The following is a 115,343-nucleotide window of genomic DNA, read 5'->3' on the forward strand; positions in this document are numbered from 1 at the left end:
TCCGAATCATCAAGAATGATATTCCATCTTATCGCAGACTTCCGGAAGATTCGAAATGGATTGTGGACACAACTTCCAGAAATGAATCCAGATTAATTTCCGAAACGGAACAAGCTGTTGCCTGGATTTACAACGATGGACAAGTGCACTATTTCAGCCATTTCAAGGGGAAAAATAAGTCGTTGCTCTACCTGTTCTTTTTAGGCTTATTCAAGGTTCAGTCCGGCTTCTATTCCGACCTGGAGATCAAAGATAGCATCCCAGCTAACCTGGTTTTCCCGAAAGGCTGGATGTTTTTCCATGACTTTACAGCTCCATTCTTCCGTTTTCTTCACGCCGACTTTACATTACAATATTCCAGCATCGATAACCCGACAATGCCCGGATTAATTGAACTAACAGCAACTGTCGAGAAGAAAATAGGAAACCGGCAACTTAGTCAAATGACATTCAAAACAGAAATAGGTCCAACCGGAATTAATAAAATCACCGTCGAAGAGGACGGAAAAAAACTGATTGCGCTATGCGAAGAACCATCTTAATCATCCTGTTATTAGTTCCACTCTTCACGAGGGCACAGGAAAAGTTAACCCCAGTTGAGGTTGATAAGGAAACATACGCGTATTACTTAAATGGAGAATGGAAAAAATTGATACAATTATCCAAAGAAGCCAGAAAGGAAGGAATCGACTTCTTCTATTTGAATACGCGTACTGCCATTGCCTACTACAATCTGGGGCACTATCGTAGGTCCATTCCGCTTTTTGAAAACGCTTTGCAGGAAATAAAAGGCGACACCATCCTTCTGGAGTACCTTTATTATGCATACCTCTTCTCAGGAAGAAATCAGGATGCTGTGTTTCTGACCCGGGAATTCCCCGAATCACTAAAGAAAAGGCTTGACGCCAAACCCAAAGCCGTCAGAAATTTTTCAATTGAATCCGGAGTTAGTAGCAATACCGATTACAACAGTATTTCGACCATGTCGCGAAATCGAAATTCCAGTGTATACGATGACAACTATTATCCCAAAAACCAATACTATGTAACCACAGGACTCGTCCATGATTTGGGATCCGGCCTTCGTTATACCCAAGCATACACCTACATTCAGATTAATGAAGAACAGCACATTCGTGAAATGGGAAACCAGCCAAACGAATCGACACATACAACTGCTCAAAACCAGTATTATGGTGCGCTGGACTTCAACCTTGGTGATGGGTTTCATCTCATTCCTTCACTAAACATGCTATGGGGAAAATACAGCTACATTGCCTTATCATACGATTCAAATGATGCAGCGATTTACAGCCTCGTTGACGAAAATTTCAATGACTACTCTCTCTATCTCGGGTTGTTCAAAAATTTTACATACTTCAGCACCGAACTTAGTGGAAGTTTCGCCAATCTTTTGGGTATCGATTGCTCGCAGTTTAACGGACAGTTGGCCATTTACCCTTTGGCAAACCTTAACTTTTACCTGGTTTCCACCATTAGCCTTAAGCAGCAAAAACTCACTTCAGCAAATTATTCTGACAATAACATGGTTTTCAACCAAAAAATCGGCTTCAAGGCCGGACCATTTTGGCTGGAAGGTTACTATACCGATGGTTCCATGCAATTTCTTTCGGAAGCCAATAACTATGTAATCTGGAATACACCATACCCCATTGATTCAAGGTGGGGCGCTAATCTGATCCTTCCCATCCATCAAAACCGATTGCAACTCGTGTTCCGTTACTATTCAATGAAGCAAAAAGGATACATGTTGTATTACGAAGACACAGACACTTATCAATATGAAGAATACAATTTCACAAATCAGAATTTCTCAGGAGGACTGACATGGAATTTCTAGTAAAAATAACAATTGCAGTAGCTTTCCTGCTGTCATTTCAAACAGCAAAAGCTCAACAGGATTTCAATGCAGTGATGACTGCATTTGAAAAGAGTTACACCTACGAAAAGCAGAATGACTTCAACAAGGCCATCCAGGAACTTAAAAATGTTTATTCGGATGACTCATACGAAATCAGTCTGAGACTAGGATGGTTGGACTACCTGCAGGGTAATTTCACTGAGTCTGCATCGCACTACCGGCATGCAGTCGAATTAAAGCCTTATTCCGAGGAAGCCAAGATGGGGCTTGTTCTTCCGCTTTCGGCTTCGGGGAAATGGGATGAAGTAGTTAGTTTGTATAACAAAATACTGGATAATAATCCAAAAAATACCAAAGTCAACTACAGGATGGGATTAATCTACTACAACAGAAAACAATACGAGAAAGCCTTTCCTTACTTTAAAACAGTTGTCGACCTATATCCTTTTGATTACGATGGTCTTCTGATGCTGGCATGGACGCACCTCAACCTGGGACAAACCCGTGAAGCAAAGGTCCTTTTTCAAAAATGCCTGCTTTTCAAACCCGGTGATCCATCGGCCAGCGATGGCCTATCGCGAATTCCCTGAAAAAAAATAACGGGTTACGGCAATAAATAAAACCGTAACCCGTTTTAGTTCCATAAAGGAGCCCATTCCCCTATGCTCCTAACCCCAACAAGCACGTAACAGGAAATGGGCTTTCTAACCTCCCCCCAGAGGTACCTTTTACTTAAGTTCCGCGTGATGGGACTTAAGTTTTTTTTTCTCAAAAATCTCCTACAATAATCCTAAAACCTTGCTCCTGACTCCAGGAGCAAAAAAATAATTCTACCAAACAAACTATAAATGTTCTCTCAAAACGAGAGCAAAAAATTCAAAATCAAAAAAAACGAATAATTAACTGTTTTTAATTCATTTATCCCTCCAGCATAACTGTCTTATATCTGTGCTTCCACATACCGTCGTTTTCAAATGATGAACCACTGTATCGGGGGAGACGTTAGGAAAGTCATACACGTTAAGGGGTTTTATCATTCTAACAGTTAAGTTGATTATAAATTTACGAACTAATCGCTCTTAATGTCAATTAAATTTTAACTTTTTTATCAAAATGTTTAAAATTCAGGTTTTACAGCATTTTCAGGGCTTTCAAGCCAAATTATTTTACAAAGCTGTGTTAAACAATTCGACAACATAATTGACATAATATTTTAAAGAACGGCATTTTTTAGCACATATCCTTCAAGTGATTGCTTAAAAGCCCCATAATATGAGGCTTTACGCCAAATTATTAAAATTCTGTTTCGGTTTTCGCACTTTTCTATCAATATCTCCTGCTTTCTTTAAGCAAAAACTAACTGTATCCACTGAATATCAGCGCTTCAATTTCCATTTCGTCAGGCAATTTTATATCTTGAAACGAAATCATACTAATAACCAAGCTATGCAAAATCAGATTTCCAGAAGATTATTTTTGAAAAACACTGCTTTGGCTTCCGCCGGAGTGGCTGTTGCCGGAACCGCCTGGGGTTCTACGTCGAATAACAAGGAGCTTTTCAAGCTTTCAGTTGCCGAATGGTCCGTTAATCCACTCATTTTTGGTGATGCGCGCAAAGATGGCTGGGAGAAATTCATGCAGCTACTCAAAAACGATTTTGGGGCTATCGAGAAAGCCGCGCCCATGAAAAACATCGACTTCCCAAAGTTCATCCGCGAAGTGGGTTGTGAGGGTGCTGAGTACGTGAATACCTGCATGTACGATAAAGCTCAAAATACAAAGTATCTGAATGAGTTGAATAATGTTTGCCGTGGCGAAGGAATAACCAACGTTCTTATCATGGTGGATGCAGAGGGAATGGTAGGCGCCCCGGAAAAGAAAGATCGGCTGCAAACCCTGGAGAATCACAAGAAATGGATCGATGCTGCGGCTCGGCTGGGATGTCACTCCGTCAGAGTTAATGCCGGGTCACAAGGCTCATATGAAGAACAACAGAAACTGGCCGCCGACGGACTTCACCTTCTCTGTGAGTACGGCGATAAGAATGGCATCAACATCCTGGTAGAAAATCATGGCGGATTTTCGAGCAACGGCAAATGGCTGAGTAAAGTGATGGAAATGGTGAATCACCGCCGTATTGGTACGTTACCGGACTTTGGCAACTTCCGGACGAGCTATGAGCCGGAAGAGTGGTACGACCGTTACCTCGGAATGAAAGAACTGATGCCTTACGCCAAAGGTGTTTCAGCCAAATCGCAGGAATTTGACGAAAACGGTGAAGAGGTCCATTCTGACTATCACCAAATCATGCGCATTGTAATGGAAGCTGGTTATCGCGGATTTGTGGGGATCGAATACGAAGGAGAACAATTAACTCCAAAAGAAGGTGTTCTGGCTACCAAACGATTACTTGAAAAATGTCACAAGGAATTGACGAAAGATTTTAAAGCCTGATGCAAAAGAAAAGAGGTCTTTTTCCGAATGACCTCTTTTCTTTTTATTTAGAGAATCTTATAGTTCTTCCAACTGAAATGTTCGTTTCAACACAGCACCTTTTTTCCCGGCCTCCAGTTCAGCACATTCGTTATAAGCATCGTGTTCGAAAAACAACACCCAATCCTCATCCAAAGCAATCTTCATAAATTTCTCCTTCTCTTCCATCGTCGTCACGGGGAATAAATCGTAACCAGCCAGCCAACCTACCGGGATATTGGCTGTAACCGGAACCAAATCGGCAGTAAAAACAACTTTTCTACCCTTATAGTCTACTACCGGAATTAGTTGTCCGGGCGTATGACCGTCTACAACGAAGTAATGAAATCCGGGGAACAGGTCACCTTCCTCTTTGATGAACCTCATTTTACCGCTGTCGCGCAACGTTTCCAAATCGGTTGAAAAATAAGCATTCCCGTCGCGAATATTCGGATTCCATGCTTTCTCCCACTGACTTTCCGCCACCCAGTGTGTCGCATTTTTAAACACCAACTCAGGCGTCTTGCCATCTTCACCAAACTGAACCGCTCCCCCACAATGGTCCCAATGCAAATGAGTGAAAAACATATCGGTAATCTCATCGGGATGAAAACCGGCCGCTTTCAATGAACCAACCAGAGTTTCATCGCCATGAAGGCCATTGTTTTTCTTGTACTTTTCGTTGTATTTATCGCCGGCTCCGGCGTCAATCAGAATCTTGCGATCCCCGTCAACCACCAGCAAGCATCGCATCGCTCCCTTGCAAAGATTATTTTCGTCCGATGGGTAATGTTTGCTCCACAACACCTTCGGAACAACGCCAAACAAGGCGCCGCCATCAGCCATGAAATAACCTGCATGAATTGGATAAAGCTTCATATACTGAAATTTTGTGATTCGGATTTTGTTACTTTTAACCGCAAAATTGGCAAAAAGTTACCGAAACCATGAATATTCATTTCATCGCTATAGGCGGAGCCGCTATGCACAACCTGGCAATTACCCTAAAACAAAAAGGCTACCGGGTAACCGGATCGGATGACGAAATAGTTGAACCCTCGAAAAGTAGACTGGAAAAACACGGCTTATTACCCGAAACATTTGGATGGGATGTCAATCGAATCACCACCGGGCTGGACGCCGTTATTCTGGGAATGCACGCACGAGAAGACAATCCGGAACTGGCAAAAGCAAAGGAACTAGGCATTAAAATCTATTCGTACCCGGAATTTCTTTACGAGCAGACAAAGAACAAAACCCGCGTTGTCATCGGCGGAAGCCACGGAAAAACCACCATCACGTCAATGATTATGCACGTGCTGAAAGAGAATAACGTCGATTTCGATTACATGGTCGGCGCACAAATCGAAGGCTTCGAAACCATGGTTCGGCTGAGTGAGTCGGCAAAAATTGCCGTGTTTGAAGGCGATGAATACTTATCATCTCCCATTGACCGGCGTCCAAAATTTCATTTGTATCAACCCCAAATCGGGCTCCTTTCAGGAATTGCCTGGGACCACATCAATGTTTTCCCAACTTTTGACAATTATGTAGAACAATTCAGGGAATTTGCCCGGCTAATGCCTAATAATGCGCACTTGATTTATTTCGATGGCGATGAAAACCTGAGAAAGATTGCCAGTGAGAACGCATCTCGATTAAAAGTAACAGGGTACAACGAACATGCAGCCGATGTTACAGAGGGACAAACTCAACTAGTTATTGCAAATGGCAAACACATCGGCCTGACTGTATTTGGCCGGCACAATCTGCAGAATATTAGTGGTGCACATATTATTTGCCAACAACTGGGAGTTACTGATGAAGATTTTTACCGGAGTATTGCGACTTTCAGCGGCGCTGCCCGTCGCCTGGAGAAATTGGCTGAAACAAACAACATGACCATTTTCCGCGATTTTGCTCATTCGCCATCAAAGCTGAAAGCAACGGTAGAAGCCGTTAAACAACAATTCCCCGACAGGAAGTTAACAGCCGTCATGGAGTTACACACGTTCAGTAGCCTGAAGAAAGAGTTTCTTCCGCTCTACAAAAATTCGATGGAGAAAGCCGACGAGGCATTCGTCTATTTTAGTCCGCACACCATCGAGCATAAAAAGCTCGAACCCATCACGTCTGAACAGGTAAAAGAGGCTTTCGGTCGGGAAGATTTGCAGGTGTTTACTGATTCAGATCAACTTTTTTCGGTGTTGAAAAACTTACCTCACAATAACCAAAACCTGCTGCTGATGAGTTCCGGAACCTTTTCGGGAAAGGATTTACCCGACTTTGCCAAATCGTTGACGGAAGAATAAAAAAACGGGGAATTTTCGTTCCCCGTCTCTATATTAGTTGGTTTCTTTCACTTTTGCTTCAAGCGATTTTATCTTCTTATCCAAGCTATTCTTTGCTTTCAGCACCAGCGATAAATCGTATGCATTTTTGACAGCTTCCTTATCAAACGTTTCGAGGACGATGTAGTAATACCGTTTCCCGAGAAAAACAGCTTTTAGTTTCAGGTCGGTATGTTCGGCAATAAATTTAATGACATCGTCACTTTTTCCATCCTTGTATGAAACCTGCTCCCACTTCTTATCTAAAAACTCGCTGTGATGGTTATTGACATCATTTAGCGGAACACTGTCCGTTCTGGCATGCAACTTGCCATCATAAACCCGGATTGCTACGTGATTGAGCCATTTATCACCGTAATAGTTACTCGACAGGTAAATCCGGCCGCTGGCATCCAAATGCACCTGGATAAATGAACGAGCCCAGCTACGATTAACGGTTTGCCTCTTCGGAATATATTGCATGTACTCATCAAACTCGCCTTTCTTTGTTGTGAAATTCTTTGACAGCTTCTGAATCTGTTCATCCAGTGAATCGCGATTTGCCCGGAGTGTGATTAATTCGGCAACGAAAATGCGCTTTTTCATCTCACCGGCCTGCTTTATCTGAGCAACTGCTTCCGGATAGGTTGTCGCGATTGAATCAAGGCTCCCAACAGCTTTCGCCGTGTCGCCCTGCGAAAGTAGCATCTCTGCCCTGCTGATTTGTTGAGCCGCTTTTTCGGAAGGTGTCGGACCACACGAAACAAATAACATCGACATCAACCAAACGAAAAATACTCCACTGCTATATACTCGTTTCATACCTTGAAATTTTTCCTAAAAATACAATTTCTGCCCGACCCAAACGAAATATCCAAAAAGCAATGTGCCAAGCTCAGATAATTCTGGTTACATTTGAGATCGGTAAGAACTGGTTATGAAAATCTGTTTGCCACAGTTGTATATCATAATCGGTTCTGATAAAACAATGACCCGAAATGAAAAAGATTATTGTACTGGCAACGATTGCAATAACGTTGTTTTCATGTCACCCCAGCCGTCAGCGAGACGGCCAGATTTCGTTCCGTTTAAAAGATATTCACCAGCAGGATTATTACTACAAAGTGCACATTGCCTACCCACTGATTGAAAGCTATTGGTCGAACTGCCGGTTTGAAGACACTTTTAATCGTGAAATGACCAGCTTTGCCGACAGTACCATGGCTGAATTTGAAGGCAAACAACTGGCCGAAAAGAAACAAGTTGTCGATCAGGTGCGCGGAGAAAGCCCGAATCCCCGACCCGATTACCGTTACGAAATGTCGCTCACTCATCAATGGTTTAATATTTACAACGGGATGCTCAGCCTTCGTTTTAAAAAGTATGAATATGCTTTGGGCGCCCACGGAAATACCTGGTTTATCTGTTACAACTTTTCAGCATCCGAAAATCGTTTTCTCACCATCGACGACATTATTGACCGCTCTACACCAGAAAAATTGCAGGAGCTGGCCGAATTAATTTCACAATACCTTGACAATCCGGGCGATTGTTTCGCTGTAACAGCCGATGAGTTGGACAATGACTTTGAGAATGTCAATTTTACTAACGACGACATCATCTTTTCGTTTGCCAACTACCAGATTGGTCCATACGCATGTGGAACTGCTGTTGTTCGTATTCCAATCGACGTATTGAAGAAGAAAGATTTGATACAACCGGACTTTTTAAAAATGTTGCATCCCGAAAATTAAGATAACAACTACCATTTCATAATACCATCTGATTTCGTCATCAGAAGCTTCATTTCCTCATCACAAAGGTTTATTACCTTGCGGAGAAAATTTTTCCTGATCATGGTAACACTAACTCAACTCGAATACATTGTAGCCGTTGACACTTATCGTCATTTTGCTACAGCCGCTGAAAATAAATTCATTACGCAGCCTACGCTGAGTATGCAAATAAAGAAAATGGAAGATGAGCTGGGCGTCATCATTTTCGACCGGAGCAAACAACCTATTATTCCTACCGACGTTGGACGTAAAATTATCGAACAGGCCCGGCAGATTTTATTCGAAGCAAACAAAATTCACAGCATTATAGATGATTTTCAAGGCGAGGTAAGCGGAACCCTTAAGATTGGGATCATTCCCACGTTAACTCCTTATGTCCTCCCACTTTTTATCGGCGAATTCTCGAAAAAATATCCAAACATCGATATTTATGTGGAAGAATATTATACACATATTATCGAGGAAAAGCTGAAAAAAGACCAACTGGACGTGGGCATAGTCGTTACGCCGCTTAAGGATAAAAACATTCACGAAGACCCGCTTTTTTACGAAGAGATGAAAATCTTCTCGCATCGCGGACATCCCATTGCCAAGAAACAGACCATCTCGGTAAAGGACATTGCCTCTCCCGACATCTGGCTACTTGATGATGGCCATTGTTTCCGCACTCAGGTTATCAACCTCTGCCGGATGAAAAGCCAGGTGCAGTCCAAGCTCCCCTTCCATTTTGACGGAGGTTCGCTGGAAACCATCATGAAAATTGTTGAGCGGGAAGGTGGTTATACGCTGATTCCGGAACTAGCGGCCGGATTTGTTCCTCTTACAGCTCCGGTAATTGTCCGGAATTTCTCTGATTTGACCCCTTTGCGGGAAGTCAGCCTGATTTATGCCCGCAATTTCGCCAAACATAAATTAATCAGTGTTCTTCGGGAAGAGATCATTCAGCAAGTACCTAAATCACTCAGAAACAAGGAGCGCGGAACCATCGTGGAATGGCGCTAATTTTTTTGATCTTTTTATTTGTTGTTTGAGAAATATGTTATTTCTTTGCATCGCTCAAAACATAAGGGCAATCAAGCCCAATTGAGCCATTCAGTATTTTGAATGATTAAACCGGTCCTTAGTTTGGAGCTTAAAAAAATCTATTTATTTTTGCAGCGCCAAATAAAAGGCAAGCATTAGGAGGCCCGTTCGTCTAGGGGTTAGGACGCCAGGTTTTCATCCTGGTAACAGGGGTTCGATTCCCCTACGGGCTACAATAGGAAGTCATTTTCGGAAAAACCGGATTAATGCTTTCCAAATCAGGAAAAAACGTTATTTTTACAGTCCCCAATTTAAGGGACGTTGAATCAAGGAGGCCCGTTCGTCTAGGGGTTAGGACGCCAGGTTTTCATCCTGGTAACAGGGGTTCGATTCCCCTACGGGCTACTATTTAAAGACACGTAATTATTTAGGGAAATGGCAAATCATAAATCAGCAGCAAAGAGAGCAAGACAATCAGAAAAGCGTCGTTTGGAAAATCGTTATTACGCTAAAACGATGCGTAATGCAGTTCGTAACCTGCGTTCAACCAGCGAAAAAGAAGCCGCATCGGACATGTTACCGAAAGTTTCTGCCATGCTCGATAAACTGGCTAAGAAAAATGTCATTCACAAAAACAAAGCGGCTAACCTGAAGTCAAGCCTTGCTTTGCACGTGAACAGCTTGTAAGATATTTCTAATCTATATTTCAGCTCATCCTTCAAAAAGGGTGGGCTTTTTTTGTTTTGACCGCTTACTCCGTTCTCCATTTAGATTACATTTTGTAAATTAGTTTAAAGCTAAACCTGAATGGAAGAATACCGTAAACTCAGTATCAAGGACTGGGCGGTCGAAGATCGCCCCCGCGAAAAACTTCTCTATCGTGGACTTGCCTCCCTTTCCGATGCCGAATTAATTGCCATTCTTATTGGATCGGGCAATAACGAAGAAACTGCCGTTGAATTATCCCGCCGGATTTTAGGTTCCGTAAAAAATAACCTGAATGCGCTGGGAAAGCTTGATGTAGAAGCTTTGAAAAAATTCAAGGGAATAGGCGAAGCAAAGGCCATTGCCGTGATCGCTGCGTTGGAACTCGGCCGACGTCGGAACCAGTCGGGAGCACTGAAAATGCAACAAATTACCTCGAGCCGGGATGCAGCTAACTTCTTACAGCCTGTTATGGGCGATTTATCTCACGAAGAATTCTGGATTCTTCACCTCAACCGTCATAATAAGATTATTCATTACGAGCGAATCAGCCAGGGTGGCCTGACCGGAACCGTAATCGATGTGCGTGTCATTCTGAAAAAAGCCCTCGAAAAACTCGCTACTTCCATTATTATCGCGCACAACCATCCGTCAGGAAATTTGCAAGCAAGCGACTCCGACCGTAAAATAACCAGACAACTTAGAGATGCTGCTAAGCTAATGGAAATTCCGCTGCTCGATCACCTCATCATTACTCAAACCGGCTATTACAGCTTTGCCGATGAAGGAATCCTCTAAAACATAGTAGTATTTTTTTACTTTTGTGATAAACTGAGACTTTGACCGTGATTCTCATCTACAGCAATAATCTTAGTCCCCGACTGAACTATACGGTCAGGTATATTTTCAATGATCTCATTCCGACGACTTTTCAGGTGACTAATGACCCGGATTTAGTCACCCGGTTTAACGGTCCTATCATCAACTACTCAGACAACAATGAATTGCCGGGATTGCACATCTTTCCTCACGGCTTACTCTTCTCTGAGAAACTTGTAGACTTCGTTCCGCAAATCGATAATTCCGGTGAAATCCCATTACTTTTTCCTGTTTCAACCAGCGGCAAAAGCGAGTTGACATTCGACGTATTCGCTGCTGTTTTCTGGATGGTTTCGCGGTACGAAGAATATTTCCCGAAAGGAAAAACGGATATTCACGGACGTTTCCGTGCCGAAGCCTCTTTCGCTTTTCAACATCATTTTCTCCAGCGCCCTGTTGTTGATTTATGGGCAGAATTACTGGCAGATGCCATTGCGACGAAATGGCCGCAATGGGAAAAACCGATGCGCCGCTTTCGCTATATATCGACGATTGATGTGGATAATGCATACGCCATTCTGCACAAAAGTATGCTACGCAAGATGACAGCCTCATTTCGTTCGATTATGAATCCTCGAAAAAACAGGCCGATTTCTGTCCGAAAAGAAGTGTTGAAAGGTCAAAAACCAGACCCCTACGACACCTATGCCGAAATGGAAAAGATGCATGAAACCTACAATGTGGAAGCTGTTTTCTTTTTCCTGCTAGGCGATTACGGAAAGTTCGATAAGAATCTCTCCTATCGGAATGTTAATTACAGGGCACTTATCCGGGATACTTCCAAGAAAGTCCCGGTAGGAATTCATCCTTCGTATAAAGCTTCTGGGGCGCATAAAATGCTGGAAACCGAAGTCAAAAGACTCAGCAAGATTATTGGCGAGTCTCCTTTCCGCAGCCGTTTTCATTATCTCCGGCTTACATTTCCGCAATCGTACCAATGGCTCATCGATACCGGAATTAAGGAAGATTATACCCTCACTTACCATTCGCGCGCTGGATTCAGGGCCGGAACCTGTACTCCTTTCCGCTTCTACGATTTGTCATCGGAAAACGAAACCAATTTGAAAATATTCCCGACAACGGTAATGGAGGTTTCGCTGAAACAGTATCAGGAACAAACTCCCAAAGAGGCAATCGAAACAATCAACCGATTAATGATGGAGGTAAAAAAAGTGAATGGTACCTTTGTTTCATTGTTCCACAACGAATCGTTGAGTGATTCGGGCGAATGGAAAGGTTGGAAAAAAGTCTTCAAATCGATGTTGAAAAAGGCGGGTGAACTTCGTGATGAATAAAAATCAAACAATCAACTATATTCCGTATGACAAGTTAGATGTCAAAAAATGGGACACATGCATCGATAACGCGGTGAACGGAATTATCTATGCCTATTCCTGGTACCTCGATATTGTCGCCGGAAAATGGGATGCATTGGTGATAGGAGACTATGAATATGTGATGCCGTTGGTTACAGGACGCAAATTTGGGATATCGTATTTGTACCAACCTTATTTCACACAGCAATCGGGCATTTTTTCTTCCAACCTGCTGAACGCTGAAGTTGTCAGTAAATTTCTCCAGGCAATTCCACCCAAATACCGGCTAATCGAAATCTCTCTCAACACTTTCAACACACACAACCGCCTTGCCCATTTCGAAACAGAAAGGCGTGTGACGTATCAGCTCGATTTAATTCAGCCTTACCAACAGTTGTGTGCAGCCTATAAAATCAATACCATCCGAAATATCCGGAAGGCACAACGTAACAATGTTTTTATTGACGAAAATATTGACCTGGGCCTCTTCATGCGATTTACCAGGGAACATCTCCGGAAAAAAGCGCCAGAACTAAAGAATGATGATTTTCTTCGCTTGCAAAAACTGGTCAGTTACTGTATTCGCTACGGAAAAGGGAGAATCAGCGGTGTTTACTCCGATCACAATGAGCTGCTGGCTACCGTCTTTTTTGTGTGGTCGCATCACAAACCCATTCTGCTTGTTTCGGCCAGTTCTGACGAAGGCAAAAGGCAAAGTGCTATGTTCATGATGATCGACCAGTTTATTCAGAAATATTCGGGTAGCCCTTACACGCTCGACTTCGAAGGATCGACCATCGAATCGGTGGCCCGCTTTTACGCGGGTTTTGGCGCTATTCCAACCGAATATTCATTTATCCACCGGAACAGACTTCCTCTTTTTTTGAAATGGTTTAAACAGTGAGTCCGATTCACACGGAAGATCATTTTTTATTATTTTCGCATAAAAATTCCATGATCCACGTACTTGGCGAAAACAATTCCCTGTTCAATCAGTTCATTTCTGAGATTAGGGACGAGGTTGTACAGAAAGATTCATTGCGGTTCCGCCGGAACCTCGAACGTGTAGGAGAGATTTTTGCCTACGAAATCAGTAAGCATCTCGATTACAAAACGCAAGATGTAACCACTCCACTTGGGGTGGCAAAAGTCCCCATGGTGGTGCAGCAACCGGTTCTGGCAACCATTCTGCGTGCCGGACTCCCCCTTCATCAGGGATTACTTAACTATTTCGACAAGGGTGAAAACTGCTTTATTTCGGCTTATCGCAAATATGACGAAAGCGGTGAATTCCATATCGAGTTCGAATACATTTCGTCTCCATCTGTCGACGACAAAATCGTCATACTTTCCGACCCGATGCTGGCGACCGGTGCTTCCATGGAAATTGGTTACCGGGCATTACTGGAAAAGGGCACGCCTAAACATGTCCATATGGTTTCAGTAATTGCCAGTCAGGAAGGTGTTGATTACCTGATTAAAAAAATGCCGCATAATAATTACACACTTTGGATTGGTGCTATTGATAAGGAGATGACGCCAAAATCGTATATCGTTCCCGGACTAGGCGACGCAGGAGACCTGGCTTACGGAATTAAAATCGATTCGAAAAAGACACACAACCGGTAATTATTTTTACACCGGAATAACTCATACAAAAACCGTTATGCCTGGCTAACTGCTTAGGCATGACGGTTTTTTCATGAAAGTTTCTCCACTCGGGAGTTATCCGGACATTCCGAAACCATCTGACTGATGGTTTTACCCGTAATCGGATGAATTCGATTTGGATAGAGTTCATTCAATGGTTCCAAAACAAAACGCCGTTCGGCCATCCGGGGATGTGGAATAATTAGAGTTGGTTCATTCATTACCTGATCTTCTACGAAAAGAATGTCCAAATCAAGCGTTCGGGCTGAATAACCATTGCCCTTACGTTCACGCCCGAAATATGTCTCAATCGAAAAAAGTTTCTGCAATAATCCCTGCGGAAGCAGTGTAGTTTCTATCGTGACAACCTGATTCAGAAAAGGATCGGAGTCAAAACCCCATGCCTCAGTTTGGTAAAGCGACGATTCCTGTATAATCTGGCCCGCTTTTTCGACCATCTGCACCTTTGCTTTATTAAATATTTCCAGCGTGTTACCAACATTCCCGCCCAAAAGTATATCAACCTGAAGCATTCGTTTTGATTTTTCTGTAATAAAAAGCTGCACAATAATACTTATTTTAAGACGATTAATTTTAAATTCAGTTTTCGGTCAAGACAAATTCAGGTTCTATCGATATACGTGTTTCATTGTCACCGGAAACATTTCTTATTGAAACAATTACTATACACCTAAATTCAGTAATATGAATAGTTTTTGGAAAATTTTCCTTGCCTCTTTACTGGCAATATTTGTTGGAATTATCCTCTTCTTTTTTGTTTCTATTGGCTTTCTGTCGTCGCTGGCTTCATTTGCCGAGTCGACTCCACAGGTTGCCGATAATTCGGTTTTAACCTTGAAACTGAATAACCGCATTGTTGATCGTAAATCGAATAATCCGTTTGAGGACATGGATATTCCATTCCCCGGAGTAAGTACGAGCCCGACCACCGGACTCAATCAGATATTGCGTTCCATTAAAAAAGCCAAAACAGATGACCACATCAAAGGTATTTATCTGAATCTTTCGGACATTGGCGCTGGCTATGCTACCATTGAAGAAATCCGCGATGCCCTGAAAGATTTCAAATCATCTGACAAATTTATTTACGCTTATTCTGATAATATTTCTCAGAAAGCATATTACCTCGCAACGGTTGCCGACAGCTTAATCATGAATCCCCGAGGCATGTTCGATTTCAGGGGACTCACTGCACAACGGACTTTTTACAAAAAAGCCATGGATAAGTTCGGCATCGATATGCAGATTATTCGCGGCCGGAACAACAAGTTTAAATCGGCGGTAGAACCCTTCATGTACGAAAAAATGAGTGAAGCCAACCGCGAACAAACCAAGGTGTACCTTCACAGTATTTGGAATCATCTTCTTCAGGGAATTTCCGAAACGCGTAATATATCGATCGATTCGCTTCAGGCTTATGCCAATGAAGTACAGACTTTCCGCATGCCGCAAAAAGCATTAAGCGAAGGCTTTTTCGATAACCTGAAATACAAGGATCAGGTACTCGCCGATCTGCGCTCGCTGACTGGTGTTAGCGAAAACAAAGATATTCCCAGCATTGGACCCGGCAAGTACGACAAAGTACCGGAGAAACATGATGGTAAAGGACTGGCGAAAAACAAAATTGCCGTGATTTACGCCCAGGGAGAAATCGATCCGGGAAGTGATGGTTCCTACTATATCGACTCCAGGAAAATATCACAAACGATTCGAAAAGCCCGTCAAGACTCAACCATCAAGGCTGTTGTTTTCCGTGTCAACTCTCCCGGAGGAAGCGCCTACGGCTCTGAAGTTATCTGGCGCGAAGTGGAACTGACACAAAAAGTAAAACCGGTTGTTGTTTCCATGGGTGATTTAGCTGCTTCAGGCGGTTACTACATCTCCTGTGCTGCCGGTACCATTATGGCAGAACCGACGACCATTACTGGTTCCATTGGTATTTTCGGAATGATTCCCAACTTCCACGACCTCTTGTCGAACAAAATTGGAATTACCTTCGATGAAGTAAATACCAACGCACACTCGGGTATGCCGACTGTTAGCCGGGCTATGACACCTTTCGAGCACGACCTGATGCAGAATTACGTAGAGAAAGGGTACGAACTGTTCCTGAAAAGAGTGGCTACCGGACGTGATACCACCAGTCATTACATCGATGGCATTGGTCAGGGGCGCGTTTGGACTGGTGAGAATGGAAAACAAATTGGTTTAGTCGATAAGTTCGGTGGTTTGAATGATGCCATCAAACTGGCCGCCAGCCAGGCCGGGGTTGAAAATTATCGCATTAAAGAGTTACCGAAAGAGAAGGACCCGTTTGAGGAGCTGCTGAAAAACTTCTCGACTGCGGCTAAAGTGAAAATGTCTGAATATGTATTGGGTGACTCATACAAAACCTGGGAAAACATCAACCGTGTTTCGCACATGAACGGTTTATACACAATGTTACCCTACACGCTTGAAATCCGATAAAAATTCAATTAATTTTGCCATATAAAAAGGAGAACACGGGTTGTTCTCCTTTTTTTCTGTCTTGATAAAATAGTAACTTAGTCTTCTTCGCGAAACGTTCATTCGCGACTGAATATTACTGGTTACTTCGGATATAAAATACGCGTGAAAAAACTGATACTCATACCGCTTTCCTGGTTGTATGGCCTTGTTGTCGCCATCAGGAACCGACTCTTCGAAATGGAAATCCTCCATTCGAAGGAGTTTTCCATACCTACCATCTCGGTTGGAAACATTGCGGTGGGCGGCACGGGAAAGACTCCACATACCGAATACCTGGTCAGGTTACTTTCCCAGGAATTCAAAGTGGCAACGCTCAGCCGGGGATACAAACGTAAAACCAAGAGTTTTCACATTGCCCGCGTCGATTCAACCGTAAGCGAAGTGGGCGACGAACCCCTGCAAATCAAACAGAAGTTCCCGGAGATAACCGTTGCGGTCGACGAAAAGAGGGTACACGGAGTGGAAGAGTTACTCAAATCGGAAAAACATCACCGTCCGGAAGTCATCCTCCTCGACGATGCTTTCCAGCACCGGTACATCAATCCGGGCGTAAATATTCTGCTTACGGAATATAGTCGCCTGATTACGCAGGATCATCTGTTACCTTACGGAAGACTACGGGAGAGAGCGTCGAACCGCGTACGTGCCAACATCATTATCGTGACCAAATGCCCGGGCGAACTCAAACCCATCGACGAGCGCATCATCACGAAAGAACTCGATATAAAACCATTTCAGAATCTTTTCTTCACAACGCTGGAATATGGTGCTCCGGTTCCGGTTTTTCCCGGCAAGGTAAAAGAGGCGTATTCGCATATCAATTCGGCCGTGTTGCTGGTAACCGGAATTGCCAATCCGAAACCGTTGAAAGATTATCTGCGGCATCACACCATCGAAATTCACGAGCTCGCATTTAGCGATCACCGTAATTTCACCAATAAGGACATGGAACGGGTGGAGGAACGCTTCATTGAAATTCAATCGCCCCGGAAAATAATCATCACCACCGAGAAGGATATGATTCGGATTAAAGGGTTGAACCATGTTCCCGATATCGTAAAAGAGAGTTTACATTATATTCCACTGGAAATTAAATTCCTGAATGACGACAAAAAGAATTTTGATCGAAAAATACTGAACTATGTTAGAGAAAATAAAAGCAACTTCGACCTATATTCAAGAGCAAACCGGGTATGAGGCTGAAGTAGGAATCATCCTGGGAACAGGATTGGGCGGTTTGGCAAAGGAAATCGATATCGAGCATTCGCTGAATTATTCCGATATCCCCAACTTTCCGGTTTCGACCGTTGAAGGACACGCCGGAAGACTGATTTTCGGACACCTTGGCGGGAAGAAAATTATCGCCATGCAGGGACGCTTTCACTTTTACGAAGGATATTCCCTTCAGGACGTTACTTTCCCGGTACGTGTATTACGAATGCTGGGGGTACGTAAACTCATCGTTTCCAACGCCAGCGGCGGATTGAATCCCAACTACAAAGTGGGCGACATTATGATGCTCACCGACCACATCAACATGTTCCCGGGCAACCCGTTGATTGGCCCCAACATGGAAGAACTGGGACCGCGCTTCCCCGATATGAGCGAAGCCTATAATCTGCACCTGCGGAATCTGGCCCGCAAAATTGCCCTGAAGAACAATATTAGTCTGGAAGAAGGTGTATACGTTGGAGTAGCAGGACCGACCTTCGAAACACCGGCTGAGTACAAGATGTTCCGCACGCTGGGTGGAGATGCCGTGGGTATGTCAACCGTGCCGGAAGTGATTGTAGCCCGCCACATGGATATCGATGTTTTCGGAATTTCCATTGTGACCGACAGTGGTGTGCCCGGCGAAATCGTCGAGATATCGCATGAGGAAGTTCAGGAAGTAGCCATGAAAGCCGAACCGAAACTTTCACTCATCATCCGCGAACTGATACGGCAGATGTAAATATCCTCCAGGGAAACCAAAACGGAGAAAATTATACAAACAACCGCACCAACTTATCCGGAGGTAAGCACCTTCGGATATTTTTTTGTTTACCTTTTACTATTCTAATGCTGATTAAAATAATTTTTAATCATGGTTAAATTATTTTTTAATCCTGATTAAAGCTAAAAATAATCATGATTAGAATTAGAAAAGGTAAGTACCTCTAATATAAGATGTGCAGATGTTTTCGGCAGAACGTCAGCTTCCGAGGAGCAAGAGCAGGATACCGGCGAGGATTCCGAACAGCAAAACGAATTTGCGCCGTATGTTTTTCTCACGGAAAAGAACAGCTCCCAGGGCAAACGTGATAATCACTCCTCCCCTGCGCAAAGCGGAAATAACCGAGATTAACGAGCCATCCAGCGAAAGCGCATAGAAATAAAGAAAATCGGCGGTAACCAGAAACAGTCCGATGAACGGAATACTCCAGCGCCACTGAAACGGGGTGTTCTTTTTTCGGCGCGGGTACCAAAGGAACAGTAGTACTGGTAACAATAAAACGACTTGGTAGATGGAGAACCACGCCTGTACGGCCATCCGGTCGAAGTGGCGGATGAGGAATTTATCGTACAAGCCGCTTACCGCGCCAAGCAATGTTCCGGCGATAATGAACAGTACCCACTTGTTGGTGCGAAAGTGAATTCCCTCGGTTTTCCCCGCCAGGGAAAACAGGTAAAAGAAAAGGAGTGTGACCGACAACCCCACCCACTGCAGGGGCGAAAGGTGCTCCGAATATATGACAATGGCACCAACGAGTGTCCAAACCGGCCCGGTAGCCCGGATGGGCGTCACAATGGTGATGGGCAGATGCTTCATGGCAAAGTAGGCAAACAGCCACGACGAAGTCACAATCACGGCTTTGAGAAAAATATAGCCATGCTGCTCAATCGGAATGGAGGGAATGAAAAAGAGGGAGTGACCAAATTCTTCAGGAGCGAAATGGGATAGCAAGAGCAAAGGTACAAACAACAATGCCGAAGTAACGGTCGAAAAGAAGAGCACCGGAATAACGGCATTGTCTCTCAACGACCACTTCTTAAACACATCGTATGTACCCAGGAAAAGCGACGATATCGCGCCAAAGATTGCCCACATAATCTAATCAATTCGAAGCCACAAAAATAGTGGGTATCATCTAGCGAAGTATCAACCGGATTTTATGGAATGGTTAATAAAAAAGGAGACCCCATCTGAGACCTCCTTTCATAAAAATACCTATCATTTGCAATTAGAAGGGGAATTCGTCCTCCTTCAAATCTGATTCTGCTTTTTCGGTTTCCGGCTTCTTCGCCTCCAGATGCTCCGGGTTCCCATCGACATAAATGGCTTTGTGCGGCGTAACCGGACAAGCATGTTCGCAGGCACCGCAACCAACACAAATATCTTCGGTTACTTCCGGAATAACCAAATCACCGTAAGGGACCATATGCACTGCCTTCGTGGGACAATGCTCCGAACAGGCACCACAGTCGGTTCCGTCGGTTTCCACAATGCAATTGGCCTTGATGAAATGCGCTTTGCCGATTTGCGTCACATGCTTCTGTTCCACCGTTAGTGGCTTAATAGCGCCGGTAGGGCAAACTTCACCGCAAGTGGTACAATCGAAGTTGCATAATCCCGCATGGAAATCCATATGCGGCTGCAACATACCGGCCAGACCGTATTCCAGGAATGACGGCTGCAACACCTTGCTGGGACAGGCACTCACACAAAGTGAACAGCCGGTGCAAATGTCATTGAATCGTTCGATGCTCTCGGAGCCCGGAGGTGAAACTGCATATTGCTTGTTTTCCGGAATCTTTCCTCCGTTGCTGGAATGAACAGTCGAATCTTGTTGAACGGTGGCTGCTGCCTGCACTTTCTTTACTGAAGCGAGCCCTGCCATAGCTGCCATTCCGACTCCGGCTGTAAACAGGAAACTACGCTTGCCCATTTGCGGTCCCTTCGGTTCGGCAACCATCATATCCACTGGTTTCAATTCAACCGTTTTTTCTTTCTTCCCTTTGCGGGAAATCCGGTAAACAGCTGCATCTTCCGGGCAGGTATCGATACAATTATAGCAAGCCACACAGCGGCTGTAATCAATCGTTTGGTGTTTGATACTAATGCATTCAGCCTTGCAAACACGCATGCACTTGCCGCATTGTGTGCAAGTATCGTGATCTAATTCAATCTTGAACAGGGAATATTTCGACAGAAAACCCAACACGGTTCCAACCGGGCAAACACTGTTACAATACAACCTTCCCCGGTTGAATGCCATGACAATGACCAGGATGAAAAACAGCAATGTAGTTCCCAGAACAGTCAACTGTATCGGTGCCAGGTCATATTGGTAAAGAATCGAGTATACATCGGCCGATGAAAGCGCGGCTGCGCCCAGGTTATTCACCCAAACCACGATGGGTTTGAACAGATAGGAAGCGATTCGCCCAAATAAACTGTACGGATCGAGCAAGGTCAGAAAAGTAATTCCTCCAAATAGCACAACCAGTAACAAAACCCCCAAAATAGAGTACCTTGTAATGGTCCATGCCTTACGAAATTTGTAACGGTGTTTCTTCTTCACCTTCCGGGAAAACCAGGAAACTACATCCTGTAGAATCCCCAACGGACAAATGGCCGAACAGTATACCCGGCCAAACAGAAGCGTCAGCGCTAAAACGGCTATTAATCCCCATGCAACCACACCAGCTACCGTAATGGTTTTCAGCAAAGCCGGTACAAACTGCAGCGAAACAGCCCATTGATAAAAAGCCTCGCCGAAAGTACTCCGGAAATCAATGAATACAGCCGAGAGTAACAGAAAAAAGAACAGGGCCAGTACGACCCTGATTTTTTTTAATATGGATAATTTCATCGAATCTTATTCGTTAGGAAAATCAGCTAGAGAAAACGTTACACGACAATCCGCTTAATCTTAAGTTTGCTCAGATCCATGGTACCAAACCCGGCTTCACTGGCAAGCTTGATGTGATTGATTTTTTCCGGATCCATGCCCAAAAATTTGGCTGCGGCCGAATCAATGGCTACAATGTCTGTGGAAATTAATTGACTCTTCAAAGTCACCACGTCATCCAGCGAAACCCCTACCGGGCCATTCTGCTTCATCATGCGGTAGGCATCCACCACATTCAAATCGGGCTTGCGGAAATGCAGGAAGTCGGCGATACACTGGTGTAGGTCGTTCTTGTGGTAATAGCCTCTATCCCACACACATCCCATGAGGTTCTTCATGGCAATGGTCGCCCTGGACGAGCTGTGATTCTTCAAAACAGGTACGTTGATAAACACGTCGGTATCGAGCATCAACTCATGAACATCCGTCTGCTTCAGCTTGACGCCTCCCGTTACACTCACTTGTTTATAATATTTCTCACTGTTACCAGGAACCATCTTTCCTCCTGCTTCAGCTACTGCCTGCTCAATTCCCGAGTGTTTGTAACACTTAGACCATTCGTGACAAGTATGGTCGAATACCAATACCTCTTTGGCTCCGGCATCCAGGCAGTGCTCAATAATTCTTTTTACCAGTTTCGGATTGGTGTTTCCAGCTCTTTCCGGCGTCCGGTCCCAGCCAATATTCGGTTTTACCAAAACACGTTGTCCGGGCTTCACAAAACGGGACATCCCTCCCAATGCAGCAATTCCCTTGTCGAACATTACGTCAGGCTCTCCCCCACGAATGGCCACAAGGTCAACATCTGTCTCAGCCTCAGCCGCCAGTAAACTGTTGGCTCCGCCTAAACTCAGGGCTGCTCCGGTTGCTACGCCGGCGCCCACACTTGATCGAATGAAATCTCTGCGCTTCATAGTTTGGTTCAATTTATTTCAGACTTAAAACTAACGAAAAAGATCATGTCAATCATACATTAAGTTCTATGAGCCACTGATTTAGAACTAGTTTAAATATATATAAACCTTCATACATGTTAATTGATGCGATCGGTTAGTACACAGGTCTTTCGGAAGGATTTAGTTTGTCCCGATGGATTGAAGGCCTCGACGGCAATAATGTATATTCCCAACTCAGCCAATTGGTGATCCTCTTTTCGTCCGTCCCACACAAGTTCGCTGGCTGAAGCCAATAACGCATTATTGCTCAGCCGCCGGATTTCGCGGCCAGCCGTATCAAAAATCCGGATGTTGGCTACCCATCCCGGTTCCCCGGGAGAAAGGTGAATGATTAGTCGATCGTTGTAACCGTCGTCGTTTGGCGAGAAGATTTTGGGCTCAACCTTCAGCCACTCGGCAATCGACTCATCCTCTGCAAACGATGAATTGGCATATCCTGGTGTCGCGAATCCCGCTGTTGCCGCCGCCGAATGCCAGTTATCCCGCTCGCTAACTTCCCTCGAAAAACTCTTCCGCTCCAGCGAAACACCCGATTCGTTTGCCACTAATGGATGATGCATAGAACGATTATAGCTGAACTCCTCCAAAACTTCCTTTCGCCGATTCAACAAAACTACTCTCCCGGCATCGTCCGGAAGTGAGGGAAATTCATCCATTTCGACAAAACACCCGGGACATTCGGTAAAATATTGATCTAATACAGATTCTGTATTGATTGACAGAACCACGTAACTTCCCGCATCCAAACTTCGTGGCGCATCAGCTATCAATGAAACCTGCTTCAGTGCCAGCGAATCGTTCCGGGTGGCAAGATAAAGGCCACTCAAATCGACTGCCTCAGAAGACGTATTATATAGCTCCACGAAATCAACTCCGTCCGAATATGGATTGAACAAGACCTCGCTCAATTTCAGTTCACCCGGATGTAAAAAACGATAGGTGAAATCAAAATCTCCACCCGCACTTTGATTGCCACACTCATCCGCGAAAGCGGAAAGGTGAAGCGTATAAGCCCCTCCTTCCTGAAATGTTCCTTCAGGGAAGAAGAGTTTGACCAGCTGATTATTGGCAACAACCGCACTATCAACATGAAAATCCTTTCCGGGAAAAGAAATATCCGGCGAAGCCGAAAGCGACTCGCTGAACCAAACCGATAATTGTTGATCCGATTCTACCCGAATGCCCAACACCTGAGGCGGAATTTCATCGGGGTTGGTCTGCTGCATTGGATTAGCTGCGCCCGGCATTCCACCTGCCATAGCCACCGAGGCCATCCAGTTTCCGGAGGAACCGCACAACCGATTGGGATCGATTCGTTCCAACGACCAACCACCATCCCTTTTTTCTGCGTCGAACAGATCATTGCGGTAATACATCGAATCCAGTAATTCACCTTTGTCTGACAAGAGTGTCAGAGCGAATTCGCTGTTTCGTAGCGACAGGCCGGGAATTTCATACACCGTTCCGTAATCACTCAACAACGTGCTGTCGCCGGTTCCAACCAACAAAACATAGCTTTCGGGAGCCATGATAAACGGAGGTAATTCCTTTTCCGAGTCATCGATGTGAAGCTTCCAGCCTTCCATTTTTGCAGGAAATCCACTATTATTGAATAGTTCGATAAACTCTGCCTCCGGCAATCCCTGCGACGGCGATGGATCGGCCACTACTTCCGTGAAAACGATATCACCCAATTGGGCCGGCAAGGCAAACGGAAAAACGATAGTGGTATCGTTTAAAGCAAAACCTTGTTCATCGGAAATGGAATTGATTGCTAACCGTAACTCCCAATCCGTCGGCGGTTCGATTTCCAAAAAAACGGCAGCAGGATAAAGTCGCTCCGAACGAACATGACTGATATTCACAGGAGTATTATGACTACTTTCCAATGTATACTTTTGCAAAGAAAGCGCATCATTAATCATTTTCTCGGAGAATTGCACTTTGATTGCCTGTGGAGATACAGCAGTAACAGTTCGGATAAAAGGAGATGTATTCTCAAAATCAACCACAATATCGTCGAGCCAGAATTGCCCACTATGTGATGCGGTAAATCGAAAATATGCACCCGTGGCCTGCATGATCAACGAGGGAGTTTCTTCCACTTCTTTATATTCTGCCGACCAGCTACTGCGACTTTTATCCCGGTAGGAAAAATGCCAGATACCTTGTGATGAATGAGAAATTTTCAATATCACTGTCTTTCCCTCGTCCCAAACCATCCGGGTTTTTAGAATTTCCTCCGTCGGTTCTCCGTTTTGAAACCGAACCAGCGTCAGGCGGTTGTCTTTGGCCATCAGGTTAACACCAGCCACATAGCCTGAAGCAACAGACAATTCGGTCGTATCGGCGCAAAGCCAAAATCCGAAAGCTTCATCGTCTGCAGGAGCCCAGTCGCCATTGGAAAGTGTTACCTGCCAGCTAAAGTTGCCGGCATTCAAATCGATTTCATCAATGGAGTGACTGATATAACTTTCTCCACCCCGACCAAACACAAAATGACGTAGTGAGTAGTCTCCGTTGACCACTTGCTGACTCTCCAGGGCCCAGCTTTGACAGGTTCTCCAGCTATCAAGATGCCCGCTTTCGAAGTTTTCGAGGAATAATGTTGCAGAGAATAGATTGGTCAACTTACAAATTGTAAGTAAAATAATCGTAAACGTTGATCGCATGGTAAGGTTATCGTTAGGAAAAAAATTAATTTTGGCGTTGTAGCTGTGTCTCGATCAAGTAAATCAGACAATGTTATATTCAAGTTAGTAAATTCAGTAGTATTATGAAAGTAGCAATTGTTGGTGTTAGTGGTGCTGTCGGACAGGAGTTCCTTCGGGTACTTGCCGAGCGGAATTTTCCGATGGATGAACTGGTTTTATTTGGCTCTGCCCGGAGTGCAGGCCGGACCTACGAGTTTAAGGGAAAGAAACTGGTGGTGAAGGAACTGAAAGAAGGTGACGATTTTAAAGACATCGATATTGCACTTACATCTGCCGGAGCCAGTACTTCGAAGGCTTTCGAAGAAACGATTACCAAGCACGGAACGGTGATGATTGATAATTCCAGCGCATTTCGCATGGACATTGACGTGCCGCTGGTTGTTCCGGAGGTAAATCCGGAAGATTGCAAAAACATGCCGCGCCGGATCATCGCCAATCCGAACTGTACAACCATTCAGATGGTGGTTGCGCTGAAAGCGATTGAGAAGCTGTCGCATATTACCCGGGTTCACATTGCCACTTACCAAAGTGCCAGTGGTGCGGGTGCATCGGGCATGGCCGAACTGGAAGAGCAGACAAAAGAGGTCGCGAACAACCAGGACCCAACGGTCGAGAAATTCCAGTACCAACTGGTCAACAACGTGATTCCGCACATCGACGTTTTCCTCGACAACGACTACACCAAGGAAGAGATGAAGATGTACAACGAAACGCGGAAGATTATGCACTCCGACGTGCAGGTTAGCGCCACCGCTGTCCGTGTGCCGGTTATGCGTTCTCACTCCGAAGCGATCTGGGTGGAAACCGAAAAGGAAATTTCAGTTGATGCCGCACACAGAGCTTTTGAAGAAGCTGAAGGAATTGTTGTTATCGATAATCCGGCTGAGAAAAAATACCCAATGCCTTTATACCTTTCGGGGAAAGACGAAGTATTTGTGGGCCGTATCCGGAAGGATATCAGCAACCCGAAAGGCCTTACCTTCTGGACGGTTTCCGACCAGATTCTAAAGGGTGCAGCACTGAATGCAGTTCAAATTGCTGAATATTTAGTTAAAGAAGGCATTGTTAAATGACAATCGAAATTCGATTATCAAATACGAAAGACGCTATCTAACTCCCGGGGACGCCATGATCATTTGATCATGCGCCGTCCACTTCCCGGGGAAGCTGTGAGCAAAAGTCCATGAGTCGTTTCCTTCCCGGCAAAGCCGTGATCAAAAGTCCATGAGCCATTTTCTTCCCGCCAAAGCCATGATCAAAAGTCCACGAGCCATTTCCTTCCCGGCAAAGCCATGATCAAAAGTCCACGAGCCGTTTCCTTCCCGGCAAAGCCGTGATCAAAAGTCCACGAGCCATTTTCTTCCCGGCAAAGCCATGATCAAAAGTCCACGAGCCATTTCCTTCCCGGCAAAGCCATGATCAAAAGTCCACGAGCCATTTTCTTCCCGGCAAAGCCATGATCAAAAGTCCATGAGCCATTTTCTTCCCGCCAAAGCCGTGATCAAAAGTCCATGAGCCATTTCCTTCCCGGCAAAGCCATGATCAAAAGTCCACGAGCCGTTTCCTTCCCGCCAAAGCCGTGATCAAAAGTTCCGCCCGCTAATTTTTTCTTTTTTCAGATAGTCGTTTTTTTTAATGACAACTTTTCAAAGGCAACCGGCTTCATTATTTTACAAAAAATGAAAAGCGCCGTATATTTATCAACCAATATTCCTTCCGAAACGAGCATTGAAAAACACAATACCTTTGATAACAAGGATGATTGTCAGGTAAATCCTTGTTATATTCTTGAGAATTATTGATATTTTCATCCCCGCTAAACCAAAAGAACCTTGTAAGTAGTTACGGATGAACGATTAGTGAAGGAGGCCCCTATTCTCGAAAGATGGAAATGAAATCGCTTGCACTCTTAATACTATCCTTAGGAATTATATTCTTTGGGCATATTCCCGCTGCACTGGCTGTGCAGAATGAAATGAGTTTTGACTATTTCTCGCAGGAAAATGGTCTGCCCGATAATCATATTCAAATCATCTATCAGGACCACGAAGGTTGGATGTGGTTTGGTACCAGCCAGGGACTAAGTCGTTTCGACGGCTATGAGTTTACCAACTATCAGCATGCGCACTCCGATAGTTTGAGTTTGAAAGGCATCCTGGTGCGTGCCATTTTCGAGGATAAGAAAGGGAATCTTTGGGTAGGTACCGAAAACGGGGGATTAAACTATTTCGACCGTCAGAAGGAATGTTTCTATCATCCGTACGAGAACAATCCGCTTTTCAAGGGACGAGACGTTTCCATCAACGATATTCTGGAAGATAAAGCCGGAAACATTTGGCTGGGAACCAACAATAACATCTACATCATTGACAAAGATGGTCAGCTGAGTGCGCTGAACTGGCAAACCAATGGCAAAACGTATAACCTGAGCGGAGAGCACGTCCGGATTGTTCAGGTCGATCAGGACGGGAACATTTGGGCAGGAACCAATAAAGGCGTATTCATCGTCAACCCGCAGAACTACACCATTACACCGTTGAAGCTGCCGCTGACAAAAGGCAAGACTGATGAAATTTGGGAAATATTCCGCGACAAAGACGGAACGATGTGGATTGGAACTTACTCCAACGGTGCCTTTATTGTCAATCCCAAAACATGGGCCATCAAACCGCTGGAGTTGAAGCCAGAGTACGAACGAACGGAAACTGTGCGAACTATTTCCGTCGATGCTTTTGGTAACTACTGGATTGGAACCCGGGGCGGCATTTATGTTTATAACAGGAAAAACGGAACCAAAGCATTTTACCGCCACGACGACCGTGAATATACAAGTCTGATCAACAACTCTATTCTGGACATTTTCAATGACAAGCGGGGGGAAACCTGGATTGGCACGCGGGGCGGTCTCAACCTTTTGGCTAAAAGCAAACAGGTATTCCGGAATTTTAGTGCCCACCCTTCCGACAAAAGCCATAAATTCCTGAACAGCGGTATTGTCTATGCTTTGTGGATGGACTCATTGAAGAACATCTGGATAGGAACCGAAGATGGCGGTGTGAATATCTATCATCCGAAAACCGGTCGGTACAGCTATCTGATGACCCAACCGGGAGACCCGCAGAGCATTTCCCGGAATTGTGTCAAAGCTTTCCTGGACGACAAAAAAGGCCATCTGTGGATTGGAACTTTCTTAGGCGGAATTGATGTTCTCGATAAGAAAACCGGAAAAGTTATTCAGCATTACCAGCATGAACCATCCGATTCACGAAGTCTGACGGACAATAAAGTTTTCTCCCTGCTGCTCGACAACAAAGGGAACATATGGGTAGGAACCATGAGTGGTATCGACCGGTTCGACCCGAAAAGAAAGGTCTTTGTCCATTATCCGCAACTGGCGTATAACAAATTCGTTCGCTGGGTCAGTATGGATTCGTCCAACAATATATGGCTGGGCACCGAAGATGAAGTGGTGATTTATAATCCCGAAAGCAAAAAGATAAAACGCTTCAGCGACAACACGCAGGCTTTTCTGGAAGACTCGAGAGGCCGATGCTGGCTTGCGACCCTCGACCGCGGACTTGCACAGTATTCACGCCTGAGCGGACCGATTCGGTATTACGGTGTGAAGGACGGACTAACCAACAACCAGGCGTTGTGCATTCTGGAGGACGACAATCATAAACTTTGGATCAGTACCTCAAACGGCCTTTCTAAATTTAATCCGGAGACCGGCGTATTTCATAATTACACAAGCAAAGACGGCTTAATCAACAACCAGTTTTCGTACGGAGCGGCATACAAAGCCTCCGATGGTGACCTTTTATTCGGAGGAATTTCCGGATTCAATATGTTTAACCCGGCTGACGTGAAAATTGATGATAAAAACGTTCCACTGGTACTGACTTCGTTGAAGGTTTTCAATAAGAATGTCAAAATAAGCTCCGGTAAGAAGGCGATTCTGAAGAAGAGCATTTCAGAGACCAAACATCTGACACTGCACTACAACCAGAATGTGTTTACGCTGGAATTTGCAGCCCTCAATTATATCAACAGCAAAAGCAACCTTTACAGTTATTACCTGGAGGGTTTTGATAAAAACTGGAGCGACCCTGGCATTAATCGTACCGCTACTTACACCAACCTCGACCCGGGTGATTACACGTTACACATCAAGCGGGTCGTTCCCGGAGTGAAGAATAATGCAAGTGAGTTGAACCTAAAATTGACTATCCTGCCCCCCTACTGGAAAACTGTCTGGTTCAGGATTCTTATCCTAATCACCATTGGAGCGCTGATATATTTGCTCATTCGTTTCTTCATCTATCGTGAAAAAATAAAAAATGAGTTGGTCATCGAACGAGTGAAAGCCCGAAAAATAAGGGAGCTGGATAGCATGAAACTGAAATTCTTCACCAATATTTCACATGAGATCCGAACGCCACTGACGTTAATCATGGCCCCGCTTGAGAAGTTGAAAAACGAAAAGGTTCCTCAACAGGAATTGAAGAATTACCTGGATGTCATGTACCGGAATACCACCCATCTGAACCGGTTAATCAATCAGTTGCTTGACTTCAGAAAACTTGAATCGGGTAACCTAAAACTGGAACTTTCGCAGGGAGACATTGTTCGGTTTGCAGCCGACATTGTCCATTCATTCGACGGTTTAGCAGAAGATAAAGAAATCGACCTTCGCTACAATGCACTGAAAAAAAGGCTGGTCGCTCGTTTTGATGCCGACAAAATTGAGAAAATACTGAACAATTTACTTTCCAATGCCTTTAAATTCACCAATAAAGGTGGGAAAATTACCGTCAACCTTTCGCTGGTATTCGATTCGGATGAGGATGATTTAACCAACGAAAATCCGGACAAAGAGTACATCGAGTTTTCGGTTCGCGATAACGGACAAGGTATTTCCCAATCAAACGCTGCCAAAATCTTTGACCGCTTCTTTCAGTCGAGTAACGACAAAGCCGAACAAACAGGGACAGGCATCGGTCTGGCTTATGTAAAAGAACTGGTGCAACTGCACAAAGGAAAAATATTCCTGGTAAGTAAACCGGGCAAAGGCAGTAAGTTTACTGTACGAATCCCCTACGAAAAGGAGATTCGGGTATCTGAGTATCCCAAAGAAATTACATCACCCGAGAATACGGTACAGGTACCGGTAGAGAAAAATGCTGAGCAAAATCTCGATCCAATTCATTCCAATATTTTATTGGTGGTGGAAGATAATCCGGATGTGAGAAATCTTATTGCCGGTCATTTCACAGACAAATATCGGGTTATCCAGGCCAAAGATGGTAAAGAAGGGTGGAAAGTAACATTGGATACCGTACCAGATGTCATCATCAGCGATGTATTAATGCCCGACATGGATGGCTTCGAATTCTGCAGAAAGGTAAAACTGGATGAGCGAACATCACACATTCCGATCCTGCTCCTGACAGCTCTTCATTCCAAGGAACACGAAATGAAAGGCCTGTCGGCAGGTGCTGACGATTACATTACCAAACCTTTCGATTTAGCCATTCTTCAAACAAAAATTGAGAATATGCTCTCGGTTCGGAATTCCCTCAAGGAAAAATATTCGGGGGAAATCACCTTACAGCCGAGAAACATCGTTATCTCTTCTCCCGACGAAAAATTCCTCCATAAAGCAGTGGAGGCTGTCGAAAGCAACATTTCGGATGCAGAGCTGGATATCGAAAGGTTTGCACAGGAGGTTGGAGTTAGCCGGATGCAACTGTATAGAAAACTTCACGCGCTGACCGATATGACTGTCAAGGAGTTTATTCGAAACATCCGACTAAAACGCGCATCGCAATTACTACAACAGAATGGGATGACCGTCAGTGAAATTGCCTATGCAGTTGGTTTTAAGGATTTATCCCATTTCCGGAAATGTTTCCGACAACAATACGGAATGAATGCAACCGAGTATAGGCAGAAACATGAATCCGATATCAGGAATTAATCGAGGCTTATAGAAGTAAAAGATCCATGCTCATCATTTTTGCAGAAGAATAGAAACCGCAAAAATCTGTTTTGCGGGCCCCAAAAAAGCCATTTTAATGTTCACTTTCCATAAGATTTTTTCAAAAAGCCCAACACCACCATAACACACAGAAAGTGTGATAATTGCAACTAGCACTATCCTTTCCATATACATTCAATGGGAAAATAATCCCCCTCATTTGGGAAGAATTTCCCGCCCGGGGAACATATAACCTCCTCTTTGGGAATTATTAGCCACATCAAGCAGATACTTACTTATAATTTCGAAAACGGATATAATGGCACGCTTAACAATGGGCAACACTTTTATGGATCAAATGCGACATGATTTGAAAAAATCATCATGGGGAATCACCATCATTCTGGTTGTATTACTTCTCGCATTAACCATACTTGTGAATATTCTTTTCTGATAAGAACAGAATAAAAAGCTTGTCAACTAACGAATCACTATGAAACTGACTATGTTCAGAGGGAAAGCTCTGACCTTGTTTTTACTGGGACTTATCTTCACGCAATGTGTACAGTCGGATAAAAAAGATCAATCGGCTGATAACGTTGGTCTGAAGATGGCCATCAAAATGGCCGATTCGGAGATCGCACACTTTCCTAATGCTGCTTCGGTTGATTTCAAACCTGAAGGAAAATGGGATTACACCGGTGGATTGATTGCTTCGTCGATGATGAAGCTTTGGAACGTGACTGGCGACCAAAAGTACTTCGACTATGCAAAATCCTATGCCGACCAATTTATTGGTGAAGACGGTTCGATAAAAGGATACAAACGAAGTGACTTCAACCTCGACCGACTCAATTCCGGCAAGTTTTTATTCCCGCTTTATGAACAAACGCACGAAGAAAAATACAAGAAAGCCATCTTTATACTTCGTGACCAGCTGAACGACCAACCCCGGACTTCCGAAGGTGGTTTTTGGCATAAAAAGAGGTACACCAACCAAATGTGGCTCGATGGTTTGTACATGGGAGCTCCATTCTACGCGCAATACGCAAAGGTATTCAACGAACCACAGGACTTTGAGGATGTCATCAACCAATTCCTGATTGTTAACGAGCACACCTACAATTCCGAGGTTGGCCTCAACTATCACGGTTGGGACGAAAGTAAAGAGCAACATTGGGCCAATCCAGCAACAGGCTGTTCTTCACAATTCTGGGGACGAGCTATGGGATGGTATTCCATGGCACTGGTCGATGCTCTCGATTTCATTCCGGAAAACTATCCGCGGAGAGACAAACTCATCACCATCTTAAATCAGGTAGCTGCTGGTATTACAAAATGGCAGGATAAAAAATCGGGGCTTTGGTATCAGGTATTGGACCAGAGAAACCGGGAAAGTAATTATCTGGAAGCTTCAGCATCCTGCATGTTTGTATATACCCTCCTCAAAGCTACCCGATTACATTATATCGATTCAAGCTACAAAGCAGTAGCAGTAAAAGGCTTTGATGGAATACTGAAAAATTTTATCAAAAAAAATAAAGATGGAACCATTAGTCTGACCAATGTATGTGCTGTGGCCGGATTAGGTGGAAATCCATATCGCGATGGAACCTATGAATATTATATAAAGGAACCTGTACGGGACAATGATCCCAAAGGCGTGGGGCCCTTCATTCTCGCATGCCTTGAAATAAAAAACTAAATCAATTCTTATTAGTATGACAGACTTTAAAAAAGAAAAACAGAAAAGCCTGCGTTGGCATATGTCCCGCGTAGGAATTCTTGTGTTAGGTCTATTTTTACTGGTTACATCTGGTGCATACGCCCAGAACATTACCGTTACTGGTAAAGTAACCGACGCAAAATCCCATGAAAGTATTCCTGGTGCTAATGTTGTAGTAAAAGGAACCTCCAATGGAACCATCACCGATCCGGATGGTAATTACTCATTGAGTGTTCCGACTAATGCTACACTCCAATTCTCTTTCATTGGCTACAAAACTCTGGACGTTCCGGTAAGTGGCAAAAAGGTAATTGATGTACAACTCGTTACCAGCTCAACAGAACTAGATGAAATAGTCAAAATTGGGTATGGTTCTGTGAAGAAAAAAGACATCACCGGTTCTGTAGCCTCGGTTCAGGGTTCTGACCTTCAAAACATACCGGTATCAACTGCAGCCGAAGCTATTACGGGTAAACTGGCGGGAGTCCAGGTTACGTCAACCGAAGGTTCGCCCGACGCTCAAATTAACATCCGGGTACGTGGCGGAGGTTCCATCACCCAGGACAATTCGCCGCTGTTTATTGTCGATGGATTTCCTGTCAACAGTATTTCAGATATCGCACCTTCTGATATTCAATCAATCGACGTACTGAAAGATGCTTCTTCTACCGCTATTTATGGTTCCCGTGGTGCAAACGGTGTAATCATCATCACCACCAAAAGTGGTAAAGTAGGAAAAGTTTCTGTTTCCTATAATGCCTACCTGGGATTCAGTCAAATAGAAAAAACGCTGAAAACCCTTAACCCGGAAGATTTTGTTAACTGGCAGTATGAATATGCTGCACTTCGGTATGGTACAACACCTGATGATCTCAACTCGTTTACCAAGTATTTTGGTGCTTACCAGGATATCGACCAGTATAAAGGAAAAGTTGGCAACAATTGGCAAAAACAGATATTCGGACGTACCGGACAAACTTTTCACCACGACATTGGTATTCGCGGTGGCTCCGATAAATTTAACTACGCATTTAACTACGCTCACGTAAATACGAAAGCGATTATGATGAATTCGGGATTTAACCGTGATTATCTCTCACTCAAGCTTAATCACAACCCGAATAAAAAAGTTCAGCTTTCTTATTCTTTCCGTTATTCAGATACAAAAATCGATGGTAGTGGTACCAATGAGCAAAAAGAAGTGTCTTCCGCCGATTCACGTCTGAAACATAGCGTCGTTTATACACCGGTTCCATTGCAAGGTCTGGCGTCTTCAGCTTCCGATGACAACATTTACAGCTACCTGATTAATCCGATCACTGCTACTTACGATAACGACCGGAAACAATACCGGAAACAATACAATATGGCGGGTAGTTTTGCCTGGGAACCTATCGAAAACATGAAGTTAAAATCAGATATCGGACTGGATATTTATGACTACAACAGCAACCGCTTCTATGGTTTGACAACTTACTATGTATATAACGTTCCCGCATCCGATCAGCAGGGTATGCCGGCAGTTATTCTTGAAAACCAGAAACGCCAGCGTATAAGAAATACCAATACGCTGAATTATGACTTTAAAAAATTCCTCCCCCAGGATCATACCTTGAAACTGCTACTGGGTGAAGAAATCCTGCAAACACAAAATAACAAGTTAACTGATGTAATACAGGGTTTCCCCAAACAATTTACCTCAAAAGAAGCGTTCAAACTAACAAGTCAGGGAACTCCATACTCGACCGACAATTACTATAGTCCTGACGACAAAATGCTTTCATTCTTTGGTCGTCTGAACTACGACTATAAAAACAAATACATTTTATCGGCAACTTTCCGTGCTGATGGTTCCAGCAAGTTCTCCAAAAACAACCGTTGGGGATATTTCCCATCAGCTGCGTTTGCCTGGAGAATTTCCCAGGAAGGCTTTATGGAAAATACTCAATCGTGGTTGAGTGACCTGAAACTGAGATTGAGTTACGGTACTGCCGGAAATAATAATATTCCTTCAGGACAGTTAATCCAGTCATTTGCTTCTAACACGTCTGCTTGGATTGACGGGGTTTCAACTTATTGGTCACCATCCAAAACGATGGCAAATCCCGACCTAAAATGGGAAACAACTTACACCCGTAACATCGGTTTAGACTATGCACTGTTCGACAGCCGTTTGAATGGTTCTTTCGAAGCCTATATGAACAATACCAAAGATCTCCTGATACAATTCCCTGTAGCCGGAACAGGTTACGATTATCAGTACCGCAACATGGGTGAAACCCAGAACAAAGGTCTGGAAGCTTCCGTGAACTGGGTGGCCCTGAACAAGAAAAACTTCGGTTTGAACGTCAACTTCAATATCAGCTTCAACCGCAATAAAATCAAATCACTCGGTGTGATGGATGACTTCGGTGAATCATCTGGATGGGCCTCAACCGACATTGGTAACGACTATTGGATTGCTGTTGGTGGCTCTGTTGGTGAAATGTATGGTTACGTTGCTGACGGACGTTATGAAGTTTCCGATTTCTCGGGATACGATGCCGCTACCGGACAATGGATTCTGAAAGATGGTGTTGTTGATGATTCCGAAGTTGTTGGCACACTGGCTCCCGGTGTGATGAAGTTGAAAAACCTCACCGGTAATGACAACATGGTTAACGCCGACGACCGGACCATTATCGGTAATGCCAATCCAAAACACACAGGAGGTATGACATTGAATGCGCGGATATACAATTTTGACCTGTCGGGCGTATTCAACTGGAGTTATGGTAATGACATTTACAATGCCAACAAAATTGAGTATGCAACCGCAACGCAGCGTTACCAGTACCGCAATATGATTGACATCATGGCAGATGGCAAACGATGGACCAACATCGATAAGGCAACCGGAAGTTTGGTTACTGATCCGTCAACGTTAGCAACAATGAATGCCAATACCACCATGTGGTCGCCGTACATGAGGCAATTTGTATTCAGCAATTGGGCGGTAGAAGATGGTTCTTTCCTTCGTATGAGCACTTTAACACTGGGATATACTCTGCCTTCCAATCTGACTCAGAAAGTCAACGTGAAGAGTCTGAGATTTTACGTAACCGGGTATAACATATTCCTTTTGACAAACTATTCCGGCTTCGATCCGGAAGTTTCAACCCGTCGTAAAACACCGCTTACTCCGGGTGTTGACTACTCTGCTTATCCCAGAAGCCGGCAAATCGTGTTTGGTTTGAATCTTAATTTTTAATCCAACTTATGACATTGAATATGAAAAATTTAATATATATCATAGCAATATTTTTTGCGGGCGCGGTAACGTCCTGTACCAAGGACTATCTGGATGCGCCTACAAAATCTTCATTGGATGAATCAGTCATCTTTTCGACGTATGATTTAGCCAAAGGAGCAGTCGACGGCATCAAAATCGACTTTGGAGAAACCAACTCCTACCGTGGCCGATACCTTCCCTGGTATGGCATGAATACCGACGTAGAATGGTATAATTCTTCGGAAAAATATCCTGACGGAAAAGCTGATTTGTGCGTTTATGCAGCTACTGCTACCAACAGCCAGATGAACACCACCAACAATGCCTGGGCAAAGATGTACGAAGGTATTGAACGTGCTAATATGTGTATCAAAGGCTTGCGGACCTATGGTGATCCCCAGCCGGGAACGAATATGGGACAACTGCTCGGTGAAGCTTTAACCTTGCGGGCTGTGTACTACGCCGACCTGGTGAAAACCTGGGGTGATGTGCCTGCCCGATTCGATCCAATTAAAACAGAAACACTGTACTTGCCCAAAACCAGCCGCGACTCCATCTATAAAAAGCTGATTGCTGACTTGGGTGAAGCTGAAAACCTGGTTGCCTGGCCAAATGAAAGCAGTGCAACAAACGATGTGGAGCACATCAGTAAAGCTTTTGTAAAAGGCTTCCGTGCTCGTTTGTGCATGAACGCTGCCGGTTACTCACAATACCCTGACGGTATCCACAGAAGTACCGATCCCGATTTATCGGTTGAAAAACTGTACCCTATCGCTTTGCAGGAATGCCAGGATGTGATCAACAGTGGAACGGTTCATTTGCAGCCTTCCTTTGAAACCGTCTTCAAAAACAACTGTCAGGATGTAATTACCGCCGGAAATGAGGCCCTATGGGAAATACCGTTCTCTGACGGACGTGGCCGGATGCTCTTTACGTTTGCTGTTCGACACAAAAGTGTTGACCAGTTTACCGGTCAGGCCCGTGGTGGACAAGCTGGCCCCCTTCCGTTCATGTATTATGATTACAATTCTCAGGATACCCGTCGCGACGTTACCTGTGTTCCTTATTACTGGGGAGTAGCCGATCCGAATACAGGCATTGCTCAGCAGGAACTTTCCGACATCGATACCTGGTATTTTGGTAAATACCGCTACGAGTGGATGAGCCGTTATGTAACTTCCACCAATGATGACGGTGTGAATAAAATTTACATGCGCTATGCAGAAGTTGTCCTGATGGCTGCTGAAGCTGCCAACGAGCTAAACGGCCCGTCTGCAGCTGCTCCATACCTGAAAATGATTCGGGAAAGGGCTTTCCCACAAAGTGCATGGGCACAAGAAGTTGATGATTATATCAACGGTTTGACGACCAAAGACGCCATGTTCAACGCTATCGTGAATGAGAACAAACTGGAATTCACCGGCGAAATGGTGAGAAAAGAATCATTGATTCGCTGGAACCTGCTCAAAAACAAATTGGACGAAGCAAAAGCAAAAATGTATAACCTGCGGGCAAGAACCGGCGAATATGCAGACGTTCCTTCCAAAATTTACTATGATTATGCCGATGACGGCGTAACCCTTAAAATGTATGGTCTGAATAGGGGTGAAACCGATGATAAATCAGGTGACTACGCTTACAATACCACCTGGGCCGATCCATCTAACCTGGTCGACACCAAAGTAGAATCCATTTATGCTCAGGATCCTGACGCACATGAATTCTGGCCAATCTGGCAGGTATTTATTGATGCAAGTAACGGTAAATTAACTAATGACTATGGTTATTAATAATTTGAACTTCATGAAAAACAAGCATATAACATTAGCTATTATTATCGGACTGTTCTCCATGATCTTTGCGTCGTGCGAAGACAACATTCCGGCAGTAATCGATCAATTGAAATTCGATCGGGTATTCACGCCTCTTAATTTTCAGGCAAGAATACGAAATATGACGACAGCCGAGCTGAGCTGGGACGAACGCGGAGATGCCCAGGCATATGTCGTGCAAATCAGCCAGGATAGCCTGGTATTCGATAATATCATCGAAACAGACACAATTACACCTGCCCAAAATCCGTTCAGTACTACATTGGATGGGAATACACGCTATTCTGCCAGGTTGAAAGGTATCAGCGACAGTATTTCCGAATCGAACTGGGCCATGCTCACCTTCAAAACCGACCCGGAAAACATCTTCGAAGCATTAGCCGATTCAGACATTATGGCCAAGAGTGTAACACTGAGATGGCCGGCCGGAAGTACTGTAACTAACTTTGTGATTAACCCGGGTGATATCAATCGTACAATTACCGATCAGGAAAAGACCGACGGTGTAGCGACAATTTCAGGACTCACTGGTGATACACAATACAGCGTTACTCTTTACAACGGAACAAAAATTCGGGGAACAGTCGAATTCAAAACTCAGGTTGATATCGGAAACGCTACTGCCGTTCACCCAACCGATGATCTAGCCGCAGTGATTGCAGCAGCGAAAGACGGTGATGTATTGGCTCTGTTCCCGGGAGAATATACAGCATCGGCTGGAGACCTTACCATTGATAAATCCATTTCGATTAAAGCGGTATACTCATACGACCCGCCCGTTCTTCATAACCAAATCAATATAGCTGACGGAGCGACGAACGTAGCTCTTGACGGTCTCGTATTGAAAGGCTCTTACGTTGATTCTACGAATGCCGATGTTACCCTCAGTTCTGCTATCCAGTTTAGCACAAGCGATTTTGCAACGCTGGGATCATTAACTGTGACTGGCTGTACAATTGACACATACGAAAAGTCTTTCATCTCTGATGGAGGTTCACAGTTTAAGATCGATTCTATCGTTGTCGATAATTGTATTGTCAGCAATGTATACAACAGCGGTGGTGACTTCATCGACTTCCGTAAATCTTATGTGGCAAGTCTGACTGTGACCAACAGTACGTTCAACAATTGTGCTACACTAAATACCCGCGACTTCATCCGCATGGACGGTGATACGAAAGGAAACACCTATGATGATGGAACCAACATGCCGGTAATCAATGTAAATCATTGTACATTGAATAATGTGATGAACAGCTCTTCATCCACCAAACGGATGTTCTACGTTCGCTGGTCACAGAACCAAATCACGTCAGAGAATAACCTCCTGACAGATATGGGAATTTCGGTATACTCGAACCAATCGGCAACTTCACAACCTGCTTGTGCATACAACAACTACTTTAACGCTGACGGATATTTCACCGTTAATGGAACTGTGTTGATTGATAATTCAAGCAACTACACAACGGAAGATCCGGATTATGCAGATGCAGCTAACGGCGACTTTACCATCAGTAATCAAACATTAATCGACAATCAGGTAGGTGACCCACGTTGGCTTCCTGCTCAATAAAAAACAGACAATTTAGTTCTGATGTGAGATAACAACCGAAGTTCCTGTGCATGAATAGTGCACAGGGCTTCGGAATCTCATAAACTGCCTGGCGAAACAAAGTGAGACTTGACTAAAGAGTACTCCTGATGCCAGGTTGAAGAGATTTCCCAACCCATTTTTCCTGTTCGTTACGGCTGTTTCGGGTTAAAAAACAACACGATATCACTGGAACGAGGCAAATGAAACAGATGAAACTACTGATTCAATCAATCTTGATATGCATACTGATATCGTTACTTACGGTATCAGCATTTGCCCAAAGCAATGATCTGCCCGCATTCCCAGGAGCTGAAGGCTATGGGAAATACACCACCGGTGGACGAGGTGGTCAGGTTATTTGTGTTACCAGCCTTAGTGACGATTATGCGCCCGGAACACTCCGCTATGCATTGTACCAATCGGGCTCCAGAATTATCGAATTCAAAATCTCAGGTACCATCCAATTGAAATCTGACCTGAAGATTACCAAACCCGATGTAACCATCGCAGGACAAACGGCACCGGGTGATGGGATTTGTCTGCGCGATTATCCCGTAATCGTTGAAGCAGACAATGTCATTATCCGTTTCATTCGTTTCCGCATGGGCGATGCTGCCAAGCAGCAAGACGACGCCCTGGGCGGTCGCAATCACAAAAATATTATCATCGACCATTGCTCGGCAAGCTGGTCTACTGACGAGTGTGTTTCGTTTTACGATAACCAAAATTTCACCCTTCAGTGGTGCATTATTTCCGAGAGCCTTCGTAACTCCATTCACGAAAAAGGCTCCCACGGCTATGGAGGTATCTGGGGTGGAGAGAAAGCCACCTTTCATCACAACCTGCTGGCCGATCACGACAGCCGCAATCCCCGTTTCTGCGGAAGCCGGTACACCAATCAACCCGATGAGGAACTGGTTGACTACCGCAACAACGTTATTTACAACTGGGGACATAACAGTGCTTACGCGGGCGAAGGTGGCAGTTACAACATGGTGAACAACTATTATAAATCTGGACCCGCTACTTCTTCGTCCATTCGGTTCAGGATACTGCAACCTTATGCCGACGATGGCTCCAACCAGCAACCGGCAGGTACGTATGGTCATCTTTATATCGCCGGTAACTATATAGAAAACAGCTCGAACGTTACCAATAATAATTGGGCAGGCGTTTCACTCCATTCATCATTTGCTACCTATGCTCCCAACGTTACCGTCAGTGATCTGAAAGAAAACAACGAGTTTTCTGTCGAACCGGTCAAAACAACCAGCGCACAGGAGGCTTATCAGGATGTTTTGAGTTACGCCGGAGCTTCACTGGTCCGCGACACCGTCGACAAACGCATTGTTCACGACACGCAAACCGGAACTGCCAGCTACAACGATGGAGGTAACGGAAGCACGGGAGGAACAATTGACACACAAACCGCTGTTGGTGGATGGCCCGAATTAAAATCAACCACTGCGCCGGCCGATTCTGACGAGGATGGTATGCCCGACGAGTGGGAAAAAGCCAACAACCTCGATCCCAACAATCCCAATGACGCGCAGGAAACAACCGTCGATGGAGCATATCCTAATGTAGAAGTTTACCTCAACAGCCTCGTGGCCGATATCATGCAAAATGAAGGAAGTGTGGCAACCGCTGTCGGAGAGCTAAAAAAAAATATCGACCCGCTGAAGGTAGTTTATAACCAACGGACGAAAAAGCTGGATATCCGGCACACCCGTACGATTGTCAAAATAGAACTGTATTCAGTCACGGGAACACTAATCAAAACATTCAATACCGCTCAACAAACACAGAGCATTCAGTTGCCAGCCCTGAAAAAAGGGGTCTATATCGTGCGGGTTTGGAATGATCAAAATCGTGCTTATTCACGAAAAATATTGAATTACTGAAAGCAAAACGTAGCATATGAATCGAAAAAGCCTTCTCATACTCATTTTCTTCAGCGTTGTTTGTCAATGGTCATTCGCCATGCCCAAAAACAGCTATGATTTTGTGGTTTCGAAAGACGGAGACGGCGATTTCACCACGGTGCAGGCGGCTATCAATGCAGTGCCCGATTTTCGCAAACAATCGACCACCATCTTTATTAAGAACGGAGTTTACAAGGAAAAACTGGTTCTTCCGGCGTCCAAAAACAAGGTGACGTTTATCGGCGAAAGCGCAGACAGTACCGTCATCACGTACGACGATTATGCATCGAAGAAAAACCGTTTCGGTGAGGAAATGGGAACCACCGGTTCATCCGGATTCTACATTTTCGGAAACGATTTTACCGCAAAGAATATCACCTTCCGGAATACGGCTGGCCCGGTGGGACAAGCAGTTGCTGTCCGCATTGTGGGCGACCGCGTCTTTTTCGAGAATTGCCGCTTTCTCGGATTTCAAGATACACTTTACCCTTACGGGGAAAACAGTCGCCAATATTACAAAGACTGCTACATCGAGGGTACCGTAGATTTCATTTTTGGCTGGTCGACCGCTGTATTCGACCACTGCCACATCTTTTGCAAAAGCTCGGGTTACATAACGGCAGCCAGTACCATGAAAGACACTCCGTTTGGTTTTGTATTCCTGCACTGCGATATTTCTGGAAGTGCTCCGCCTCACTCCGTCTATCTCGGGCGTCCCTGGAGGCCTTATGCCAAAACCGCTTTCATCGAATGCAAACTAAGTGATGTTATCAAACCCGATGGCTGGTTCAACTGGAATAAAAAAGAGGCGGAAAAAACGGTCACTTACGTGGAATATAAAAACACCGGAGCAGGTGCAACTCTCAACATGCGTGTATCGTGGTCGCATCAGCTAACGGCAAAAAAAAGGCAAAAATATACGCTGGAAAATATTTTCCGGGGATGGACCCCGGGGCAACCATTCAAGGAAAAACATCGATAGAAATAAAAAATATTGGATAACCATGAATAAAAAATTACAACTATTCGGAATCATCTTTTTGTTACTTGGCACAATTATCTGGTCGTGTTCCAAAGAAAAAGACAACCGGATTATTGTGGCGGCTGACGGCTCGGGCGACTATGCAACGGTTCAAGCAGCCATAAACGCAGTGCCTTCTTCTTCGAAAGAAACAACGGTTATCTATATCAAATCCGGAGTTTATAAGGAGAAAGTCGTTGTTCCTGCAGACAAGCAAAATATTCACTTTATCGGTGAAGACGCTAAAAATACCATCATTACCTGGGATGACTATTCCGGGAAAGGCGATATCAACACATTCACGTCCTACACCCTGAAAATTATGGGTAACCACATCCTGATGGAAAATCTCACTATCGAGAATTCCGAAGGTTTGCGTGGGCAAGCTGTAGCACTCGATGTGGAAGGTGACCAGTGTATGTTTAAAAACTGCCGGATTGTCGGCAACCAGGATACACTATACGCAGCAGGCGACAATGCCCGTCAGTATTTCAAACACTGTCATATCGAAGGAACCACCGATTTCATCTTCGGTTCTTCCACAGCCGTATTTCAAGAATGCGATATCCTGTGTAAAAAGCAATCATTCATTACTGCGGCCCGGACTCCGCAAGGGCAGCCATTCGGCTACGTTTTTATGAACTGTAAAATCGAAGCAGCTCCCAGTATCGGACAGGTTTTTCTGGCCCGTCCCTGGCGGGCTTATGCCAACGTCGTTTTCATGAATTGCCAACTGGGCGGCTTCATTCGCCCCGAAGGCTGGAGCAACTGGCACGACACCGACCGTTACAAAACGGCTTTCTACGCCGAGTATCACAACACCGGCGCAGGGGCCGATACAACGCAACGCGTTTCGTGGTCGCATCAGTTAACCAATGAACAGGCGCAGAAATATACCGTGGAAAATATCCTCGGATTAAACAGGTGGAAGTTAAAATGATACCAGACTACGAACCAGACGTCAACCATGAAAAAAAGAAATAAAATATATCTCCTGGGGTTGTTACTCATAGCCAGCCACATCAGTCATTCCATGGCTCAACAAAAGAGCGACAGTCTTTATGTATCGAAAGTGTGGGTAGCCGATAATGGTGACGGCACTTATAAAAATCCGGTGTTGCACGCCGATTATTCCGACCTGGATGCGATTCGCGTTGGAACCGATTTCTACATGACCGCTTCCTCGTTCAATTGCATTCCCGGTCTGCCCATTCTCCAATCAAAGGATTTGGTCAACTGGTATTTGATTGGCTACGCGCTGCAAAAGCAACCACCTTTCGACGTCTGCGATAAACCGCAACATGGCAATGGCGTGTGGGCTCCCTGCATCCGTTACCACGATGACGAATACTACATCTTTTACCCCGACCCGGACTACGGGATTTATATGATCAAAGCCAAAAATCCGAAAGGTCCCTGGTCGGGTCCGCTGCTGATCAAGGCGGGAAAAGGACTGATTGACCCGTCACCTCTCTGGAACGATGACAACCGATTCGATGGTGAAGAAGTTGGATTGATAGTGATGGGGGAAGATTACCAGTACATCAAACCTGAGCAGGAAAACAAGCAACTGATGGTGAAAACGGTCTCCTGCCACAATGCGCGGAAAGGGAATCCCGAAAAGGAAATCCTTCAACAAAAATCTACCAGCCAAACGGTCTACTTCAGGCTAACAGTTCTCGACGGGGCTGTTTGTAGCTTCAGCTTTAGTGCCGATGGTAAGAAATTTATCGATGCCGGGGGAAAATTCCATGCCGTTCCAGGCCGATGGATTGGGGCCAAAGTAGGCCTTTTCGCCTTACGTAACAGGAAAATAAACGATGCCGGCAACGCCGATATCGACTGGTTCCGAATTGAAAAATAATATGTCAGGAAAAAGAAAACTGAAATTTGAAATCCTTTTGCTGCTCCTTGTACTTCTCCCGGCAACAAACGCGTGTTCCGGAAAAAAGAACGAGGAAAAAGTTGGCAAGGTTTGGATCATTGGTGATTCCACTGTGGCCAACTACGCACTGGAAAAAGATTATCAGGTTAATCGGTTTCCGATTACCGGCTGGGGACAGGTCTTTCAACCTTTCCTGACAAAGGACAACCTGAAAATGATTGACCACTTAGTAAACGCCGACAGCGTTGTGGTTGACGACAGGGCTAAAGGAGGAAGAAGCACCCGAACTTTCTTTCAGGAAGGACGCTGGCGCGAAGTCTATAATCAAATTCAACCGGGCGATTTGGTTCTAATGCAGTTCGGACATAACGACGCCGCTGAAAGCAAACCCGCACGATATGTCAACCTTCAGGGGTATGCCGAATTCCTGCGCCTCTTCGTCAATCAAACCCGCGAAAAGGGAGGAACACCGATTCTGACTACTCCGGTGGCCCGGAATTATCCGTGGGTAGACGGACATCTGGAAAATGTACATGGTGGTTATCCGGATGCGATGAAACAAGTGGCAAAAGAACTTCATGTTGACTTGATCGACCTGAATCAACGTTCGATGGATTTCTTTTCCCGGAAGGGTAAAGATTATGTGACGGTAAACTATTTCATGAATCTCCCGGCCGGAGTTTATGAAGCCTATCCTGACGGACAACACGACAATACCCATTTCCAGCCGGCAGGCGCAAAGGAAGTGGCCCGAATGGTATTTGAAGGCCTGAAACAAATTAATAGTAACAAACTGAACTAAGATAAAAACGATGAAGAAGCGAATGATTGCTGGTTTTTTGAGAGCGAGTTTAATCCTGGTTTTGGCAGGACTTTTTGCCTGTAGCGAAAAACCAGCACCTAAGGTGGAGTCAGATAATATTTATGATGGGCTGGAATTCCAGATGCCGCATGTTACGGTACCAACATTCCCCGATTATAAGGTTTCGATAACCGACTTCGGAGCTGTTGGTGACGGGCAGAAATTAAATACCAAGGCTTTCACCGATGCGATTAACGATGTGGCTAAAAACGGCGGCGGTACCGTGATTATTCCGGAAGGAATCTGGTTCACAGGCCCCATTCGGCTGAAAAGCAATATCAATATTCACGCAAATGCTGGCGCGCTGGTGATTTTCAGCGATATTAAAGACCTGTATCCGCTCATCAAAACCAGTTTCGAAGGCCTCAACACCGTCAGATGTTTGTCCCCCATCTATGGGAAAGACCTGGAAAACATTGCCTTCACAGGCGAAGGTGTTTTTGATGGCTCCGGCGATGCGTGGCGGCAAGTGAAAAAAAGCAAGCTAACTAGCTCTCAATGGAAAAAGCTGGTCGCTTCGGGTGGTATTGTCAGCAAAGACGGGCAAACCTGGTATCCATCGAAAAGCTTTGAAAAAGGAGCTGAGCTGAGCGATATGAACGTTCCCAGAAACTTCACAACCATGGCGCAGTTCGAATCCATCCGGGACTTCTTGCGCCCGGTGATGGTTAGTCTGGTCAGCTGTAAAAACGTTTTGCTCGACGGACCAGTATTCCAAAACTCACCTGCCTGGTGCCTCCACCCACTGATGTGCGAAAATCTGACCGTTCGAAATGTAGATGTCCGGAATCCCTGGTATTCGCAAAACGGCGACGGTATAGATATTGAATCGTGCAAAAACAGCGCAGTATATAATTGTACTTTTGATGTAGGCGACGACGCTATTTGCATCAAATCGGGAAAAGATGAGGACGGCCGTAAACGTAACATGCCTACCGAGAATCTGATTGTGAAAAACTGTACCGTATTCCACGGGCACGGAGGCGTTACTGTGGGTAGCGAAATGTCGGGTGGCGTGAAAAATATGCATGTTTCCGATTGTACCTTCATTGGTACCGACGCCGGACTGCGCTTCAAAAGTAACCGCGGACGTGGTGGCGTGGTGGAAAAAATCTACATCTCTAACATTAACATGATCAATATCCCGAGCAATGCCATTTCATTTAATCTGTACTACTCCGGCTTATCGGTTTCCGAGATAATGAAGAACAAAAAAGACAAGAACAAAGTCGATGAAGTTGTTCCGAAGGTTACCGTCGAAACTCCTCAATTCAAGGACATCAGCATCAAAAATATCAACTGCAGAGGTGCAAAACAGGCTATCTACCTGCAAGGCTTGCCCGAAATGGAATTACAGAATGTGACGATGGAAAACCTGACCATGGAGGCTGAACATGGCTTATTCTGTATGGATGCCGACAGTGTTACCATTAAGAACCTGAAGTTGAAAACAACCCAATTCCCGGCAGCATCATTCTATAACTCGAAAAATGTTTCCATCTCCGCTCTGCAGCTGTCTTCGTCTGATAAACCACTGATTACTGTCGACGGTAAAAGAACAGGAAAAACGGACATTCAGTTGGCTACCGGAACCACGGCAAGTAATTTATATGTTCTTGGTAAAAATGTGGATGCAGCCAAAGTGAAAATCGCTGAGTAAACAGTAGCACCGAAAAAATCCGAATGTTATGAACATTAAAATCATAGCCATATTAATCTCCCTGATTTGGATGGGCAATTCGGCCCGAAAGGATACGATTCAGCTTTGGACCATCGGCGATTCGACGATGGCCAACAAGAAAGCGAAAATGTTTCCGGAAACCGGATGGGGACAAGTTTTACACCAGTTTTTCGACGACGGGGTGACAATCCATAACCATGCAAGGAACGGACGAAGCACCAAAAGTTTCATCGACGAAGGCCGATGGCAGGTTGTCCTCGACAGTCTGAGACCGGGTGATTACGTCTTCATCCAGTTTGGGCACAACGATGAAAAGATAAAGGACAGCACCCGTTATACCGTGCCGTTTGGCAGCTACTCCGACAATCTGAAGAAATTCGTTAACGAAAGCCGGGGAAAAGGAGCTATTCCGGTTCTGCTCACTCCCATCGTTCGCCGAAAGTTCGATGTAAAAGGAACGTTACTCGATACGCACAAAGACTACCCGGTTGCAATGCGGCAGGTAGCCAAAAAGCTGAACGTTCCGATAATAGACATGGAGAAGCTCACGCGGAAGGTGATTCAGACAATGGGTCCCGAGAAAGCCAAGGAGTTTTATCTTTGGACGCCTCCGACGAAACGTTATCCTGAAGGAAGGCACGACGATACTCACCTGAAAGTAAAAGGTGCTCAAGCAGTGGCTTCGCTGGCAACACGGACGTTAAAAAAACTTCCATTGAAATTGTCAAAGCATGTGGTAGCACAGCGTCCAGTAGTCGGACTCGACAATTGGTTCAACCGTGAACACAACAAAGCAGGACAAATTTACCATTACACCTGGAACGATACGTTGAACAGCGGATTTTCTCAATTAGGCGATATTTTCAAAGCCAAAGAAGCTGAGCTGCGAACCGTCGCTCAGGCACCAACCCCTGAGGCTCTGGGTTACCTGGATGTGTACATCATCGTCGATCCGGATACGACATCGGAAAATCCGCATCCGAATTATATCTCGAAAGAAGACATCGAATCGATTAAAAACTGGGTGAAAAATGGTGGAGTCCTACTGCTTTTAGCAAATGACGGCCCTAACTGCGAATTCACTCATTTGAATCAGCTGGCCGGTACATTTGGTATTCACTTTATTCCGGAAACATTGAACCCGGTCGTCAATCATCAATGGGAAATGGGAGCAGAAACCAATCTGCCGGACCACCCGTTGTTCAAGGGGTTGAAGAAAATTTATATGAAAGAGGTGGCCGGCATTTATGTCAGTCAATTTGCTCATGTGGTTTTAACCGATGGAAAAGATATTCTGATGGCCGAAACTAATTTTGGAAAAGGAAAAGTGCTGGCTATTGGCGATCCCTGGTTATATAACGAATACATCGGGAACAGCCGGCTGCCCAAATCGTTCGAGAATATGAAGGCATCCCATAATCTGGTAGAATATTTGCTGGGAGAGACAAAACAATAGACGTAGCAATAAATGCGACATCTCCTCTTAACGAAACAAGATGAAAAAGTATTAACCTAAAAATATCAAAACAATGAGAAAAAATCACAGGAACATCATTACCAAAATAATGGCTTTGGTAATCGGTTCAATGCTCCTTCATGTTACGAGTCAGGCCCAGGAACGGTCGTTGGACTATTACATGAAAAAAGCACCCTTTATCATGCCTAAAGTGAAGGTTCCGGAATTCCAGGACAAAGTATTTAATGTAACAGAATATGGCGCTGTTGGTGACGGACAAACAATGAACACTCAGGCTTTCGCTGCTGCCATTAACGCATGTAACGAAGCTGGTGGTGGAAAAGTAGTTGTTCCTCCGGGACTTTGGATTACCGGCCCTATCCAGATGAAAAGTAATGTGAACCTGCATGTGGAACGCGGAGCCCTGGTTCAGTTTACATCGGATCATACACAGTATCCGATGGTGAAAGCCTCAGCCAGCAGTAGCCGGTATGTCACCGCTTCGCCCATTTATGGTTATAAAGTAAAAAATATTGCCATTACCGGGAAAGGAATCATTGATGGAGCCGGAGAAACCTGGCGTCCGGTAAAGAAGGCTAAAATGACAGATGACCAGTGGAAAGATCTGGTGAAATCAGGCGGCGTTGTAAGTAAAGATGGAAAACTTTGGTGGCCAAGCAAAGAAGCCATCGAAGGGAAAGACTACCTCAAGAGCATGAAAAAGAAGGTGGACAAGCCCGGACCAATCGATTATATCCCGGCACGCGACTATATGCGTCCGTACATGGTTTACCTGGTCGATTGCGAAAATCTGCTCATTGAGAATATTACCCTTCGAAACTCACCAAAATTTGTGGTTTACCCGAATAATTGCCAAAACGTTACCATCCGGCATGCCAACGTATATAATGACTGGTGGTCGCAAAACGGCGATGGAGTTGATATCAGCGCATGTAAAAATGTTGTTGTTTATCAATGCAATATTAATGTCGGCGACGACGGAATTTGCATGAAATCAAGTGGTGACGGACCGGAATCGGGAACCTACAACGTCGAAAATGTCTTGATTGCCGGATGTAACGTTTATCATGCCCACGGCGGATTTGTGGTAGGTAGTAACACCAATGGAAACGTTCGTAATGTGTTTGTCAACGATTGCAATTTTGTCGGAACAGACATCGGCATCCGTATGAAAAGCACTGCCGGAAAAGGCGGAATTGTGGAGAATATTTTCATCAAAGATATTTACATGACCGGAATTAAAGGTGCAGCTATTTCGTTTGATACATTTTACCAAAATGTGCCAGCCGGAACAAAACGTGATACCAGCAACAAACTGGCTCCGCACGACATTCCCGTTTTCCGGAATTATCACATTTCCAATGTCTATTGTCTCGGAGCTGGACAATCCATTTATATGTCAGCACTCCCCGACTCTCCTATTCAGGATATCTATATGGATAACGTCTGGATTAAAGCTAAGAAAGGTGCAGATATGACTAATGTAGACCGAATTACATTGAAAAATGTGAAAACAGATATTCAGCAAGGACCGGTTTACAGAATCTCTGATGGAAGAGACGTCACTATTGACAACGGTTATATGCCGAAATCAGCAAAGGTTTTCATCGAAGCATCCGGTGACACGAAAGGTATTTCTGTCGTTAACACATCCGTTCCCGGATTGAAAGATGCGGTAAAAACGACAGAGGGAGCTACCTCAAAAGCGGTTCAGTTCAAATAGTTTATATAGCAAGTTGGCAAAATGGCCTTGCGTTCTTATTGACTTATTTCATAGGGAATCATGGCAATATGCCTGGTTTTAGTTAGCAAAGGAGGATAACTTTCCTCAATAAACGGGGCAGATTTATCCTCCTTTTTTATTGTTATTTCAGCTGCTTACACCTCTTCCGGGTAGTAATCGTAAAGAAAATCATTGTACGGGAAGCGGGTCACGTGAATCTTCTTCACCTCATCGTAAATCAGTTTCTTAAATTCCTCCACATTTTCTCGCTCTTTAGCTGAAATAAAGATCGATGGCCCCTGATCCTTCGCCATCCACGAATGCTGCCAATCCTCCAATGTCAAGTTTTCACGGGTAACCGGACTCAAATCATCTTCTTCTTTTTCGACATAGGAAAATGCATCGATTTTGTTGAAGACATAAAATTTGGTCTTATCGGCAGCACCAATCTCCGCCAGTGTCTCATCCACTACTTCGATTTGTTCTTCAAAGCCAGGATGCGAAATGTCGACTACATGCAAAAGAATATCTGCTTCCCGGGTCTCGTCCAGTGTTGATTTAAACGATTCGACCAGGTTGTGCGGCAACTTTCGAATAAAACCAACCGTATCGGCAAGCAAAAATGGAAGATTTCCCACAACCACCTTACGTACGGTCGTATCGAGCGTCGCAAAAAGCTTATTTTCAGCAAATACATCCGATTTGCTCAACATATTCATGATGGTCGACTTTCCTACGTTGGTGTATCCGACCAGCGCCACCCGAACCATCTTACCACGATTTTTTCGCTGGGTAGCTTTTTGCTTATCGATTCGTTCCAGCTGAGCTTTCAGCCGGGCAATTTTATCCAGAATAATACGGCGGTCTGTTTCAATCTGCGTTTCCCCCGGACCGCGTAATCCGATACCTCCCCGCTGCCGTTCCAGGTGCGTCCACATCCGGGTTAACCGGGGTAACATGTACTGATATTGTGCCAACTCCACCTGTGTTTTAGCGTGCGCAGTCTGAGCTCTTCGGGCAAAAATGTCCAAAATCAAATTGGTCCGATCCAGAATTTTCAGATTCAACGCCCGTTCAATATTTCGTAGCTGGGTTGGCGACAGCTCGTCATCAAAAATGACCACATCGATCTCATGCACTTTCACAAAATCGATGATCTCCTGCAACTTGCCGGGCCCCACAAACGTGGCAGGATTAGGCACTTCCAACCGCTGAAAAAACTTTCCCAAAACCTCCGCTCCGGCTGTATCAGCCAGAAAATCCAGTTCATCAAGATATTCTTTCGCCTGCCGTTCATCCTGTTTTGAGTGAATCAGGCCGACGAGCACAGCCTTCTCTTTCTCCTGTGCTGTAATATAGGGTTCTGCCATGATGCAAAAGTACATATTTCGAGCAAAAAAAAACCCGGCACAACTGCCGGGATTTTTTTATTTCGTTTGCAAATTCTTTACTGCAATACAAAGTTAATCGGTACAGTAAATGATACGCGAACCGGCTTACCACGTTGTTTACCCGGCTTCCATTTCGGAAGCGAGTTAATCACGCGCAATGCTTCTTTGTCAAGTGACGGGTCGACACCACGTGCAATTTTTGCATTGGTTACAGAACCGTCGGTGTTAACAACGAAATTCACATACACTTTACCTTGAATACCATTCTCCTGTGCAATAACCGGATATTTAATGGAATTGGCAATGTACTTACGCAGTGCCAAATCGCCACCCGGGAACTCAGGCATATCTTCTACAATGAAGAATACCGGTTGTTCTTCGGTCTGCTCTTCTTTCTGCTGTACAATCGGAGCTACATTAACCACGGTATTGTCATCGGCCTCAGTATCTTCGATCTGCAGCTCGTCGTCAATATCCGTATTGTTATCCACAATGTTAAGTACCTCTACAACCTGTGGTGGTGGAGGTGGTGGCGGCGGTTTTACTTCTTCCGGCCGCGTGATTGGGATCATCTCGTCTTCTACATCCTGTGCCTGTACTTGTCCCAGGTTATCGGCCTCCTTAATCTGGCTGTTCCAATTGAAAGCCAAGAGTACCAAACCCAGTGAAACTACCAGCCCAAGTTGAACGAAGATACCCCTCTTGTTCTCAAGATCCGCTTTGGGTGATTTCTTCGGTTCCATAGTTTTAAGTTATTTCCGAGTTAAATTTTTCTTCTTTTTTTCGAGGGTTTAAAGATAAAAAATAATCTTCAATTCAAAGTTTTTTAATGCCTATTTTGAAATGTTTCAAACTCCTCCCTATTCTCTGTAAACACTTCGTTCTATTTCTTTTTTCGAAAGAAACATGAAAAAGTTCCAATTTTACCTCATAATATTTGTTTCTTTTAAAAAAATTGTATTTTTGCTCCGCGACAAACGGGGGCGTAGCTCAGTTGGCTAGAGCGTTTGACTGGCAGTCAAGAGGTCGCGGGTTCGAGCCCCGCCGTCTCCACCCTAAAAAAAGCCTGGTTCAGCGAGCCAGGCTTTTTGTTTTCCCCCAACTCGCTACCTATTTGATCTTCGATAAATATAACTTCTGAAGATCCTCCAGGTAGTTTAAGTCCAGTTTCTTTGAATAAATTCGCACCATCTCACGCAGCTTGAATTTATGGTAAAAAGATCCCTTGGCTGCATCGAACTTGCTGTCGTACCAGTTATAGATTACCTGTTGGTTATAATCTTTAAACTCTTCCGGTGTCATATATTTTGGTAGCAGGAAATAGGCATGGTAATCTTCCGAACAATCCATAAATATTCCTTTCGCTACTTTCTGGATACAGAATGTTTTCTTCAGGGTAATAACGCCCTCTTCCTGTTTCCATTTACCGGAAATCGTTTTCGGTTTAATTCCCAGTTCGGCAAATGCTTCCTGGATCGGTCTAATGTCGTCGTAGCTGTCGAGGTGACGTAAACGCAAGGTATGAAACGTTTTGGCATAAATTTTTACGGATGCACAAGCAGCTTCAAAATTCCATCCCTTCGTCTTCTTAATATGTTGAAATGCTCTCGAGACCTCAAACACATCGTAATCTTTATCCAATCCGATGTAGAGATACACCGGTTTGGATTCGTTTGGAACTTCGTTGTAATAGCCGGGAAAAGGTTGGAATGACTCAAAAACCAGCGTTCCTGGAATCGTTTTGTCGGAGATGGTAAATAAAGTTTCACTCTTCGACAACGTTCCGAAAACTTCAATTTTCTTATTTTTGCCCATATTTAGAAGGTTTTTGCAGGTTATAAAATATAATCCTGTATTCCTAAACAATAATTTAGAGTTTTTGTTAGTAAAAACCTACTTCATACCTATATTTTATTTAACATTTTACCCTTTCCTAAACTAAAGCCTCACCTAACATTTCATGAGAAAAGACCAGCATAAAATACTAAAAGAGGTTCATCCATCGAGAGTTATCATCCCGCTCATTATTAGTGTGGCTGTGGGGATTTACATCGTAGCTGTGGAAGAAACACCCCCCTCATTATCCGATCTACATTTCAATCGTCAGATGGTCGGTTGGCTGCTTGCCGTTCTGGCTATGGTCTTGATGCGGGATATCGGTTACATTATTCGCCTGCGTATTCTTTCCGACAAGCAACTCTCTCTTCTTCAATCCATCCGTATTACTTTTCTATGGGAATTTGCATCCGCGGTAACCCCTTCGGCCATTGGCGGAACATCGGTTGCGTTACTATTTTTATATAAAGAAGGGCTTTCGATTGGGAAAGGATCGGCTATTGTACTGGCCACCTTTTTCCTCGATGAGCTCTATTTCATCCTGATGTTTCCTCTTGTTATCTGGTTGGGTGGATGGCAACAACTGTTTGAAGTAACTCCCGGAGATCCGGGATCTATTTTTCACAACCAGTTCTTTTGGTTTGCCATTGCCGGTTATGGAGTAAAACTGATCATCATTTCATTGGTCAGTTACGGATTGTTCATCAATCCAAAGGCCATCAAAAAACTTATTGCAGTTGTATTCCGCCTGCCATTTCTCAAACGTTGGCAGCACGACGCACTGGATGCAGGAGATGAAATTGCGATGGCTTCAAAAGAGTTGACAGCGAAGCCCTTTTCCTTTTGGTTAAAAAGTTTTACAGCAACATTTTTCTCCTGGACATCCCGTTACTGGGTGGCCAACTTTCTGATTCTGGCCCTATTCTTCGGTCTCAAAGGACAGTTGAACCAGGATATTGTTTCCATAGGCCAACAAATTCACATTTTTGCCCGCCAGCTCATCATGTGGATTATGATGATGGTCATGCCGACTCCCGGTGGAACCGGATTCTCCGAAGTGGTTTTCCTCCAATACATGGATGTATTCATTCCTAAAGGTTTCGCCAGCCTGATGGCCATCGTCTGGCGGTTTGTGAGCTACTATCCGTATCTTTTCATCGGTGCAGTGATTCTGCCCGGATGGATCCGAAAGAGCTTTAAGCGCCGTCACGCCCCGAAAAAAGTTAAGGATTAGGAAGTACAGGTATGAAAGAGAAGTGGATTTCGGTCGAAGGAATCGGACAGGTAAAACTGGTCAAGAATAAACGCTCAAAGCAACTGCGCATTACCGTTAAACCTTCCGGTGAAGTGCGGGTCAGTATGCCCTGGTATACTACTTACGAATCAGGGATTTCCTTCGTGATGAATCGGAAAGAGTGGATTCTGGATACCCTGGCTCATTACCAAAATCATCCTCCACGACAAAATTCGTTTCAACCCGGCGTATTGTTCCAAACCCGATACAAAACTTACGAATTGGCCGTGTCGAAAAGAACCGATAACCAGTTAATTATCTCTTTCCCTGAAAAACGTTGTATTCTGGAGCTTCCCGAAAACCGGTCGCCTAAGAAGCCGGCACTGCAACAGACGATTATTAAAGTTCTGACCGAGCAACTCCGCAAAGAGGCCAAACAATATCTGCCGAAGCGCACCAGGGAACTGGCCGAACAACTAAATTTCCGGTACAAACAGGTTTTCATTAAAAACAACAAAAGCAACTGGGGAAGCTGCTCAAGCCTTGGAAATATCAACCTGAACCTGCACCTGATGCGCCTGCCCGATCCGTTTATCGATTTTGTGATTGTCCATGAACTGCTGCATACTGTAATTCCCAATCACGGACAGGAATTTAAAGCAGCCATGCAACGCTTTTTTCCGAAAGCGAAAATGATGGAGAAGGAGCTAAAAAAGTACCATCCCCGATTTTTCACCAATTGATTGGGGGTTTTTCAAAAAAACAGAGAACTTTAACGTCTTAATTTTAACAGCCAGCAAAATGATGCAGTGGGACCAGTTACTTTCGGCCAAACGGCTGGGACTTGAGGAAAGACACACCAACGAGATTCACGATGCCCGTTCGCAATTTCAGCGCGACTACGACCGCATTATCTTCTCCTCTCCTTTTCGCCGTCTTCAGGATAAAACACAGGTTTTTCCCCTACCGGGAAGCATCTTTGTACACAACCGTTTGACGCATTCGCTCGAAGTAGCCAGCGTAGGGCGATCGCTCGGAAACATGGTCGCCACCGACCTTGAAAAACGTCCGGATATCGAACACAAGGAACTGCTGCCCGAAATTGGCTCCATCGTTTCATCGGCTTGCCTGGCACACGATTTAGGCAATCCGCCTTTCGGCCATTCGGGCGAATCGGCCATTGCCAGCTATTTTACAAACGGACAAGGCAAAAACTACCGTGAAGAGATGGCCGCCGAGGAGTGGGCTGACCTGACTCTTTTCGAAGGAAACGCCAATGCTTTTCGGATTCTGAGTCATCAGTTTAAAGGTAGGCGTGCCGGAGGTTTTGCGCTCACCTATACCACGCTGGCATCCATTATCAAGTATCCGTTCCCGTCGTATATGGCTGGTGGAAAACAGAAATTCGGTTACTTCCAGAGCGAAAAGGAAACTTTTCATCGCATCATCACAGATTTGGGATTGCCCGAAAATATGAATGAGCCGGGAAAATTTGCCCGCCATCCACTGGTTTACCTTGTGGAAGCGGCTGATGATATCTGCTACCAGATAATGGATGTGGAAGATGCACACAAACTGAAGATTCTGACCTACGAGGAAACGGAAGCGTTGCTGATGGCATTCTTCGCCTCTGAAGAAGACACAAAGATGCGGGAATCCATTCAGCGAAACTTCAAAACCGTAACCGACCGCAACGAACGAATTGCCTACCTCCGGGCGACGGTCATCGGAAGATTGGTGCGCGAGTGTGCGACCATTTTCATGGAAAACCATGACACTATTCTTGCCGGAAGTTTCGAAGGTTCCCTTTTCAAACGCCTGGCCGGTTCTTCCGCGGAAGCGATGAACCATATCAAAAAGGTATCGGTGAGCCGGATTTACAGTGAGCGTTCAGTCGTTCAGATTGAAATTGCTGGCTATAAAATACTGGGGACATTGATGGAAGAGTTTACACAAGCCATCATGAACGAAGCAAATCCGCTATCGAAGAAGTTACTGTCAATCATTCCCGAACAATATCGCAACGATGAGCAATCGACTTACGGGAAGATCCAGTCGATAGTCGATTTCGTTTCCGGGATGACCGACCCGTTTGCCCTCGATCTGTATCGGAAAATTACCGGCATCAGTCTGCCACAAATCGGATAACAAAAAAGCCCCTCGATAAAAGGGGCTTCTGTTTTTCCGGTTAACCGGGAACATTATTTCGTCAGTTCGCTTTTCAGCAACTTCACATTGTTGTGCAATTTCTTTAGCTCAGCATCTTTCTTATCCATCTCGCTTTGCATTGAAGCCATCTCCGACTGAGCTTTTTTCAATTCAGCTTTGGTTTCATTCAACTGATTCTGGATAACCTCTATCCGGTTCACCTTCGCCTGTGTAGCGTCTTTCTGCTTACTGATATCAAACCGCAGATCGCCCAACTCCTTATTCAACTCTTTAATTTTTGATTCTCCAGCCTTGATTTGACTATTCAAATCGTTAATCTGTTGGTCACGTTGCTCAATGGCCGCTTTCAACTGCCGTTTTTCGGTCTCGAAAGCGTAAATCTTATCCGACATGTCGGCATTGGTCTTGGCCACATTCGACGATAAGTTATTAATCTTCAAATTCAGCGAATCGATGTAGGTATCTTTCACGGCATTGCTCTGCCGCAACTCGTTCTGCATTTTATTAAACTCGGAACGGATGTTTGTGGTCAAATGATTGAGCGAATCAACAGTGGTAGTTAAAGCAACCACCCGGCGTGACGCCCTGATTTTTCCCTGCTCCATTTCGAGGTACTTCTTTTTCGATACACACGATTGGCCCAGCAGCAAAACAGCAATCAGGCTGAAAAGGGGAAGAAGTTGGCGGTATTTCATATGCTTATGATTGTTTTTTTCGTTGATAAAAACAGCGACCCCGTTATCCCAGACAGGCTGGTCTCAGGTTCCTGATTTTTATTTTTGACTTAACAAATATAGGAAATTAAATATGCCTTCGTTTTCAAAATTAAACCGGAAGCATACCGAAATGTTTATCTTTACGAGATGTGATGCAACCAGCCGGAATCATCTTAACCTGGAAATATTTACGCTGACAAGCATCGACAGAAGAAAGAAGAGAATTTTACACCAGCAGAATTTTAGAAAACACCGACAGTATGAATTACAAAATAGCCGCCCTCATCATTGCCTTTTTCCTTCCGGGAGTTTTATTTGCCCAGGATACCAACACGAACACCATCAAGGGTATCGTGATTGACAATGCAACCGGCAAACCTGTACAATATGCAAACATTGGAATTGAGGGTACATTTCTGGGCTCAGCCAGTAACGCCTCGGGACAATTCGAATTTAAAGTCCCTGCATCGGAGAAAAATGGATACCTGTATACATCGGCAGTGGGTTACCAAACAGTAAAAAAAGCGATTACCGCGATTAATTCAGGTAATTCAATTATTCTGCGGATGGAACCGCAGTCATACAAAATCGAAGATGTCGACATCAGTGCTCAGTCGCTCGTCCTCTACCGGATTCTTCGCGAAGCATCAAAAAAAATTAAAGAAAATTATTTGCAGGGCCCATTAAGTTCGCAGGCCTATTACCGGAACGACATTACCGAAAACGGGAATCTGATTCATCATCGCGAAGCTGCGGTTGAAATTTCGGACAAAACAGGTTATGTCAATGAAACACCAGCTCAAGAGCAAAAGGATATCAACTATCGGTTCATGGAAGTGCGGACCAATTCTCCCGTTTCCTCACTAGCAGACGGCATGACGCAGATGGACGAATTGCTGAGTTACGATATCGTCAGAAACAGTTCGGGAGTTCTGAATGAAAACTTCCTCCGCGATTACGATCTGACACTGGACCAGATGACAGAGTTTAACGGCGATTCCATTTGGGTGATTAATTATACCCTGAATCATCCGGATATCAGTCATACCGGCGATTTTTATGCAACGGCTTACAATGGAAAAATATACATCAGCAAGTCGAATTACGCTGTAGTGAAAAATGAAACCTGGGTAACAGCTTCCAACTACAGCCGCCAGGGACGCTCTTTTGCCGCAACCGGAAGCGCTAATTTAAAACCAGTTGAAATTCATTACAATTTCACTACCACCTATCGGAAGAACAAGAATAAGTTCACCCTGGGATTCACCAAGGCGACCCGCCAGAATGTCTGGTTAAATCCCAAAACAGGGAATAAGGAAACCATTGTTTATCAAACATATTTACTTCCATCGGTTATCGAAACGGCTCATCCGAAGATGCTTTCCGAACGGGAATATTTTGTTGACAAACCCTATAACAAGACTTTCTGGGATTCTTTCAATGCCATGGTTCGTTAACATTTCGCTTGAAGAATTTACCTCATCTATCTGATCAAAAGGTTATTCTAAGCAAACTTTATTCGTTTCAATACCTAATATTCCAAATTATCCATTTACTTTGCGCCAGATTTTTTTTAAGAACAAAACTAATCATAACATAAATCAAGCAGTTAGCCTCAACGGCATCTGTAAATTTTGACGTTCTATCTGCCTAACCACAAGGCATTTGAACCAAAACTTTCGGATATCTTCGGAAGATTTGTAAACCTTTGGGTAAACAGTTTCGTCTAAAAGAAATAGGTGTGCTATTCGAATGAAAAAAATACTTGCATATATATCGCTGCTTCCCGGCGTCATTCTTCTGTTGATGATGGGAAGTTGTACCATGAATGAAAATGACCTGCTGTCAACTTCCCCCACCAACACTTCACTCATTGTATCAGAGGAGCTATATCCCAACATGGATGCCCTTCTTCCTAACAAAGTAATTGGCTACGAATACGACAAACAGGGATACCTGAATAAGAAATTGTACTACGATGCAAAAACCGGCATGCTGGCCAGAGAAACCGTTTTCCAGAATGATGGTGAAGGACGAAAGTTAAAAGCACTCAAATATCAACACGATACCATCAATCCTTCCGGCATACAACTAGTCTCAACCCGCGAATTTGAATATGCCGACAACAAGCTTCAGGCTGAATACATTGTTCTTCCGGGTGGAGAACGTTCGCTGGATGTGAAATACATTTATGGACGAAACCAGCTGGAACGAAAGGTATTTTACCGGGCAGGCGAAGTGCTTTATTACGATGCCTACGAATACAAAAAAGATGGTAACCTCGATAATGTAACCCGCTTTACCCCGTCGGAGTACATCATGTCGTGGATTGAATATGAATACGGTAGCAACAAACGCAAGTCGGTGATGAAGTATTTCGATCATACCGGTGCCGTATACAAACAGGAGTTCTTTCACTACAACTCCGATGGAGAGTTGCGTTTGGTTGAACACCAAAACAGCCTGCTTTCGGGTAAACCGGAATCCACGGTTACCCGGTACGCCTATATGTAAATTCCCCGTTTTTATTCATTCCTGCAACTGGTTGAAGTAAGGATTTGGTCTTTGGGTATGGAAACAATTCCCAAAAACAGGTAACTTATGCTGCGTAACCAAACCGACACAGCATGCTCAACGAAAATGATCATCTACATCAGTTACTCCGGCTGGTATTCCCGGTTGAAATCATCGAGCATTTTACCATTCAAAAAATTGATGTGGTTAATGGAACTGTTCAGGTTCACCTGTATGAAAAGTTAAATGATACAGACCACATTCTTCGCACTTCTGCAGATTTTTCGCCAGTCATCGTCCTTGAGGATTTTCCCCTCCGCGATAAGAATTTGAGACTACATCTTCACCAACGAAAACGTCGAGAAGGACAACCTGATTTTTTATCGCAGAACAGGCAGGTGATTGCCGATGGAAATTGTCTTACTGAAGCATTCGCTCAATTTATTCGCAAAAATGAACATATCCGGATGTCATCGACCGAAATGAATACGGTAATTAAAGCAAGGCAGCAATACCAACGCCTGATGGATTATTGCAACGAACTGGAACAGGAAAAGGGAACATTGGTGGATGAAATTGACCGGTTAAAGAAGCAGTTAACGGAATTTCGGGGTAAGCAGTAAAACACATACCCCACACGTCAGGGCATAAAAAAAGGGCCTGCCTAAAAGCATCCCTTGCATGTTGCCCCGTCAGGTCTCGAACCTGAACTCTTCTGAACCAGAATCAGACGTGTTGCCAATTACACCACAGGGCAATAAAATTGTTGACCCGCCAGGGCTCGAACCTGGACTCTTCTGAACCAAAATCAGACGTGTTGCCAATTACACCACGGGTCAATCATTCAATGTCCTATCTGTTAGGACGGGTGCAAAATTATAAAGATTTTTCTTTCTGCAAATCTTTTCTTTTAAATTTTTGCTCTCGAAAAGCTTATATTTGCTGCAAAGCAAATAGATAACATGTCCGATTTTCATAAGAAAAACGTTGTACTGGGCTGGATTATATTTGGTTTGTCTGCCACAGTATACCTTCTCACATTAGAGCCTACCGTTAGTTTTTGGGATTGCGGCGAATTTTTGGCCGCCTCGTATAAATTGCAAATCGGCCACCCGCCGGGAGCACCACTTTACCTGATGGTGGCGCGTATTTTTTCTTTATTGACATCCGACCCGGCCAAAGTGGCTCATGTTGTCAACAGTTTTTCCGGGCTCATCAGCGGGGCCACCATCATGTTCCTCTTTTGGACCATTACCCATTTGGCACGTATGCTGATGCCCAACCCGAAGGAGCTGAAAAGCAATGAACAGATTTTAGTGCTCGGCTCTGGTCTTGTTGGTGCGCTGGCGTACGCATTCACCGATACATTTTGGTTTTCGGCGGTCGAAGCCGAGGTTTATGCCTTTTCCTCCTTTTTTACAGCCGTCGTTTTCTGGGCCATCCTCAGGTGGGAGGAAGAAGCGGAAAAGCCGCGTGCCAACCGTTGGATTGTGCTAATTGCCTACCTGATGGGACTGTCCATTGGTGTGCATTTGCTGAACCTGCTGGCAATTCCGGCAATGGTTTTCATCTTCTACTTCAAAAAATACGAAACTTCCCGGAAAGGATTCGTCATTACGCTATTGGCGGCAATGGCTATTCTCGGAACCATTATGTGGGGAATTATTCCCGGGGTACCGAAAATTGCCGGTTGGTTCGAAATTGTAGCTGTTAACGGAATGAATTTGCCCTACAATTCAGGGTTGTTGATTTTCGTTGCAATAATCATTACCGGTCTGGCATATGGCATTTTTTATACCTACCGGGAAAAGAAGTTTCTGGCCAATACTATTTTATTGAGCGTACTCATGCTCATCGTTGGCTACTCATCATACTCACTGATTATCATTCGTTCTGGCGCCAACCCACCGATGGACGAGAATAATCCGGATAACGTATTTTCACTGGAAAGTTACCTGAACCGGACACAATACGGAGAAACACCTTTGGTCTATGGCCGCTATTACAATGCTCCGGTAATCGACGAACGGGAAGGCAAGACCGAAACCATACAAGAAAATGGTAAATACAAAGATGTAATCCCTTTCCCTGCCTACGAATATGACAGCCGTTTTAAGACTGTCTTTCCGCGCATGTACAGCAATGTCCCCAGTCACGTTCAGGCTTATAAAACATGGGGAGGAACCAATGGAACACCGTTGCCTGTTAACAATGACGGACAAACACAAATGCGCAAAAAGCCTTCTTTCGGTGACAACCTGCGCTTCTTTTTCAGTTATCAGACAGGCTTCATGTACTTCCGTTACTTCATGTGGAATTTTGTAGGCCGTCAAAACGATATTCAAGGCTATGGAGGGGTTGTTCATGGCAACTGGATCAGTGGTATCAATTTCCTGGATGATATGCGTCTGGGGCCACAGGAAGACCTTCCATCCGACTTAAAAAATAATAAGGCCCGAAACCGGTATTACTTTCTACCGCTCTTGCTCGGATTACTCGGTTTTTTCTTCCAGTATTCCCGAGGGAAGCGTGGCCGACAAGACTGGTGGGTTGTCTTCCTGCTGTTCATATTTACCGGACTGGCCATTGTGGTTTACCTCAATCAGACACCGTTCCAGCCACGTGAGCGAGACTACGCCTACGTGGGCTCGTTTTACGCTTTCGCGATTTGGATAGGGATGGGTGTACTTGGTTTGTATGAGCTACTGTCAAAACATATTCGGATGAAGAAAGCGTTACCCTGGATGGTAACAGCTGTGGCCATGGTTGTGCCCGTGATTCTGATTGCTCAGAACTACAACGACCACGACCGTTCCAACCGATATATGGCGCGTGATTACGCCCGCAACTACCTCGAATCATGTGCCCCGAACGCCATCTTATTTACCTATGGCGACAACGATACGTTCCCGTTATGGTATGTGCAGGATGTAGAAGGTGTCCGTCCCGATGTGAGGATTTGTAACCTGAGTCTGTTGGGAATGGACTGGTACATAACCGAAATGAAATCGAAGGCTTACGATTCTGCCCCACTCCCCATCTCGTTAAAAGATGACACTTATCGCATGGGCAAAAGGGATTATATTCCGGTAATTCCTAAATTTAAAAAAGCCATCCCGCTGAAAGATGCTGTTGACATTGTTGCCAGCGATGACCCGCGTTCGAAGATTCCCATGCAGAATGGGGACAATATCGATTTCCTTCCGGCGAATGTCCTTTATATGCCTATTAATAAGCAAAAGGTACTTAAGAATGGTACAGTAGCTCCGGAAGATGCTGCTGATATTGCCGATACGGTTACCTTTCACATTGGGGCCAGCAGTTTATCCAAAAGCGACTTTGCTGTTCTGGATATGATTGCCACCGACAACTGGAGCCGACCAATTTATTTCGATCTCAGTGCAGTACAGTCGCTTCGGTTGGGACTTCAGGATTATCTGCAACTGGAAGGGCTGGCTTACCGGCTGGTACCCATCAAAACACCTTCTGACGGAATTTCTCTTGGTCGTGTCAACAGCCGTATCTTATATCATAACCTGATGGGGAAATTCACCTGGGGAAACATCAGTGACACAACGATCTGGGTGGATGACAACAACGTGAAGGAGGTGAAAATTATCGATGCCAAACCTACTTTTAACAGGCTGGCTCAGGCATTACTGGCCGAAGGGAAACGAGATTCGGCTATTAATGTACTTAACCGGTGCGTGGCCACTTTCCCCAACCGGAATATTCCGTACGGTTACGAAGATTTTGACCTAGCTGAGACCTACTACGAAGCAAATGCTCCGGCAAAAGCGAATGCCATCATCAGTAAACTGGCGCATCTGACACTCGAACGCCTGAACTATTACGTCAACCTGCCAAGTTATCTTTCCGATGGACTTGACCGGGAAAGGCAACGCCAACTGGCCATTCTGTCCAACTGTGTGCACATTGCCAAACAATACAAACAGGATGATCTAAGCAAAGAACTGGATGACCGGTTGAATGAACTAATTAACCGCTACAGTCTTTCCATGAAATAAAAAAACCTTTTCCCGGCAGGCAGTAAAACTGTTCCCGGGAAAAGGTTCATTCTTTATTTTTCAACGAAGTTTATTCCGATTTATGCCGCCAGTAGTCTGATTTTGACTTGTTATCTAACCGTGCATAAATATTGGCCAGGTAAGTTGCATATTTTTTTGAAGGATGAGCAGTATACAGCTTTTCAAAATAATTGCGGGCGGTGCGATAATCAGCTGAAATTCCTTTCAGCGCTTTCAGCAATTTACTGTATTGACTGCGGGTATGATTTTTCTCGTAAGCATCCATTTCATTTTTGTAACGCTTTTCCACCGCATCATATAGTGTCCTTGCTTTTCTGAACAACGCATCTTCATTGGTCGGATCGAGTTTCAGCAACATCTCCTGTGCCTTATTTAATTCCGGCTCGCGGTTTAACGACTGACATACCTCAAAGTACATCTCCACGTAATCTTTGTTGCTTTTCACATCATTTTCGATCAACGGCCACTCTTTGAAAGCCTGCTCGTAGTTCTCACTTTCCACAAGTGCCTCAAAGTAACGTTCCCGTGCCTTCAGCGCGTCTGTACCTTTTACATCAAACGAGAAATAATACCCGAGTGCATCCAGCTCTTTCGACAGGTTATCGATTTTGTGATAATGGTGAGCCAGATATAGCCACAAATCAGGCGAGCTTTGTCCTTTCAGCCTTGCCGTATCGTACCATTGGAATGCCAGCTTATCATTGCCAGATTTAACAGCGGCTTTGGCTGCTTTTAGATAATTATCCGCGGTAAACACGGAGCCAACCTTCCCGTAGTCAGCAATAATCTGTTGCCACGCAGCAGTAGCTTTTGCATATTCACCTTTGCTGTAATACGATTCGGCGCTGCTGGTCAACGCGGTGAAGTTTTTGGAAACGGAGCAGGAGGCCATCAAAAGGGCACTTAGTCCGACAAAAATATATCCCTTCAATCTCACATCTACAGTTTTTGAATTTAAGAGCATCAAAGGTAACTCATTTTGTTTCACCAACCCAAACCGATATTACTAAAACGATTTTCTTAAAAATTGTAAATATTTGATACATATCCGGCTGCAACTTCTATTTTTGTTAAATTAGATTGAGCAAAAAAAGCATTGTACCATATAACTTAAGCATTACGTTTCGAGTTGTCCTGTGAAGGAAGGTTTTATATCTTCGCACTTCCATGGAAGAATAAGACAGTTAGCGAATCAACGTGACAAACATGAAAAAATACAATCTTTACAACAACATTACCGGTTGGCTGGTATTTATTGTGGCCGCCACAACGTACCTGTTGACAATGGAGCCCACTGCAAGTTATTGGGACTGTCCTGAATTTATCACAACGGCCTACCGGATGGAAATCGGGCATCCGCCCGGAGCACCTTTTTTTATGCTCATCCAGCGTTTCTTTTCGCTTTTTGCCAGTTCACCTTCGCATGTAGCTATCATGATGAATGCGTGGTCAGCTTTGGCCAGCGGATTAACCATCCTCTTCCTTTTCTGGACCATCTCGCACCTGGCTCGTAAAATTATCCTGAAAAATGACGAAGAACCGACCACGGCTCAACTGATCTCCATTATTGGTGCCAGTGTAGTAGGTGCTTTAGCTTATACTTTCTCCGATACTTTCTGGTTTTCGGCCGTGGAAGCGGAAGTTTACGCTACTTCCTCGTTGTTTACCGCTCTTGTTTTCTGGGCTATTTTGAAGTGGGAAAACGAAGCCGACTCGCCGGGAGCCACTCGTTGGTTAATTTTTATCGCCTATATGATTGGCTTGTCCATCGGTGTTCACTTGCTGAACCTACTGGCAATTCCAGCCATTGTATTCGTGTACTACTTCCGGAAATACAAAGTCACTAAGCCGGGTCTTGCTATCGCTTTCACTGTTGCAATCGTTCTTTTGGCATTCATTATGTACGGAGTTATACCGGGCGTAGTGACAGTAGCTTCCTGGTTTGAATTGCTTTTCGTTAATTCCTTTGGAGCGCCATACAATACAGGAGTAATTGTTTATGCTGTATTGCTCATATCTGCTGTTATCTGGGGATTGCGATATACCATCAAAAAGAAAAAAATACTGGCGAATACCATCTTACTCGCATTTACCGTCATCGTTATTGGGTACTCTTCTTACGCCATCGTGGTGATTCGTTCATCAGCGAACCCACCCATGGACCAGAATAATCCGGACAACGTTTTCGGTTTATTAGGTTATCTGAATCGTGATCAATATGGAGATCGCCCGCTTATCTACGGCCAGTATTATGATGCACCCATTGACCGTCAGGATCCATACACGCAAGGGAAGCCGCATTACGTAGAAGATCATGGGAAATACATTATATCCAATTACAAGCAACATGCAAATTACGATAGCCGTTTCGAGACGTTCTTCCCCCGCATGTACAGCTCTGACCCACAACACATATCTGACTACAAATCGTGGGTACACATCACCGGAACCAAGATAAGAACAACGGATCAGAACGGTAATCCAAAAATCATTGTCAAACCGACCTTTGCTGATAACCTCGCTTTCTTTTTCCGTTACCAGGTCGGATGGATGTACTGGCGGTATTTCATGTGGAATTTCTCCGGAAGGCAAAACGATATTCAGGGACACGGCGACATTCTTCGTGGTAACTGGATTACCGGAATTAAATTCCTGGATGCAGCACGACTGGGAAATCAGGATAATATTCCCAAAGTTTATGCAAACAATAAAGGGCGCAATACCTACTTCATGTTGCCATTCCTCCTCGGATTATTGGGCATTTTCTTCCAAATAACTTCCGGGAAACGAGGAAAACGGGATTTCTGGGTAGTGTTCCTGCTATTTTTCATGACAGGAATTGCCATTACGATTTATCTGAACCAGACTCCGCATCAGCCTCGTGAAAGGGATTATGCCTTTGCCGGATCATTCTATGCTTTCGCGATTTGGATAGGCCTGGGTGTACTAGGGCTTGTCGATATCCTGAAGAAATTTACGCCTCCGGTATTGGGTTCCATCCTGGCAACAGTTATCAGTTTGTTCGCTGTTCCCGTATTAATGGCCAGCCAGAATTGGGACGATCACGACCGGTCGAACCGGTATACGGCACGCGACTTCGGCGCCGATTACCTGGAATCGTGCGCACCTAACGCCATTCTGTTTACCAATGGTGATAACGATACATTCCCTCTTTGGTACGCTCAGGAAGTGGAAGGTATTAGAACAGATGTGCGGGTTTGTAACCTGAGTTATTTACAAACCGACTGGTATGTTGACCAGATGCGACAGAAAGCTTACAAGTCCGATCCGCTTCCGATAAACTTTACACACGATCAGTATCTGGAAGGAACCCGCGACATCATTTATGTGATAAACCAATTGAAACGACCGGTTAATCTGAAAGAAGCCATGGATTTTGTTCGTTCGGATGACCCAAGGACGAAACTGCGACAGGCGGACAATTCATCCTACATTCCAACGAATGATTTATTCTATCCGGTTGATTCGGCCGATGTGATGAAGAATCATGTGATTACGCCTGTCCAGGCCAAGAACATGGTAAAACAACTCAACATCAAACTGAAAGGCCACTACATCACCAAGGATGAATTGATGATTCTGGACATGATTGCCAATAACGCGTGGAAACGGCCGATGTATTTCGCCATCACGGTAGGAAGCGACAAGTATCTCGGCCTGCAAAATCACTTTATGTCTGAAGGTTTTGCCTATCGGGTTGTACCGATTAATTTCAAGTCTGAAAACGGTCAGATTGGCGGTGTAGATGCCGACACCATGTACAACAACATGATGCACAAGTTCAAATGGGGTAATATGAACGATCCGAATGTTTACCTCGACGAGAACAATACCCGCATGGCCATGAATGTGCGTAACAACTTCGTCCGTCTGGCGGATGCCTTACTGGCAAAAGGCCGAAAAGATTCGGCTATAACCGTACTCGACAAATGCGCCGAAATTGTGCCCAACAGCAAAGTAGAGTATAACTACTTCAATTTGCTGATGGCTGAAGATTACTTTAAGGCCGGGGCTAACGATAAAGCAAAAGCTGTGATGAATACCATGCTTAGCAATTACGAGGATGAATTGAATTATTTCTTCTCGCTGCAACCAAAGTTCCAGAAAACCATCCAGGATGATATTCAACGACCACTCTTTATTATCCGCGAAATGGCACGAACAGCAGATAAGTATGGTGAGAAAGATCTGGCAAAAACCCTGAGTGATAAATTCACTTCTTATGTTCAGGTTTATTCATCAACTAACTGATAAATAATGGCTACAGGTAAAGTATTTTATGCTAAATTTGTTTTTAAGGCATAAATTACTTTACCTTTGCGCCGTATGAAGGTGTAGCTACAGCGTCACCTTTAATCCAGCAAAATGAGACTGAAGCCTCAGGTACACTTACCTCGACATATTACAAAATGGTTTCCGGCAGCCATCTGGCGTATTCCGGAAGAGGACAAAAAAGTTGTTTATCTGACCTTTGACGATGGCCCGATTCCCGGCGTAACTCCCTGGGTGTTGAAGCTCCTGAAGGAAAATGATATCAAAGCAACTTTCTTTTGTGTTGGGGAAAATGTATTTCGCTATCCCGAAATCTTCGATCAGATAATAGAGGATGGTCACGCTGTTGGAAATCACACCTACCATCACATTCAGGGACTGAAAAGCGAAAATGTCTCCTATTTTAAAGACATCGAACAGGCCAATCACCTCATCGGCTCTAATCTTTTCCGTCCGCCGCACGGCTGGCTGAAACGCTCGCAATACCACTTCATTTCTCAAAAGTACAGAATCATTATGTGGGATGTGATTTCGTGTGACTATAACCGAAATATCCCAAAAGAAGAGGTACTGAAGAATGTATTGAAGTATTCACGTCCCGGAAGTATTATCACTTTCCACGATTCGCTGAAAGCAGAAGGACATCTTCGCTATGCCTTACCAAAGGCTATTGCCGAACTGAAAGAGCGTGGATACGAATTCCGCAAGATTGAATTCCCGAAAGAACGCCGGTTGTTCAATCACGTACACCGCCAGCGTTTGCAAAAACTCAGGCAAACCATCCGCCAGGTACGCCGCTGGGCGTAATCAGCCAGTTCCATATCCTAATTTACACCTTTCGTCTTCATTACTGATTGACGCGGGATAACTGTGCCTCGCCTTGCCAATTTGTTTCGCTACCGTTCAATAATTGAGTATATTTGCCGACAACTGAAAGAGCACAATCATCCTGAATAAAAAAGAAACCAATCGCATGAAGATTTTACTCGTTGGCTCCGGAGGCCGGGAGCACGCCCTTGCCTGGAAAATCAAACAAAGTCCCAAAATTGATCAACTCTTTATTGCCCCCGGAAATGCCGGAACTGCTGAAACCGGAACCAATTTGAATATTGGTGTAAACGATTTCAATGGTTTGCGCGACGCTGTTACCGAACACGACATCGACATCGTGGTCGTAGGCCCCGAAGTTCCGCTGGTAGAAGGAATCGTTGGCTTCTTTGCAGCCGACGAGCAGGTGAAGAATATCCCGGTGATTGGTCCCGATAAGGAAGGTGCCCGACTGGAAGGCAGTAAGGATTTCGCGAAAGACTTTATGGTTCGCCACGATATCCCAACGGCCAAATATCTTTCAGTTACCACTACAAACCTGGAAGAAGGTATCGGTTTCCTGAAAACACTAAAAGCTCCTTTCGTATTAAAGGCCGATGGCCTTGCGGCCGGAAAAGGGGTTCTCATCATCGATTCGCTGGAAGAAGCGGAAGCTTCGTTGCGGGAAATGCTGGGTGGAAAATTCGGCGAGGCCAGTTCCCGCGTGGTGATTGAAGAGTTTCTGAAAGGAGTGGAATGCTCCGTATTTGTGCTCACCGACGGCAAAGGTTACAAAATTCTGCCCGAAGCAAAAGATTACAAGAGAATTGGAGAAGGCGACACCGGCCTCAACACCGGAGGAATGGGAGCTATTTCTCCTGTCCCGTTTGCCGACGAATCGTTCATGAAAAAGGTGGAAGATCGCATTATCCGTCCAACCGTTGAAGGTTTGCAAAAAGACGATATCAACTATCGTGGCTTCATCTTCCTGGGACTGATGAACGTGGACGGAGAGCCTTTTGTGATTGAATACAACGTCCGCATGGGCGATCCGGAAACCGAAGCAGTTATGCTGCGTGTCAAATCTGATTTTGTCGATTTGCTCGAAGGCATGGCTGATGGAAATCTGGCTGAAAAAAAGCTTGAAATTGACGAACGGGCGGCTGTAACCGTAATGCTGGTTTCTGGCGGCTATCCCGAAGCTTATGAGAAAGGAAAAGTCATTTCGAACCTGGACAAGGTGAAGGACAGCATTGTCTTTCACGCCGGCACCAAATTCGATGGCGACGAGGTTGTAACCAGTGGCGGACGGGTTATTTCGGTTAGTTCGTACGGAAAAGACTGTCGCGAAGCTCTCGAGCAGTCGTATAAAAATGCTGGCATCATCGATTTTGAGAAAAAATACTACCGCCGCGATTTAGGATTCGACCTTTAAATAGTTGTCTGTATGGTATTGCGATTTTTAAAAACCAATCAGATTGTTCATTTGGTGCTTATTCCCTTAGCCGGAATTTTGCTTTGGTTACCCGGTTTAATCCATCCGGAAAGTTTTCATTTCTTCGCCGGAGAAGCAGCTATGCCGCTTTACCGGATTACCGGGGCGTATCTGATAAAACTTCCTTTTCTGTCAGCTTTTGCCGGATTAGCCGTCGTTGTTCTCAGCGCTTTTCTTATTATCCAAATCAGCACCCGTTTTCAGTTTTTACGGTCGCGTTCCGGTTTGCCGGGAATCATCTACCTATTAACAGTTTCGGCATTTCCGTCTATGCATACGTTGCATCCCGTACACCTAGCATCTCTGTTTGTGTTTCTGGCGCTCATCAGCATCTTCGATACGTATCATCACTCCAATACCCTCCCCGATACATTTAATGCCGCATTTTTCCTTTCGGTCGGATCGCTGTTTTATTTTCCGACTATCTTTCTGTTCCCCATTACCTGGATAAGCATTGCCGTATTGCAAAAAGGAGATAACTGGCGCTTACTGTTCATTCCGTTGGTAGGCTTTGCCGTTCCATGGTTTATTGCCGGCTCCGTCTATTATCTAAAGGATATGCTACCGCAACTTTTCAGTGTCGTTCAGGAAAACATTCATACGGCCAACATCAATATTATCAATACCTTTTCCTTCCAACTCTTATCAGGATTCTTCATCTTCCTGGCTGTGCTCGGAAGTAGTTCCATTCTCAGCCGGTATGACGTAAAGAAAATCAGTTCACGGAAATACTTCATCATATTTTACTGGATGGTCGCATTTCTGGTAGTCTCCATTCTCTTCAGCCGTTCAGTCGGTATCGAGGCGATTATTCTGCTGGCCATTCCGTTTGCTTACTTCATCGCCCACTTTTTCATTTTTGCCAAAAACCGTTTCTGGCCCGAAATGCTATTCTATCTTTTCCTCGGGATCATCGCTACGGTCATGATAATTGGTTAATCCGATGGATTCTTCAAAGCCGACACTGGCGATATACGGCATTCAGGACCGGATGGAACTGGACCATCCGGGTTATGTCCACGACCATAACATGGCGCTCATGTCCGGCGGCAAAGTGATAAAGCTGTTGCAACTGGAACGTATTAGTCGCCGGAAACGGGATAATCACCTGTACAGGCAAATCACCGAAATCCTGCGAAAGGAAAAGCTACTCTCCCCTGCCGAGTACGATCTCGTTTTTGTGGATAATGTGGTAGGACGGGCTTTCATCTCGACCGATGGACAAGCCCGGTTCGAAGCACCGTTAAACCAACAGCTTGTCGCTTCCGCGGAAAAAGGCCGATGTTGGTGGTACGGAAAAGAGCAGGATGCCTGGGTAGTCAACCACGAACTGGCTCATCTTTTCTCGTCTCTCCCTTTCACTGGAGATATCAAAGACAATAGCCTGTTGATCCACTTCGACGGCGGTGCCAGCTTGTCCAATTTTTCGGCATGGACCTACCAGGATAAACAGCTTACGCCGCTGGAATACAACTGGGACTTAAAATACCTGACCACCCTGTTTAATGCCAATGCGTTGGCCTTCGGCATTATTGGGGCTAAAATGGACGACCAGAACTCCGTGCCCGGGAAGATGATGGGCTACGCTTCATACGGAAGATATTCGCCTGAACTGGAACAGTGGTTGAATAAACATCAGTTTTTTGAAGACATTTGGGGGAAACGTTCCGTTTTCTTCCAGCAGGCAAAAGAAGACTGGAACTGGCTGGGAAATTCATTCGATCAGAAAGACCTGTTTCTTCAAGATATCATCGGCACCATGCAGCATATCTTTCAACGCGATTTCCTGAAAAAGTTAAGAGAATTGCGAGAGCAAACTGGCTGCCCAAACTTATACTACTCCGGTGGTTGTGCCTTAAATATTGTAACCAATTCGCTCATAATTAATGAAAACCTGTTCGACTATGTTTTCATACCGCCCTGCTGTGAAGATTCAGGACTGGCGCTCGGAGCTGCAGCTTATGTTGAATGGCTGAAACATGGCAAAGTTGAAAAACACTCACCGTACCTGAACAACTGGGGGCTTCTTCCCGAAAAGGTAGTTTATACCAAAGAGACGCTGGAGCAAATAGCCGCCGACCTGATGGACAACCGCGTCATTGGGATTGCCAACGGTCCGGGCGAATCAGGCCCTCGCGCACTGGGCAACCGGAGCATTATTGCCCGGGCCGATTCAGCTCAGCTGGCCCGAAAAGTAAGTATGGAACATAAAGGCCGTGAGTGGTACCGCCCGGTAGCACCGGTCATGCTCGAACGAAATGCGAAAAAGGTAACCGGTATTGACGTCATCCATCCGCTATCGCGATACATGCTGCTGGATTTTGCTATTCTTCCCGAAAGGAAAAAAGAGATGGAAGGCGTGGTTCATGTGGATGGTACGTCGAGAATCCAAACGATTTTTCAGCGCGATGATAATCCGTTTTTATACGATTTGCTGGATCTTTTAGATGAAAAGTATGGATTGAAGGCTCTCATCAATACCTCATTTAACCAACGTGGCGAACCCATCGTCCATACACCTGAAGATGCTCTATCTTCGGCCAAAACGATGAAACTGGATGGTGTGATTGTGAATGGGAAATATGTCCGGTTGTGATATTTACTGCGTCAATGATTTATCTGAATAGTGACTCCAGGTATTTTCCACATCTGAGAGTGAAACTCCATAAACAGACTTGAAATCCGCCGCAAAGTGATTGCTCCGCCCTTCGGTAAACAACCTACGGTACTTCTCCATTCCAAAGCGTCGTATGATGTAACCGGCAAATGAACCGGAAACCGGATAGGATATATTCGTATCGAACTGCTCGAAGTCGCTGGCCAAACTTTCGATGTTCGGCAAATCGCCATGGGCGACTAACGCAGCAACAATCATTTGCGAGCTACCGTATTTTGCTTCACTGTCATAGGTGACATGCTCCATGTAAACGGCAATTCCTTCGCTTAAAATGCGTAAATCGGTCGGTCCCCAGGCATTAAACGTGATAATATGTGCTACTTCATGGGCTGAAATACCTCGTTTACCGATGGTATAACCATCCGAACCATAAATCACTTCTATGGTATTCAGAATGGGAAAAGCCTGACCGGTTTTGTCGGTAAACCCGGCATCCGCCAAATCGTTAAAAATATAGGCATGAATCTTTTGATTATACTGTGTTCCCAGCAGTTGGTTTAGTTGGGTAAAAACGCGTTCCTGCTCAGTCTTAATACTCTCGATATCCGCTGCAGCAGCCGAATTGGGACGGTAGTAGTATACATAGTGTTCCGACTCGGTCTGTAACCATGTTCCATGAGAATCCATTTCGCTGGAATCAGGAATCAGCGAGCATGCTTGTAAAAACAGCACAAAAATGGCTATCAAATAATTCCTATTTCTCATGGAATGGCATAAACTTTATTGAGACCGACCATCTCTGCTCCCATAGCATCAAACTATAGCGCTTATTATAATCCCGGCCATAAAGGTACGACCACTGAGGACAAATCTGAACACGATCATTCAGGTTAAAATATGCCTGAGCCGTTAAACCCAGATCAAAACCACTTTCCACTCCGCTACTGTTCGCATAATATTGGGGCGTACTCGAGTAAAAACCGACCGTGCCCTTGGCATTCGCCTGAACATCCAGCCCGATTCCGGGCACGATATTCACCATGCTGCCAACCACTATTCCTCCACCAACATTCGTCCAATGGTACATTAAATCCGTTCCGCCGTCGTAGTTAAGATTCCATTTACGGTAGCTGATGCCAGCTTCCGGGCCGACATATAACCGAAACATTGAATTCTGCTTCTTTGTCAGATATCGATGTTGCTCCCAGGCCACCATTAATTTCATCATTTTCTGCTCCGGTGCCGATTCGTTGCTATCATTGTATTTCCAGTTATTGAAATTCCACATGGCAAACTGAAAAATATTTTCACGTCGCTCACTTGTCAAAAACAAATTGAACTTCGGATAGAACGAACTGCCATAGAAACCAGCCGGACTAGACTGTCGTTCGTGCGAATAATTAAGATGTGAGTAACCTCCACCAACACTCCATCCCCAGTCTTTTGCCCTGACTCCCCAAGGCAACATCAATAGAAAGACCGATACAAAAAGCAGTTCTCGTTTCAATAGTCAATGGTTAAATATCCAACAATCCGGTTAAGTTTCCCATTCATTATTCGAATCATCAGGACTTCTTAACTTTTTGCCGGGAGCATAGAGGTTACTGTACGTATTCGGATATCCGCTGAAAGCAATAAAGATAATAAGATTTTAAGCAAAACAGGGCGATTGCATAATAGATTCATTTCAGGAACAAACATGCAGTAATAAATTCTATCCGGATAAACCTTTTTTGCGTCCGAAATCGTACACCCCCAGTTCGAAATCGTACAATTTCTTCACAGTGCACAAATCCGGGGAAATACGCTTATATCTCAATTTGTGCCAATTACACCCTTTGGCACATCTATTGGTAAAAGCATTTTCGGGATGTAACGTTAAACGTGGAATATTATCCGTTATTTATTGTAACTATTTCACCCCGGAGTTAGTCTAACCTTCCGGAGTTAATAATTTTTACGAATGATTTTTCCGCATAAAAGTTCCCATCCGAACACAAAACCTTGAACAATGATACAGATCAACAATTTGCACAAGTCGTACGTAACGGGGAATAACAGCCTACACGTTCTGAAAGGTCTGAACCTGGAAATTGAAGAGGGAGAATTCGTTTCCATCATGGGCTCATCGGGTTCCGGTAAGTCGACTTTGTTGAACATCCTCGGCATTCTCGATAATTATGACGAAGGAGCTTACTCGCTCGACGGTCACCTGATGCAAGACATGAATGAGACGCAGGCTGCCCGGACACGCAATAAAATGATTGGATTCATCTTTCAATCATTCAACCTGATATCGTTCAAAAATGCGATGGAGAATGTTGCCTTACCGCTCTACTACAAAGGCATTTCGCGTAAAAAACGGAATCAGATGGCCATGGAATTCCTGGAAAAACTGGGACTGAAGGAATGGGCACATCATATGCCCAATGAACTTTCCGGAGGACAACGCCAACGGGTGGCCATTGCCCGTGCACTGATTTCCAAACCACGCATCATTCTGGCCGACGAACCCACCGGTGCACTCGATACACAAACCTCGTACGAGGTGATGGAAATGCTGAAGCAAATCAATGACGAAGGGATTACCGTCATTATCGTTACCCACGAATATGACATCGCCGCCATGACCCAGAAAATCATCCGCCTGAAAGATGGTGTGATTGAAGAGATAATCAAAAATGGCGATTTAAAGTCCTTCCAGGCGCAGTACAACCGTAACATCAATAAACCAGAGCATCATGTTTGATATCGATGTATGGCAAGAAATTTTCAGCACCATCCGGAAGAACAAGCTCCGTACTTTTCTCACCGGTTTCTCGGTGGCTTGGGGTATCTTCATGTTAATGATACTCCTCGGGTCGGGAAACGGGTTACAGAACGGTGTTAAACAGGAGTTTGCCAGCAATGCCGTTAATGCTATGTGGATTTGGACCGGCGAAACCAGTATGCCGTATAAAGGAATGAAAACCGGACGGCCTATTCGTTTTAACAACCAGGATTATACCTTTCTGACCAACAAAGTGAAAGGACTGGACGAAGTCTCTTCCCGCTTCTATTTGCCTGGCGATACCAACTATGCATACGGTAACGAATACGGCTCATTTACGACCGTTACCTGCCATCCGGCTCTTCGGGATGTTGAAAATATAAAGTTGAGCAAAGGCCGCTTTATCAACCATAAGGATATTACCGACTACCGCAAGTCGATTGTCATCGGAAAAGACATTGCCAAGGCACTCTTCAAAGAAGAAGATCCCATTGGAAAATATATCAAGGTAAATGATGTTCCATTCAAAGTAGTTGGTGTTAGCCACGACCCTGACAACCGCAACGACCGAACGGCCTACATGCCGGTTTCCACGGCTCAGCGTATTTTCAACGGAGGTAACCGGGTACACAGCTTTGCGGTTACCACGAAAATGGTGACTTCGGCCAAACAGGCAGAAGCCATTACCAAAGAAGTTCGTGAAGCACTCGCCCAGCGGCACAAATTCAATCCCGACGATAAACGGGCGATGGGCGCTTTCAATATGCTGACGGAGTATTTGCGTACCATGAAGATTTTCCAGGGCATCAAAATATTTGTCTGGATTATTGGTATCGGAACCCTGATTGCGGGCATCGTCGGTGTAAGCAACATCATGCTGATTTTGGTGAAAGAACGAACCCGCGAAATTGGCGTCCGGAAAGCATTGGGCGCATCTCCCCGCTCCGTTATCGGTCTTATCCTGATGGAATCGATCCTGATAACCACCGTTGCCGGATACATTGGACTGACCCTGGGTGTCGGCATTATGGAGGGAGTGAATTATGTACTCGAGCAAATGTCTGCTTCGGGCGGAGGTGACGGAATCTTCTTCCGCAATCCAACCGTCGACTTTGGTACCGCCATTTCAGCCACTTTAATCCTGGTTTTATCAGGCGCTATTGCCGGATACATTCCAGCAAAAAAAGCGGCCAATGTAAAACCCATTGAAGCCCTTCGCGATGAATAAGGAAAGGGAGAATTCAAAATTAAGAAATCAATAACCTGCTTAAAATCCTGATCATGTTTGACATCGAACGCTGGAACGAAATATGGAACGCCCTGACAAAGAACAAACTCAGGAGCTTTCTCACCGCCTTCGGGGTTTTCTGGGGAATCTTCATGCTGATTGTGATGACCGGTGCCGGAAACGGATTGAAACACGGTATTTACGACGGTGTATCAAAGTTTGCTGTTAATTCTGCCTTTATGTGGACCCAGCGAACCGGCGAGCCCTACAAAGGTTTTAAACGCGGCCGTTTCTGGAACATGAATACTACTGATATTACCTATATCGAAGACCACGTTCAAGGTATTAAATACCTGGCTCCAAAGCTTTTTGGCTGGAAGGAACGCGGCGGAGACAATACCGTTCGCGATAACCGGACCGGCGCCTTTAATATTGCAGGAGATTATCCGGTGTATACCAAAATCGACCCGGTTTCCATGGTAAAAGGCCGTTGGATCAACGAAATTGATATACGCAATAAGAGAAAAGTGTGTGTGATTGGTGAAAAAGTAGAGGAGAGTATGTTCGATAAAAGCGAGAATCCTATCGGGAAATACCTCAAAGTATCAGGCGTATATTTCCAGGTCATCGGGGTACTGAAACCCGAAACACGCGTCAATTTTAACGGACGCAAGGAAGAGACCATCTTTCTTCCGTTCACCACCATGCAACAAGCCTACAACTACGGAAACGAAGTTCACTTGATTGCTGTCACATCAAAAAAAGGTGTATCCGTCAGTAGCCTTGAAGACCAGATACTCACCATCATTAAAAAGCGGCACTCTATTGCTCCGAAAGATGAACAGGCAATCAGAAGCATCAATATCGAAAAACAGTTTCAACAGATGAACGGCCTTTTCCTTGGCATCAGTATTCTGACCTGGATTGTGGGAATCGGAACATTGCTGGCCGGAGTGATTGGCGTCAGTAATATCATGCTGGTGATTGTAAAAGAGCGTACCCGCGAAATTGGAATACAACGTGCTCTTGGAGCGACTCCAAAAGTCATTATTTCACAAATTGTACTCGAAAGTGTGGTCCTGACCACCCTGGCCGGCTACATCGGTCTGTCATTGGGCGTCGGACTTCTGGAGCTTATCAGCAACGTTCTGGCGAAAATGAACAGCGGAGGTGACGGTGTCTTCTATAAAGATCCGACAATTGATCTTCCGGTAGCACTCGCTGCACTAGCCGTATTGATTCTGGCCGGGTTGTTTGCCGGTTCTATTCCGGCGAAGCGGGCTCTGCAAATAAAACCCATCGACGCGTTACGCGACGAATAAACAACGCATTAAAGAGATAATTAATAAAATTGGATGAACCACAAAATCTGCCTAAAATGAAAAAGTTTTTCAAAATCTTCGGATTCGTTTTACTGGGGGTAATATTCCTCGGAACACTGGGCTTCCTGTATCAAAAATCACAGGCTAAGCCAGATGTATTTAAAGATGAAACTCCGCTTATCACGAACATAATCCAAAAGACGGTTGCCACCGGTTCGGTCGTCCCGCGTAAAGAAGTGGAAGTAAAACCTCAGGTTTCCGGTATCATTCAGGACTTATATGTACAAGCCGGCGATACCGTTAAGGAGGGCGATGTTCTGGCCAAGGTAAAAATCATTCCGGATATGGTGAACCTGAATGCCGCTGAGGCCCGGGTAACCAAAGCTAAAATCAGCTTCGAAGATGCCAAACTTGACTATGACCGTCAATCTAAACTTTTCGAGAAGCAGGTCGTTTCGCGTGAAGATTACCAGAAAGCGAAGCTAACGTACGACGGAGCACAAGCGGAAGTGGAAGCTGCTGAAAACAATCTGGATTTGATTCGTAAGGGAGTGACTAAAACCTCGCAGAAGACCACCAATACACTTATCCGTGCGACCATCGACGGTATGGTGCTCGACGTACCCGTAAAAGTGGGAAATTCGGTTATCCAGTCAAATACATTTAACGACGGTACCACCATCGCTACGCTGGCTGACATGAACGATATGATTTTCGACGGAAAAGTGGATGAAACCGAAGTGGGAAAAATCAAAGAAGGAATGAATATCGAGCTCACCATTGGTGCCATCGAGCATGAGAAATTTGACGCAACGCTTGAGTATATTTCTCCGAAAGGTGAAGAAGAAAACGGCGCCATTCAGTTTGAAATTAAAGCGAATGTCAACCTGAAAAAAGACCAGTTTATCCGTGCAGGATACAGTGCAAATGCCGATATTGTACTGGCTCGTCGCGATAGTGTGCTGGCCGTTCCGGAAGGGTTGCTTCAGTTCGATAATGATTCGGCCTACGTAGAAGTAGAAACACAACCGCAACAGTACGAAAAACGCTATGTGGAAACCGGATTATCCGATGGTATCAACATCGAAATCAAAGACGGTATCACCAAGGACGACCATCTGAAAGGTCCCAAAGTGGAACCCGGTTCAAAGGATAGCTAAAAATAAATTGCCCCGAAAGGGGTAACACCCAAAACGTTTAAGTAAATTAGCATAACGTCGAAATAAAAAATTATAATCCATGAGTCGACTAATCTATGCCATCGCTTTTTTAATACTGGTAAGCATTAGCAACATTCTTAAGGCACAGGATACACCAAATGCCTGGTCGCTGAAAGAGTGTATCGATTATGCCATTAAGAACAATATCCAGGTTAAGCAAGGCGAATTGAGCACACAACTACAGGAAAATTCACTACGAAAAGCAAAAGCAGACCGTTACCCGAATTTAACTTCTCAAGCATCACAAAACGAAAGCTATGGTCGTTCATTGACCTACAGCAATACCTATGAGAACATCAACTCATCGCAAACGAATTTTAACTTAAGCACCAATGTTCCTGTTTTTGCAGGTATGCAAATCAACAATAACATTAAAGCGAAAAATTTCGATTTGAAAGCCTCAATGGAGGATTTGCAGAAGGTGAAGGATAACATTACCATGAATATTGCCTCTGCCTACCTCGAGATTCTGTTTTCGCAGGAACTGGTGAAAGTGTCGGAAGAGCAGCTAGCTGTTACCAAACAACAGATTCAGCAAACCCAGGAGAAGGTTGATGCCGGAGCCCTGGCCAAAGGCAGTTTGCTGGATATCCAGGCACAGGCAGCCAAAGAGGAATTGACATTGGTGGATAACCAAAATCAGCTGAAGTTGAATTACCTGAAACTGGCTCAGTTGCTCGAACTTGATTCGTACAAGAATTTCGACATTCAGAAACCGGAATTGCCGACAATCAGAGCCGAAGCGTCACTCATGTCGGCTACAGAAGTGTATAAAAACGCTTTGGCATTATGGCCGGATATTAAGTCGACGGAATACAAACTGCAAAGCTCCGAATATCAGCTGAAGGCTGCAAAGGGGACAAATTATCCAACGGTTAGTTTGTACGGCAACTATTTCAACCTGTACAACAACAAATATACCGATACGCAGGGCAATGAAATCTCGTTTAAGGACCAGTTGAAAAACAACGAGCGGAAAGGATTTGGTCTTCAAATGGACATTCCGATATTTAACCGGTTGCAAAACAAGACTCAAATTGACAATGCAAAAATCAATGTACTCAGTAAACAGCTCGATGTAGAGAATGCGAAAAAAGCACTTCGTAAGGATATCGAAACGGCTGAAACCAATGCAATAGCTGCCCTGAACAGGTACACTTCGAACCAAAAGGCAGTCGCAGCCATGCAGGAAGCATTCCGTTATTCGGAAGAAAAGTACAATGTTGGTTTGGTAAATGCTCTTGAGTATAACCAGGCCAAAAATAACCTGGCCAAAGCACAATCGGATTTACTGCAAGCCAAGTACGAATTCATTTTCCGCACTAAAATCCTCGACTTTTACCGCGGAATACCCATTGAATTGTAATCCGAAAGATTTTGTGAAGAACTTTTATTCTATAAAGAAAGCCGCCTGAGAAATCGGGCGGCTTTCTTTTTGCTTCCTCCTAAATCCTGTTATCGCCAAAAGAGCAGACAAACGATTCGAAAACTTCTTATGTTAATACTTTACAACCTTTTCGGTTGAAGGCAAATAATTGTAACTTTAAGGAACGTTACTTTCGTTTTGTGGTCAACCATGTAGTCATAATACCGTAACCCGTATGAAGAAGAAAAAAAGGAGTTTTCGTCTGCTCATCATCGTTGTTCTTGCAGTTATCATTCTGCTCGTTGTAGGTAAAAAAGCCGGCTGGTTCGGAAAAGAATTTGCCACCCGTGTAGCCGTTGAAAAAGCCGAGAAGAAAGACATTACCGAAATCATTACGGCGAATGGTAAAATTGAACCGCAAACGGAAGTAAAAATCAGCCCGGAAGTTCCCGGTGAAATTATTGAACTTCCCGTGAAGGAGGGCGATGAAGTAAAGGAAGGCGACTTACTGGCTATCATCAAGCCCGATATTTACATTTCCAATCTCAACCGGTTGCGTGCCAGCCTGAATACCCAAAAAGCACGATTAGCGCAGTCAGAAGCACAATTGACCGAGAAAAAACTGAACTTCGACCGGTCACAACAACTTTACAAGCAGCAAACCATCTCTCAGTCCGATTTTCAATCGGCAGAAGCGGCCTATAAAGTCGCTGTTTCCGAGGTCGAAGCAGCACGATACATGGTGAAAAGTGCGGAATCGAGTGTGCAGGAATCCCAGGAAAACCTGACCAAAACGAAAATATATGCGCCTATTACGGGAACAATTTCGAAATTGAATGTCGAGAAAGGCGAACGTGTGGTTGGGACCAACCAGTTTGCCGGTACCGAACTGATGACCGTGGCCAACCTCAATAGCATGGAAGTGAAGGTAGAAGTGAATGAAAACGATATCGTAAAAGTACAGCTAGGTGATACCGCACTCGTGGAGATTGACGCGTATGTCAACCGAAAGTTTAAAGGTATTGTGACCGAAATTGCCAGCTCGGCCAATGTAACGGGTACCTCTACTGACCAGGTTACCAACTTCGATGTAAAGATTTTATTGCTGCAGAGTTCCTACAACGACTTGCTGAAAAAACCATCGGATCGTTATCCTTTCCTACCGGGAATGTCAGCCACCGTCGATATCCGGACCAATACCCGCAACGGCGTAATTACTGTTCCCATCCAGGCCGTTACCACCCGAAGCGAAAAAGGTGAAGCCAAGAATGAAACCACTGGTTTACAACGGGAAAACAGTGATGGAACCGATGAAGCAACAAACGGCAAACCGAAACCTGAAGCCAAACAGCACGAGGTTGTCTTTGTGTATAATGACGGTGTTGTGCGTGAAAAGCAGGTTAAAACCGGTATTCAGGATAATGTCAACATCCAAATAGAGGATGGCCTGAAAGATGGCGAAGAAGTGGTTGTAGCTCCTTACGGACTTATTTCACGTACGCTGAAAGATTCCATGACGGTAGAGGTCGTTCCGATAGATGATCTGTACAAGACGAAGAAGTAAGCCTCCCGAATTGAAATGTTTTTAACCTGTGCCGGGAACTTTTCAGGATGCCCCGTTTAAAAATATATGTACCCAGAACATATTTTAGGGTGTGCCGCAGGAAAAAGTATGTATCCAGAACATTTTTTGAGGTGCCCCGTTTGAAAAAATATGTATGCTCAACATGTTTTGACCACTGCTCCGGGAGAAAGTATGTATGCTCAACATGTTTCAAGCAGTGCTCATAGAAAAAGTAGTATGCCCCAGTCTGTTCAGCCGCTTGTGTCCTTGACGCAGAGAATCGATTTCATGATTTCCTTCATCCCGGACAGGATGATATATGGTTAGAAGAATGATAGCAGATAAGAATATATACGACTCTCCGGGAGTTTCCCATACAATTATTCAAGATTCTCAATCACGAAGGGATTCAGGAGCAACATAGGTTAAAAATACCGCGGGCCCATGCGGCGGCGGCGGCGGCCAAGGTCGAAATCATAGCTTACCATGAATTCATGTGTACCCGCATTGTAGTGCGCTTCCGACATGGTCGTCATGTCATAGGCATAACCGATTTTTAACTGCGGGTTGATATAAAACTGCAACAAGCCTCCAAAAGAATTTTGATACCGATAGGTCGCTCCCACCCACACCTTATCACTAAGTAAAAATTGCGCTGAAACATCAGCTGATATGGGTGAATTTTCCGCATAGCGGACCAAAAACGAAGGCTTAAATTTCAGGGTACCATACCGCGATACATTGAATACCTGCGCGCCCATCAAATAGAAATGGAGTACTTCTTTCTGGCTTAAATCAGTAGTTTCTTTCTGGATATTATTCCGGAGTATCTTCGGAACCGATATTCCCAGGAAAAATCGATCACCGTGCCACATCACTCCCACTCCGAAGTTGGGAAGAAATTTATAGTTGATATCCTGGGCAAACACCGGATCGTTCGGATCGTTAATCTGAAGACCCGTCAACCGGGCTTCGTAGAGATTGAAACCGGCTTCCAAACCAAAAGAAATATACTGCCGACTCCTGTAACGGTTGGCACGAACACGGTACGCATAATCGAAATAGATCCCATTTTGCTTGACAGGTCCCCAACTATCATTCATTATTGATACGCCCAAACCGACATTGTAGGAGTTCAACGGAGCCTGTACCGTCAACGTATTGGTTGACGGAGCGCCATCGAAACCCACCCACTGCTGCCGCGAAAGTGCCGTCACATTCAGGGTACCCTGACTTCCCGCATAGGCGGGCTGCACCGTTAGTACGTTGTTCAGGTACTGCGTAAAAACCGGATCCTGCTGTGCTTTCCCCACAAAGGGAAGTAACATCAGCAAAACAACCAATGCTAACAGATTACCGTTCTTTGATATGTAGGTTCGTTTAATCAAGTTAATCTATTTCAATCTTTTTTGTTCTTTAAATCCCCTTCCCGGGACCAATGCTTTTCTGTTAATTCTTTTGTCTCTCCTATTTTGTCTCATTTCTAATAAGCTATGTAGACAAAACCTTTGTACGTTTTATGTGTACCACCGAGGGTTAGTACATAATAGTAGGTTCCAACCGGCAACAACCGGTCACCCGACATCAATCCGGTATTACACTTACCATCCCAGTCGTTTTTGTAATCCTTACTCACGTAAACCTTACTCTGCCACCGGTTATATACTGTCAGTACCGTACCCGGATATTGTTCAATACCCAGAATTTCGAAGGTATCGTTAAAGCCATCGCTGTTGGGCGAGAAGGCTTCCGGAATCACAAACGGACCTCTGCTGACATCGATGATCACCACTGCCGAATCACACAGGTTCGCTGTGTCACATACCTGGTAGGTGAACTGATCGTTACCCTGATATGGCTGCGTAGGTACATAGTTGATGGTTCCGTCAGGCAATACGGTCACATCACCATAACTCGGGTTCAGTAATATCGTTACAGAACTGGTATCCAAATCGTTGTCAATATCCACATCATTCGTCAATACCGAGATATTGATCGGTTCCTGTGCCGAAGTAGCGGCAAAATCATCGTAGGCTACCGGAGCATGCTCAACTGCCTGCACAAATACATCCTGCGTTGCCATACATCCCGATGTATCGGCGATGGTTAGCGTATAGGTACCGGCTGAACTGATTTCCAGGGTTGGTTCGTTGGTTACTCCTTCTATGGTTCCGTCATTCGTGCTCCAGTTAAATGTCAACGGACCCGAACCGGTTGATGCCGAAGCATCCAATATGGCATTCATGCCCGACTCAATGGTTTCCGGCGCATCCATAACGATTTCCGGTGCCGGCAATACGGTTACGACACACGTATCCGATTGACTCAATCCTGCACTATTGGTTACCGTCAGAATCAATTCATGCTGACCTGGCCCATCCGGAACATAGTTGGTTACCTGGGCCGAAGAGTTATCAAATGTTCCCGTGGTTGAAGTCCACGCGTACCGTAAATCCAGCCCCTCCGAACCGGAGGCATCGGCGACATAAGTGTAACAACCACTAACGGTTGTATCGTTACCCGCACTGGCAATCAGGTCGGCCATTACATATACGTAAGCCGTTGCATAAGTCTGATGGGTTCCATCATTCAGCTCATAGACAAAATGATCGGCACCAATGTAGCCGGGATTCGGCACATAAGTGAAATCACCGGTGGTAGAATTCCAGGCCGTAACGGCACCGTGCATCGGCTGACCACTGGCATCTTTTACCTGCAAATAACTCACGGTTTGCGATGCATCTACCGGAAGGTCGTTGGATGCGACTGAACCGGAAATAGACTTCATGAACGACATAAAGAGATCGTCGCCGCCAAACGGTGGATTATTCTTCTGTGTATTATCGTACAAATCCAGTTTCACTGTGGCTGTTACCGGGGTATGACCATCGGTCACTTCGTAGGTAAATTCATCCCTAACAGGAGCCGACGTGGATGGTGTATACGTGTAGGTTCCATCAGCATTCAATACCAGTGTGCCATGAGATGGCCCGCTCTTAGGAGTCGTGTTCACCGTCAACGGATCACCATTCAGGTCAATATCATTGTTCAGTACCGTCGATTTAATTTTCGTTCCGGCAGGAGCCCGAGCCTCATCGTTAAAGGCTACCGGGGCATATTGCCTCGACGGATTGGTTCCCAACAACTCGAACTGAACGCTTGACTCCATGGTAATTCCATTCCGCTCGACCTGATAAAAGAATGAATCGTGACCGGTGTAACCCGGTTCCGGTATATAGGAATAGTTTCCATCCGTAGTCCCCATAATCACATTTCCGTGTTGCGGTTGTACAGTTACAGTGGCTGTAATGTCGTTTCCGGTCAGCGTAGCCAGCGGTAAGGCTTTCGTGGCAGCAGCAGCTAACGACAACATAAAGTCATTAGTAAATACACTGGCATTAATCGCCGTGACGTTCATGGCGCTGATGTTATGGTCATCTACCAGCTGGAAGTTATACGGTTCCACAATTTCAACGGAAATTTGCCGTGGATCGCCTACACAAGAGGCAATCGGTTGATTGTCGCTATTCAGGTGTACCTGCGTAACGGAGAGCTCCAGGGTATAGGTACCGGGCGCTCCATCCCAGGTAACGGTGACCGAGTTGCCGGTCGATGCACTCAAATTGGTTGACGAGCCACCTGAAATGCTCCAGTGGTACTGGTAGTTTGGCTCAGCGGTTACGCTGTAGGTCCGTTGTTCACCCTGTGGCACTTGCTGGTCAGCCGTAGTCTGGGCATACCCTTCCCCTACCGGGAAGAAGATTGCCAGTACAGCTATCAGCAGGATGATATGTTTCACGTACCTATTCACGTAACTAGTTCATTTGTATGACCGGGGTCACCGGTGTTTTAAATATCGTGTATTGGAATGTTCCGGCAGTTGTCGAAACATGAATCTCCATTCCGTACTTATCGGTGGCTTTCACCAGTACGACGTCGTAAACCTGGTCTTGCGACACATCATTTACGAGGCCGTTCAGCGGTAAGCTGAAATCAGTGGCATCCTGTAATACTTCTTGGAGTGTTTGGGTTGTGCCATCCGGTTTCGTGACGGTGTAATCAACCGTGACCGGATAACTTGAATTCGGGAGCGGAACTCCTGTGCTGGAAAACAATTCGACCGTAGCTGTTGTGTTGCTGGTCGGTGTATTCGGGTCGGCACAATCGCCGGCCTCTTTCGGGTTAAAGGCGATACTGGATGTGTTGGGCTGAACATTGACAACCATGGCTTTGGTGTTGGTACAGCCATCGGCATTGGTTTCCGTTGCCGTTACATAGTAGGTTCCGGTTTTGGCCCACGTCACATCAATAGAAGCCTGGTTGTTTCCTGACGGGAAACTGATTTCCGAAGGTTGTGTTGCTTCGGTGGTAAATGTTTGTTCGTTGTAAATCACCCAGGAGTAGCTACTCCCGGGATGATTTTCAACAAAAAGGTTGCGTGTTTGCCCTTCCGACACCACAAACGCATCCTGTGCCGTGGCAGAAGCCACGGCCAGGAATACCCATCCAACGATGAGCAGCAGGCGTTTATAGGTGTGGGTTGAGAACACTAAATATTATTTAATTGATTTTGATTAATCGTGACCAATAGTTGACGTTCCAGGACGAGCATTTACAACCTGTGCTTTAACATCATCAGTTGTGCCAGCACTATTGATATTCTGAACCGGGTTACCACCTGCATCCTGAACATTGGTAAGTGTCAATGCAACATTCTGTGCAGAAGTACCTTCATTATATGTTCCATCTGACAACTTATTATTGGTGATGGTTACACGTACGTAGATCTCATTACTTCCAGCAGCGATAGATGGTGATGTTGCGGCTGCGCCCGTAGCGTTAGTCAAATCTCCAACTTTAGTATAAGTACCTCCTGAAACAGTACCATAGTCAACAGTTACATTAGAACCTGTCAATCCATTTTCAGTTGTAAACTGATAGTCAAATTGCCAAGCAGTATTTGTAATACCAGTTGTAGTTAATCTATAGTACATATAACTTACACCATACCCATAATCTATTGCACCGCTATTAAATGAAACCGCAACATTTTGTGGGCACTGATCTTGGTTATCTGCACCGACACCAGATAGGTCAGGTTTCATATTAACAAAGGCAAGATCAAAGTTGTTAGCCGGTTTTACCTGGAACGCTTTGAGGTTGCTACAACCAGTAGTTGCGTCCTCTTCCTGAACAACCACAAAAAAGTTTGTAGGTGTAGCACCATTATAAGCAGCTACTGCTGCAGCTGTCCATGTTAGGGATATAGAATTGGCGCCACCAGTACTACTTCCGGTACCATACGTTCCATTACTTACAGTAAAATATGTACCAGCAGCTTCTTGCTGAGTTAAATCTGTTTCATCGGTACTTACCCACCAAGTATAGGTATCACCGCTGTTTCCGGTATTCGTCAATTCAGCAGGCTGAATCGCACCATCACTATTACCATCAGTCCAGGTACCATTGACATAATAAGTATGTGTCGATCCTGCAAAAGGAGTTGCACCATCGTCCGTCTGTGCAAACACTTTTGCACTACCCAGTGCAAAAAATGCGACTAAAGAGAGAATGAGTAATTTTTTCATGATATTAAAATTGATTCTGAGTTAGTATTTTGCATTTTATTAATCAGCTGTAATTGCGGAAGTATTTGGCAGAGCTTCGATAGAAATCTTCTGAGCTTTATTACCTGTTCCATTATCCGGTACAGTGGTAGTACCAACAACGACTTTACCATTAGAAATAGTAAGCGTGATATCATCCGCTGTATTTACATCTCCTTCTACAACTAATCGTACAGTGGCAGTATTAGCTGTACCAACAACAGACACTCCAGTTACTGTGTTGCCTGTACCTAGGTCAGTATCCGCCTGTCCAGTTGCGATCAAGGTTTCGCTTACTACAGAGTAATTAGCATTGGCAAATGAAAGATCATAGTCAAATGACCATGTTCCCGAACTGATGTCCCATCCAGCGTCTTTGTTTAGGTTAATTGTAAAGTCGATGGTTGTGCTGGAAACTCCAGGATTTGCTCCCAGAACTGTACCTGATAGATCATGACACTCATTGAAGTCAGCATCTGCAGTTAAATAAAATGTGTTACTACTTATTGTGATAGGAAGCTCCCGAACAGTAGAACAGGTTCCTGCTTCAGTAAAACGCAATGAATAATTTCCTGCTGTAAGACTATTGCTAAAAGTAATCACTGCGGTAGCTACGCCAGAGCCAGGCCCCGCTGCTTTGGTTGCCGTGATAGTGTAATCACTTCCTACGCTAAGCGCTGTTCCACCATTATCAAGTATACTCCAAGTTGCCGTATTACCCACATCCTCCATTGTTACAGTATACGTGTGGGTAGATCCGGCATAAGGAGTTGTCCCTGATTGTGCCCAAGCTCCGATGCTGACGAACATCAGGGCGAGCATTGCGATTGATTTAATGATTGACTTTCTCATGATTTTAAAGGTTATGCGTTTCTTAAATTATCTCTTTTCATTATTGTTAGTTCGTTGTTACATTTCCAGGATTCGGCTTGTGATCGACCGTTACGGTGAAGGATTTTCCAGCACTTATATTTCCACTTTCATCGGTTGCGTAATACGTTACCGTCGATGTGCCTTCGTAAAAAGTTGTACCACTGGCATCACCGGTACCATTGGTCACCGTAGTAGCGCCGCTAATTGTATAAGTTATCGTAAAAGTGGATGAACAATTATCTGTAATCCGACTGGCCGGCAAACCGATTCCGTTCACCACTTCATACTGAGGTGAAGCCGTTTCGTCGGAAGCACACACTGATGTGGACAAATCACTTAGGTCGGCTATAACCGGTTTCTCGGTATCTTCAATAGTAACCGTTCGCGAGGCCATAGTTGGCCCATTACATCCCGAAGCTTCGACCTTAATTTTCACGGTCCCTGAAAATCCTTGCGCCCAGGTCATCTCCCCGGTTGAGGAATTGATGGAACCGGCAGACAGATTATCAATGCTCCAGACCAGCCCTGTACTATTGGTTGCGGTTGTAGAATAAGTTGTTGTTAGAGTCCCATCCTCAGGTGGGCATGCGGGTTCTGAACCTGCCGAAACCGTGATGGGGGTTGGAACTCCCACCGATGGTGTCGTAGTAACTGTATGGGTAGCCGTCTTAGGACCACCGCAACCTTCAGCAGAAACAGTTATAACCGAGGTACCACTCCAGGTATCAGCATATGTTACCTCTCCGGTACTCGCATCAATCGTATTACCATTGGTTAGACTAGTATTATCAAGCGAGTAAGTAATTGTCGTTGCATTGGCGGCTGTTGCCGAATAAGTTACCGTACCCGCCCCCTGACAACGAGTGGATGTTGTGCCGTCGGCAAAAACAGGAGTCGCCACTTCGGGATTTATCGTGATTTCTGCCACATCTGAAACACTGGTTGCGACTGTTGTTGTTGACATGCCCGGATTTGTACGCGATATAGTGAGGATTCTTTGATAATACGTTTTACCCGCAACAGTTGTCGGCGGTGTATAATCTTTTGCTGTTGCACCGGAAATATCGGTAAAGGTTGTTCCATCGGTACTCTCCTGCCACTGATAAGTTACCGTGTAAGCCGTGTTGCTCGAGATTGGACTATCAGTAAATGCATCATTACCAACTATTTTATTTGCTGTGGCATTAACACATACACTCTGCGTAGTTCCCGATGCAAGTTTATCTGTTACCTTTTGCAGATTACCAAATGAAATCCGGTTTCCACCGCCATTTTCGTAAAAATCCAGTAAAAGGTGATTATCTCCATTTACACTGAAAAGAATTCCTGCATCCGGTGTTCCATACCCCCGGTTGCTCCAATGAGTATAAACCAAGATATTGTCGACGTACAAGCGGGCACCATCATCACTGCCAATATCCACCAGGTAAATACCATCCAGCGTCGTCGTATGCATCCGGTAATGGACAGAGAATGTCTCTGTGTAAATTGAACCACCGCCTGAGCTATTGGAAAAATCATAGCATGTTTGACTTCCCCCAAAATTCTCATCGAACTCCTGTGGTTCCGTTGTGTAACCATAGTAGTCCTGAAAATTGGTTCCATTGTATATATGGCCAATCCATGAATTGTCCCCTTCGGTGTTTTGATCATCACCGGAAATAACCCCATTTGACGTTACTGTTACATCTTGAGTATCCGTGGCTGTATTACCCGATTTATCGGTCACTGTCCAGGTAACCGTTGTTGTTCCTTCCGGAAAACTCGTCGGAGCATCATTTGTCACGCTCTTCACGCCACAGTTATCATCGGTAACCGGCGTTCCCAAATCCACGTTCGTTGCATAACAGGAGCCGGCATCAGCAGTAACGGTTACATCTGTTGGTGCTGTAATTGTTGGCGGTTCTGATTCGGTTACTGTAATATCAAATTCACGAGTGGATGTATTACCTGATGCATCAGTTGCCGTAAAACGCATATGATGTATTCCCGTTGAAAATGCACTTCCCGGTGCAGGGGCCGGATACCAAGTGGGATCACCTTCGTTCTGCATCTCACCAACTACGCGCGGGCCGTCAAATTCCAAAAAGAAATATCGGCTATCCGTATTGAATTGGTCGTTCCATTTGCCATTTAATGACGGATTCGTTCCATACATTTCGGCCCAATCTTCATTATTACTGGAATTATTGGGTTCACCTGCATTCCAATTTTTATACGAAGCCGGATCCGTCGCAGAATAGTATTCACCCGTCACCCATCGAAAAGTCCCTTCCTGTGCAGCATCGGTTAAACCGAACCAAACATCTGTATCCTTAGCCGCAGCAAAGGGACTCAAAAAATCGTTTTCGGCCTGACTGGTAATCGTCGCCAGGTGCCCACCGTTGTCAAACACGTTTTTGTGCGCGTCGATGGAAAGTTTTAGATCGTTGGACATATAATAGCTATGTCCGTTAAAAGGAGCAGTACCCAAAAAGTCAAACCCAGTTAACGGCCCCGCATATCCTCCAGCATTGTCGGTTGCAGCAGGTATATTGTACCAAACGTTCGCTGTACAGCCCGGATCGGCTGTTACCGTTGTATCGTTAGGAAAATTTGGAAAAAACGGGGCTTCGGTGTCTGGATTCACATTAACAGTTACATTTGCACTTTTTGAACAGGAATTAAATAAATCGGTAGCTGTCACGGTATAGGTAGTTGTTTGTGCCGGATTATCTGTTGGATTCTGGTCGGAAGAGGTAAAGCCGACCGGACTGGAGGTCCAGCTATATTGTACGTCGGGTATTCCGGTTACCTTTACATTGTCGATGGCCCAGTAATAATCATCCCATGCATCATACTTAAAACGAATGTATAAACTTGCATTACCGACGTATGAATCCAAGTCAACTGTCGATTTCTGGAAATTTGTTAAACCTCCCATGGTACTACTGTATGTTTGAACAGTTTGCCATGTTAGGCGATTATCCGTTGACACTTGTATAGCAGCAATTTCGCCACCGGCATGTCTGAAATATTGATAAAACTCAAGAGAAAGACTTCCTAAATTTTGGGTATTAATTTCCGGAGACTGCAAAAAAGTAGTCGTCGCACCGTAATAAGAACTATATGAGAGATAGAATTGACTATTATCATTTGATTGAATTGTAGAGCTGCTATTCCACAATGACCATTCAGAATAGTATCCAGCCTTATTTGTACTGTAAACACTCCATTTATTCGTTGCCAAATTAAACCCCTCATCCAATAACGTCACAGTAGATGGTGTAAACCCATCAGCTTTTAATTGCGTGTAACTTCCACTGTAAACGGTGGTTGGGGTGGCGGTGGCCGTTAATGTCAGTCCGGAACATGCAGTAGCCCCGGTTAGTGCGAGATATTGCTTATATAGATCAATATTATTGTCATGTAAATTACCCAGATTGCCAGCGTTGTTGAAAGTACCATCCATATACCCGGGGTAAGTATTATTATTCCCAAAGAGGTAAACCTGCTGGTTGTCGTGGGTTGAGAAAGAACCGTTTCCAAAGGTAAAATCCCCCCCCACAATCATATTTGCATTATTCTTCAGCGTTCCTGAAGAACTGGTCATATTAAAGTTACCAAGGACAATAATATCTCCATGTGAAACAATATTACCTCCATGCACATCGACATTTGTGTAAACGATTAGCTGAGCACCCGAAAAGATGTTAATATCAATATTGGAAGACAAACTTCCCTCCACTATTAATGTTGAACCACTTTTAATATCTATGGAACCACCCGAGGCGGTTAAGTTTCCGGTTATGGTTAAAGTAGCACCATTTTGGACGACCAAAGGATTAACGGTCGTGTAATCACCTGATATCGTATAATCACTTGAATAAGTCTGCCCTAAAGCAAATCCAGAACCTAGCACAAACAAAAGTGCAACAATGATTAAAACCTTAAATGACTGGTGATTTATATTGATAGGTAGACATTTTTGGGACGCCTGAAAGATATCGGGTGTTGAATGGGAGGCAAACATTGAATCCTGTTGAACACTCACAGTTGGGCTGTGTGTGCGACAACATACGAATCTCTTTACCGATATGTCGATCAGTTTGTGTAACAAGTGCTCCTAATTTTTGCCTTTTTATTCTTCATCCATTGCGTCAACCAAGACTCCTCAATCACCAATATGGTTTACGCAAATGTTTAATTTGTTTAATGTCCGAAAATCAGACACTTTTTTCAACAAAATTCAAATAGCATTAAACACTTCATAATGTGCTAACTAATGCCAATGCTCTTTTTACTCCAATGGTAAAATTATTAAAAATTGTTAAACAAAATAGTGTTCATCGTATAATAATCGACAACCATCTCCGTTGCCCCGCCGAAAACCCGACCTATACAATTGATTATCTTCACATTAAAAATTCTTGCCATTGTATGTTTTTTTTACATCCCAACATCTACGCTTTCAACTTTGCGTCATCAAATTTATCATATGAATATCTATGACTCCTCAAACGGTGACAAACGTTGCTTCTACGGCATATTAAAGCCATTGAAGAGCCTTTTCCGTCACCAACGAATTTCGGATTTAATTCGTTGCAGAATATCACTACCCAGGAACGCAACCAGTAATAAAAAGACCTCCTCATCTCATTTAAAGTCTTCGTAACCAGCAATAAAATAACGCTATCGCTTCATAAATATTTCGCATAATAGTCTATTTAGAACAGAAAAATTCTCTTTCCAATCTTCATCTGATTATCAAAACCTTTCATCTCGATATCCCCAATCCCGCAACCGACTCACCAAGAGCCCCTTCCATGGCAATACAATTCCCATTTTGTTAATTTTTTTTACAACTAAGATTATTCACTTTATAGCAGCTTGCCAATTCATTATGTTAAAATAATTCTGCGAAAATCAATAGACTTGGATTCAGGGTATGCAGTATGGTCGCAAAAAAAATGGGAAATTTTGAATGGTGACATTGAGACGTTAGATATATAGATGAAAGAAAATTTTAAATGAACAGAGTGCTGGGTGTTACTTATCGAGTCTTTAACATAGGGTCTGGCACGATATAAAGAAGAAGAGCGTTCATAAGAATAAAGTTTAAAGAGTTAAGATTTACGTGTTAAGCCTTATGAAGGTAGAAAAGTGACTAAGTGCTGTCTATTTGTTTGCCCGTAGGGCACAGTATTGCCGTATTTTTCGACTTGAAAGGCCAGTCCAATCAGCCCAATGGTAACCCCCAGCACGTTTGTTGGGACAGGCTTGGGAAAAGAAAGCCACCCCGTGTTAAAAAGTGGTAGCGCGGTGCAGTCGTTTGGAAAACGAACGCTGTTTCGACCGAAACGTGCAGAAGTTTATTGGAGCGATAACAATCGTAACAAATGAAAGCTGAAGCCACAAAAATTTCGAAGAAGCTAATTGTTTAAAGCCGGTTATGCAGCAACCGGTTCAAGAGTTCATCTTTGTATTTGGAGGAAACTTTCAGCATTTCCCCGCTTTTCATCTCCACCATACCGCCTCCGGATTTTAAATACCGAACCACATTTTTCAGATTGACTAAATGGCTGCGGTGAATCCGGCTAAACCCATGATGGGCCAGGAGATTTTCGAACTCCATCAGGGTGCGACTGACCAGCGTCTCGGTTCCATCCTTAAAGAATATGCGTGAATAATTGCGTTCCCCTTCACAACGCTCGATATCGTCAATCCGAACAATCGAAAAACCATTCAGCTCGGGTAACGCGATGGTGGCATTGGCATCTTCGGACGAACCAAACAAATTATCACGCATCGCCCGGACCCTTGGCAGTGTAGAAGCCGTAGAGACCCGGTTTATACGGTTCAATGATGCTTTAATATCGTCGGGTACGATAGGTTTGACAATGTAATCGAATGCCGAATACTTGAAGGCTTTGATGGCGTATTCACTGTAAGCAGTGGTAAAAATTAGTTTGAAATCGGTGTCTTCAAGTTTTTCAATTAAATCAAAACCAGTTCCGTCCGGCAGCTTGATGTCGAGAAAAACCAGGTTTGGGTGCACCCGGTTGATCAAAGCAAGGCCCGACGCCACAGAATCAGCCTCTCCTTCGAGTACAACATTCTCAAAACATTTCTCGAATGTCTTTTTCAAAATCGTCCTCGAAAGTTGATCGTCATCTATAATTACTGTACGCAACATTATTTTAATCCTGATGTATGAAAGTCAATCACAAACCTCGTAAAAATATAAAAACACACTATATCAACACCGTAATAGGGATGAAAGTTTTACAGCTTTATGTTTGATATGATCACCTATAACACCATTGCGTTCCTATAATTCACCCAAAGACAGGCAGAGTAGGCATAATGCAGGGCTTAAGGTCAGACCACGTGGTCGCGATGTTTTGTGCCCCTACGGCGTGCGATCTGTGTTCCCTTGAGACTTTTCTTTGTGCCATCTGCACAAAGTATTCAATTCTTTGCAAAGTATGTAGCATACCACCGGCAAGCTAAGTCCGAAGAACAATGAGTGCTGATTAAACCATCGAATAAATACAAACGTTACTCACATGCCGGAATCGATACCGACATGAAAAATTTACCATCTTTGCACAAAATTTATAGCATGTCATTAATTCTGAATTTGGAGTCCTCGACTGAAGTCTGTTCTGTTTCCATTGCAAAAGAAGGAAATGTACTCGCCTTTCGTGAAAATAGTGATGGTATGAATCATGCTAAGCTACTGACACTGTATACGGAAGAAGTTTTAAATGAATTGAAATTAAACGCTGCCGATTTGGATGCCGTTTCCGTATCAGGCGGTCCCGGTTCCTACACCGGTTTACGAATTGGCGTTTCAGCAGCAAAAGGCATTTGCTATGCAGCGGGAATACCTTTAATTGCGATATCTTCTCTCGAATCGATGGCTGCTCATGTTGCTTTACACCTTCAGGACTACGGACTCCCAACCGATGAGCAATTGCTTCTGTGCCCGATGATTGACGCGCGAAGGATGGAAGTTTATTCAGCCATTTATACCACAAAAGGAGAACGGGTCCGGGAAATCACTGCTGATGTCATCGATCACCATTCTTTTCAGGATTATCTGCAAAAAGGACCGGTGGCTTTTTTCGGTAACGGAGCCGATAAATGCAAAAGGGCAATTCAGCATCCCAATGCCCTTTTCCCGGAAGGGATTGCGGCTTCGTCGAAACACATGGCTGTTCTTGCTGAAAAGGCTTTCAAGGAGAAAAACTTTGTGGATGTTGCTTACTATGAACCTTTTTATTTGAAGGATTTCGTTGCCACCATTCCGCGAAAAAATATTTTCGGAAACCAGAAATAAAATGAGGCTTGACTGACGTTTCCTTTGCGGTCTCCACGTGGTGTCTTCTATTTTTCCATCGCAAAGCGAACTAAGGACCATAAATCCCTCAACGCACGCAATATGAAACACTTCCTTGCCTTCCTCATGTTTCTTTAGAAAGTTTCATTAAATTTGCGGCCGGACAAGATCCCCGGAAATCTGGGGAAGTAAGTAATAATCATTTATTTAAATACATTATAATGGCATCTACTGCAGATTTCCGAAACGGATTGTGCATTGAGTTCAACGATCAGTTGTTCCAGATTGTGCAGTTTCAGCACGTCAAACCAGGGAAAGGAGCCGCCTTTGTTCGCACCAAGCTCAAAAACCTGAAAACTGGCCGTGTGATTGAGAATACATTCAACTCCGGGGTAAAAGTCACCGTGGCACGTATTGAGCGCCGTCCCTACCAGTTTCTCTATAAAGATGACATGGGTTTTAATTTTATGCATACCGAGACTTTTGAGCAAGTCATCATCTCACCTGATTTGATGGAAAATGCAGACTTGTTGAAAGATGGAATGACACTCGAAATTGTGTTCCATGCTGAAACCGAAACTGCACTAAGTGTTGAATTACCGCCGTTTGTTGAACTGGAAGTGGTTTACACCGAACCAGGTGAAAAAGGCAATACTGCCTCATCTACCGCTCAAAAACCAGCAGAAACGGAAACTGGCGCCACCATCATGGTCCCGATTTTCGTGAACCAGGGCGACATCATTAAAGTGGATACACGCGACCGGTCATACTCTGAACGTGTGAAGAAATAAAAGACATTTAGGACATACTTAAAAACCCGGTTATTTTAATTTGACTGGGTTTTTTTGCGCTCTGAATTTACACATTCCGACTCACTACTTTTTCTAAATCCTTAACATATCCTTCCTTTTCTGATACAATTTGATTGAAAATCTATCCACCGCAGATGGAATAAGTTCCCTCTTTTCAGCATAAAGTTTATCTTCTGGTTAAGCAAATTGAACTGAGTTACCAACTCATCAAATTCACTATACTATCTTGTATCTCCCCCCTTAATTTACACAAAAAGTAGTTGTATTTATTCTTTTATGAAACACACCCCCAAAAAACAAAGTCATGTTAACATCTTTTCGCATTTATTAACTAAACATTAAAAACGACACTCCCGCCTTTCTTTTCCTTACATTTTGCATAATTCTACTTCCGCAAAGTATATATTTGTCATACATATCATGTGTTAAGTAACACATGTAAAGCTATTGTTGACATGAAATGGAAGTGTATTTTTATGTGACATGTTACGTATTAAGTAATACACTTTAATAACCAAACTGGAATGACGTTTTTTTCTCTTTTGCCTGACTGACAAAACTGAAAGCAGCCCCAAATCGTCATTAACAGAATCAGTCAAGGACAAAAATTAACCTCTATATATTTCAACTTCATCATTCTTCGTTATTAACCTTCTTAATAATTAGACTATGAAAAAGCGACTATTATTGCTTTTAATGCTCCTAAGCGCGGGGATGCTGCATGCGCAAGAATTTCCGGTTAAGGGTATTGTCACAAATGTCGACGACAAATCCGGAATCCCGGGAGTTTCCATCGTCGAAAAAGGAACCATGAACGGTACCACAACCGATATAGATGGAAAATTCCAAATTACTGTCAACCCGGGGGCCATATTGGAATTTAGGTACATTGGAATGAAAACCAAAGAGGTAAGTGCGACTAAAGGCAAAGACCTCTATGTCGAACTATCTCCGGATCAGATTGCGGTGAACGAAGTAGTTGTTACAGCAATGGGTATCCGAAAGGAGAAAAAGTCGTTGGGTTATGCAGTACAGAGGGTTGGCTCTGTTGAATTACAAGATAGTAAACAAAACAACCTGGTAAATGCATTACAGGGTAAAGTTGCCGGTGTAACCGTCACCAATTCCGGGGGCGCGCCGGGAGCTTCTTCTGTAATCATGATTCGGGGAGGTAATTCATTGAGCGGAGACAACCAGCCGTTATTTGTTGTCGACGGTATTCCCATTGACAACAGCACAGAAAACAACCCGGCTATTGCATCTTCCAACCGTGCGCTGGATATTAATCCGGAGGATATTGCCTCTATCTCCATCTTGAAGGGACCAGCTGCAGCTGCTCTATATGGAATCAAGGCAGCAAATGGAGCTGTGGTTATCACCACCAAAAGCGGTAAGGCTGGTAAAGCACAAATTTCGTACAGTGGATCTGCATCAGTGGATGAGGTGATGAGTACCCCCGATATCCAAATGGTTTACGGACAGGGCACACAAATGGATGATGGAAGTACCAATACATCTACAACCTATTCATGGGCTAAAGACCCGTTATCGGCTTCAACGCCACGATACAATAACCTGAAAGATTTTTACAAAACAGCAATAAGTCAAAATCACAACCTCACCTATTCCGCTGGTACTGATAAAACTTCGATGTATATGTCGGTTGGCCGGTTAGATCAATCCGGAGTTATAGATCACACGAACTATGACCGTACTTCCGTGAGATTGAAAGCAGACTCGAAACTGAAGAAGAACCTGAATATTGGTGGCTCTTTCAACTACGTAAATTCTGAAAGTGACCGGACCCGCCAGGGCTCTTCCAATAGTGGTAATTTCCGAAGCATTCTTTCGTATCCGATTAATATCAATATGAAAGATTACCTAAATGAAGACGGAACACAGAAATTTCTTCCCGGAGTTGATGATGCACCTATCGACAATCCATACTGGAGCGCCATCAATAACCCAATTAATAACCGCGTCGATCGACTCATCGGAATTGGAAATATCAGTTATAATCCGTTCGACTTCCTTAACATCACTTATCGTCTGGGTACTGACATGTTCTTCGAAAAGAATAAAAGTATATATGCCAGCGGATCGGCCACATACAACAACGGATACATTTCCGAGTATGCCGCCTTTAACCAAATTACGACTTCAACTCTGTTGCTCAATTTCAACAAGTCGATTAATGACAATAACCTGGCATTAACAGTAGGTAATAATGTTGAAAGCTCCTACTATCGTAAAAATTACTGGACCGGCCAGAATTTCATCGAGGCAGATTTTCCGGGTATCAACAATACCGAGTCGGCCGACCGGACAGTTGGGCAAAGCTCCCGGCGTAAGCGAATTGTGAGCCTATTTGGTGATTTCAAGTATGACTGGAAAAGTCTGGTATTCTTTAATATGACCGGACGCGTGGATAAATCATCCACATTACCTAAAAACAATAATGTCTTCTTCTACCCTTCATTTGGCGTTTCGGTATTGCCTTATGATATTCTCCAGACTACTGGTAATGATTTTCTTTCACCACTTGGAATTAGTTACTGGAAAATCAGGGCTACCTGGGCTCAGGTAGGTAAGGATGCACCTCCGCACGTGTTGATTACCCCAATGGCATCTGCAACCAACAGCTATACTATTGATCCGGGAGGCTTTATTCATGCCACCTATCCTACCGGAAATCCGGGACTTAAACCAGAGTTCACCACTTCCATGGAAGTCGGAACAGACCTCCGCTTCTTTAAGAACAGACTGGGATTGGACTTCACGTACTACAAAAGTAAATCCGAAGACCAAATTCTTTTTGTTCGTATGCCCCCGTCAACTAGTACGTACGGAGGTTACCTGAATGCTGGTACCGTCAAGAACTCGGGAATTGAACTGGTATTGAATGCCAAACCGGTCGTTGCAGAAAACTTTTCGTGGAACATCGATTTGAACTTTTCGAAAATGAAAAGCTGGGTTACCGAACTTCCCGGAACTATCGAACAGGTTGAAGAATCAGATTCCTGGGCATTTAATAATATTGCTGAAGGGGCTGCATTTCTCGATGGTCCATTATTCGGAATTTATGGTAAAACCTATCTGAAAGACGATAATGGCAACCTACTACTTGATGAAAATGGAATGGTTCAGGTTGATCCGGTACAACATCGGATTGGCAACAGAGCTCCCAAATGGACCCTTGGCTTGACCAACACCATGCATTATAAAAACTTCACACTGTCATTTCTGTGGGATGTTTCATACGGAAACGACGTGTTAAACGGCACCGAAGCTGCACTGGCATATTATGGTTTGAGTCCGACGACATTGAATAGAAATACGCAAACAACTTTCAAAGGTTTAATGCCTACCGGCGAAGTGGATACAAACGGTGATATCGTTTACACAGAAAATACAAAGGCAGTTACTTTGGACCAGGCCTACTACCAGGACCGCTATGCTGCTGTTGGAGAAAACTTCGTGGAAGATGGTTCATGGCTCAGACTTCGCTATGTAACACTCACCTACAATCTTCCTGACGACTTATTCAAAAACAAAATTTCCAATGCGCAAATCTATGTCACAGGCCGCAACCTGCTACTGTTTACCGGTTACTCTGGCATTGATCCGGAAGTAAATACTATTGGTGCAGCTGTGAAGGGAACAGGTTCCATCGGAATTGACAACCTTGGAACTCCGTCAACAAAAGGTTTCGATATTGGAGTAAGATTAAGCTTTTAACCTTAAAAATTTTACGAGATGAAACAATTACGATATATCATTCTCCCCATTTTACTAATGTTACTGGCCACCTCGTGTGACAAGTACCTGGATGTAAATGCCGATCCAGATGCTCCCACCCAGGTATCGCCCGATAACCGAATCAAGCCGCTCATCCGGCTTGCAAATGGTGCTGCTCAATGGAGAGGCACCCGGGAAGTAAGTGACGTCATGCAGTATGTGGCCAGTTATCAGGCTGCCCGTAGCTATGATATCTGGAACTATACAGCATCTTACTATTTCTGGCAAAACACACTGGTTTGGGCATATCCCAATGCGGCCGACCTCATCCTTCTTGGGAAAGAGACAAACAGTCCTAATTTTTCAGGTGTTGGTGAGATCTTCAAATCATTCCTTATCCTTTCACTTTCCGATCAACTTGGACGTATGCCCTGGGACGATCTGTACGATGGTGTCCAGGAAACCATCCTCATGCCAAGATTTGAAGATCAAAAAACGGTTTATGAAAAAGCACTGGCAACTCTCGATCAAGCAATCGTGGATTTATCGGCTACCGATAATGCCATCGCACTAAATAACCGTGATGGTGATATTCTTTATCAGGGAGATACGCAGAAATGGATAAAATTCGCTTATGCACTGAAAGCCAGATATCTGAACCACTATTCAAAGAAGTCCAATTTATACGACCCCGATGCCGTAATCGACGCGTGTAGCAAAGCATTCGATGGCGACGGAATGGATGCTGAATTTGCCTACTCTGCCGACGGTAGCAGTACCGATGCGAACCCATGGAGTGTGGAAGGTTATGGTGGTTTCTCCAGTCTTACCGCTCCCCGGTATGGAGGATATAGTGCATTCTTCGTCAATATGCTAAAATCGTCACCTCTGGCTGACAGTGGAGTTGATCCTCGTCTTCCTATTATCATGAAACCGGCGAATAATACCGGCGAATACACCGGAATTGTTAACGGTCGTGGACTGGATACGGATAAAACACTGGATGACTATTCGAATGTTCCCGGCGGTTATTATTCCAGTGCCGATTCACCTTTCCCGTTTATCACATACAGCGAAGTCAAATTCATCGAGGCCGAAGCCCGTTTACGCAAAAACGATATAACAGGGGCCATTAGTGCATTCAAAGAAGGTGTACTGGCCAACATGCGTAAATTAGGTGTTAGCAGTGACGCTATCGCGGAAGCTACTACTAAAATGGACGCGTTGACGACTGCTGATTTTACATCAGGTGGTGACATCACATCCGGGCTTAGCTACATCATGACACAAAAATACATTGCGATGGTGTTCAATCCGGAAACTTGGGTGGATATGCGGCGTATGGATTACAGCACTGCCATCTACCCGAACCTTAGTCGTCCGGAAAATGTATACAGCATTTTCCAGGATGGTGAATGGATCAGAGCGATGTGCTATGAGATTAACGAACAAAACAGGAACGAAGCGAATCTTGGTGACAATCGTCCGGAAGTAAGACTGAAAACACCCGTTTGGTGGGATACCGCCGAATAAATAAACCATCCAACCTGTTAAAGACCTGTGTGACTCCTGTTATGCAGGTCTTTTTTGTTGGGGTAGACTTTGTCTTTCGTGAATATCCAGCACCACAATCAGTGCAAAACTCATCCAGAAAGGAACGGCCGCATTGTCCATATCGAGGAAGTTATTCAGGAAACTGTGCACAAAATAGGTGATAAGCGACAGTACGGCAGCCATTGTAAGCAACCGCGTCCGTGCATCTTTGGTACGTGAATACAACCGTATTCCGGTGTATAGAATTAAGACAATCATGACCAGAAAGGCCAGTAATCCCGGCAGACCGGAAGAAACTAACGCTCCCAGGTATTCGCTGTGTGCATTTCCCCAATCGCCTGAATTCGTGCTGATAATCGTTCTGAATTCGCGAATCTGAAATGGAGCATATTTGAACTGATAAGTGTTAGGCCCCCATCCTAAAACCGGCTTTTCCTTAAACATTTCCAATGCACAGTACCAGCGATTCAGCCGTTCCACATTCGAGGCATCCGATGTTATATTCGTCATCGATTCCACGTGCTTCATCATGTTACTGGACGAATCGGTTTTGTTGGTTTCCAGTTTTAGCAAAATCTGTGTCCAAAATGTAAACAAGATGACCACAATGGTTACGGCAGTCAAAAGGAGATGTGTAAACCGAATGCGCAGTTTCATGATAATCCAGACAACTGCGGCAATTGCTATACTCAACCAGCTGGCTCGTGAATAGGAGAAAATCAGTCCAGAAAGAAAAACCGGAAATAGCAAAGCAAATAGCAGACGGATTTTCATCTTACTTCCCCTATCGGAAGCAAATGCTATCACATAGGGAATCATCATGGCAATAACTGCCCCATAAACGGTATGATCGTTAAAAAACGGCTGAGGAACCTTGTACGCAATTTGCTTATTCCACAAACCATAACCGATATGCTTCCGGATGGTGAGGATGATCACGATGACCATGGCCGCTATAAAGAGTAACCACAATTCCCGAATGGATGAAAATCCCCGCTTCAGGTATTGCGTTGCCATGAAATAGGCGGCACTGATAAACCAGGCTGCAGCCAGAAAAGCTTTCAATGACACCAATGGCATGGTTGAAGTAAAACTGGTTAGCAACATCCACCCAAGGTAGATTCCGATAGAATAAGTTACGGGGTGATGCCAAACCTTCCGGTCAAAATCATTTTCCAATAATAACCGAAGAACAAATATGCCCAGCAAACCAAACAGAACGGGTTCCGATGGCAGACTCATGTTCACCACCGAGTCGGGATAAAAAGTAGTCAAAGGAATGGAAAGTGGTGTCAAAAATATGACCAGACGAAACAGCACATCGAGCCGAAACAGCGCCATTGCCACCACGATAAAACCAATGGGCAATAAAATCAGATCCCTTGTTTCTTTCACGGTAAGTAAATACAAATTACACGCAATAAACAAGATGGCCAGAAAATAAAAGAGAATAAGCTTTATGTGGCTGATGCGTTCCAACAACTATGATTTAGAGCGATCGACTGCGGCAACTACAACGGTTCCGATGAACAAGGCAAACAATACACTTAACAAAACAATCAGGGTTCGTTTCGGCCAGTATTTCCTGTCAGCAGGGAAAGGCCTTTGGACAACCCGGGCAAATTTGGTCTCCTTGTTGGCCTGCGAAAGGGCCCAATTGTGGTAAGTTCTCAGCGAATCGATCTCTATATTGCGTCCTTCCATCTCTTCGCTCATCTGCCAAAACCGAATACCTTTTCGACCCAAATTATCCAAATTCTTCTTAACCTCTCGGGATGAAGCAGATGACGCTCCTCCTTTGACAATGGCTTCCATATAACCACGGGTAACCTCCTTCACCTGCTCCGGATAGTTAAGTAAACCGGTCTCCTCGCTGTAGTGTGTCAAATCTTTTACCAACGAATCGCGCTGACGTACCAGATTTTTGAGTTCCAATCCGCTGGTTGCCGCATATTCTCTGTACCTCTGGCGATATATATGCAACATTTTCCTGTCGCAAAACGATATCAGCGAATCCACCATATCAGAGGCTCGTTGTGGCTCTTCGTCAAGAACACTGATTTCGACAGCCTGATATTCCGTTTTCCGCATGTCTACATTTTTGTCATATCGATCGAGTACGGTGGACCAAAAATAGGGGTAATCTTTCGATACCTGGTACGCCTCCCCCAGGTCAAAAGTCTCTACCATTCGGCGCTTCAAATCGGTCGATTTGAAAAACTCCAGCATCTGCTCAGTTTCCGATTCATCGCTAAAAGTTCTCACATCCAACATCGGGTACACTTTAGCGGTTGAGCGAAACTTGGGATGGATGAATGTTGGTCCTGTAAAAATAGCGGCTAAAATAGCGGCTAAAACTGCAATAATTCCCAAATGGAGTTTCCATTTCAGAAGTAATTGCAACAGCCGTCGATTGTCAAAATAATTTTCCATGGTTAGTCAACTGAAAGTAAAACGGGCCTTGTCATTCACAAAGGAAACGAACAAGACCCGTTAAAAATTATCCAATATCATGCTATTCAGCAGAAAATGGCGATTATCCTGCAATAATCAGGAAGTAATTCTTCTTTCCTTTCTGCACTAACAAATATTTTTCACCAATCAGCGAGGCTGCATTCACCGTCGCATCATCGGCCGTCACTTTTGATTTATTGATACTCAAACCGCCACCTTTAATGGTTCGGCGTAACTCACCTTTCGACGGGAACACCTCAGTGTGTTCTGCCAGTAAATCAATCACACCAACACTCTCATCCAATAATTTCCGGTCGACCGGAAATTGTGGAACACCCTCGAAAACAGACAGGAAGGTATCTTCATCCAATTTGCGTAACTGCTCTTCGGTCCCTTTACCAAACAGAATCTGCGAAGCCTCAACCGCCGCGTCATAATCGGCTTCCGAGTGAACCATACAGGTCACCTCTTTGGCCAGCGTTTTCTGCAGAATCCGCGTATGCGGTGCCTCCTGATGTTCAGCCACCAGCTTTTCGATCTCCTCTTTCGGCAACAGCGTAAATATTTTTATGTAACGCTCTGCATCTTCATCGGACGTGTTCAGCCAAAACTGGTAAAATTTATAGGGTGAAGTACGTTTCGGATCGAGCCAAACATTGCCCGATTCGGTTTTTCCGAACTTTTTCCCATCGGCTTTGGTAATCAGCGGACAAGTAAGTGCGAAGGCTTCTCCTCCCAGCTTGCGCCGAATGAGTTCGGTACCGGTGGTAATGTTTCCCCACTGATCGGAACCGCCCATCTGCAGTTTGCAGTTTTTGGTCTCGTATAAATGAAGAAAGTCGGTTCCCTGAACCAGCTGATAGGTGAATTCGGTAAACGACAATCCGGTTTTGCTACTTCCGTCGAGACGCTTCTTCACCGAATCCTTCGACATCATGTAGTTCACGGTAATGTGCTTCCCAATATCGCGAATGAAACCCAGGAAGCTGAACTCCTTCATCCAGTCGTAGTTGTTCACCATCTCCGCACCATTCTCCACATCCGGGTTGAAATCAAGGAATTTCTCCAGCTGTTCTTTCAGGCAATTCTGGTTGTGACGCAATGTCTCTTCATCCAACAGGTTCCGCTCCTGCGATTTCCCCGATGGATCGCCAATCATTCCGGTAGCGCCGCCCACCAATACAATCGGTTTGTGGCCGGCCACCTGAAAATGTTTCAGCATCATTACTCCAACCAAGTGTCCAATATGCAGCGAATCGGCCGTCGGGTCAATTCCCACATAAGCGGTGGTCATCTCTTTCTTAATTTGTTCTTCCGTACCGGGCATCATGTCGTGAATCATGCCCCGCCAGGTAAGCTCATTTACAAAATTCACTGGTGTATTTTTTAGTCCGTTAATGTTCGTTTTTGTATCATTTCAACCTTCCGGGAAACCGGGAAAAGGTCTGTATGGCTGAAATTTCGCGCTAAGATACAAAATTTTAGCGCTCTCGATAAATCACTGGGCAGCTTCATCTGGTGTTAATCCGAAAAGATAATATCTTTAAACTTTCATTCACTCAACTAACCGTTTTTGCCATGAATCATCCTGCAAACCATCGTCATTCCATCAGCTTGAAAAGGCTCCTTTCTTTCGTTTTGATTCTCCTCGTTTCAACCACTGCATTTGCCGCAAATGGAAGCACGCACCGCATTATTTTGCTGCACCCAACCGTTGGCAACATTGAAAATGCGCTGTCACTGGTGAAAGACGGATTGATTGATATTCCGAATCTGGAAATGCTTGGCGTTTATTATGCCGATGAAAACTATGATTATTCGGCTTCCGAAAAGTATTTAGCCGAGCATCATATCGAAAATTACCACCTGAAGAAAGTTGAAGGCAAACTAACACTCGATAACCTTTTTCGGAAGAATGCCTGTACAAGGCTGTTTCACCAGCTTTTCGAAAATGCGGATGCGATTTTATTTTTCGGTGGACCGGATATTCCGCCATCCATTTACGGTGCAAAACAGGAGTTGCTGACATCAGTGACCGATCCGATGCGTCACTTTTTTGAGGCTTCGTTCTTCTTCCACCTGATTGGTGGCTCACAAAATCCCAATTTTAAACCTTTCCTGGAAGAACGGCCTCACTTTGTTATCCGGGCATTTTGTTTGGGTATGCAAACCATGAATGTGGCTGCCGGCGGAACGCTCATTCAGGATATTCCGCAAGATGTTTATGGAATACGCGATGTAGAAGATGTATTGAAGATGTCACCAGCGATGATGCACCGGAATTATTTCAATGGTTTTTCAGCTAACCAAGATATTTTCTACGGTCATTTTCACCCCATCCGGTTGGTGAAGGACGGCTATTTTGTTACTGATGCCGGTTTCCCGGAAACGACTATTCCTTATGTGCTGAGTGCCCATCACCAGTGTGCCGGAAAAATCGGACAAAATCTGAAAGTCATTGCCACCTCCTTGGACGGAAAAATTGTGGAAGGCCTCCAAAGTACGCGTTTCCCCAACGTAATTGGCGTACAGTTTCATCCCGAACAGGATTTTCTGTATTATCCCCTTAGGACATTCGAGCGCAAAAATAACGAATCTTTCAGTCCGAATAAGCTCTTAGAAAGGACCAACAGTCTGGCTTTTCACAAATTATTTTGGAAAGACTTTTCCCGGAAGGTGGCAGAAAGCGAAAAGTAAAAACACAACTTATAACGAAACTTTCTGAAATCCCTCTTTTAACTCTTCGCGAGCCTGATTGAAATGGAAGAAGGGCAAAATGCTGGGGGCAAAATTTCGTAGCGGTTTATACAGAATCGAACTATTCGCCTTTTGTGGAGGTATCAGGTTGAACGTGTACTTGCCAACCATTTCGATGACAATCAACAGAACACTGATGATAAAAGCGGCTTTCAGCACGCCGACAACCACTCCGGCCAGTCGGGTTAACATACCGAGCGCCACAGCCTTAAATAGTGTATCCGCCAACCGGGCTACCAAATGAACGGCTACCACCACCAAAATAAAGGTGATGATAAAGGCGATAAGTCCCAGGTGTTCCGGATTCCAGTCAAACACCGAATGCAGATAATAAGCTGTAAATCCAGAGAATTCGACGGCACCCCAAATTCCGAGCAGCAATGCGGCAATGGAAGCCAGTTCGATAAAAAAACCTTTTTGGAATCCCCTAATGGCGGCAAATACCAAAATGGCGCCTAGAATAATGTCGAGCACGTTCATGGTTTCGGATTGATTCGATTAGGTAAAAATATCAAAAAATGAAGCAGAAAAAGGGTTCCCCAAAAAAATTATGTATTTTGGCTCCCGGGTGTTAAAAACATAACGCCCTGACCTTGAACCAACTTAATTCGAAAAAAACGAATGGCACTGCTGAATTCCATCATCAAATGGGTTAATTACAAACGCATTTACCAGATTGAACTCTACCGGAATCATGCCGAGGAGATTCAGGAGGAGATGCTGTTTAATTTATTGAATGAGGCAAAAAATACCGAATGGGGCAAAAAGTACGACTACCGCTCCATTAAATCGGTGGAACAATTTGCCGAACGCATTCCGATCAGCACATATGAGCAGATGGAACCTCACATCTCACGGATGATTGATGGGGAGCGCAATGTGCTTTGGCCCGGCGAAATTAAGTGGTTTGCCAAGTCATCAGGAACCACCAATGCGAAGAGCAAGTTTATTCCGGTTTCCACTGATTCGCTGGAAGATTGCCACTTTCGTGGGGGAAAAGATGTGTTGGCCATTTACCACCGCAACTATCCCGAAGCCAAAGCCCTGACCGGAAAAAGCCTGACACTGGGCGGCAGTCATCGCGTTAGCAACCTAAGCAACAAATCATATTATGGCGACCTTTCGGCTATCATGATCGAGAACCTGCCATTCTGGACCGATCTTAACCGGACGCCTCCCACAGAAATAGCATTGATTGAAGAATTCGAACGGAAAGTGGACGAAATTACCAAGACTTCAATCCACGAAAATGTGACTTCGTTTGCCGGCGTTCCGTCGTGGTACCTCGTTTTGCTTCGTCACGTACTCGATTACACCGGGAAAAATAACATGCTGGAAGTATGGCCGAACCTGGAAGTGTTCATTCATGGCGGTATCAACTTCGAACCCTACCGCGAACAATACCGCAAGCTGATTCCTTCGAATGAAATGCGTTACCTCGAAACGTACAATGCCTCGGAAGGCTTTTTTGCCATCCAGGACGACCCTTCCCGGAATGATTTGCTGCTGATGCTCGATTACGGCATTTTCTATGAATTCATTCCCATGTCGGAATACGGAAAAGAAAATCCGAAAACCATTCCGTTATGGGACGTGGAAACGGGCATCAATTACGCGATGGTCATTTCCACCAACGGCGGTTTGTGGCGTTACCTGATTGGCGACACGGTGGTCTTTACTTCGAAAAATCCATACAAAATTAAAATCACCGGACGGACCAAGCATTTCATCAACGCATTTGGTGAAGAGGTCATCATCGATAATGCTGAAAAAGCACTTCAGCAGGCTTGCGACGAAACCGGGGCCACCATTCGTGACTACACTGCCGGACCGGTTTTTATGGGCGACAACGCCAAAGGCGCTCACGAGTGGCTCATTGAATTTCAAACACCTCCGGGCGATCTTTCTCGTTTTACGGATATACTGGATAAAACACTGCAGAGTGTCAATTCGGATTACGAAGCCAAGCGACATAAAAATACCACGCTCAATTCCCCGAAAGTAACTGCTGCTGCCCAGGGAACTTTTTATCACTGGATGAAGGAAAAAGGGAAAATCGGTGGCCAAAATAAAGTCCCACGCCTTTCGAATAACCGTGATTACCTGGAACAGTTGCTTCCGTTTCATCATGAACTTTCGCGGTAGAGCGGAAATTATCGATGGTTTTATTACATTCGTATGTTTTTGAAAAATCCTAGACAATGCACATTGCCATAGCTGGAAATATCGGTGCCGGAAAGACCACTCTAACGGGCCTGCTTGCTAAACATTATGGCTGGGAAGCCCATTATGAAAGCACCGATGACAATCCTTACCTCGACGACTTTTACCACGACATGCAGCGTTGGTCGTTCAATCTTCAGGTATATTTCCTGAATAACCGGTTCAACCAGGTACTCGATATCCGGAAATCGGGAAAAACAATTATTCAGGACCGGACCATTTACGAGGATGCCGAAATTTTTGCTCCTAACCTGCACGACATGAGCCTGATGAGCACCCGTGATTTTAATAACTATCGCTCGCTCTTCGAACTGATGACCCGCCTGATCGAACCGCCGGATTTGCTTATCTACCTGCGTGCTTCTATCCCGACGCTCGTCAATCAGATTCAGAAACGCGGCCGCGATTACGAAAATTCCATCCGCCTCGATTATCTGAAACAGCTGAATCAGCGCTACGAGGCATGGATTTCGAAATACCACAAAGGAAAAATGCTCATCATTAACGTTGATGAAATTAACTTTGCCGATAGTGCCGAGGACCTCAGCAAGGTTATTGACCGAATCGACGCCCAGATAAACGGGTTGTTTTAATCAACTTCGTTAAAAGATATTTAGAAAGCCATTGAAGCAATTCAGTGGCTTTTTTTATTGTAAATTCACACCATGACGTCCGTAATTATAATTCCGAACGTTTACTTGTCACACAGCCATTACTTTTGATTCAAGATGTCTAACGGAACACATGCTGCTCCTTCCGTCAAAAACAAAGTGATTAACCCAAATAAAACCTTAAACATGAAAACTGCACTATGCGCTGTTTTAATTCTGCTTTTTCAGAATATGGCAGACGCACAAACCAACCAACGATTCTTATACAAAACAGGAGTTGTAGACAGTATCTACTCTGAAACACTAAAAGAATACAGGCAAATCTATATTCAACTACCCGAAAGCTACAATCCTGCCAACGGGCAAAAATATCCAACTGCATATATTCTGGATGGTGAGACACTTCTTCCAACAGCGAGTATCGTACAGGGTTTTTATTCCGGCGGATTTTTCCCGGAAATGATTCTCATCGGTATTTCTAACCGAAAACACAGGACCAGGGATTTAATACCTTCCAAGATAAATACCAAATACGGAATGCCTTTTAACGAAGAAAATGGTCAGGCGGCCAAATTCTTCACTTTTCTAAAGGAAGAACTGATACCATATGTCGAAAGCAAATATCGTGTCACCAATTACCGAACATTAATCGGCCATTCCTATGGTGGTCTGTTTGCAATTTATACCCTGATAAATCATCCACAATTGTTCGCGAATTACCTGGCGATTGATCCCAGTTTGGATTGGGACAACCAGAAATTATTGAAACAGGCCGGTACGGTTTTGGCCAAGGGCGACTTTAAAGGCAAATCGTTATACATGTCTTTAAATGGACAATTGGACATGCAAAACTCTCATGTTACGCTCGAAAATGTCATGCAAGACACAACATACTTTACCCTATTTGCCCGCTCCAATATTTCGTTTGCAAACTTGGTGAAGAAAAACCAGGAATGTGGATTGACTTTTCGTTGGGAATTCTTTCCAGATGATTTGCATGGCACAATTGCATTGCCTTCTATCAGAAGTGGGCTGATTTCACTATTCAAGTGGTTTCAAATGGAGAAGACAGATAGATTCAATTCACCCGATACTCCAAAAGAGGAACTCTACCGGATAATAAAATACAGGGCGAACAAACTTTCAAGCCATTTTGGATACAAGGTGCCGCCATATCCCGAAGATCTAATAAATATGATGGGATACATGAGCTTAAACATGGGGCAGCCCGAAAAAGCAAAAATGTTCTTTGCTTTTGGCATAGAATATTATCCTGAAAAACCGAATGTTTACGATTCGATGGCTGACTATTATATCGCCCAAAAAGATACGATCAACGCCTTGAAATTTGTGAAAAAAGCATTTGAATTAAGTGGTCGCGATTACTATAAAAAAAGAATGGAAAAATTTGATACAAAAAATGAATAAAACGTACTTATATCCAATACAAGAGGCTGGACGAGATTTTATTATGCGAAAAATCGAAAGTGACATAATTATGCTAAATTTACTTCGCTTTCGCGAGGTGGCTGACTATTCAGCTTCACCGGAACTGATGCCGAAAAAGCCAATCAGTGGCAAGGAGGCTTATCAGCGATATATCGACCATACATTACCTTTTCTGAAGGAATCAGAAGGCGAGATACTATTGATGGGCGAAGGAGGAAAATATCTGATTGGCCCCACTGACGAGCAATGGCACGCCGTTCTGCTGGTCAGGCAAAGCAGCGTCGAAAGTTTCCTGGCATTCGAATCGAATCAGGAATACCTGAAAGGAATTGGGCACCGGACAGCGGCGTTGAAAGATTCGCGGCTTCTTCCCATTGTGGAAGCAAACCGAACGCTTTAAATTACAAGAATAACAAACCGACAAAACTGAACGAAAGACATGGAAACTCTGACGAGAACTCTTGAAGAACAACGAAAAGAATTTGCTTCCCGGAAATTTCTGGCAACGCCAATAGCGGGAATAATCGCGTGGTTGATTACCGGCATAGCCGGAATGACATTATCTCCGATCCTAACCGTATGGACATTATTCATAGCTACCGGGAGCATTGCCTACCTCGGAATCGTCATCTCGAAGTTCACCGGAGAAGATTTTCTCGATAAGACAAAGCCGAAAAATGAATTCGACACGCTCTTCTTTTTAACCGTAGGACAGGCTGTTTTGGTTTATTCTATCGCCATTCCATTTTTTCTGATCGATTATACTTCACTTCCAATGACCGTCGGAATTCTAACCGGTCTCATGTGGATTCCTTTTTCGTGGATGATTAAACATTGGGTGGGAATTTTCCATTCCGTTGTTCGAACCGCCCTGGTTCTTGCTCTTTGGTATATATTGCCTGAATATCGCTTCGTAGCCATCCCGTTTGTCATTATACTGGTTTACATCGTCACCATATTCATCTTAATGAACAGAAAAAAAACGATGCCGGTTTAAAAGTTCGTGCAAGGCTCTCTGTATAAGAAGAGCCGAAACCTCAAATGGCAAGTACAACAATTTTAATTTGTAGTTTTGTGTAGTGAAGGAAAATGTGCCAGACAAAACGATTGCTGTACTTCCATTTGTGAACATGAGTGGCAGTGAAGAAATTGAATATTTCAGCGATGGGATCACCGAAGAAATTATCAATGCACTGGCCCGGATTGAGCACCTGAAAGTCACGTCACGAACTTCTTCATTTTACTTCAAGAACAAACACATCCCCGTAAGGGAAATTGCCAAAGAACTGAATGTCGCAGCCATCCTGGAAGGGAGTGTGCGTCTGGCGGCTAATACTGTTCGTATAACTGCCCAGCTAATTCACGCGGAGGAAGATTTTCACTTCTGGTCGGAAACATGGGACCGGAAGCTGGAGAATATTTTTGAAATACAGGATGAAATCAGTCTGCTAATTGCCGATAAACTTCGGGAACAATATGGGCACCTGGAAATTCAGGACCACCTTGTCGGGAAGAAGACGGAGAGTATTGATGCCTATGAATATTTTTTAAAAGCGCGATATCACTTTAACAAATGGAACCCGGTAGATGCCCGGACCGCCATCGAACTGTATGAAAAGGCTATCGCTCTCGATCCGAATCATACCGATTCGTATGTAGGATTGGCGGATGCCTACAGTTTTTTTGCCGTTACCGAATTGATGCCGCGCGAGGAGGCCTGGAAAAAATCTCGGGACTATACCGACAAAGCGTATTCGCTGAACCCGCAACACGCCGGTGTACATTACCTGTTTGCCAATGTATCCTTTTTTTACGATGCCAGTTTTCACGAAGCAGCTCAACACGCTCTTAAGTCGATTGAGCTAAAGCCAAATTATCCCGAAGCGCAGCAGTTTGTGGCCTTGCTGTACATAATTTCCGGCGAAATGGATAAAGCGAAACAGCATTTGGAAATAGCACATGATATCGATCCGCTTTCGCAGGAAACCTTGTTTTACCGGGCCTACTTCCATTACCGAAATGAAAATTATTCCGAAGCACTAACGCTATTTGATGAAGCTTTGGAGAAAAATCCCCATAATATTCCGGTCTACATTGTCCGCAGTTATTGCCTGTTGAAAACGGGACAATATTCCGAAGCACTCGATTTCCTGGGAAAAATGCCGGAAGAGATTGTCGTTCCGGGCGAGCGTCTGGGAGTAATTGCCCTGGCTCATATTCTGAAAAATGATCAGGCAGAAGCGGAAAAATATTTCAAGCAACTAAAGCAGGAAGCCCAAAAACCTGCTTCTTTTCAGGCTCACTCCTACCTTTTTATGGCTTATGCCTGTATGAATCAACCTGACGAGGCTTTTTCCTGGCTGGATGAAGCAATTAAACTAAATTCTTCTGTTTTACTGCTGAGCTATACCGACCCGTTAAACAACTTTGTCAAAGAAGATCCCCGATACGAACAATACCGGCAAAAGCTTTACCATCAACCAACGTTTTCTGAAGAAAAGTCCACCGAAAAACCGCCGCTGCTGGATGCCGAAACGGCTGACGCCTATACCGAAAATCTGATTCGCTTCGTGAGCGAAGAAGAACCGTTTCTGGTTCCCAACCTTTCACTGCGCTCTCTCGCCGAACAGGTTGAAATACACCCCAACAAATTGTCGTGGTTGCTCAACGAACGGATGGGCAAAAACTTCAATGAGTTTATCAATTTTTACCGGATTGAATATTTTAAAAAGCTGGCTCTCGATCCGGCAAACAGTCATATTTCGCTCATTGGTCTGGCCTATGAGAGCGGATTTAATTCCAAGACGGTTTTCAACACTTACTTCAAGAAAGAAACCGGTATGACCCCAAAAGAATTCCTGAAACAGAACAGTTAGCCCATTCCTTCTCTGCACAGCCGCGATAGATCACATTTTTGGGTCCAGAATTATAATTGCGAACCTCTGCTTCCATTTTCCGAACCTTTATCCAACACGCCTCCCTTACATTTGCTTCGTGATTTCACTGAAAATAAAATCGAAAAGCAATAAATTAATTCTCATAACATATTGACTTATGAAAAAAGCCATTAAAATCATTCTGCTGACACCTCTTGCTTTGATTTTTGCCGCCCTGCTGGTTTTGTCCGTCATGTATTCTCCCACCTACATGTACCGGTTAATTACCATGAATGTGGCGGATGTGTATGACTACAAACATTTCGAAAACAGGAAAATCGAAGG

85 protein-coding genes and 5 tRNA genes (2 of these 90 running past the window's edge) are annotated in these 115,343 nt (G+C 44.4%); 63 read left to right on the forward strand and 27 right to left on the reverse strand.

Features of this window, described 5'->3' with window-relative positions; translation table 11 throughout:
* The 4 genes from T426_RS23770 to T426_RS0114125 all read left to right on the forward strand — a co-directional run.
* Positions 1-542: the 3' portion of an urea transporter gene (locus T426_RS23770; RefSeq protein ID WP_025863056.1), read on the forward strand. The gene continues 1,669 nt to the left of window position 1, outside the view; 542 of the gene's 2,211 nt are visible here — the last part of the coding sequence; its start codon lies off the left edge, out of view; the stop codon is at positions 540-542.
* Entirely contained in the window at positions 524-1,861 is a 1,338-nt protein-coding gene (locus T426_RS0114110) for a hypothetical protein (RefSeq protein WP_025863055.1), read from the forward strand. The genes T426_RS23770 and T426_RS0114110 overlap by 19 nt, the downstream gene beginning before the upstream one ends.
* Positions 1,849-2,472, forward strand: coding sequence for a tetratricopeptide repeat protein (locus tag T426_RS23775; protein WP_025863054.1), 624 nt, complete (start codon positions 1,849-1,851; stop codon positions 2,470-2,472). The genes T426_RS0114110 and T426_RS23775 overlap by 13 nt, the downstream gene beginning before the upstream one ends.
* An 856-nt stretch (positions 2,473-3,328) precedes the next feature.
* Positions 3,329-4,336, forward strand: coding sequence for a TIM barrel protein (locus T426_RS0114125; RefSeq protein ID WP_027585878.1), 1,008 nt, complete (start codon positions 3,329-3,331; stop codon positions 4,334-4,336).
* Positions 4,337-4,393: 57 nt separating this feature from the next.
* Here the strand turns inward: T426_RS0114125 and T426_RS0114130 are convergent, their stop codons facing one another.
* Positions 4,394-5,233 (reverse strand): MBL fold metallo-hydrolase, encoded by an 840-nt coding sequence (locus tag T426_RS0114130; RefSeq protein WP_025863052.1) that lies wholly within the window; start codon positions 5,231-5,233, stop codon positions 4,394-4,396.
* A 68-nt stretch (positions 5,234-5,301) separates the two neighbouring features.
* Here T426_RS0114130 and T426_RS0114135 point away from each other — a divergent pair, with 68 nt between their 5' ends.
* Entirely contained in the window at positions 5,302-6,666 is a 1,365-nt protein-coding gene (locus T426_RS0114135) for a UDP-N-acetylmuramate--L-alanine ligase (RefSeq protein WP_025863051.1), read from the forward strand.
* 33 nt (positions 6,667-6,699) lie between these two features.
* Here the strand turns inward: T426_RS0114135 and T426_RS25215 are convergent, their stop codons facing one another.
* Positions 6,700-7,506 (reverse strand): hypothetical protein, encoded by an 807-nt coding sequence (locus tag T426_RS25215; protein ID WP_051538498.1) that lies wholly within the window; start codon positions 7,504-7,506, stop codon positions 6,700-6,702.
* Positions 7,507-7,682: 176 nt separating this feature from the next.
* On the opposite strand from T426_RS25215, the gene T426_RS0114145 reads away from it, so the two are divergent.
* The 9 genes from T426_RS0114145 to upp all read left to right on the forward strand — a co-directional run bounded on the left by T426_RS0114145 (position 7,683) and on the right by upp (position 14,032).
* Complete coding sequence (locus tag T426_RS0114145; RefSeq protein WP_025863049.1) at positions 7,683-8,438, forward strand: DUF3298 and DUF4163 domain-containing protein; 756 nt, start codon at positions 7,683-7,685, stop codon at positions 8,436-8,438.
* Positions 8,439-8,540: 102 nt separating this feature from the next.
* Entirely contained in the window at positions 8,541-9,482 is a 942-nt protein-coding gene (locus tag T426_RS0114150) for a hydrogen peroxide-inducible genes activator (RefSeq protein ID WP_025863048.1), read from the forward strand.
* Between the two features lie 182 nt (positions 9,483-9,664).
* Positions 9,665-9,736, forward strand: a tRNA-Glu gene (locus T426_RS0114155).
* A 100-nt stretch (positions 9,737-9,836) separates the two neighbouring features.
* Positions 9,837-9,908 (forward strand) — tRNA-Glu (locus T426_RS0114160).
* A gap of 30 nt (positions 9,909-9,938) precedes the next feature.
* Positions 9,939-10,190, forward strand: a complete 252-nt coding sequence (gene rpsT, locus T426_RS0114165; RefSeq protein WP_025863047.1) for a 30S ribosomal protein S20 — start codon at positions 9,939-9,941, stop codon at positions 10,188-10,190.
* Positions 10,191-10,310: 120 nt separating this feature from the next.
* Positions 10,311-11,006 carry a RadC family protein gene (radC, locus tag T426_RS0114170; protein WP_025863046.1) on the forward strand — a complete coding sequence of 232 codons (696 nt, stop codon included), beginning with the start codon at positions 10,311-10,313 and terminating at the stop codon, positions 11,004-11,006.
* 47 nt (positions 11,007-11,053) lie between these two features.
* On the forward strand, positions 11,054-12,382 hold the full coding sequence (locus tag T426_RS0114175) for a polysaccharide deacetylase family protein (RefSeq protein ID WP_027585879.1): 1,329 nt from the start codon (positions 11,054-11,056) through the stop codon (positions 12,380-12,382).
* The gene (locus T426_RS0114180; protein WP_157604999.1) at positions 12,372-13,307 is read left to right on the forward strand and encodes a hypothetical protein; all 936 of its coding nucleotides are present in this window, start codon (positions 12,372-12,374) and stop codon (positions 13,305-13,307) included. The genes T426_RS0114175 and T426_RS0114180 overlap by 11 nt, the downstream gene beginning before the upstream one ends.
* A gap of 50 nt (positions 13,308-13,357) precedes the next feature.
* Positions 13,358-14,032: a uracil phosphoribosyltransferase gene (gene upp / locus T426_RS0114185; RefSeq protein ID WP_025863043.1), complete on the forward strand. Its 675-nt coding sequence runs from the start codon at positions 13,358-13,360 to the stop codon at positions 14,030-14,032.
* Positions 14,033-14,103: 71 nt separating this feature from the next.
* Here the strand turns inward: upp and folK are convergent, their stop codons facing one another.
* Positions 14,104-14,586 (reverse strand): 2-amino-4-hydroxy-6-hydroxymethyldihydropteridine diphosphokinase, encoded by a 483-nt coding sequence (gene folK / locus T426_RS0114190; protein ID WP_025863042.1) that lies wholly within the window; start codon positions 14,584-14,586, stop codon positions 14,104-14,106.
* A gap of 172 nt (positions 14,587-14,758) precedes the next feature.
* Between folK and sppA the strand changes: the two genes are divergently transcribed.
* The 3 genes from sppA to T426_RS0114205 all read left to right on the forward strand — a co-directional run bounded on the left by sppA (position 14,759) and on the right by T426_RS0114205 (position 18,539).
* A complete protein-coding gene (gene sppA / locus T426_RS0114195) occupies positions 14,759-16,543 on the forward strand; it encodes a signal peptide peptidase SppA (protein ID WP_025863041.1) in 1,785 nt (594 codons plus the stop codon).
* A 144-nt stretch (positions 16,544-16,687) separates the two neighbouring features.
* Positions 16,688-17,782, forward strand: coding sequence for a tetraacyldisaccharide 4'-kinase (lpxK, locus tag T426_RS0114200; RefSeq protein WP_025863040.1), 1,095 nt, complete (start codon positions 16,688-16,690; stop codon positions 17,780-17,782).
* On the forward strand, positions 17,727-18,539 hold the full coding sequence (locus tag T426_RS0114205; protein ID WP_025863039.1) for a purine-nucleoside phosphorylase: 813 nt from the start codon (positions 17,727-17,729) through the stop codon (positions 18,537-18,539). The genes lpxK and T426_RS0114205 overlap by 56 nt, the downstream gene beginning before the upstream one ends.
* 240 nt (positions 18,540-18,779) lie before the next feature.
* Here the strand turns inward: T426_RS0114205 and T426_RS0114210 are convergent, their stop codons facing one another.
* The 4 genes from T426_RS0114210 to T426_RS0114225 form a co-directional block, all read right to left on the reverse strand.
* Positions 18,780-19,676 (reverse strand): EamA family transporter, encoded by an 897-nt coding sequence (locus T426_RS0114210; protein ID WP_025863038.1) that lies wholly within the window; start codon positions 19,674-19,676, stop codon positions 18,780-18,782.
* 133 nt (positions 19,677-19,809) lie between these two features.
* Positions 19,810-21,441, reverse strand: a complete 1,632-nt coding sequence (locus tag T426_RS26205) for a 4Fe-4S binding protein (protein ID WP_025863037.1) — start codon at positions 21,439-21,441, stop codon at positions 19,810-19,812.
* A 38-nt stretch (positions 21,442-21,479) separates the two neighbouring features.
* Positions 21,480-22,394 (reverse strand): DUF362 domain-containing protein, encoded by a 915-nt coding sequence (locus T426_RS0114220; protein WP_025863036.1) that lies wholly within the window; start codon positions 22,392-22,394, stop codon positions 21,480-21,482.
* Positions 22,395-22,513: 119 nt separating this feature from the next.
* Positions 22,514-25,108 carry a lamin tail domain-containing protein gene (locus T426_RS0114225; protein ID WP_027585882.1) on the reverse strand — a complete coding sequence of 865 codons (2,595 nt, stop codon included), beginning with the start codon at positions 25,106-25,108 and terminating at the stop codon, positions 22,514-22,516.
* Between the two features lie 104 nt (positions 25,109-25,212).
* Between T426_RS0114225 and T426_RS0114230 the strand changes: the two genes are divergently transcribed.
* The 15 genes from T426_RS0114230 (at position 25,213) to T426_RS0114310 (ending at position 50,130) form a co-directional block, all read left to right on the forward strand.
* Positions 25,213-26,223 carry an aspartate-semialdehyde dehydrogenase gene (locus tag T426_RS0114230; protein WP_025863033.1) on the forward strand — a complete coding sequence of 337 codons (1,011 nt, stop codon included), beginning with the start codon at positions 25,213-25,215 and terminating at the stop codon, positions 26,221-26,223.
* A gap of 812 nt (positions 26,224-27,035) precedes the next feature.
* Positions 27,036-31,130 (forward strand): two-component regulator propeller domain-containing protein, encoded by a 4,095-nt coding sequence (locus tag T426_RS0114240; RefSeq protein WP_025865146.1) that lies wholly within the window; start codon positions 27,036-27,038, stop codon positions 31,128-31,130.
* 319 nt (positions 31,131-31,449) lie between these two features.
* Positions 31,450-31,584 (forward strand): hypothetical protein, encoded by a 135-nt coding sequence (locus T426_RS26210; RefSeq protein WP_262502885.1) that lies wholly within the window; start codon positions 31,450-31,452, stop codon positions 31,582-31,584.
* 39 nt (positions 31,585-31,623) lie between these two features.
* Entirely contained in the window at positions 31,624-32,835 is a 1,212-nt protein-coding gene (locus tag T426_RS0114255) for a glycoside hydrolase family 88/105 protein (RefSeq protein ID WP_027585883.1), read from the forward strand.
* 16 nt (positions 32,836-32,851) lie between these two features.
* On the forward strand, positions 32,852-36,106 hold the full coding sequence (locus T426_RS0114260; protein ID WP_234406777.1) for a SusC/RagA family TonB-linked outer membrane protein: 3,255 nt from the start codon (positions 32,852-32,854) through the stop codon (positions 36,104-36,106).
* 20 nt (positions 36,107-36,126) lie between these two features.
* On the forward strand, positions 36,127-37,917 hold the full coding sequence (locus T426_RS0114265; protein WP_027585884.1) for a RagB/SusD family nutrient uptake outer membrane protein: 1,791 nt from the start codon (positions 36,127-36,129) through the stop codon (positions 37,915-37,917).
* A 13-nt stretch (positions 37,918-37,930) separates the two neighbouring features.
* Positions 37,931-39,535: a DUF5123 domain-containing protein gene (locus tag T426_RS0114270; RefSeq protein ID WP_027585885.1), complete on the forward strand. Its 1,605-nt coding sequence runs from the start codon at positions 37,931-37,933 to the stop codon at positions 39,533-39,535.
* Between the two features lie 230 nt (positions 39,536-39,765).
* Positions 39,766-41,460: a T9SS type A sorting domain-containing protein gene (locus tag T426_RS23785; RefSeq protein ID WP_169737688.1), complete on the forward strand. Its 1,695-nt coding sequence runs from the start codon at positions 39,766-39,768 to the stop codon at positions 41,458-41,460.
* Positions 41,461-41,476: 16 nt separating this feature from the next.
* Positions 41,477-42,463, forward strand: coding sequence for a pectinesterase family protein (locus tag T426_RS0114280; RefSeq protein ID WP_027585886.1), 987 nt, complete (start codon positions 41,477-41,479; stop codon positions 42,461-42,463).
* A 22-nt stretch (positions 42,464-42,485) separates the two neighbouring features.
* On the forward strand, positions 42,486-43,442 hold the full coding sequence (locus T426_RS0114285) for a pectinesterase family protein (protein WP_036984706.1): 957 nt from the start codon (positions 42,486-42,488) through the stop codon (positions 43,440-43,442).
* Between the two features lie 27 nt (positions 43,443-43,469).
* Entirely contained in the window at positions 43,470-44,366 is an 897-nt protein-coding gene (locus tag T426_RS0114290) for a family 43 glycosylhydrolase (protein ID WP_027585888.1), read from the forward strand.
* A 1-nt stretch (position 44,367) separates the two neighbouring features.
* On the forward strand, positions 44,368-45,189 hold the full coding sequence (locus T426_RS0114295; protein ID WP_027585889.1) for a rhamnogalacturonan acetylesterase: 822 nt from the start codon (positions 44,368-44,370) through the stop codon (positions 45,187-45,189).
* A 10-nt stretch (positions 45,190-45,199) separates the two neighbouring features.
* Complete coding sequence (locus tag T426_RS23790; RefSeq protein ID WP_081782483.1) at positions 45,200-46,909, forward strand: glycoside hydrolase family 28 protein; 1,710 nt, start codon at positions 45,200-45,202, stop codon at positions 46,907-46,909.
* A gap of 28 nt (positions 46,910-46,937) precedes the next feature.
* On the forward strand, positions 46,938-48,386 hold the full coding sequence (locus T426_RS25575) for a GDSL-type esterase/lipase family protein (protein WP_025865139.1): 1,449 nt from the start codon (positions 46,938-46,940) through the stop codon (positions 48,384-48,386).
* A gap of 73 nt (positions 48,387-48,459) precedes the next feature.
* On the forward strand, positions 48,460-50,130 hold the full coding sequence (locus tag T426_RS0114310; RefSeq protein ID WP_051568998.1) for a glycoside hydrolase family 28 protein: 1,671 nt from the start codon (positions 48,460-48,462) through the stop codon (positions 50,128-50,130).
* A gap of 155 nt (positions 50,131-50,285) precedes the next feature.
* Here T426_RS0114310 and hflX read toward each other — a convergent pair whose 3' ends face one another.
* Together hflX and T426_RS0114320 are read right to left on the reverse strand one after the other, a co-directional pair.
* Positions 50,286-51,500, reverse strand: a complete 1,215-nt coding sequence (gene hflX / locus T426_RS0114315; RefSeq protein ID WP_025865138.1) for a GTPase HflX — start codon at positions 51,498-51,500, stop codon at positions 50,286-50,288.
* 77 nt (positions 51,501-51,577) lie between these two features.
* Positions 51,578-52,264 carry an energy transducer TonB gene (locus tag T426_RS0114320; protein ID WP_025865137.1) on the reverse strand — a complete coding sequence of 229 codons (687 nt, stop codon included), beginning with the start codon at positions 52,262-52,264 and terminating at the stop codon, positions 51,578-51,580.
* A gap of 236 nt (positions 52,265-52,500) precedes the next feature.
* On the opposite strand from T426_RS0114320, the gene T426_RS0114325 reads away from it, so the two are divergent.
* Positions 52,501-52,574: transfer RNA gene (locus T426_RS0114325), tRNA-Ala, on the forward strand.
* 57 nt (positions 52,575-52,631) lie between these two features.
* On the opposite strand, the gene T426_RS0114330 is transcribed toward T426_RS0114325, so the two are convergent.
* A complete protein-coding gene (locus T426_RS0114330) occupies positions 52,632-53,336 on the reverse strand; it encodes a hypothetical protein (protein WP_025865136.1) in 705 nt (234 codons plus the stop codon).
* Positions 53,337-53,481: 145 nt separating this feature from the next.
* On the opposite strand from T426_RS0114330, the gene T426_RS0114335 reads away from it, so the two are divergent.
* Genes T426_RS0114335 through T426_RS0114345 form a run of 3 tightly spaced genes read left to right on the forward strand, consistent with a single transcriptional unit; the run spans position 53,482 to position 56,739 of the window.
* Positions 53,482-54,591, forward strand: a complete 1,110-nt coding sequence (locus T426_RS0114335; protein ID WP_025865135.1) for a lysylphosphatidylglycerol synthase transmembrane domain-containing protein — start codon at positions 53,482-53,484, stop codon at positions 54,589-54,591.
* A gap of 11 nt (positions 54,592-54,602) precedes the next feature.
* A complete protein-coding gene (locus T426_RS25220) occupies positions 54,603-55,334 on the forward strand; it encodes a M48 family metallopeptidase (protein ID WP_051568999.1) in 732 nt (243 codons plus the stop codon).
* 58 nt (positions 55,335-55,392) lie between these two features.
* Complete coding sequence (locus T426_RS0114345) at positions 55,393-56,739, forward strand: deoxyguanosinetriphosphate triphosphohydrolase (protein WP_025865134.1); 1,347 nt, start codon at positions 55,393-55,395, stop codon at positions 56,737-56,739.
* 53 nt (positions 56,740-56,792) lie between these two features.
* Here T426_RS0114345 and T426_RS0114350 read toward each other — a convergent pair whose 3' ends face one another.
* The gene (locus T426_RS0114350) at positions 56,793-57,455 is read right to left on the reverse strand and encodes a hypothetical protein (RefSeq protein WP_025865133.1); all 663 of its coding nucleotides are present in this window, start codon (positions 57,453-57,455) and stop codon (positions 56,793-56,795) included.
* 281 nt (positions 57,456-57,736) lie between these two features.
* Here T426_RS0114350 and T426_RS0114355 point away from each other — a divergent pair, with 281 nt between their 5' ends.
* From T426_RS0114355 to T426_RS0114365, 3 genes are all read left to right on the forward strand, one after another.
* The gene (locus tag T426_RS0114355) at positions 57,737-58,933 is read left to right on the forward strand and encodes a carboxypeptidase-like regulatory domain-containing protein (protein WP_027585891.1); all 1,197 of its coding nucleotides are present in this window, start codon (positions 57,737-57,739) and stop codon (positions 58,931-58,933) included.
* 295 nt (positions 58,934-59,228) lie between these two features.
* Positions 59,229-59,990: a hypothetical protein gene (locus T426_RS0114360; RefSeq protein WP_025865130.1), complete on the forward strand. Its 762-nt coding sequence runs from the start codon at positions 59,229-59,231 to the stop codon at positions 59,988-59,990.
* A gap of 113 nt (positions 59,991-60,103) precedes the next feature.
* Positions 60,104-60,613: an ISAon1 family transposase N-terminal region protein gene (locus T426_RS0114365; RefSeq protein ID WP_025865129.1), complete on the forward strand. Its 510-nt coding sequence runs from the start codon at positions 60,104-60,106 to the stop codon at positions 60,611-60,613.
* A gap of 61 nt (positions 60,614-60,674) precedes the next feature.
* Here the strand turns inward: T426_RS0114365 and T426_RS0114370 are convergent.
* Both T426_RS0114370 and T426_RS0114375 read right to left on the reverse strand, forming a co-directional pair.
* Positions 60,675-60,747 (reverse strand) — tRNA-Gln (locus T426_RS0114370).
* 9 nt (positions 60,748-60,756) lie between these two features.
* A tRNA-Gln gene (locus T426_RS0114375) sits at positions 60,757-60,829 on the reverse strand.
* Positions 60,830-60,952: 123 nt separating this feature from the next.
* Here T426_RS0114375 and T426_RS23805 point away from each other — a divergent pair.
* The gene (locus tag T426_RS23805; RefSeq protein ID WP_036985458.1) at positions 60,953-64,018 is read left to right on the forward strand and encodes a protein O-mannosyl-transferase family; all 3,066 of its coding nucleotides are present in this window, start codon (positions 60,953-60,955) and stop codon (positions 64,016-64,018) included.
* 70 nt (positions 64,019-64,088) lie between these two features.
* Here the strand turns inward: T426_RS23805 and T426_RS0114385 are convergent, their stop codons facing one another.
* Positions 64,089-64,976 carry a tetratricopeptide repeat protein gene (locus T426_RS0114385; RefSeq protein WP_148303789.1) on the reverse strand — a complete coding sequence of 296 codons (888 nt, stop codon included), beginning with the start codon at positions 64,974-64,976 and terminating at the stop codon, positions 64,089-64,091.
* Positions 64,977-65,245: 269 nt separating this feature from the next.
* Between T426_RS0114385 and T426_RS0114390 the strand changes: the two genes are divergently transcribed.
* The 5 genes from T426_RS0114390 (at position 65,246) to T426_RS0114410 (ending at position 73,230) form a co-directional block, all read left to right on the forward strand.
* Positions 65,246-68,311, forward strand: a complete 3,066-nt coding sequence (locus T426_RS0114390) for a glycosyltransferase family 117 protein (RefSeq protein WP_025865127.1) — start codon at positions 65,246-65,248, stop codon at positions 68,309-68,311.
* A 114-nt stretch (positions 68,312-68,425) separates the two neighbouring features.
* Positions 68,426-69,139, forward strand: coding sequence for a polysaccharide deacetylase family protein (locus T426_RS23810; protein ID WP_025865126.1), 714 nt, complete (start codon positions 68,426-68,428; stop codon positions 69,137-69,139).
* Positions 69,140-69,305: 166 nt separating this feature from the next.
* Positions 69,306-70,574 carry a phosphoribosylamine--glycine ligase gene (purD, locus tag T426_RS0114400; RefSeq protein ID WP_027585893.1) on the forward strand — a complete coding sequence of 423 codons (1,269 nt, stop codon included), beginning with the start codon at positions 69,306-69,308 and terminating at the stop codon, positions 70,572-70,574.
* 12 nt (positions 70,575-70,586) lie between these two features.
* Complete coding sequence (locus T426_RS0114405) at positions 70,587-71,573, forward strand: DUF6427 family protein (protein WP_025865125.1); 987 nt, start codon at positions 70,587-70,589, stop codon at positions 71,571-71,573.
* Positions 71,574-71,577: 4 nt separating this feature from the next.
* Positions 71,578-73,230 (forward strand): carbamoyltransferase C-terminal domain-containing protein, encoded by a 1,653-nt coding sequence (locus tag T426_RS0114410; RefSeq protein ID WP_027585894.1) that lies wholly within the window; start codon positions 71,578-71,580, stop codon positions 73,228-73,230.
* A gap of 3 nt (positions 73,231-73,233) precedes the next feature.
* Here T426_RS0114410 and T426_RS0114415 read toward each other — a convergent pair whose 3' ends face one another.
* Positions 73,234-74,016 (reverse strand): peptidase MA family metallohydrolase, encoded by a 783-nt coding sequence (locus T426_RS0114415; RefSeq protein WP_025865122.1) that lies wholly within the window; start codon positions 74,014-74,016, stop codon positions 73,234-73,236.
* Positions 74,006-74,758, reverse strand: coding sequence for a hypothetical protein (locus T426_RS0114420; RefSeq protein WP_148303788.1), 753 nt, complete (start codon positions 74,756-74,758; stop codon positions 74,006-74,008). Before T426_RS0114420 ends, T426_RS0114415 begins: the two co-directional genes overlap by 11 nt.
* A gap of 504 nt (positions 74,759-75,262) precedes the next feature.
* Between T426_RS0114420 and T426_RS23815 the strand changes: the two genes are divergently transcribed.
* The 6 genes from T426_RS23815 to T426_RS0114450 all read left to right on the forward strand — a co-directional run bounded on the left by T426_RS23815 (position 75,263) and on the right by T426_RS0114450 (position 82,721).
* Positions 75,263-76,000, forward strand: coding sequence for an ABC transporter ATP-binding protein (locus T426_RS23815; RefSeq protein ID WP_025865120.1), 738 nt, complete (start codon positions 75,263-75,265; stop codon positions 75,998-76,000).
* The gene (locus T426_RS0114430) at positions 75,993-77,249 is read left to right on the forward strand and encodes an ABC transporter permease (protein ID WP_025865119.1); all 1,257 of its coding nucleotides are present in this window, start codon (positions 75,993-75,995) and stop codon (positions 77,247-77,249) included. The genes T426_RS23815 and T426_RS0114430 overlap by 8 nt, the downstream gene beginning before the upstream one ends.
* 53 nt (positions 77,250-77,302) lie before the next feature.
* Positions 77,303-78,571 carry an ABC transporter permease gene (locus T426_RS0114435; RefSeq protein WP_025865118.1) on the forward strand — a complete coding sequence of 423 codons (1,269 nt, stop codon included), beginning with the start codon at positions 77,303-77,305 and terminating at the stop codon, positions 78,569-78,571.
* Between the two features lie 56 nt (positions 78,572-78,627).
* Positions 78,628-79,731 (forward strand): efflux RND transporter periplasmic adaptor subunit, encoded by a 1,104-nt coding sequence (locus T426_RS0114440; RefSeq protein ID WP_025865117.1) that lies wholly within the window; start codon positions 78,628-78,630, stop codon positions 79,729-79,731.
* Between the two features lie 79 nt (positions 79,732-79,810).
* Complete coding sequence (locus T426_RS0114445) at positions 79,811-81,157, forward strand: TolC family protein (RefSeq protein ID WP_025865116.1); 1,347 nt, start codon at positions 79,811-79,813, stop codon at positions 81,155-81,157.
* A 235-nt stretch (positions 81,158-81,392) separates the two neighbouring features.
* Positions 81,393-82,721 carry an efflux RND transporter periplasmic adaptor subunit gene (locus tag T426_RS0114450; RefSeq protein ID WP_025865115.1) on the forward strand — a complete coding sequence of 443 codons (1,329 nt, stop codon included), beginning with the start codon at positions 81,393-81,395 and terminating at the stop codon, positions 82,719-82,721.
* Between the two features lie 425 nt (positions 82,722-83,146).
* On the opposite strand, the gene T426_RS23820 is transcribed toward T426_RS0114450, so the two are convergent.
* From T426_RS23820 to T426_RS0114485, 7 genes are all read right to left on the reverse strand, one after another.
* Positions 83,147-84,109 (reverse strand): PorP/SprF family type IX secretion system membrane protein, encoded by a 963-nt coding sequence (locus T426_RS23820; RefSeq protein ID WP_025865114.1) that lies wholly within the window; start codon positions 84,107-84,109, stop codon positions 83,147-83,149.
* 95 nt (positions 84,110-84,204) lie between these two features.
* Positions 84,205-86,532: an Ig-like domain-containing protein gene (locus T426_RS0114460; RefSeq protein WP_148303787.1), complete on the reverse strand. Its 2,328-nt coding sequence runs from the start codon at positions 86,530-86,532 to the stop codon at positions 84,205-84,207.
* 4 nt (positions 86,533-86,536) lie between these two features.
* Positions 86,537-87,271 carry a hypothetical protein gene (locus tag T426_RS0114465; RefSeq protein WP_025865112.1) on the reverse strand — a complete coding sequence of 245 codons (735 nt, stop codon included), beginning with the start codon at positions 87,269-87,271 and terminating at the stop codon, positions 86,537-86,539.
* A gap of 24 nt (positions 87,272-87,295) precedes the next feature.
* Complete coding sequence (locus T426_RS0114470) at positions 87,296-88,309, reverse strand: hypothetical protein (RefSeq protein WP_025865111.1); 1,014 nt, start codon at positions 88,307-88,309, stop codon at positions 87,296-87,298.
* 39 nt (positions 88,310-88,348) lie between these two features.
* Entirely contained in the window at positions 88,349-89,179 is an 831-nt protein-coding gene (locus T426_RS0114475) for a hypothetical protein (RefSeq protein ID WP_025865110.1), read from the reverse strand.
* 46 nt (positions 89,180-89,225) lie between these two features.
* Positions 89,226-93,101 carry an HYR domain-containing protein gene (locus T426_RS0114480; protein WP_234406778.1) on the reverse strand — a complete coding sequence of 1,292 codons (3,876 nt, stop codon included), beginning with the start codon at positions 93,099-93,101 and terminating at the stop codon, positions 89,226-89,228.
* A 1,518-nt stretch (positions 93,102-94,619) separates the two neighbouring features.
* Positions 94,620-95,375, reverse strand: coding sequence for a LytR/AlgR family response regulator transcription factor (locus T426_RS0114485; protein ID WP_025865108.1), 756 nt, complete (start codon positions 95,373-95,375; stop codon positions 94,620-94,622).
* Between the two features lie 429 nt (positions 95,376-95,804).
* Between T426_RS0114485 and tsaB the strand changes: the two genes are divergently transcribed.
* The 4 genes from tsaB to T426_RS0114505 all read left to right on the forward strand — a co-directional run bounded on the left by tsaB (position 95,805) and on the right by T426_RS0114505 (position 102,607).
* The gene (tsaB, locus tag T426_RS0114490; protein WP_025865107.1) at positions 95,805-96,524 is read left to right on the forward strand and encodes a tRNA (adenosine(37)-N6)-threonylcarbamoyltransferase complex dimerization subunit type 1 TsaB; all 720 of its coding nucleotides are present in this window, start codon (positions 95,805-95,807) and stop codon (positions 96,522-96,524) included.
* Between the two features lie 221 nt (positions 96,525-96,745).
* Positions 96,746-97,315, forward strand: a complete 570-nt coding sequence (gene efp, locus T426_RS0114495; protein WP_025865106.1) for an elongation factor P — start codon at positions 96,746-96,748, stop codon at positions 97,313-97,315.
* A 690-nt stretch (positions 97,316-98,005) separates the two neighbouring features.
* The gene (locus tag T426_RS0114500; RefSeq protein ID WP_025865105.1) at positions 98,006-101,074 is read left to right on the forward strand and encodes a SusC/RagA family TonB-linked outer membrane protein; all 3,069 of its coding nucleotides are present in this window, start codon (positions 98,006-98,008) and stop codon (positions 101,072-101,074) included.
* Positions 101,075-101,092: 18 nt separating this feature from the next.
* Positions 101,093-102,607 carry a SusD/RagB family nutrient-binding outer membrane lipoprotein gene (locus tag T426_RS0114505; protein ID WP_025865104.1) on the forward strand — a complete coding sequence of 505 codons (1,515 nt, stop codon included), beginning with the start codon at positions 101,093-101,095 and terminating at the stop codon, positions 102,605-102,607.
* A 39-nt stretch (positions 102,608-102,646) separates the two neighbouring features.
* Here T426_RS0114505 and T426_RS0114510 read toward each other — a convergent pair whose 3' ends face one another.
* The 3 genes from T426_RS0114510 to tyrS all read right to left on the reverse strand — a co-directional run bounded on the left by T426_RS0114510 (position 102,647) and on the right by tyrS (position 106,457).
* Positions 102,647-104,023 carry an O-antigen ligase family protein gene (locus T426_RS0114510; RefSeq protein WP_153637575.1) on the reverse strand — a complete coding sequence of 459 codons (1,377 nt, stop codon included), beginning with the start codon at positions 104,021-104,023 and terminating at the stop codon, positions 102,647-102,649.
* An 87-nt stretch (positions 104,024-104,110) separates the two neighbouring features.
* Positions 104,111-105,061, reverse strand: coding sequence for a GumC domain-containing protein (locus T426_RS0114515; protein ID WP_025865102.1), 951 nt, complete (start codon positions 105,059-105,061; stop codon positions 104,111-104,113).
* Positions 105,062-105,164: 103 nt separating this feature from the next.
* Positions 105,165-106,457 carry a tyrosine--tRNA ligase gene (tyrS, locus tag T426_RS0114520; RefSeq protein ID WP_025865101.1) on the reverse strand — a complete coding sequence of 431 codons (1,293 nt, stop codon included), beginning with the start codon at positions 106,455-106,457 and terminating at the stop codon, positions 105,165-105,167.
* Between the two features lie 203 nt (positions 106,458-106,660).
* Here tyrS and T426_RS0114525 point away from each other — a divergent pair, with 203 nt between their 5' ends.
* Positions 106,661-107,779, forward strand: a complete 1,119-nt coding sequence (locus T426_RS0114525) for a gamma-glutamyl-gamma-aminobutyrate hydrolase family protein (protein ID WP_027585897.1) — start codon at positions 106,661-106,663, stop codon at positions 107,777-107,779.
* 9 nt (positions 107,780-107,788) lie between these two features.
* Here T426_RS0114525 and T426_RS0114530 read toward each other — a convergent pair whose 3' ends face one another.
* Complete coding sequence (locus tag T426_RS0114530) at positions 107,789-108,319, reverse strand: CvpA family protein (RefSeq protein WP_025865099.1); 531 nt, start codon at positions 108,317-108,319, stop codon at positions 107,789-107,791.
* A gap of 141 nt (positions 108,320-108,460) precedes the next feature.
* Between T426_RS0114530 and T426_RS0114535 the strand changes: the two genes are divergently transcribed.
* The 7 genes from T426_RS0114535 to T426_RS23825 all read left to right on the forward strand — a co-directional run.
* Positions 108,461-109,984 (forward strand): GH3 auxin-responsive promoter family protein, encoded by a 1,524-nt coding sequence (locus T426_RS0114535; protein WP_025865098.1) that lies wholly within the window; start codon positions 108,461-108,463, stop codon positions 109,982-109,984.
* A 56-nt stretch (positions 109,985-110,040) separates the two neighbouring features.
* Complete coding sequence (locus tag T426_RS0114540) at positions 110,041-110,655, forward strand: deoxynucleoside kinase (protein WP_025865097.1); 615 nt, start codon at positions 110,041-110,043, stop codon at positions 110,653-110,655.
* A gap of 204 nt (positions 110,656-110,859) precedes the next feature.
* Entirely contained in the window at positions 110,860-112,101 is a 1,242-nt protein-coding gene (locus T426_RS0114545; protein WP_025865096.1) for an alpha/beta hydrolase-fold protein, read from the forward strand.
* Between the two features lie 70 nt (positions 112,102-112,171).
* The gene (locus tag T426_RS0114550; RefSeq protein ID WP_199898643.1) at positions 112,172-112,522 is read left to right on the forward strand and encodes a DUF1330 domain-containing protein; all 351 of its coding nucleotides are present in this window, start codon (positions 112,172-112,174) and stop codon (positions 112,520-112,522) included.
* Between the two features lie 39 nt (positions 112,523-112,561).
* Positions 112,562-113,119, forward strand: coding sequence for a DUF7010 family protein (locus tag T426_RS0114555; RefSeq protein WP_025865094.1), 558 nt, complete (start codon positions 112,562-112,564; stop codon positions 113,117-113,119).
* 82 nt (positions 113,120-113,201) lie between these two features.
* The gene (locus T426_RS0114560) at positions 113,202-114,998 is read left to right on the forward strand and encodes a tetratricopeptide repeat protein (RefSeq protein WP_199898642.1); all 1,797 of its coding nucleotides are present in this window, start codon (positions 113,202-113,204) and stop codon (positions 114,996-114,998) included.
* A 178-nt stretch (positions 114,999-115,176) separates the two neighbouring features.
* A protein-coding gene (locus T426_RS23825; RefSeq protein ID WP_025865092.1) for a serine hydrolase domain-containing protein crosses the window boundary here: on the forward strand, positions 115,177-115,343 show its 5' portion. The gene runs 1,045 nt beyond the window's last position; 167 of the gene's 1,212 nt are visible here — the first part of the coding sequence; its start codon is at positions 115,177-115,179; the stop codon falls past the right edge of the window.

The organism is Prolixibacter bellariivorans ATCC BAA-1284 (genome assembly GCF_000621705.1).
Taxonomy (GTDB): domain Bacteria; phylum Bacteroidota; class Bacteroidia; order Bacteroidales; family Prolixibacteraceae; genus Prolixibacter; species Prolixibacter bellariivorans.

Coding starts and splice junctions, on each gene's coding strand:
- T426_RS0114110 (WP_025863055.1), top strand. CDS start 524: ATGCGAAGAACCATCTTAATCATCCTGTTATTAGTTCCACTCTTCACG.
- T426_RS23775 (WP_025863054.1), top strand. CDS start 1,849: ATGGAATTTCTAGTAAAAATAACAATTGCAGTAGCTTTCCTGCTGTCA.
- T426_RS0114125 (WP_027585878.1), top strand. CDS start 3,329: ATGCAAAATCAGATTTCCAGAAGATTATTTTTGAAAAACACTGCTTTG.
- T426_RS0114130 (WP_025863052.1), bottom strand. CDS start 5,233: ATGAAGCTTTATCCAATTCATGCAGGTTATTTCATGGCTGATGGCGGC.
- T426_RS0114135 (WP_025863051.1), top strand. CDS start 5,302: ATGAATATTCATTTCATCGCTATAGGCGGAGCCGCTATGCACAACCTG.
- T426_RS25215 (WP_051538498.1), bottom strand. CDS start 7,506: ATGAAACGAGTATATAGCAGTGGAGTATTTTTCGTTTGGTTGATGTCG.
- T426_RS0114145 (WP_025863049.1), top strand. CDS start 7,683: ATGAAAAAGATTATTGTACTGGCAACGATTGCAATAACGTTGTTTTCA.
- T426_RS0114150 (WP_025863048.1), top strand. CDS start 8,541: ATGGTAACACTAACTCAACTCGAATACATTGTAGCCGTTGACACTTAT.
- rpsT (WP_025863047.1), top strand. CDS start 9,939: ATGGCAAATCATAAATCAGCAGCAAAGAGAGCAAGACAATCAGAAAAG.
- radC (WP_025863046.1), top strand. CDS start 10,311: ATGGAAGAATACCGTAAACTCAGTATCAAGGACTGGGCGGTCGAAGAT.
- upp (WP_025863043.1), top strand. CDS start 13,358: ATGATCCACGTACTTGGCGAAAACAATTCCCTGTTCAATCAGTTCATT.
- folK (WP_025863042.1), bottom strand. CDS start 14,586: ATGCTTCAGGTTGATATACTTTTGGGCGGGAATGTTGGTAACACGCTG.
- sppA (WP_025863041.1), top strand. CDS start 14,759: ATGAATAGTTTTTGGAAAATTTTCCTTGCCTCTTTACTGGCAATATTT.
- T426_RS0114205 (WP_025863039.1), top strand. CDS start 17,727: ATGTTAGAGAAAATAAAAGCAACTTCGACCTATATTCAAGAGCAAACC.
- T426_RS0114210 (WP_025863038.1), bottom strand. CDS start 19,676: ATGTGGGCAATCTTTGGCGCGATATCGTCGCTTTTCCTGGGTACATAC.
- T426_RS26205 (WP_025863037.1), bottom strand. CDS start 21,441: ATGAAATTATCCATATTAAAAAAAATCAGGGTCGTACTGGCCCTGTTC.
- T426_RS0114220 (WP_025863036.1), bottom strand. CDS start 22,394: ATGAAGCGCAGAGATTTCATTCGATCAAGTGTGGGCGCCGGCGTAGCA.
- T426_RS0114225 (WP_027585882.1), bottom strand. CDS start 25,108: ATGCGATCAACGTTTACGATTATTTTACTTACAATTTGTAAGTTGACC.
- T426_RS0114230 (WP_025863033.1), top strand. CDS start 25,213: ATGAAAGTAGCAATTGTTGGTGTTAGTGGTGCTGTCGGACAGGAGTTC.
- T426_RS0114240 (WP_025865146.1), top strand. CDS start 27,036: ATGGAAATGAAATCGCTTGCACTCTTAATACTATCCTTAGGAATTATA.
- T426_RS26210 (WP_262502885.1), top strand. CDS start 31,450: ATGGCACGCTTAACAATGGGCAACACTTTTATGGATCAAATGCGACAT.
- T426_RS0114255 (WP_027585883.1), top strand. CDS start 31,624: ATGAAACTGACTATGTTCAGAGGGAAAGCTCTGACCTTGTTTTTACTG.
- T426_RS0114260 (WP_234406777.1), top strand. CDS start 32,852: ATGACAGACTTTAAAAAAGAAAAACAGAAAAGCCTGCGTTGGCATATG.
- T426_RS0114265 (WP_027585884.1), top strand. CDS start 36,127: ATGAAAAATTTAATATATATCATAGCAATATTTTTTGCGGGCGCGGTA.
- T426_RS0114270 (WP_027585885.1), top strand. CDS start 37,931: ATGAAAAACAAGCATATAACATTAGCTATTATTATCGGACTGTTCTCC.
- T426_RS23785 (WP_169737688.1), top strand. CDS start 39,766: ATGAAACTACTGATTCAATCAATCTTGATATGCATACTGATATCGTTA.
- T426_RS0114280 (WP_027585886.1), top strand. CDS start 41,477: ATGAATCGAAAAAGCCTTCTCATACTCATTTTCTTCAGCGTTGTTTGT.
- T426_RS0114285 (WP_036984706.1), top strand. CDS start 42,486: ATGAATAAAAAATTACAACTATTCGGAATCATCTTTTTGTTACTTGGC.
- T426_RS0114290 (WP_027585888.1), top strand. CDS start 43,470: ATGAAAAAAAGAAATAAAATATATCTCCTGGGGTTGTTACTCATAGCC.
- T426_RS0114295 (WP_027585889.1), top strand. CDS start 44,368: ATGTCAGGAAAAAGAAAACTGAAATTTGAAATCCTTTTGCTGCTCCTT.
- T426_RS23790 (WP_081782483.1), top strand. CDS start 45,200: ATGAAGAAGCGAATGATTGCTGGTTTTTTGAGAGCGAGTTTAATCCTG.
- T426_RS25575 (WP_025865139.1), top strand. CDS start 46,938: ATGAACATTAAAATCATAGCCATATTAATCTCCCTGATTTGGATGGGC.
- T426_RS0114310 (WP_051568998.1), top strand. CDS start 48,460: ATGAGAAAAAATCACAGGAACATCATTACCAAAATAATGGCTTTGGTA.
- hflX (WP_025865138.1), bottom strand. CDS start 51,500: ATGGCAGAACCCTATATTACAGCACAGGAGAAAGAGAAGGCTGTGCTC.
- T426_RS0114320 (WP_025865137.1), bottom strand. CDS start 52,264: ATGGAACCGAAGAAATCACCCAAAGCGGATCTTGAGAACAAGAGGGGT.
- T426_RS0114330 (WP_025865136.1), bottom strand. CDS start 53,336: ATGGGCAAAAATAAGAAAATTGAAGTTTTCGGAACGTTGTCGAAGAGT.
- T426_RS0114335 (WP_025865135.1), top strand. CDS start 53,482: ATGAGAAAAGACCAGCATAAAATACTAAAAGAGGTTCATCCATCGAGA.
- T426_RS25220 (WP_051568999.1), top strand. CDS start 54,603: ATGAAAGAGAAGTGGATTTCGGTCGAAGGAATCGGACAGGTAAAACTG.
- T426_RS0114345 (WP_025865134.1), top strand. CDS start 55,393: ATGATGCAGTGGGACCAGTTACTTTCGGCCAAACGGCTGGGACTTGAG.
- T426_RS0114350 (WP_025865133.1), bottom strand. CDS start 57,455: ATGAAATACCGCCAACTTCTTCCCCTTTTCAGCCTGATTGCTGTTTTG.
- T426_RS0114355 (WP_027585891.1), top strand. CDS start 57,737: ATGAATTACAAAATAGCCGCCCTCATCATTGCCTTTTTCCTTCCGGGA.
- T426_RS0114360 (WP_025865130.1), top strand. CDS start 59,229: ATGAAAAAAATACTTGCATATATATCGCTGCTTCCCGGCGTCATTCTT.
- T426_RS0114365 (WP_025865129.1), top strand. CDS start 60,104: ATGCTCAACGAAAATGATCATCTACATCAGTTACTCCGGCTGGTATTC.
- T426_RS23805 (WP_036985458.1), top strand. CDS start 60,953: ATGTCCGATTTTCATAAGAAAAACGTTGTACTGGGCTGGATTATATTT.
- T426_RS0114390 (WP_025865127.1), top strand. CDS start 65,246: ATGAAAAAATACAATCTTTACAACAACATTACCGGTTGGCTGGTATTT.
- T426_RS23810 (WP_025865126.1), top strand. CDS start 68,426: ATGAGACTGAAGCCTCAGGTACACTTACCTCGACATATTACAAAATGG.
- purD (WP_027585893.1), top strand. CDS start 69,306: ATGAAGATTTTACTCGTTGGCTCCGGAGGCCGGGAGCACGCCCTTGCC.
- T426_RS0114405 (WP_025865125.1), top strand. CDS start 70,587: ATGGTATTGCGATTTTTAAAAACCAATCAGATTGTTCATTTGGTGCTT.
- T426_RS0114410 (WP_027585894.1), top strand. CDS start 71,578: ATGGATTCTTCAAAGCCGACACTGGCGATATACGGCATTCAGGACCGG.
- T426_RS0114415 (WP_025865122.1), bottom strand. CDS start 74,016: ATGAGAAATAGGAATTATTTGATAGCCATTTTTGTGCTGTTTTTACAA.
- T426_RS23815 (WP_025865120.1), top strand. CDS start 75,263: ATGATACAGATCAACAATTTGCACAAGTCGTACGTAACGGGGAATAAC.
- T426_RS0114430 (WP_025865119.1), top strand. CDS start 75,993: ATGTTTGATATCGATGTATGGCAAGAAATTTTCAGCACCATCCGGAAG.
- T426_RS0114435 (WP_025865118.1), top strand. CDS start 77,303: ATGTTTGACATCGAACGCTGGAACGAAATATGGAACGCCCTGACAAAG.
- T426_RS0114440 (WP_025865117.1), top strand. CDS start 78,628: ATGAAAAAGTTTTTCAAAATCTTCGGATTCGTTTTACTGGGGGTAATA.
- T426_RS0114445 (WP_025865116.1), top strand. CDS start 79,811: ATGAGTCGACTAATCTATGCCATCGCTTTTTTAATACTGGTAAGCATT.
- T426_RS0114450 (WP_025865115.1), top strand. CDS start 81,393: ATGAAGAAGAAAAAAAGGAGTTTTCGTCTGCTCATCATCGTTGTTCTT.
- T426_RS0114470 (WP_025865111.1), bottom strand. CDS start 88,309: ATGAAAAAATTACTCATTCTCTCTTTAGTCGCATTTTTTGCACTGGGT.
- T426_RS0114475 (WP_025865110.1), bottom strand. CDS start 89,179: ATGAGAAAGTCAATCATTAAATCAATCGCAATGCTCGCCCTGATGTTC.
- T426_RS0114485 (WP_025865108.1), bottom strand. CDS start 95,375: ATGTTGCGTACAGTAATTATAGATGACGATCAACTTTCGAGGACGATT.
- tsaB (WP_025865107.1), top strand. CDS start 95,805: ATGTCATTAATTCTGAATTTGGAGTCCTCGACTGAAGTCTGTTCTGTT.
- efp (WP_025865106.1), top strand. CDS start 96,746: ATGGCATCTACTGCAGATTTCCGAAACGGATTGTGCATTGAGTTCAAC.
- T426_RS0114500 (WP_025865105.1), top strand. CDS start 98,006: ATGAAAAAGCGACTATTATTGCTTTTAATGCTCCTAAGCGCGGGGATG.
- T426_RS0114505 (WP_025865104.1), top strand. CDS start 101,093: ATGAAACAATTACGATATATCATTCTCCCCATTTTACTAATGTTACTG.
- T426_RS0114515 (WP_025865102.1), bottom strand. CDS start 105,061: ATGGAAAATTATTTTGACAATCGACGGCTGTTGCAATTACTTCTGAAA.
- T426_RS0114525 (WP_027585897.1), top strand. CDS start 106,661: ATGAATCATCCTGCAAACCATCGTCATTCCATCAGCTTGAAAAGGCTC.
- T426_RS0114530 (WP_025865099.1), bottom strand. CDS start 108,319: ATGAACGTGCTCGACATTATTCTAGGCGCCATTTTGGTATTTGCCGCC.
- T426_RS0114535 (WP_025865098.1), top strand. CDS start 108,461: ATGGCACTGCTGAATTCCATCATCAAATGGGTTAATTACAAACGCATT.
- T426_RS0114540 (WP_025865097.1), top strand. CDS start 110,041: ATGCACATTGCCATAGCTGGAAATATCGGTGCCGGAAAGACCACTCTA.
- T426_RS0114545 (WP_025865096.1), top strand. CDS start 110,860: ATGAAAACTGCACTATGCGCTGTTTTAATTCTGCTTTTTCAGAATATG.
- T426_RS0114550 (WP_199898643.1), top strand. CDS start 112,172: ATGCTAAATTTACTTCGCTTTCGCGAGGTGGCTGACTATTCAGCTTCA.
- T426_RS0114555 (WP_025865094.1), top strand. CDS start 112,562: ATGGAAACTCTGACGAGAACTCTTGAAGAACAACGAAAAGAATTTGCT.